Annotated in this window: 97 protein-coding genes, 1 tRNA gene and 1 pseudogene (1 of these 99 cut by a window edge); 67 read left to right on the top strand and 32 right to left on the bottom strand. The window is 53.4% G+C overall.

The features are described 5' to 3' along the window. From FCN51_RS25790 to FCN51_RS25805, 4 genes are all read right to left on the bottom strand, one after another. Positions 1-668: the 5' portion of an isopenicillin N synthase family dioxygenase gene (locus tag FCN51_RS25790; protein WP_310256959.1), read on the bottom strand. 463 nt of this gene lie to the left of the window's left edge; the window shows 668 of its 1,131 coding nt (coding positions 1-668); its start codon is at positions 666-668; its stop codon lies beyond the left edge, outside the window. A 112-nt stretch (positions 669-780) separates the two neighbouring features. After that, a complete protein-coding gene (locus FCN51_RS25795) occupies positions 781-1,548 on the bottom strand; it encodes an ABC transporter permease (protein ID WP_310256962.1) in 768 nt (255 codons plus the stop codon). A 3-nt stretch (positions 1,549-1,551) separates the two neighbouring features. Further along, positions 1,552-2,343 carry an ABC transporter ATP-binding protein gene (locus FCN51_RS25800; protein ID WP_310256965.1) on the bottom strand — a complete coding sequence of 264 codons (792 nt, stop codon included), beginning with the start codon at positions 2,341-2,343 and terminating at the stop codon, positions 1,552-1,554. Between the two features lie 36 nt (positions 2,344-2,379). After that, entirely contained in the window at positions 2,380-2,910 is a 531-nt protein-coding gene (locus FCN51_RS25805; protein WP_003624328.1) for a DUF2165 family protein, read from the bottom strand. 148 nt (positions 2,911-3,058) lie between these two features. On the opposite strand from FCN51_RS25805, the gene FCN51_RS25810 reads away from it, so the two are divergent. Then, positions 3,059-4,072 carry an ABC transporter substrate-binding protein gene (locus FCN51_RS25810; protein WP_310256970.1) on the top strand — a complete coding sequence of 338 codons (1,014 nt, stop codon included), beginning with the start codon at positions 3,059-3,061 and terminating at the stop codon, positions 4,070-4,072. Beyond that, a complete protein-coding gene (locus FCN51_RS25815; protein ID WP_310256974.1) occupies positions 4,069-5,439 on the top strand; it encodes an amidohydrolase family protein in 1,371 nt (456 codons plus the stop codon). The genes FCN51_RS25810 and FCN51_RS25815 overlap by 4 nt, the downstream gene beginning before the upstream one ends. A gap of 29 nt (positions 5,440-5,468) precedes the next feature. Here FCN51_RS25815 and FCN51_RS25820 read toward each other — a convergent pair whose 3' ends face one another. Together FCN51_RS25820 and FCN51_RS25825 are read right to left on the bottom strand one after the other, a co-directional pair. Continuing rightward, positions 5,469-6,344 (bottom strand): PhzF family phenazine biosynthesis protein, encoded by an 876-nt coding sequence (locus FCN51_RS25820; RefSeq protein WP_310256977.1) that lies wholly within the window; start codon positions 6,342-6,344, stop codon positions 5,469-5,471. Between the two features lie 7 nt (positions 6,345-6,351). Then, on the bottom strand, positions 6,352-7,275 hold the full coding sequence (locus tag FCN51_RS25825) for a ketopantoate reductase family protein (protein ID WP_310256980.1): 924 nt from the start codon (positions 7,273-7,275) through the stop codon (positions 6,352-6,354). A gap of 224 nt (positions 7,276-7,499) precedes the next feature. On the opposite strand from FCN51_RS25825, the gene FCN51_RS25830 reads away from it, so the two are divergent. Continuing rightward, the gene (locus FCN51_RS25830) at positions 7,500-8,804 is read left to right on the top strand and encodes an aromatic amino acid transport family protein (RefSeq protein ID WP_310256984.1); all 1,305 of its coding nucleotides are present in this window, start codon (positions 7,500-7,502) and stop codon (positions 8,802-8,804) included. Positions 8,805-8,865: 61 nt separating this feature from the next. On the opposite strand, the gene FCN51_RS25835 is transcribed toward FCN51_RS25830, so the two are convergent. Further along, the gene (locus FCN51_RS25835; RefSeq protein WP_012812923.1) at positions 8,866-9,207 is read right to left on the bottom strand and encodes a zinc ribbon domain-containing protein YjdM; all 342 of its coding nucleotides are present in this window, start codon (positions 9,205-9,207) and stop codon (positions 8,866-8,868) included. A gap of 214 nt (positions 9,208-9,421) precedes the next feature. On the opposite strand from FCN51_RS25835, the gene FCN51_RS25840 reads away from it, so the two are divergent. Continuing rightward, entirely contained in the window at positions 9,422-10,537 is a 1,116-nt protein-coding gene (locus tag FCN51_RS25840; RefSeq protein ID WP_003624320.1) for an S-(hydroxymethyl)glutathione dehydrogenase/class III alcohol dehydrogenase, read from the top strand. A gap of 15 nt (positions 10,538-10,552) precedes the next feature. Here FCN51_RS25840 and treF read toward each other — a convergent pair whose 3' ends face one another. The 3 genes from treF to FCN51_RS25855 all read right to left on the bottom strand — a co-directional run bounded on the left by treF (position 10,553) and on the right by FCN51_RS25855 (position 15,277). After that, a complete protein-coding gene (treF, locus tag FCN51_RS25845; RefSeq protein WP_012812922.1) occupies positions 10,553-12,604 on the bottom strand; it encodes an alpha,alpha-trehalase TreF in 2,052 nt (683 codons plus the stop codon). A 65-nt stretch (positions 12,605-12,669) separates the two neighbouring features. Continuing rightward, positions 12,670-14,478 carry an ABC-F family ATP-binding cassette domain-containing protein gene (locus tag FCN51_RS25850; protein ID WP_310256999.1) on the bottom strand — a complete coding sequence of 603 codons (1,809 nt, stop codon included), beginning with the start codon at positions 14,476-14,478 and terminating at the stop codon, positions 12,670-12,672. Between the two features lie 49 nt (positions 14,479-14,527). After that, a complete protein-coding gene (locus FCN51_RS25855; protein WP_003624314.1) occupies positions 14,528-15,277 on the bottom strand; it encodes a response regulator in 750 nt (249 codons plus the stop codon). A 157-nt stretch (positions 15,278-15,434) separates the two neighbouring features. Between FCN51_RS25855 and FCN51_RS25860 the strand changes: the two genes are divergently transcribed. The 12 genes and pseudogenes from FCN51_RS25860 (at position 15,435) to glpK (ending at position 29,365) form a co-directional block, all read left to right on the top strand. Further along, positions 15,435-15,911, top strand: coding sequence for a sigma-70 family RNA polymerase sigma factor (locus FCN51_RS25860; RefSeq protein WP_310258521.1), 477 nt, complete (start codon positions 15,435-15,437; stop codon positions 15,909-15,911). Positions 15,912-16,017: 106 nt separating this feature from the next. Beyond that, on the top strand, positions 16,018-16,611 hold the full coding sequence (locus FCN51_RS25865) for a sigma-70 family RNA polymerase sigma factor (protein WP_003624311.1): 594 nt from the start codon (positions 16,018-16,020) through the stop codon (positions 16,609-16,611). 74 nt (positions 16,612-16,685) lie between these two features. Beyond that, positions 16,686-16,898 carry a NepR family anti-sigma factor gene (locus FCN51_RS25870; protein WP_003624310.1) on the top strand — a complete coding sequence of 71 codons (213 nt, stop codon included), beginning with the start codon at positions 16,686-16,688 and terminating at the stop codon, positions 16,896-16,898. A 101-nt stretch (positions 16,899-16,999) separates the two neighbouring features. After that, positions 17,000-18,682, top strand: coding sequence for a sensor histidine kinase (locus FCN51_RS25875; RefSeq protein ID WP_012812920.1), 1,683 nt, complete (start codon positions 17,000-17,002; stop codon positions 18,680-18,682). Positions 18,683-18,774: 92 nt separating this feature from the next. Then, a complete protein-coding gene (gene cydD, locus FCN51_RS25880; RefSeq protein ID WP_310257008.1) occupies positions 18,775-20,496 on the top strand; it encodes a thiol reductant ABC exporter subunit CydD in 1,722 nt (573 codons plus the stop codon). Between the two features lie 2 nt (positions 20,497-20,498). Then, entirely contained in the window at positions 20,499-22,193 is a 1,695-nt protein-coding gene (gene cydC / locus FCN51_RS25885; protein ID WP_310257012.1) for a thiol reductant ABC exporter subunit CydC, read from the top strand. A gap of 78 nt (positions 22,194-22,271) precedes the next feature. Beyond that, positions 22,272-22,649, top strand: a complete 378-nt coding sequence (locus FCN51_RS25890) for an OmpA family protein (protein ID WP_003624304.1) — start codon at positions 22,272-22,274, stop codon at positions 22,647-22,649. A gap of 4 nt (positions 22,650-22,653) precedes the next feature. Beyond that, positions 22,654-24,534: pseudogene (gene recQ / locus FCN51_RS25895) on the top strand (DNA helicase RecQ). Further along, the gene (locus FCN51_RS25900) at positions 24,531-25,301 is read left to right on the top strand and encodes a DeoR/GlpR family DNA-binding transcription regulator (RefSeq protein WP_003624300.1); all 771 of its coding nucleotides are present in this window, start codon (positions 24,531-24,533) and stop codon (positions 25,299-25,301) included. The pseudogene recQ and the gene FCN51_RS25900 overlap by 4 nt, the downstream one beginning before the upstream one ends. Before the next feature lie 140 nt (positions 25,302-25,441). Then, positions 25,442-26,962: a glycerol-3-phosphate dehydrogenase gene (glpD, locus tag FCN51_RS25905; protein ID WP_003624299.1), complete on the top strand. Its 1,521-nt coding sequence runs from the start codon at positions 25,442-25,444 to the stop codon at positions 26,960-26,962. Between the two features lie 45 nt (positions 26,963-27,007). Beyond that, complete coding sequence (locus tag FCN51_RS25910) at positions 27,008-27,838, top strand: MIP/aquaporin family protein (protein ID WP_012812917.1); 831 nt, start codon at positions 27,008-27,010, stop codon at positions 27,836-27,838. Between the two features lie 27 nt (positions 27,839-27,865). Beyond that, on the top strand, positions 27,866-29,365 hold the full coding sequence (gene glpK, locus FCN51_RS25915; RefSeq protein ID WP_003624294.1) for a glycerol kinase GlpK: 1,500 nt from the start codon (positions 27,866-27,868) through the stop codon (positions 29,363-29,365). A 63-nt stretch (positions 29,366-29,428) separates the two neighbouring features. On the opposite strand, the gene FCN51_RS25920 is transcribed toward glpK, so the two are convergent. Continuing rightward, positions 29,429-29,947, bottom strand: coding sequence for a copper chaperone PCu(A)C (locus tag FCN51_RS25920; protein ID WP_003624292.1), 519 nt, complete (start codon positions 29,945-29,947; stop codon positions 29,429-29,431). A 138-nt stretch (positions 29,948-30,085) separates the two neighbouring features. On the opposite strand from FCN51_RS25920, the gene nrdR reads away from it, so the two are divergent. From nrdR to thiL, 3 genes are all read left to right on the top strand, one after another. Next, a complete protein-coding gene (nrdR, locus tag FCN51_RS25925; RefSeq protein WP_310257024.1) occupies positions 30,086-30,562 on the top strand; it encodes a transcriptional regulator NrdR in 477 nt (158 codons plus the stop codon). A gap of 65 nt (positions 30,563-30,627) precedes the next feature. Next, on the top strand, positions 30,628-31,152 hold the full coding sequence (gene nusB / locus FCN51_RS25930; protein WP_003624286.1) for a transcription antitermination factor NusB: 525 nt from the start codon (positions 30,628-30,630) through the stop codon (positions 31,150-31,152). After that, positions 31,121-32,110 carry a thiamine-phosphate kinase gene (thiL, locus tag FCN51_RS25935; protein WP_310257028.1) on the top strand — a complete coding sequence of 330 codons (990 nt, stop codon included), beginning with the start codon at positions 31,121-31,123 and terminating at the stop codon, positions 32,108-32,110. The genes nusB and thiL overlap by 32 nt, the downstream gene beginning before the upstream one ends. A gap of 24 nt (positions 32,111-32,134) precedes the next feature. Here thiL and FCN51_RS25940 read toward each other — a convergent pair whose 3' ends face one another. Then, on the bottom strand, positions 32,135-33,283 hold the full coding sequence (locus tag FCN51_RS25940) for a hypothetical protein (protein ID WP_310257031.1): 1,149 nt from the start codon (positions 33,281-33,283) through the stop codon (positions 32,135-32,137). Positions 33,284-33,314: 31 nt separating this feature from the next. Here FCN51_RS25940 and FCN51_RS25945 point away from each other — a divergent pair, with 31 nt between their 5' ends. Next, a complete protein-coding gene (locus tag FCN51_RS25945; protein ID WP_012812914.1) occupies positions 33,315-34,157 on the top strand; it encodes an SDR family NAD(P)-dependent oxidoreductase in 843 nt (280 codons plus the stop codon). 66 nt (positions 34,158-34,223) lie between these two features. Here FCN51_RS25945 and FCN51_RS25950 read toward each other — a convergent pair whose 3' ends face one another. The 6 genes from FCN51_RS25950 to FCN51_RS25975 all read right to left on the bottom strand — a co-directional run bounded on the left by FCN51_RS25950 (position 34,224) and on the right by FCN51_RS25975 (position 37,767). Continuing rightward, positions 34,224-34,481: a hypothetical protein gene (locus tag FCN51_RS25950; RefSeq protein ID WP_228142444.1), complete on the bottom strand. Its 258-nt coding sequence runs from the start codon at positions 34,479-34,481 to the stop codon at positions 34,224-34,226. A 105-nt stretch (positions 34,482-34,586) separates the two neighbouring features. Then, complete coding sequence (locus tag FCN51_RS25955) at positions 34,587-34,847, bottom strand: hypothetical protein (protein ID WP_003624276.1); 261 nt, start codon at positions 34,845-34,847, stop codon at positions 34,587-34,589. Between the two features lie 233 nt (positions 34,848-35,080). Then, positions 35,081-36,493, bottom strand: a complete 1,413-nt coding sequence (locus FCN51_RS25960) for a Hint domain-containing protein (RefSeq protein WP_310257036.1) — start codon at positions 36,491-36,493, stop codon at positions 35,081-35,083. 562 nt (positions 36,494-37,055) lie between these two features. Then, complete coding sequence (locus FCN51_RS25965; RefSeq protein ID WP_003627239.1) at positions 37,056-37,277, bottom strand: helix-turn-helix transcriptional regulator; 222 nt, start codon at positions 37,275-37,277, stop codon at positions 37,056-37,058. Further along, positions 37,277-37,507 carry a hypothetical protein gene (locus tag FCN51_RS25970; protein WP_310257041.1) on the bottom strand — a complete coding sequence of 77 codons (231 nt, stop codon included), beginning with the start codon at positions 37,505-37,507 and terminating at the stop codon, positions 37,277-37,279. The genes FCN51_RS25965 and FCN51_RS25970 overlap by 1 nt, the downstream gene beginning before the upstream one ends. Continuing rightward, positions 37,504-37,767: a hypothetical protein gene (locus tag FCN51_RS25975; RefSeq protein WP_310257044.1), complete on the bottom strand. Its 264-nt coding sequence runs from the start codon at positions 37,765-37,767 to the stop codon at positions 37,504-37,506. Before FCN51_RS25975 ends, FCN51_RS25970 begins: the two co-directional genes overlap by 4 nt. Before the next feature lie 99 nt (positions 37,768-37,866). Here FCN51_RS25975 and FCN51_RS25980 point away from each other — a divergent pair, with 99 nt between their 5' ends. Then, positions 37,867-38,061, top strand: coding sequence for a hypothetical protein (locus FCN51_RS25980; RefSeq protein WP_310257047.1), 195 nt, complete (start codon positions 37,867-37,869; stop codon positions 38,059-38,061). On the opposite strand, the gene FCN51_RS25985 is transcribed toward FCN51_RS25980, so the two are convergent. After that, a complete protein-coding gene (locus tag FCN51_RS25985) occupies positions 38,048-38,602 on the bottom strand; it encodes a hypothetical protein (protein ID WP_035366728.1) in 555 nt (184 codons plus the stop codon). The genes FCN51_RS25980 and FCN51_RS25985 overlap by 14 nt on opposite strands. A gap of 192 nt (positions 38,603-38,794) precedes the next feature. Between FCN51_RS25985 and FCN51_RS25990 the strand changes: the two genes are divergently transcribed. Next, positions 38,795-38,986, top strand: coding sequence for a hypothetical protein (locus FCN51_RS25990; RefSeq protein WP_310257051.1), 192 nt, complete (start codon positions 38,795-38,797; stop codon positions 38,984-38,986). A gap of 38 nt (positions 38,987-39,024) precedes the next feature. On the opposite strand, the gene FCN51_RS25995 is transcribed toward FCN51_RS25990, so the two are convergent. Continuing rightward, positions 39,025-39,372, bottom strand: a complete 348-nt coding sequence (locus FCN51_RS25995) for a hypothetical protein (protein ID WP_310257053.1) — start codon at positions 39,370-39,372, stop codon at positions 39,025-39,027. A gap of 33 nt (positions 39,373-39,405) precedes the next feature. Here FCN51_RS25995 and FCN51_RS26000 point away from each other — a divergent pair, with 33 nt between their 5' ends. Further along, positions 39,406-40,023: a hypothetical protein gene (locus tag FCN51_RS26000; RefSeq protein WP_310257056.1), complete on the top strand. Its 618-nt coding sequence runs from the start codon at positions 39,406-39,408 to the stop codon at positions 40,021-40,023. On the opposite strand, the gene FCN51_RS26005 is transcribed toward FCN51_RS26000, so the two are convergent. After that, positions 40,020-40,358: a helix-turn-helix domain-containing protein gene (locus FCN51_RS26005; protein WP_264820386.1), complete on the bottom strand. Its 339-nt coding sequence runs from the start codon at positions 40,356-40,358 to the stop codon at positions 40,020-40,022. The genes FCN51_RS26000 and FCN51_RS26005 overlap by 4 nt on opposite strands. Positions 40,359-40,479: 121 nt before the next feature. Between FCN51_RS26005 and FCN51_RS27145 the strand changes: the two genes are divergently transcribed. Both FCN51_RS27145 and FCN51_RS26010 read left to right on the top strand, forming a co-directional pair. Continuing rightward, positions 40,480-40,695 (top strand): transcriptional regulator, encoded by a 216-nt coding sequence (locus FCN51_RS27145; RefSeq protein ID WP_374727188.1) that lies wholly within the window; start codon positions 40,480-40,482, stop codon positions 40,693-40,695. Beyond that, a complete protein-coding gene (locus tag FCN51_RS26010) occupies positions 40,692-40,982 on the top strand; it encodes a hypothetical protein (protein ID WP_310257061.1) in 291 nt (96 codons plus the stop codon). The genes FCN51_RS27145 and FCN51_RS26010 overlap by 4 nt, the downstream gene beginning before the upstream one ends. Positions 40,983-41,266: 284 nt before the next feature. Here FCN51_RS26010 and FCN51_RS26015 read toward each other — a convergent pair whose 3' ends face one another. Together FCN51_RS26015 and FCN51_RS26020 are read right to left on the bottom strand one after the other, a co-directional pair. Further along, complete coding sequence (locus FCN51_RS26015) at positions 41,267-42,652, bottom strand: IS1380-like element IS1380A family transposase (RefSeq protein ID WP_006115870.1); 1,386 nt, start codon at positions 42,650-42,652, stop codon at positions 41,267-41,269. Positions 42,653-42,709: 57 nt separating this feature from the next. Next, positions 42,710-42,955, bottom strand: a complete 246-nt coding sequence (locus tag FCN51_RS26020; RefSeq protein ID WP_310257067.1) for a phage tail sheath protein — start codon at positions 42,953-42,955, stop codon at positions 42,710-42,712. 65 nt (positions 42,956-43,020) lie between these two features. On the opposite strand from FCN51_RS26020, the gene FCN51_RS26025 reads away from it, so the two are divergent. Together FCN51_RS26025 and FCN51_RS26030 are read left to right on the top strand one after the other, a co-directional pair. Beyond that, the gene (locus tag FCN51_RS26025) at positions 43,021-43,551 is read left to right on the top strand and encodes a hypothetical protein (RefSeq protein WP_310257069.1); all 531 of its coding nucleotides are present in this window, start codon (positions 43,021-43,023) and stop codon (positions 43,549-43,551) included. Next, complete coding sequence (locus tag FCN51_RS26030; protein ID WP_310257072.1) at positions 43,544-44,701, top strand: hypothetical protein; 1,158 nt, start codon at positions 43,544-43,546, stop codon at positions 44,699-44,701. Before FCN51_RS26025 ends, FCN51_RS26030 begins: the two co-directional genes overlap by 8 nt. Here FCN51_RS26030 and FCN51_RS26035 read toward each other — a convergent pair. Further along, on the bottom strand, positions 44,667-44,861 hold the full coding sequence (locus FCN51_RS26035) for a hypothetical protein (protein ID WP_310257075.1): 195 nt from the start codon (positions 44,859-44,861) through the stop codon (positions 44,667-44,669). The genes FCN51_RS26030 and FCN51_RS26035 overlap by 35 nt on opposite strands. Positions 44,862-44,914: 53 nt before the next feature. Here FCN51_RS26035 and FCN51_RS26040 point away from each other — a divergent pair, with 53 nt between their 5' ends. After that, positions 44,915-45,412: a hypothetical protein gene (locus FCN51_RS26040; RefSeq protein ID WP_310257078.1), complete on the top strand. Its 498-nt coding sequence runs from the start codon at positions 44,915-44,917 to the stop codon at positions 45,410-45,412. A gap of 55 nt (positions 45,413-45,467) precedes the next feature. Here the strand turns inward: FCN51_RS26040 and FCN51_RS26045 are convergent, their stop codons facing one another. After that, positions 45,468-46,664 (bottom strand): DUF4062 domain-containing protein, encoded by a 1,197-nt coding sequence (locus tag FCN51_RS26045; protein WP_310257081.1) that lies wholly within the window; start codon positions 46,662-46,664, stop codon positions 45,468-45,470. Between the two features lie 182 nt (positions 46,665-46,846). On the opposite strand from FCN51_RS26045, the gene FCN51_RS26050 reads away from it, so the two are divergent. The 32 genes from FCN51_RS26050 to tnpC all read left to right on the top strand — a co-directional run bounded on the left by FCN51_RS26050 (position 46,847) and on the right by tnpC (position 76,519). After that, complete coding sequence (locus FCN51_RS26050; RefSeq protein ID WP_310257084.1) at positions 46,847-47,257, top strand: hypothetical protein; 411 nt, start codon at positions 46,847-46,849, stop codon at positions 47,255-47,257. Between the two features lie 70 nt (positions 47,258-47,327). Then, positions 47,328-47,489: a hypothetical protein gene (locus tag FCN51_RS26055; protein ID WP_310257087.1), complete on the top strand. Its 162-nt coding sequence runs from the start codon at positions 47,328-47,330 to the stop codon at positions 47,487-47,489. Between the two features lie 150 nt (positions 47,490-47,639). Next, complete coding sequence (locus FCN51_RS26060; RefSeq protein ID WP_014457213.1) at positions 47,640-48,515, top strand: tyrosine-type recombinase/integrase; 876 nt, start codon at positions 47,640-47,642, stop codon at positions 48,513-48,515. 37 nt (positions 48,516-48,552) lie between these two features. Further along, entirely contained in the window at positions 48,553-49,185 is a 633-nt protein-coding gene (locus FCN51_RS26065) for a DUF3164 family protein (RefSeq protein WP_310257090.1), read from the top strand. Then, on the top strand, positions 49,182-49,511 hold the full coding sequence (locus FCN51_RS26070; RefSeq protein WP_061342381.1) for an HNH endonuclease signature motif containing protein: 330 nt from the start codon (positions 49,182-49,184) through the stop codon (positions 49,509-49,511). The genes FCN51_RS26065 and FCN51_RS26070 overlap by 4 nt, the downstream gene beginning before the upstream one ends. A gap of 199 nt (positions 49,512-49,710) precedes the next feature. Next, entirely contained in the window at positions 49,711-50,313 is a 603-nt protein-coding gene (locus tag FCN51_RS26075) for a terminase (protein ID WP_310257099.1), read from the top strand. Then, on the top strand, positions 50,297-51,991 hold the full coding sequence (locus tag FCN51_RS26080) for a terminase large subunit (protein WP_310257102.1): 1,695 nt from the start codon (positions 50,297-50,299) through the stop codon (positions 51,989-51,991). The genes FCN51_RS26075 and FCN51_RS26080 overlap by 17 nt, the downstream gene beginning before the upstream one ends. Beyond that, positions 51,988-53,322, top strand: a complete 1,335-nt coding sequence (locus tag FCN51_RS26085) for a phage portal protein (protein WP_310257105.1) — start codon at positions 51,988-51,990, stop codon at positions 53,320-53,322. Before FCN51_RS26080 ends, FCN51_RS26085 begins: the two co-directional genes overlap by 4 nt. Continuing rightward, positions 53,315-54,166: an HK97 family phage prohead protease gene (locus FCN51_RS26090; protein WP_310257107.1), complete on the top strand. Its 852-nt coding sequence runs from the start codon at positions 53,315-53,317 to the stop codon at positions 54,164-54,166. Before FCN51_RS26085 ends, FCN51_RS26090 begins: the two co-directional genes overlap by 8 nt. Positions 54,167-54,235: 69 nt before the next feature. Further along, a complete protein-coding gene (locus FCN51_RS26095) occupies positions 54,236-55,477 on the top strand; it encodes a phage major capsid protein (RefSeq protein ID WP_310257109.1) in 1,242 nt (413 codons plus the stop codon). Between the two features lie 11 nt (positions 55,478-55,488). Further along, a complete protein-coding gene (locus FCN51_RS26100; protein WP_310257112.1) occupies positions 55,489-56,133 on the top strand; it encodes a head-tail connector protein in 645 nt (214 codons plus the stop codon). Then, positions 56,130-56,477, top strand: a complete 348-nt coding sequence (locus FCN51_RS26105) for a hypothetical protein (protein WP_003626600.1) — start codon at positions 56,130-56,132, stop codon at positions 56,475-56,477. Before FCN51_RS26100 ends, FCN51_RS26105 begins: the two co-directional genes overlap by 4 nt. Further along, positions 56,452-56,862: a hypothetical protein gene (locus FCN51_RS26110; protein WP_310257115.1), complete on the top strand. Its 411-nt coding sequence runs from the start codon at positions 56,452-56,454 to the stop codon at positions 56,860-56,862. The genes FCN51_RS26105 and FCN51_RS26110 overlap by 26 nt, the downstream gene beginning before the upstream one ends. Then, entirely contained in the window at positions 56,859-57,338 is a 480-nt protein-coding gene (locus FCN51_RS26115; RefSeq protein WP_310257119.1) for a hypothetical protein, read from the top strand. Before FCN51_RS26110 ends, FCN51_RS26115 begins: the two co-directional genes overlap by 4 nt. A 60-nt stretch (positions 57,339-57,398) precedes the next feature. Further along, positions 57,399-58,637: a phage tail tube protein gene (locus tag FCN51_RS26120; protein ID WP_310257121.1), complete on the top strand. Its 1,239-nt coding sequence runs from the start codon at positions 57,399-57,401 to the stop codon at positions 58,635-58,637. A gap of 69 nt (positions 58,638-58,706) precedes the next feature. Then, complete coding sequence (locus FCN51_RS26125) at positions 58,707-59,120, top strand: hypothetical protein (protein WP_310257124.1); 414 nt, start codon at positions 58,707-58,709, stop codon at positions 59,118-59,120. A gap of 80 nt (positions 59,121-59,200) precedes the next feature. Continuing rightward, positions 59,201-59,476: a hypothetical protein gene (locus FCN51_RS26130; protein ID WP_310257127.1), complete on the top strand. Its 276-nt coding sequence runs from the start codon at positions 59,201-59,203 to the stop codon at positions 59,474-59,476. Further along, the gene (locus FCN51_RS26135; protein ID WP_310257130.1) at positions 59,473-60,189 is read left to right on the top strand and encodes a hypothetical protein; all 717 of its coding nucleotides are present in this window, start codon (positions 59,473-59,475) and stop codon (positions 60,187-60,189) included. Before FCN51_RS26130 ends, FCN51_RS26135 begins: the two co-directional genes overlap by 4 nt. A 9-nt stretch (positions 60,190-60,198) precedes the next feature. Beyond that, complete coding sequence (locus FCN51_RS26140) at positions 60,199-65,940, top strand: phage tail protein (protein ID WP_310257132.1); 5,742 nt, start codon at positions 60,199-60,201, stop codon at positions 65,938-65,940. Positions 65,941-65,955: 15 nt separating this feature from the next. Continuing rightward, on the top strand, positions 65,956-67,548 hold the full coding sequence (locus tag FCN51_RS26145; RefSeq protein ID WP_310257135.1) for a hypothetical protein: 1,593 nt from the start codon (positions 65,956-65,958) through the stop codon (positions 67,546-67,548). Beyond that, positions 67,548-68,357, top strand: coding sequence for a hypothetical protein (locus FCN51_RS26150; protein WP_310257138.1), 810 nt, complete (start codon positions 67,548-67,550; stop codon positions 68,355-68,357). The genes FCN51_RS26145 and FCN51_RS26150 overlap by 1 nt, the downstream gene beginning before the upstream one ends. A gap of 33 nt (positions 68,358-68,390) precedes the next feature. Next, positions 68,391-68,603, top strand: coding sequence for a hypothetical protein (locus tag FCN51_RS26155; RefSeq protein WP_003628621.1), 213 nt, complete (start codon positions 68,391-68,393; stop codon positions 68,601-68,603). Positions 68,604-68,779: 176 nt separating this feature from the next. Continuing rightward, on the top strand, positions 68,780-69,250 hold the full coding sequence (locus FCN51_RS26160; protein ID WP_310257158.1) for a lysozyme: 471 nt from the start codon (positions 68,780-68,782) through the stop codon (positions 69,248-69,250). 30 nt (positions 69,251-69,280) lie between these two features. After that, positions 69,281-69,439, top strand: coding sequence for a hypothetical protein (locus FCN51_RS26165; protein WP_310257161.1), 159 nt, complete (start codon positions 69,281-69,283; stop codon positions 69,437-69,439). 64 nt (positions 69,440-69,503) lie between these two features. Continuing rightward, the gene (locus FCN51_RS26170) at positions 69,504-70,196 is read left to right on the top strand and encodes a hypothetical protein (RefSeq protein WP_310257163.1); all 693 of its coding nucleotides are present in this window, start codon (positions 69,504-69,506) and stop codon (positions 70,194-70,196) included. 105 nt (positions 70,197-70,301) lie between these two features. Continuing rightward, on the top strand, positions 70,302-70,484 hold the full coding sequence (locus tag FCN51_RS26175; RefSeq protein ID WP_310257166.1) for a hypothetical protein: 183 nt from the start codon (positions 70,302-70,304) through the stop codon (positions 70,482-70,484). Between the two features lie 104 nt (positions 70,485-70,588). Next, positions 70,589-71,491, top strand: a complete 903-nt coding sequence (locus FCN51_RS26180; RefSeq protein WP_310257168.1) for an FRG domain-containing protein — start codon at positions 70,589-70,591, stop codon at positions 71,489-71,491. Positions 71,492-71,642: 151 nt separating this feature from the next. Continuing rightward, complete coding sequence (locus tag FCN51_RS26185; RefSeq protein ID WP_310257171.1) at positions 71,643-72,425, top strand: DUF5131 family protein; 783 nt, start codon at positions 71,643-71,645, stop codon at positions 72,423-72,425. Between the two features lie 48 nt (positions 72,426-72,473). Next, entirely contained in the window at positions 72,474-73,751 is a 1,278-nt protein-coding gene (locus tag FCN51_RS26190) for a three-Cys-motif partner protein TcmP (protein WP_310257172.1), read from the top strand. 390 nt (positions 73,752-74,141) lie between these two features. Next, positions 74,142-74,501 (top strand): IS66-like element accessory protein TnpA, encoded by a 360-nt coding sequence (gene tnpA / locus FCN51_RS26195; RefSeq protein ID WP_012812356.1) that lies wholly within the window; start codon positions 74,142-74,144, stop codon positions 74,499-74,501. Next, positions 74,498-74,845 (top strand): IS66 family insertion sequence element accessory protein TnpB, encoded by a 348-nt coding sequence (gene tnpB, locus FCN51_RS26200; protein WP_012812355.1) that lies wholly within the window; start codon positions 74,498-74,500, stop codon positions 74,843-74,845. Before tnpA ends, tnpB begins: the two co-directional genes overlap by 4 nt. Positions 74,846-74,908: 63 nt before the next feature. Further along, positions 74,909-76,519 (top strand): IS66 family transposase, encoded by a 1,611-nt coding sequence (tnpC, locus tag FCN51_RS26205; RefSeq protein WP_006115450.1) that lies wholly within the window; start codon positions 74,909-74,911, stop codon positions 76,517-76,519. 210 nt (positions 76,520-76,729) lie between these two features. Here the strand turns inward: tnpC and FCN51_RS26210 are convergent, their stop codons facing one another. Both FCN51_RS26210 and FCN51_RS26215 read right to left on the bottom strand, forming a co-directional pair. Continuing rightward, positions 76,730-77,932, bottom strand: a complete 1,203-nt coding sequence (locus tag FCN51_RS26210; protein WP_310257174.1) for a tyrosine-type recombinase/integrase — start codon at positions 77,930-77,932, stop codon at positions 76,730-76,732. A gap of 157 nt (positions 77,933-78,089) precedes the next feature. Then, positions 78,090-78,163, bottom strand: a tRNA-Cys gene (locus FCN51_RS26215). A 192-nt stretch (positions 78,164-78,355) separates the two neighbouring features. Here FCN51_RS26215 and FCN51_RS26220 point away from each other — a divergent pair. From FCN51_RS26220 to msrA, 5 genes are all read left to right on the top strand, one after another. After that, a complete protein-coding gene (locus tag FCN51_RS26220) occupies positions 78,356-79,033 on the top strand; it encodes a protein-L-isoaspartate O-methyltransferase family protein (RefSeq protein ID WP_310258524.1) in 678 nt (225 codons plus the stop codon). Positions 79,034-79,153: 120 nt separating this feature from the next. Next, positions 79,154-80,593, top strand: coding sequence for a TolC family outer membrane protein (locus FCN51_RS26225; protein ID WP_310257177.1), 1,440 nt, complete (start codon positions 79,154-79,156; stop codon positions 80,591-80,593). A gap of 36 nt (positions 80,594-80,629) precedes the next feature. After that, positions 80,630-81,271, top strand: a complete 642-nt coding sequence (locus FCN51_RS26230; protein WP_310257179.1) for a DUF2497 domain-containing protein — start codon at positions 80,630-80,632, stop codon at positions 81,269-81,271. 141 nt (positions 81,272-81,412) lie between these two features. Beyond that, positions 81,413-84,106, top strand: a complete 2,694-nt coding sequence (locus tag FCN51_RS26235) for a valine--tRNA ligase (RefSeq protein ID WP_310258526.1) — start codon at positions 81,413-81,415, stop codon at positions 84,104-84,106. A gap of 78 nt (positions 84,107-84,184) precedes the next feature. Further along, complete coding sequence (gene msrA, locus FCN51_RS26240; protein WP_310257181.1) at positions 84,185-84,721, top strand: peptide-methionine (S)-S-oxide reductase MsrA; 537 nt, start codon at positions 84,185-84,187, stop codon at positions 84,719-84,721. Positions 84,722-84,733: 12 nt separating this feature from the next. Here the strand turns inward: msrA and FCN51_RS26245 are convergent, their stop codons facing one another. Genes FCN51_RS26245 through FCN51_RS26265 form a run of 5 tightly spaced genes read right to left on the bottom strand, consistent with a single transcriptional unit; the run spans position 84,734 to position 90,388 of the window. Continuing rightward, positions 84,734-86,089 carry an ABC transporter ATP-binding protein gene (locus FCN51_RS26245; RefSeq protein ID WP_003625493.1) on the bottom strand — a complete coding sequence of 452 codons (1,356 nt, stop codon included), beginning with the start codon at positions 86,087-86,089 and terminating at the stop codon, positions 84,734-84,736. Between the two features lie 15 nt (positions 86,090-86,104). Continuing rightward, a complete protein-coding gene (locus FCN51_RS26250; protein ID WP_310257185.1) occupies positions 86,105-87,853 on the bottom strand; it encodes an ABC transporter permease in 1,749 nt (582 codons plus the stop codon). Beyond that, the gene (gene dut / locus FCN51_RS26255) at positions 87,850-88,329 is read right to left on the bottom strand and encodes a dUTP diphosphatase (protein WP_124295389.1); all 480 of its coding nucleotides are present in this window, start codon (positions 88,327-88,329) and stop codon (positions 87,850-87,852) included. Before dut ends, FCN51_RS26250 begins: the two co-directional genes overlap by 4 nt. Before the next feature lie 35 nt (positions 88,330-88,364). Further along, positions 88,365-89,594, bottom strand: coding sequence for a bifunctional phosphopantothenoylcysteine decarboxylase/phosphopantothenate--cysteine ligase CoaBC (coaBC, locus tag FCN51_RS26260; RefSeq protein ID WP_310257190.1), 1,230 nt, complete (start codon positions 89,592-89,594; stop codon positions 88,365-88,367). A gap of 11 nt (positions 89,595-89,605) precedes the next feature. Beyond that, positions 89,606-90,388, bottom strand: a complete 783-nt coding sequence (locus FCN51_RS26265; protein ID WP_003625501.1) for a class I SAM-dependent methyltransferase — start codon at positions 90,386-90,388, stop codon at positions 89,606-89,608. 29 nt (positions 90,389-90,417) lie between these two features. On the opposite strand from FCN51_RS26265, the gene mutM reads away from it, so the two are divergent. After that, positions 90,418-91,257: a bifunctional DNA-formamidopyrimidine glycosylase/DNA-(apurinic or apyrimidinic site) lyase gene (gene mutM / locus FCN51_RS26270; RefSeq protein WP_012812908.1), complete on the top strand. Its 840-nt coding sequence runs from the start codon at positions 90,418-90,420 to the stop codon at positions 91,255-91,257. 137 nt (positions 91,258-91,394) lie between these two features. After that, positions 91,395-91,664: a 30S ribosomal protein S20 gene (rpsT, locus tag FCN51_RS26275; RefSeq protein WP_012812907.1), complete on the top strand. Its 270-nt coding sequence runs from the start codon at positions 91,395-91,397 to the stop codon at positions 91,662-91,664. Positions 91,665-91,833 lie beyond the last annotated feature (169 nt).

A 91,833-nucleotide genomic window follows, 5' to 3' on the forward strand; every position in this document is an offset into this window, starting at 1 on the left:
CTTTTACAGCACTCTGCAAAGAAATCTTTTTCAAACCCAAGTTTTTCTGCAAAACAGGAAAGTATTTTCATGGCAAGCTGCCAGTTATCTTCCTCAAATTGCAAAAGCTTTATCTGAAAGCCGGGAAGAACCTGCTCATCCGGCCACAGATTATCCATTTCCGGCAAAGTAATCTGGTAAGATTCCTTGTTATCCGGCGTGCCGGTGGAAGGCCGCACCTGAGAGCAATATTCCCAGCCTGCATTCACGGTGGGCTTCTTTTTAAAAACTTCCTTTTCAGACATAGGAAGAGCAAAAAACCTTTTTGCTTCCGCAAAAGCGTTATCAATATCTTGTAACGAAATTCCGTGATTGATAACCTGAAAAAAACCATCCTGAGTTGCGGCATTCCACAAATCATCCGCAATCTGGGCACGCCTGTTCTCATAGTCTGAAAAATCAATAACAGGGATAGAACGGACAGAGGTTGTACCCATGCTGCCTATAGTGGCCTCACGCTTGAGCTCTTCCATAGGGTAATCTGGGGTGGTTTTGGTATTCAGGGTCATGGCGTTTCTCACACAAATTGCAAACTGGCCCATAGGGCGTAGCAGTTGGTGCAAACCAGCATGTGGGAAAGCATGTTTTTTAGCGGCCAAAGCTTCCCCCATGCTGAATAAGACCAACATGGTGGAGCAATGCCCAGAATATTTCTATTCCGACCGCTTCTACTCACTTGTCGTAGTATAGATCTTGATGTTTCGATAAGTCAACAAAATGATGTTGGCAAACACTCTATTTCTAGTGCTGAACACGGTTATGCAAAACAAGCTTTCTGATACTGCTTGTGGCCATATAAAGGGCAAGGCCGGTAAGGGTGATCATGAACAGCGCAGCAAACATGCGTGGAATATCCATCTGGAACCCAGCCTGCAAAATCTCGTAGGCCAAACCAGCACTATTGCCTCCGGTGCCAGCCACAAACTCGGCCACCACAGCACCGACAAGAGCCAAACCGCTGGAAATTTGCAAGCCTGCCATAAACATGGGCAAAGCGCTGGGTATTTGCAGGCGCAAAAGCGTTTTGAGGCGCGAGGCTTTATGCATACGGAAAAACGCTTCCAGCCCCGGATCAACACTTTTAAGACCTTGTAAAGTGTTGGAAATAATAGGAAAAATGGCAATCAGTGTGGCGCAGATAACAAGTGCCAGCAGCGTTGTTTTCACTAAAATGATAATCAATGGAGCGAGAGCTACCACAGGCGTAACCTGCATGAGAACCACATAGGGCATCAGGCTGCGTTCAATAAGCGGATGCTGTACCAGCACAAAAGCAACCAGAACACCCAGAACTACAGATACACATAACGCCGCTAATGTAACGGTAAGCGTACTGTACAACGCATGCCCCAGTGTATCGATATTGCTAAACAGAGAACGTGCAATATCAGAAGGGGCAGGCATAAGATAAGGCGGAATGTGCCAAAAATAACAAATACCCTGCCACAACAGCAAAAACAGAATGCCTACAGCAAGGGGGGCAAAAATGGATATCAGGCGGGCAGACATAAGTTAGGCCACCTCTGCAAGAAGGGAAGATTGAGATGCCTGAATAAGCAATTTGCTTAAATCCTGACATATCGTGGCAAATGTATCGCTGAGGCGAAATTCCTCATTTCTGGGGATACTTGGGTCTATTTCATATTCGGCAAATATCCGGCCCGGATGCGCTGCCATAACCATCACACGGGTAGAAAGAAAAGCGGCCTCGTACAAAGAATGCGTGACAAACAACAGGGTAAGGTCATCCTTGGCGCATAAGGTGGCTATATCTTCATCCAGCCGGTTGCGCGTTAATTCATCCAAAGCGCCAAAGGGTTCATCCATTAAAAGCAGGTTAGGGCGCGTGACCAATGCCCGCGCAATGGAAACACGCATCTTCATCCCGCCCGAAAGCTGGGCAGGAAAGCGATCTGCCGCATGGGCTAAGCCTACAATTTCCAGCGCCTGCTGCACGCGTGGTGCTGATACATCGGGAGAAATACCCTCCAGATCTAACGGCAAACGCACATTTTTGCGTACGGTGCTCCACGGCATAAGTGTGGGTTCCTGAAACACAAAGGACAGGCGACGATTTTCCTTGCCGACTTCTGCAAAACCTTTGTTCCACCAGGTCAAATACCCGGAGGAAGGTTGATGTAAGTTGGCAATCAGCTTCAGCAGCGTGCTTTTGCCGCACCCAGAAGGGCCAATCAGGCCAATACGTTCCTTGGGGTGAATATCCAAGGTAATAGGCGCCAGCCCCTGAACACCGTTTGGAAAGGTTTTTTCAGCAGACTGAATGCTGATAACGGTTTCTTGCATGATCCATCCAAACTTTGCAGAAGAAGAGGCAGGAGATTATTCGGGCTGCTGCACGTAAATGCACACAGCCAGCATGGTCAGAAAAAAGCGGAATGCAGGTTGCTGGCCGTTCCATGCCTGTGATTGCCACATTAGAAACCATTCGGCCCCCACCACAGAAAAACCAAAAAACCAGATCAGAAACCCCAAAGCCGTAGCTGCGGGCACAAACTTTTTTGCGGTTTTAAAGGCATCTTCCGGAGCCCAAAGGCGCGCACTCATCTGGTAAGCTGCAATGGCAAAAAGCAGACCGGTTAAGGCTTCCCCCAGAATAATCAGGCCGTAAAACAGGTGCCACAGAACAGGTTGGGGTATGGCCCGCCACATCAGGCTGTTGCCGCGGAATGTTGTATCCATGCTGAGAACATGGCGCACAAACTGAAAGTTTGAGTTGTAATCAGTTACGTTATTCAGCGCGACAATCAGGCCAAACGTACCCAATGCTCCCACCATGACGGTTTTAGCCAACCGAGAAATAGCAACTGGGGAAGAAAAAGCAGAGAGACGCGGCATATAACATTCCTGCATAGAAATGATTTATGCAGTTTAGGCCATTCAATCCTGCGAAGATCAAGGGGTAAATCGTTACAAAAAAAGCAATGAAGCGTGCTCTATTTTACAGCTTCCCAAATGCGCACGTTCTGTATGAACATACCGAATACGAAATAAACAGATCATGCCAGTGCAGGAATTCGGGATGTCTCTTACACGTCGAACATTGCTTTCAGCTGCTGCGGCGTCGTCTGTTGCAGCATTTACACCGTTTAAACGTGCGCAGGCGGCAACACCGGTCAGGCTGCTGCTGTCATGGTTTGCGCAGGCAGAAGTAGGCGGGTTTTATCAGGCTCTGGCTAAAGGGTTTTATGCGCAGGAAGGGCTGGATGTACGCATAGATATGGGTGGCCCGCAGGTAAACACCATGCAGATACTGGCGGCTGGCCGCGCAGATTTTGTAACAGGTTACGATTTTCAAACCCTGCGCGGCATACAGGGTGGTATGCCGTTACTTACTGTCATGTCCTCTTTCCAGCATGATCTGCAAGGGTTGATGACGCACGATAACATTACAGATCTGGCCCAGTTACGTAATCATCCCATTCTTATTTCCAGCCCGGCCCATGCGTCCTATTGGGGGTGGTTGTGCAAGAAGTTTGGTTACAGCCCAGCGCAGGCAAAACCCTATACGTTTAATCTGCAACCGTTTTTTCTGGACCCCGAAATGGCGGTGCAGGCTTATGCATCCTCTGAACCCTACGAGGCCCAGCAGCGCAATGTGCCTGTAAAGTTCTTTCCATTTGCAGATCTGGGCTACCCACCATACGGCACCCCAGTGCTGACCACACATGAATTTGCAGACAAAAATGATGCCACCACGCAAGCCTTCGTGCGCGCTTCCCTATTAGGCTGGCAGGATTACATGCGTGATCCAGAACCCGGTAACGCCCTGATACGCAAAGCCAACCCACGCATGACAGAAGGGCAGATTATGTTTGGTCATAGTGCCATGGCCAAAGCCAACGTGGTGGAAGGCGGAGATACAAAAACACTAGGGTTAGGCTGCATGACAGAAGCCCGCTGGCAGGCAACCTATCAATTCATGGTGGATAATGATCTGCTGGATAAAACCGTAAACTGGCAATCCGCCTTTACAACCAAATTTACAGACCGCGCTAAGGTGATGCCCGCATGAACGATCTGGTTATTCGCAATGCATCCGGCATTCTCACCGGTCTGAAAGGACTACAGGAACGGCGTACAGGAGATATCCGCATACGGGCAGGGCGTATTGTCAGCATTGGGCATACTCCCGAACAGGTGGGGGATACTGTGCTGGATGCAAAAGGCGGGGTGATTACACCGGGTTTGGTTTCTACCCATCACCATCTTTTTCAGAGCATGCTCAAGGGTATTCCATCAGCCATTAACGCGCCGCTTGAAAAATGGCTACGCCTGGTGCCCAACACATACTGGCGCTATCTGGATGAAGATACGCTGCAAACGGCAGCCCAGGTTGGCATGGTGGAGCTTTTGCTATCGGGCTGCACAACGGTGGTGGATCATCACTACCTGTTCGCCCGCAGCTATCAGTATGACCCTGCCGCCGTACTGTTTGAAACCGCAGAAAAGCTGGGGATGCGGCTGGTGCTTGCCCGTGGCGGCACTACGCGAACCCGTAAGTTCGATACGGACGAAATTGTTCCAGCCCCTACAGAAACGCTGGATGAAATGCTCAAGCGTGTGAGCGATCTGGTCAGCCGCTATCATGATCCGGCACCAGACAGCAGCAGACGCATTGCCATAGCGCCCAACACCCCAACATGGGGCGTAACGCCGGATGAACTGCGCGCCCTTGCGGAAGGCGCACGTAGCATGGGCATTGGCCTGCACACACATCTTTCAGAAACAGAAAATTACGTCAAATACTGCAACGAAGTGTACGGCATGCGCCCAGTTCAGTTCGTGGGGGAGCATGGCTGGCTGGGGCCGGATGTCTGGTTTGCCCATTTGGTACACCTTGATGCCAGCGAAATAGCACTTCTGGCCCAAACCCAAACAGGCATGGCCCATTGCCCGCAAAGCAACGGGCGTCTGGGTTCTGGCATAGCGCCTGCACCGGCATTGGAACAGGCTGGGGGGCGTGTTTCTCTGGCAGTAGATGGTGCGGCCTCAAACGAGGCTTGCGATATGGGCGCAGAAATGCATACCGCATGGCTTTTGCACCGCTTTGTGCATGGCGCAGATGCCGTGCGTTGCGAGGATATTGTACGCTGGAGTTCGCACGAAGGAGCGCGCATTCTGGGGCTACCAGACATAGGATCCGTTGCAGAGGGCATGGTGGCAGATCTGGTTGTGCATGATATCAACCATCCGCGTCATGCCGGGTTGGCAGATCCATTGATTGCACCCGTAGCCTCTGGTGCTGCCTGCGTTCGGCACGTGCTCAAAGCAGGTAAGCCTGTTGTGTATGATGGCATGGTAAAAGGTGTTGATGTGCCAGAACTCATGCAGCATTCGCGCCAAGTTGTAAAACGTCTGGCGCAAGCTGTATCTGCGTAAATGGAAAGGCGTTTTAAAAACTGCTGCTATTAGGTTTTTAAAACGCCATCCACTGCCGTTACACATTGGCCGCCAATGGTTATTTGCCCATCCCCTGCGTGAATATGCACCGCAATGCGGCCAGCCCGCCCAAGGCAATGCCCTTGTGTAGCCGTATAATCACTGCGCCCTTTGGGAAGAAGGCCAAGTTCCTGGCGGAATACGGCCACACTGGCATTTCCGCTGCCACAAACAGGATCTTCCTGCACACCTTGGGAGCAGGCAAAAGAGCGCACTTCTATTTGCGTATCATCTGTTTCATGCGGCCCAAAAACTGTAATGCCGGTTGCACCAAGGCTGTGCTCAAATGCCGCAGAGCGCCCGAAATCCGGGCGCAGGGCCAGCACCTTGGACGCGCTGGAAAGCTGCGCAACAATCCAGACAACCCCCATATCTACAATCATGGGGGTAATTTTACGCTCAACTGTTGCGCCCAGAATACCTTCCAGCCTTTCAATCTGGGCTGGGTTTAACGGGGTAAGCTTTGCTGGCGGCACGGCAAAAGAAAGCGTTCTGTTTGCGCCATCTCCCTCTACAGCCAGTTCTACAAGCCCAACGCCACATTCCTGCACCAGCACACCATTGCGTGGCACAGCACGCCCGGCTTCCAGCGCGGCATGCGCGCTGCCAAGGGTAGGGTGCCCCGCAAATGGAAGTTCGTGCTTAGGGGTAAATATACGCAACCGGTAATCAGCCTGCGGGTTTGTGGGGAGCAGCAGAAATGTGGTTTCAGACAGATTTGTCCAGCTCGCAATGGCCTGCATGGTTTTGGTATCCAGCCCATCCGCATCCAGCACAACAGCTACCGGGTTACCCAGCAGAGGCGTTTTTGTAAAAACATCTACAACTTTGTACGCACGTTTCATGATGCTGTTATGCCTTTCCGAAAACTGCGGGGTGGATAGAAGATAACAGAGATAAAATCAGATAGTTCAGTGGAACATCAATCCCATGTTTTTCTGCCGCTTTTACAACGTAACCGGTTAAAGCTTCATATTCCAACTCTCGCCCGACCTGACGATCTTGCAACATGGATGTGGCACTCTCTGCCGGTATGGTTTGCAGCCATAAAAGAATATCCTCTACATGCTGCGCAGTCAGTTTTGCACCTTCGGCTTGCCCAACCTTTACGGCTTCGGCCATAATCTGCCGTGCAGCGGCCTGAATGGCGCCATCCTGCATCACACCCGTACGGCGGCCTGTCAGCGTGGTAATGGGGTTAGCCGTAATGTTTGCCAGCAATTTCAACCACAGCGCAGTGGTGATATCTGCTGTTGTCTGAACCCGCATATTTCCTTTTTGAAGAACATCCGCAAAATATTGAGCTGCCGCACCATCTGGCAGGCATAAATCCTGCGCGCCAATACGCTTTAATGTGACATTACCGGGAGCAACCCGTTGCGCGTTGAAGTAAACAATAGCAGGCAGAATATTGGCTTGTGGCGCGTAAGCTGCCACACGCTCTTTTTGCCCAAGCCCGTTTTGCGCAACCAGAAGAGTGGCGCTGGCCCGGTTAAACGCCCGCAACCAAACGGATACATCTTGGGTTTGATGAGATTTCACTGCCAGAATAGCGGCATCGCAAGGGCCAATATCTGCCGGTGTGGCTGCATACCGAATGGGGTATGCATGCGTATCTGTTCCTTCGGTTTCTTCAATTTGAGGAAACTGGGTCCGCGCCCCACACACCACAACCTGCCATCCGGCACTTGCAAAAGCTGCCCCCAGGCAAAGCCCAACGGAACCCGCCCCGATAAGAGCAATAGTTCTGGTATTTGAAAAAGGCTGTGTGCTCATTTTTATAAAAACTATGCTGCTTGGAGTGATGCCTAAAAATGCTCCATAACATACGTGGCGCTAAAATTAAGCGTATCTGCTGTAAGCAGATCGAACTTGGAAAAACATATCAACTATTTTAATTCGTTAAATTATCGGATTACATAAAATTTGTTGTTTTATAGGTTCTCTCAATCTACTCGTTCTATAAATGAGATCACCTAGATGTACGGAAACAAATATTTATGCAGCCCCCAGATACGCGCACATTAAACGCCGGAACCGATGCGCTTTCTCCCCAACAATGGAAAGAAGCCACCCGGTTTGATGGCACAGATATCGGCTGGATTGTCATGAGCATTGGCATGGCCATTGGTGCGGGCATTGTGTTTCTGCCCGTTCAGGTAGGGCTAATGGGCGTGTGGGTTTTTCTGCTGTCCGCTGTTGTTGGCTACCCGGGTATGTATCTGTTTCAGCGGCTGTTTATCAACACATTGGCCTCTGCGCGCGTAAGCCAGACTTACCCGGATATGATCTCCAGCTATCTGGGCCGGGGCTGGGGCACTTTGCTGGGTGCGCTGTATTTTGTCATGCTGGTTATATGGATGTTTGTATATGCCACCGCCATTACGCGGGATAGCGCATCTTACCTGCACAGCTTTGGCATAACGCAACATCTGCTTTCCAATTATGCGTGGTATCCTCTTATTCTACTAACCGTTCTGGTAGCTTTGGCATCTCGCGGGGAAAAGCTGCTGTTCCGCATGTCTTCCTTCATGGTCATCACCAAGCTGCTGATTGTGGCGGCCATGGGTGTTTTCATGATCCCACGCTGGAACACCGCTAATCTTGGCGCATTACCGCCTGTTGGCACACTGATAACAAAAGCGGTTATCACGCTGCCTTTTACGCTTACGTCCATTTTGTTTATTCAAACCCTTAGCCCTATGGTCATTTCCTACCGGGCGCGGGAAAAATCTCCAGAAGTGGCGCGTTTCAAGGCTTTGCGCGCCATGAACATTGCTTTTGCAATTCTGTTTGTAACGGTGTTTTTCTACGCCATTTCCTTTACTCTGGCCATGAAGCCGAGTGACGCCATTGCCGCGTATCAGCAGAACATTTCTGCTTTGGCCATTATCGCGCAGGTGTTTCCGGCAAGTTCCATTAGCCTGATTGGCGTTATTCTGAACCTTTTTGCCGTTATGACAGCATTTTTTGGGGTGTACCTTGGCTTTAGGGAAGCCAGCGTAGGTATTTTCAGTTCCATGCTTGGGCATTGGGTTAAACCCAGACATTTGCACCGCAACTGGGTTCAATACGGCGTTATGGGGTTTGCCATTCTGCTTTCATGGGGCGCGGTGGTTGCCAACTTGCCGGTGTTGTCTTTTACAACATTCAGCAGCCCGATTTTTGGTATTATTGGCTGCCTGTTACCTGTTTGGTTGGTAGTTAAAACGCCAGACCTCAGCAAATATCGCAAACCCAGCCTAATATTTATTACCCTGATAGGCATTCTGTTGTGCATCTCACCCTTTTTGGCGTGGATGTAAAAAACACAGCTTAACAAACCAGAGGGCGCATGTTTGAAAATACGCCCTCTGTGTTAAGGGATCAGGATTTTTTCACAAATTCCGATTTCAGGTTCATCGCACCAAAACCAGCAATCTTACAGGCAATGTTGTGGCCATCGCCCGCATCCACCAACCGAATGTTCTTGACCTTGGTGCCGCCTTTAACTGCCTGAGAAGACCCTTTAATTTTCAGGTCTTTCAGAACCGTTACCGTATCACCATCAGCAAGCTGGTTTCCGTTGGCATCCCGCACAACAGATGAATCTTCCGCTCCGGCAGTATCCGCTTGGGTTTCTTCATTCCATTCATGGGCACATTCCGGGCAAACCCACAAATTTCCATCATGATAGGGATACTCGGAACCACAAGAAGGGCACTTCATTTTCTCATCCTTTAATTTCTCCGTCTGAAATCCTGAACCTGAAGGGCAGGGCAGAAGGTGTTTTTGATAAATACCATTTATGATGGAGAACGCGAAATATCACGATGTTTATGTTTGAGGGAAATTGTGATGCCTTAACCCCGAACTCTCAATATCAACCGGCAAGCGGATATGGCAGATTACTGCCAGCCTTGAGGAACAGGAGAAGGTTTTCATGAAATCACGCGCCGCAGTTGCATTCAAACCGGGCCAGCCTCTGGAAATTGTTGAAATTGATGTAGCTCCCCCACAGGCCGGGGAAGTTCTGGTTAAAATTCTGAACACTGGCGTTTGCCATACAGATGCCTTCACTCTTTCTGGCCAAGACCCGGAAGGGCTTTTTCCCGTTGTGCTGGGGCATGAAGGCGCGGGCATTGTAATGGAAGTGGGCGAAGGCGTTACCAGCGTTAAGCCGGGAGACCACGTTATTCCGCTATACACGGCAGAATGCGGTAAGTGCGAGTTCTGCACCTCTGGCAAAACCAACCTGTGCATTGCCGTGCGTGCCACACAGGGCAAGGGCGTAATGCCCGATGGCACCAGCCGCTTTTCCTACAAAGGCCAGCCGCTTTACCACTACATGGGGTGCTCCACCTTTAGTGAATACACTGTGGTTGCCGAGGTTTCTCTGGCCAAGATCAACCCCCAATCCAACCCAGAGCATGTTTGCCTGCTGGGCTGTGGGGTTACCACTGGTATTGGGGCCGTACACAACACGGCCAAAGTGCAGGAAGGAGATTCCGTCGCTGTTTTTGGCTTGGGCGGTATCGGGCTGGCCGTTATTCAAGGTGCCCGACAAGCCAAGGCCGGGCGTATTTTTGCTATTGATACCAACCCGGACAAGTTTGAACTGGCCAAGGCTTTTGGAGCCACAGATTTTATCAACCCGAAGGATTACGAGGCCCCGATACAGCAGGTCATTATTGAAATGACAGGCTGGGGTGTGGACCACAGCTTTGAATGTATCGGCAATGTGGAAGTTATGCGCGCAGCCTTGGAGTGTGCACACCGTGGCTGGGGGCAGTCCGTTATTATTGGCGTGGCTGGCGCAGGAAAGGAAATTTCCACCCGTCCGTTCCAATTGGTAACGGGGCGTACATGGAAAGGCACGGCGTTTGGCGGCGTTAAGGGCCGTACTCAACTGCCCGGCATGGTGGAAGATGCCATGGCAGGCAAAATTGAGCTGGCCCCGTTTGTAACGCACACCATGCCGCTGGAAGATATCAACACAGCGTTTGATCTGATGCACGAAGGCAAATCTATCCGGAGCGTTATTCACTACACTCCGTAATATGTCGGCCTGCGCTTACTGATTGTCTGGTTTTTCTGGCTGATCAGTATGTTGAGCCGGCTTTTCTGATGATGGCGCGCTGTGCGGGGCATCCTGCGCAGGCGCATCGTCATCATCACCATCATCATCCTTGTTGAATTGCTCCATATTGAGGGATGAAAGCGGCACACCCCGCAAAGGAGAGCGCTCTTCCACCGGAATTTCCGGGCCTTTGGCATCCCACGCATCAATCGGGGGCAAGGGCTGCTGAGAGGGCTGGTCCGCCAGCGGGTTGTTATCCAACACCTGCCGCGTATTTTGCGGGTAGCGGTTCATAAAGCCCACTAGGGTGCCGTTTGTCCAACCAAAGCCAATCTGCATGGGGTATTCCCCACCACCTTTACCACCTGTAGGGCTGATCTCGGTGGCGGAAACATCGTATTTTTCCAGCAACACACCGCTGCGTTCAAAGGTGCCAATCACGCGGGCCATCCACCGGCGCGCAATATCGGCCGCAAATTCATGATGCCCGTATTGTTCCAACCCTTTAACAGCCATCCATTCCAACGGCGCCCAGCCATTTGGGGCATCCCACTGTTGGCCTGTTGGGTGCTCGGTTGCTGTTAGGCCACCTATATGCAGCAAGCGTGTTTTCAGCGTTTCGGCCACCGCATCAGCCTGATTGACACTGGCCTGATGCAGGAACAGGGGCATGGACGTAGCAATGGAAAGAATGTCCGTCTGCCGCCCGGTACGCCAGTTGTAATCAAAATAGGCACCCTGTTTTTCGTTCCACAAAAACCGGTTGATGCCAGAACGCAAAATTTCTGCCTGCTGCGCGTAGTAGGCCGCCTTATCTTCCTGACCATTTAGCGCGTAAGCATGAGAGAGTGTCTGATCCAAGTGTACCATCAGACAGTTCAGCTCAATGGTCAGCAGCGATGTGGTCTGGATTGTTGTCAGTGTTTTGCCATCAGCCAGCCAGCGCGATGAAAAATCCCATCCACTTTCCGCCGCGGCGCGCAAATCACGCCAGACCTCACCAGAGGGGCGGCTTGTTTCCTGCGCTGTGGCCATATCCTGCGGCCAACTTTCATCACGCGGGGCGCTGCGTGTATCCCAATGGCGGAACATCAGGGTACCATCTGGCAGACGCACCACATGGTGCCGTGCCATACCCGGCGGCAGATTGGCTGCACCTAATGTCCAGTAATCATATTCCTTCTGCAATTCAGGCAGGAAGGAAGTATAGGCAATCTGCCCATCGTGGCTGGCGAGCAAATCCAGCATAAGGGAAAAGAACGGTAGGCCAGAACGGCTGAGGTAATAGGTGCGGTTGCCGTTAGGCATATGCCCGTACGTGTTGATAAGCGATGCAATATCGCGCACCATATCACGCATGAGGTCCACATGATCATCCTCATACAGGCCGATCATGGTGAAGTAGCTATCCCAGTAATAAATCTCTGCAAACCGCCCACCGGGAACAATATATTTATAGGGCAAGGGCAGCAGGGTAGACCATGACATAGCCACGTCCGGATCTCGCGTAAGCACATCCCACATGCCGGAAATATAATCCCGCACGCTTTCATCGGGCTTGCGCGTATAGGCGGCAGACCGCAGGGCCGGGATAGTAAAATGGTCTGTTACAAAGTCTTTGAGGTTAAAGCCCGGCTTGTCTTTTTCCTGCTTCCAGAGCGCCACCAGATCTGTAGGAGAGCGATCGGGCACAATGTCTGAAACCACTTTGGGGTCTGTAAACATGCGTGTTTGATGGATGGCCGCAAAAAGCCCATCAAACGCAATGGAAGGGGGACGGATATCCTGTTCCACCACTGCTGGCGTGTCACTCTTGCTTTTGGCCATAACTTCTGGCGCTTTCGGCCCCTCCGGCTTTGGGGCTTTTGGCTGCACGCTCCCCGGCGGTAAAGGCACCAGACTGAGCAATGGTTGCGCGCCTTCGGCATCCGCAGCGGCAGGTGTATCCTGCGCATACGCCACTGGCGCTGCGGTGAGGAGGGCAAGAAGCGCCACACTACATACAGGAAGAGTGCGCTTATAAAGAGAACCAGTAAAACAGGGCATACCAAAACATAGGCACTGCCACTGCCTGCCTGCAAGTCGAAGATGGTTGAAAAATACGCCAGCCCTTAGTTTGCCTGCAGAGCCTCGCGCTTCATTTCCAGTTCCAGCCAGCGTTCTTCAGATTCAGCCAGCTTGGTTTCCACCTTTTGCAAATCGGCCGAAATTTTTTCAAACTGCGCCGGATTTTTTCCGTACAGGTCTGGGTCTGCCAGTTTTTCACGCAGGGTTGTGGCCTGCGCTTCCAGCTTTTCCATTTCCTTGGGCAGATTATCCAGCGCGAACTGGTCCTTATAACTCAGCTTTTTGGATGGACCGCGTGCTGGGGCTGCATCCTTGGGTTTGGAAGGTTCATTTTCCACCACGGCAGCAGTTGTAAGGGGTTTCTGGTTCCGTTGGGCCAGCATATCACTGTAGCCACCGGCATATTCTATCCAGTTACCATCTCCCTCCGTTGCCAGAACAGATGTGGCCACCCGATCCAGAAAATCACGATCATGGCTTACAAGCAGCACTGTGCCTTCGTAACTGGCCAACATATCCTGCAAGATATCCAGTGTTTCCAAGTCCAGATCGTTCGTCGGTTCGTCCAGCACCAGTAGGTTGGAGGGTTTGGCCAAAGCACAGGCCAACATCAAACGCCCGCGTTCCCCACCAGAGAGGGCACTTACTGGGGTGCGCGCCTGTTCGGGCCGAAAAAGAAAGTCTTTCATATACCCAATAACGTGGCGTTTTTCCGTGCCAACCAGCACCATATCGCCGCCGCCTTCAGTCAGGGTATCAGCCAAAGTGCGTTCTGGGTTCAGGCTCCGGCGCTGCTGGTCCAGCGTAACCATGTTGAGGGAAGGGCCGAGTGAGATTGTGCCACTATCGGGTTGATCCAGCCCTGTAAGCATACGCAGCAATGTGGTTTTGCCCGCACCGTTGGCGCCCACAATACCCAGCCGGTCTCCACGCAGGATGCGCAGGTCTAGATGGCGGACCACCTGTTTTTCACCCCACGCCTTGCTGATATCTTCGGCCACAGCCACCAGCTTGCTGGATGTTGCAGCAGCCTGCGTGTTTAGGGTGAGGGTGCCGGGGGCGCGAATGGCCTCCTTACGGGCTGTGCGCAAATCTGCCAGTTCCCGCACACGGCGCACGTTACGTTTACGGCGTGCCGTAACGCCATAACGCATCCAGTCTTCTTCCCGCGCAATCTGCCGGTCCAACTTGTGCGCATCGCGCTCTTCCTGTTCCAGCACCTCTTCACGCCAGGCTTCAAACCGTCCAAAACCTTCATCAAGCCTACGGGTCACGCCCCGATCCAGCCACACGACAGACCGTGAAAGAGTGGAAAGCAACCGTCTATCATGGCTGATAATCACCATGGCACAGCCAAGGCTCAGCAGTTCGCGCTCCAGCCATTCAATGGTGGGCATGTCCAAATGGTTTGTAGGCTCATCCAGCAGCAGCACATCTGGGGCAGCCGCCAACACCCCGGCAATGGCGCAGCGCCGGCCTTCACCACCAGATAGGTTTTGCGTGTTTTCCTTGCCTGTCAGCCCCAGCGCATCCAGCAATGGTGCAGCACGCCACGCCATATCCGGGTCTCCAATCTGGTCCACCACATAATCTGCCGTTGTGGCATAGGCCGTTAAATCCGGCTCCTGCGGCAGATAGCGTAGTGAGGCACCGGGCTGCACAAACACAGAACCGGAATCCGGCTGAATAACGCCAGCCGCAATTTTAAGGAGAGTGGACTTGCCCGATCCGTTTCTGCCCACAAGGCACAGGCGTTCACCCCGCCCAACGGCAAAGCCCGCGCCATCCAGAAGTGGGTTCCCCCCCAGTGTAAGAGTGATGTCCTGAAGGTGGAGTAAAGGAGGATGCGCCATGCTTAGAAAAGATAATCCGAGTTATGAAAGAGCAATGAAGGCCCGTTAGTTACACAGCCTGTGTACGTGCGCTGCTAACGGCCTGATACGTGGCTACGGCAAGCGTGAGGGGATCAAACGGCTTGGTAATTACAAAACTGGGTTCCATGGTTTCCCCAGTCAGCAACCGTTCGGGGTACGCTGTTACGTAAATAACCGGCACATTGAAGGAGGAGGTAATTTCTGCCACCGCCTGTATGCCATCTCCGCCCGGCCCAAGGTTAATATCTGCCAGAATAAGCCCCGGCTTGGTTTCTCTGGCCAATTTTACTGCATCGGCCTGTGTATGGGCTATACCTGCAACCTGATGCCCGCATTGCAGCACAAGCTGTTCGATATCCATGGCGATAATGGGTTCATCTTCAATAATCAGCACGGATGTCTGCACATTTTTGTGCAGGCGGCCCTGTGCGTCTTCCAGTTCCTGCTCCGCCTGTTTGGTGGATACGCCTGTAATACGCGCGGCCATTTCAACCGGCACTTCCTCCAGCGTGATCAGCAGCAAAAGCTGGCGCTGTGTTACAGAAAGCCCTGCAACATCATATTCCGCAGCAAACCCTTTACGAGAAAATAGCCCTGAAATTGCCTCATAGAGCTGATAAAGGGGTGTAAAGCCTTCCTTCAGCCGTTGCGCAGAAAGGCCGCGCAGGCTTTCGGCCACCAGCAGATCACCTTCTGGTTGGCTGCCTGTCAGCGCCCGCGCGTAACGTCTGCCATAAGGGAGGGCCCGGATCAGGCCGTCACGCAGCGACTCTGACATGGCAAGTCTCCTTCATAATGGGTCATGACAAAAACATGCGAGAACGCGATGATGCACGCGCACCGGCTTTCCGGAAAGGGGATTTATCCTGACTCGCACTCCACATTCCACCCATGTTGCCACGCGGCGCACGTTTCGCACAGAACTTCTTGCAATTATCCCTGCATTACGTGGGTTTGCACGCTTTCTGGCGCGTGATTCCGCCATTGCCGATGATCTGGTGCAGGATACAATTGTGCGTGCTCTGGACAAGGCAGATGGCTTTACACCCGGCACAAACCTACGGGCATGGTGCTTTGCCATTTTGCGCAATCTTTTTTTGGAGCAGCACCGCCGCGGGCGCAGAGAGCGCATTGCGCTGGAAGATTACGGCCACCAGCCTGCCTCCACCGCCGAATCGTCTCCGCACACGCAAACCGAAATGCAGGAGCTTGAAAGCCTGTTGTGGCAGATATCTCCACTTCTGCGTGAGGCTCTGGTGCTTGTTGGCGCACAGGAGCTGACATACGCAGAAGCCGCGGAAATATGTGAGGTGGAAGTGGGCACCATGAAGGCTCGTGTTTCGCGCGCACGGGCCGCGCTCAAGAAAGTCATGGCGGCACAGGATAAACAAAACGGCCCGGAAGGCTCATAAATCTGGCGCTCTCGTTTTCGTGAACACTCGCTTGTTTTTGAATGTAACCTTTTCACTCTGCCGAACATTGAAGGGGTAAGAGATCCACAAGGCGGAGAACACAAAAATGACAGCCTCTTTCCATGATCAGGTTATCGCTATCCTCCCCAAACTGCGCGTGCAGGCATTAGCGCTCACCCGCAATCGTTCTGTGGCCGAAGATCTTGTGCAGGATACTGTGTGCAATGCTCTGGCGGCGCAGGACAGTTTTGTCATGGGCACCAATTTTGCCGCATGGATGCACCGTATTCTGCGTAACCGTTTTATCTCTGACCTCCGCAAAAAGCGCGAAGTCGGGAACATTGATGATACGCCTCAATCCCTGTTGTCTGTGAGTGGACGACACGAGGACAGGCTGGCCCTGAAAGAACTGGATGCAGCGCTTGCACGGCTGCCAGACGACCAGCGGGAAGCTCTGGTGTTGGGGGTTCTGGAGGGGATGAGCTATCAAGAACTGGCAGACGTTGCCGGATGCGCTGTGGGTACAGCAAAAAGCCGGGTCTTTCGGGCACGCCGACAGCTGGAAGTCTGGCTGATGGGAGAAGAAGAAGGCGGTGTTTCTGGCAAAACAGGCGCAGAAACCACCACCAGAGCTTCTTCCACTCGACGGAAAACCCGCACGGCCCGCAACACAACGCGTAACGCACAGCAGACGGCATAAACGCAATGGCGTACGATACTGATGTTAGGGACCCAAAGCCCGCAGAGTCGTGCAAACACAGCACTCAACAGGCCATGCCCGGATGGATGGCATGGCAGAAACCGGAGTTCAGGATGGGAAAAAGGAGAGACGACGCCCACTCCCGAAAGCCGAAAAAAAAGCGGGATAAAGCTTTTGACCTATGGCTGAAGCGTGGCCTGCACCAGATGTTCGATAACGTTGTGAATGAACCCGTGCCTGAAGAACTGCTCAAGCTTATTCAGGAAGATCGAGAAAAACAGGATTAAGCACTTTGCATATTAGTGGCCGAGGGGAAGGCCCTGCAAACCGGGTAGCGGCCTCCCTTCTGTCTGGTTTGGGGCGCATTTTCAGCACGACAAGCGCACGCATGCGGCTGCTGATCTGCCTTTCGGCCGTTCCTGTTATTGCTATTGGCGCCGTACTGGCTCTACATAATTACCGCGAAGTTACTCTTGGCAGCGCACAACGTGCTGGTAACGCCATTATGCGGCTGGACCTGCAATTCCGCCACGATACAGACAGATTGCGTAGCGCCCTAGAAACCATAGGCCATATGGATCTGACGCCCGATCAGATCGTGCACGCCCTCCGGCTTATGGAAACCATTAGTGGGCAGCGCTACTGCTTTCTTTCCGTGCTGGATGATGAAGGCAAACCCATACAATCCGTTTCCCCCCAAGGACGAGGATGTGCGGAGGTAGGGGCGCTTTCCACGCCAACGGATGTACATTCCACACTGCTTGAAGCCGTACAGACCAGTGGCGGACCGGGGGAAGGTGGCGCTTTTTTGCGCATTACCGTGCCCGCAGGTTTTTTGGCTCTTCCGGAAGCACATGGCTATCTGATGGGTATTCTTCAGATATCCCGGCAAAGGGCGTATCTGGGTAGCGCCTCCGGCTGGCAGGTTTTTGCAGAAGATGACAACCCCATACAGGCATGGCTGCTCATGCATAATGGACAGTTGTTGCCTGTATGTTCAGATTGCGGGTGGCAATCCCCACCACCTTCCATCGTGCATGAACTCAAGAACGCGCTGGAAAACAGCGAGCGCAGCATTATCACACTCCCCACCGGGCTGGGGGGCTATGCTCTGGGCGCTATTGCGGGGGGAGCAGATATTCTGGTTTCCACCCAGCGCACATCCATGGAATCTGACGCCCTGCATACCATGATCCTGCAAATTGTAGGGCTGGTGCTGCTGCTAGTTATCGGGCTGGTTGCCGTTACGTTGGCGGCCAATATTGTGTTGATAGGCCCATTACGCCGCCTCACATACTCTGTGCAGAAATGGCAGATGGAAGGGATTTTTGATGCACGCATCACCCGCTCCATGCCGCTTGAACTCCAGCGCCTTGGGCAGGCTTTTACGCGTGCAACACGCCGCCTTTCCCGCCATGAAGCGCGGCTTAAAAAGGCAATGGCCCATCAGCAACTGCTGATGAAGGAAGTGCACCACCGCGTTAAGAACAATCTCCAAATTGTGGCCTCCTTGCTCAACCTGCAGGCTAACCAGATTGAACACCCGGAGGTGCGGGCAGAATTTGCCCTCGCGCGTGATAGAATTCGCGCGCTGGCAACACTGCATCGGACGCTTTATGCAGAAGATGCCCTGAACAGCCTGAACATGGCTGTCTTTCTGCAAGAACTTTGTGAGCAAACACTTCACATCGCCGGAGAATCTGAATTCGGGCGCATGACATTAGATGTGGTTTCAGACAGTTTCTGGATGGACCCCGATCAGGCTGTGCCTCTCGCCCTTATTGTTACAGAAATTATTACCAACTCCATTAAATATGCTTTCCCTGATGGGCAGAAAGGCACCATTTTTGTGCGTCTGCACCGTAGCCACGGGCAGCTTACCCTTCAGGTTGGAGATAACGGGGTGGGGTGTGCGTGGGAAGATCCACCTGTACATCAAGGCATTGGCCTTAAACTCATTCACGCATTTGCGCGCCAACTTAAAGCAACGCTTACGTATAAAGGGGAAGGCGGCGTGCAATATACGTTGGTAATGCGCCTGCCAGAAACCCCGCCAGAACCCAGAAAATAAGGCAAAAAATGTACGCTATGCCCAGATTGCAGCAGGGGATGGCTTTCTAAACTGTTTGCGTCTTGCGCCTGTCGGTATAAACGCCTTGTGTTATGAGCAACGAGAAAGCAGCAATCCGCAACTGGACACGGACACAATCGCGTCTGGGGCGTCAGGCAGCGCGATCAGTGGTTGGAGCCGGGCTGCTCTCCAGTCTTGTCGGTATAGGGCAAGTCTGGTGTGTGGCCGTTGTGCTGGGGCATGCCCTGGTAAACTGGAAAATGGCAGAAGCCGCAGGCCCTATGCCTGTATGGCCTTTTCTAGCCTTTCCTGTTCTGGCCATTCTACGCGCTTTGGTTATGGTTCAGGCCGATACAGGTGCCGCACGTGCAGGCATTGCCGCACGCCGCCGGTTGCGTGGTGAGGTTCTGGCCTCCGTTCTTACAGGTGGGCCAGCACTGTTGCGCCGCGTGCATAGTGGCGTGCTGGCTTCCACCATAGTGGATAGGGTGGAAGCGCTAGACGGCTTTTTTGGCCGCTGGATTCCTGCTTCTATTCTGTGGATTGCCGCACCTGTTGCCATTCTTATTCCCATAGCCTTTGTGCAGCCCCATGCAGCACTGGTTCTGGGCCTATGCGGTATAGCCGTGCCTTTCGGGCAAGCGCTGTTCGGCATTGGGGCGGCTGTGGCCTCCCGCAATCAGTTTCTGGCCATGACACGCCTGCAGGCGCGTTTTCTGGACCGGGTTAAAGGCATTGCCACCATTGTGCTGGCAGGCCGGGCAGAAGATGAAACCCGCAAGCTGGGTGATGCCGCTGAAGAACTGCGCCAGCGCACCATGAAAGTGCTGCGGGTTGCGTTTCTGTCTTCCGCCTCCATCGACTGCGCCATGGTTGTTGCTTTGATCGCCATTGCCATTATGGATGGCAGGCAGGCTCTGGCCCTACAGGCGCAGGGCAGTGCTCCGGCATTGGTGCATGCCGTTACAGCAGGGCTGTTTGTTCTGCTGGCTGTGCCCGAATTTTTTGCGCCCCTGCGTGGTTTGGCTCTTGCTTATCAGGACAGGGCACACGCCCAAGGGGCCGCAACGGCTGTTCTGGAACTTCCTGAAGCTCAGGAACGCCCTGCGCCGGAGGGGGCGCGCACCGTCAACGCCAATGGTGTGATGGTATCCTTTGATGATGTCAGCTTTTCGTGGGATCCAGCGCGTGGTCTGGCGCTAGACCATGTCAGCTTTACCGTGCCCGCAGGTGAAACCCTGATTCTGGCAGGGGCATCTGGTTCTGGCAAATCCACCATCATGGAATTGCTGCTGGGCTTCATTCAGCCCGATACAGGGCGCGTGCTGTTTAACGGCGCGCCGCTGGATAGCATTGTGCCAGACGCACTGGCCCGCATGGTTTCATGGATTGGGCAAAAGCCCGTTCTGTTTGCTGGCACGCTGCGCGAGAACATTCTGTTTGCAAAGCCCGATGCCAGTGATGCCGAACTTCAGGCCGCGCTAAAATCTGCTGCGGTTGACCAGTTTTTGCCCAGCCTGCCCGAAGGGCTGGAAACCCGGATTGGGGAAGGTGGATTTGGCCTTTCCGGCGGGCAGGCACAGCGTATTGCCATTGCGCGCGCTTACCTGAAAAATGCCCCGGTGCTGCTATTGGATGAACCCACAGCGCATCTGGACCCGGCAACAGAAAAAAGCGTGTTTGAAAGCCTGCAACGCTTGGCCGTAGGCCGCACCGTTATTCTGGCCACGCATTCTGCCGCCGTGCACATGTTTAAAGGCCGCCGTATAGATCTGGCCGGTGGCCGCGTCATCAGCCGACAGGGAGCAGCCTGAGCATGACCTCTCTGCCTAACCCACGCCCCACAGGGGAACTGACAGACTGGCAAGCCATCCGCACCATTTTTGCGCTCTGGCGTAAACAGGGCGTGCGCCTTGCTGGCGGCATTGTTCTGGCTCTGCTGGCCTTGGCTTTTGGGCTGGCGCTCATGCAAACATCCGGGCTACGTCTGGCCGGTTGCGTTATGGGTGAAATTGTTATTGCCACAGCCGCCTTGCGCTGGATTGGTGCTGGCCGCGTGATCCTGCGGTATGCAGAACGCCTGTTTGCGCATGATGCCATGTTCCGCGCACTGGCTGATTTGCGTGTATGGTTTTTCCGCTCCCTCGCGCAGGGTGCTGCTGCCGGGCTGGGCTTCCGTCGGGCTGGGGATATGCTTTCCCGTCTTGTGTCAGACATTGGCACGCTGGATGGCCTGTACCTGCGCATTGTGATGCCACTTATCTGCGCCTGTGTCACATTTCCTGCACTCGTTATTATTGCGGGCCATGCCAGTGTGATGCTGGGCCTTGTAGTAGGCCTGCTGTTTGCCTGCTCTGCCTTTGTGGTGCCGTGGATGATTGCACGCTCCAGCCGCGCTTCTGCCAGCCAGATCGTGCATCATCTGGCGCATTTGCGCATTACTGTGCTGGATCTGGTAGGTGGCCTGCGTGAAATCCGCGCTTTTGGCGCAGAAGGCCGTATGCTGGCACGTGTGCAGGCAGCAGATGCTGCTCTCCTGCAAGATCAGCTTCGTCTGGCACGCCGGGCGGCCCTTGCCAACGCCATGGCCTTTCTGGCCGGGCAGATTGCCGTATTTGCCGTGCTGCTAAGCATTGGCGGACTGTTTGCAGAACACATTCCTGCGCTTGAAGGTGTGGGCATTCTGTTCCTGACCGTTGCCGCTTTTGAAAGTGCCGCAGCACTTACCCGTGCCGGGCTACAGGCTGGCGCAATGGGGGCCGCAGCACGCCGCGTGGTGGAAGTGGCTGAACAACCATCCGCCATCACCGTTCCTGCGTCTGAACAGACAGATGCACCGCTAGACACGCATATTCATGTAGAAGGCGTAAAATTCCGCTGGGCTGCAAATCGCCCATGGGTGTTTGATGGCCTTACTCTGGACATTCCCGCAGGTGCCCGTGTGGCTATTCTGGGGCCATCTGGCGTGGGCAAATCCAGCCTTGCGGCTCTGCTGCTCAAAGCCGCTACGCCAGAAGCAGGCAGCATTACACTGGGCGGAGAAGATATTTCCCGCATCAAGGCGGACTCTTTGCGCCAGCGTATTGCGTGGCTTTCCCAAGCCACTCATCTGTTTGATGATACCATCCGCGCCAACCTGCTATTGGGCCGTCCGGACGCTACGGAAGAAGACCTGTGGCAGGCGTTGGAAGAAGCCGCCATTGCAGATGTTGTGCGCACCCTGCCAGAAGGGCTAGATACGTGGCTGGGTGAAGGTGGCGTGCGGCTATCTGGCGGGCAGGGGCGGCGTATTGCACTGGCCCGCACATTGCTCACGCAAGCGCCTATCATGATTTTGGATGAACCTGCCACCGGGTTGGATGCCCAGACCGAGCAAGACTTCCTACGCACGCTCAACACCGTTACAGAAGGGCGCACAGTTATCCTTATTGCACACCGCCTGACTGGTGTGGAAAAGCTGGACCGCATCTGGCGGCTTTCTGCCGGTGTTGCCAAAGCCGCCGTTGCGTAAGCAAATCTATGTTGACGTAACGGCCCCGGCAGGGCACCAGTTAGGAAATAATTACATATCTTGATTAGGACATTTTATATGCGCCGCTTGCTTCCTGTTGCTGGTCTCTGCCTTTTGGCTGCCTGTGCTGGCAATGCACCACGCAAATACGTGGTTTTCTTCTCCGCTGGCTCAACAGAGCTGGATGACAATGCTCGTAATGTTCTGTTGCAGGTAGCTGAAAAATCCAAAAGACATCCTTCCCGCATTGTCAAAGTGGAAGGTTACGCACATGCAGGGCAGGACCTTTCTGCCGATGCGCTTCTGGCCATCCAGCGCGCCAAAGCCGTAGCCCAGCAGCTGAGTGAAGATGGCGTGGCGGGCGATCATATCGTCCAGACCCCACGCGCACCTTCCAGCAGCGAAGGCATGCAGGTTGGCTCCCGCCGCGTGGAGATCGAACTGGCCAACCCCTGATAGAATGATAGAAACCGGCTCCATATCCACGCCCTCTCAGTTTTCACATAGCAGGCTGGAACGGGACCGGTTTGCTGGAAAGCCGCCTCAGGAAGTCCTGCAGGCGGTTTTTGGCTTTCCCGGTTTCCGCAGTCTTCAGGCGCAAGCTGTTGAATGCGTTATGGAAGGCAGAGATACACTGGTGCTTATGCCAACCGGCGGCGGCAAAAGTGTATGCTACCAAATACCCGCCCTGTGCCGCGAAGGCATGGGGCTGGTTATTTCCCCCCTTATTGCCCTTATGGATGATCAGGTTGCGGGCCTGCGCCAACTTGGCATCAATGCCGCGGCCCTCCATTCTGAACTGGAAGGGGATGAAGCGGCCAAAATCCGCTCAGATCTAGCAAATGGGCGCATAGATCTGCTGTATATCTCTCCCGAACGTCTGCTTTCATCCGGCACGCTGGACCGGCTGGTGCGCATACCGCTTTCGGTTATTGCTATTGATGAAGCCCATTGTATTTCGGCATGGGGACATGAGTTCCGGCCAGAATACCGCGCGCTTACGGCATTGCCGCGCCATTTTCCGCATGTGCCACGCATTGCCCTTACTGCCACAGCAGATGAACGCACGCGGGAAGATATTCTGGCGGCACTGGATATGCCGCATGCCGAAGTGCTGGTTTCCAGCTTTCATCGGCCTAATCTCAACATTTCCGTACAGCCCAAAGCGTCTGAAACGCGCCAGCTTATTACAGCGCTGGAGCGGCATAAGGATGCCGCCAGTATTGTATATTGCAGCAGCCGTGCCCGTACGGAGCGCATGGCCGCTTCTCTGCGTGAACGCGGGTGGCCTGCTTTGGCTTACCATGCAGGGCTTTCCCCTATAGAAAAACGTGCTGCATTGCTGCGTTTTCGTTCTGGTGAGCCCCTTGTTATTGTGGCCACAATTGCCTTTGGCATGGGCATAGACAGGCCAGACGTACGCGCCGTTGTGCATTTGGATATGCCAGCCTCGCCCGAAGCCTATTACCAGCAAATTGGCCGGGCCGGGCGCGATGGCCTGCCATCTGACACACTCCTGCTTTACGGCGGGGAGGACATGGCCCGCGCCCGCTACTGGCTAGATCAATCTGCCGCACCAGAAAGCGAAAAGCGGATTATGCGCAGCCGGTTGGAAGCCATGATAGCGCTGACCGAAACCACTGGCTGCCGCACCCGCGCCTTACTGCATTGTTTTGGTGAGGAACTGGCCGAACCCTGTGGCCATTGTGATAACTGCCTACACCCGGTGCTAACATTCAATGGCACCGAAGCAGCCCGTAAGCTGCTTTCTGCCGTGTATCGCACAGGGCAATGCTTTGGCGCGCTGCATGTTATCGGTGTACTGCGCGGGAAAACCACAGAAGCCATTACCCGTAATGGCCATGACAAGCTGACCGTATGAGGCATTGGCAAGGATAAAAGCGAGCAATTCTGGCGCGGCGTGGTGCGCCAGCTTATAGCCCGTGGCGCCTTGCGCACAGAAGGCCAGTACGGCGGCCTGATTTTAAACCAGAATGTAGCCCGGCCCATTTTACGTGGTGAGGAAGAAGTTCACTTACGGGCAGACCCTATAGTGGAAACAAACAGCCGGTTATCAGACCGCAGCAGCCAAAGCGCAGGCATTGCCCTTACAGAAGACAGCAAAGCCCTGTTTGATGCGCTGCGCCAATGGCGCAGGGAAGAAGCGCAGGAGCAGGAGATTCCGCCTTACGTTATCTTCCATGATTCCGTGCTGCGCGATATCGCCATGGAAAAACCCTCAGACCTGGATGAACTGGGCGATATCAAAGGGGTAGGGCGCTCCAAGCTGGAACGGTACGGAGAAGCCGTGCTGGAGGTTCTTGAAACAGCGCAGGCATGACACAGGCAGTGCAACAACGTCGGTTTCGTATTCTCAAGCTGGTGCAGCAACATGGCTACGCCACCAGTGAAGATCTGGCGCGTGAGCTCAATGTTACGGTGCAAACCGTGCGGCGAGACGTCAACACCATGGCTGCACAGGGGCTTCTTGCCCGCCATCATGGTGGAGCCAGCTCTCTTTCACCCTCAGAAAACATTTCCTATTCCGATCGGCAAATTCTGAACCTGCGCGAAAAGGAAGCCATTGGGCGCAATGCCGCACAGGCCATTCCCAACGGGGCTTCGCTTTTCATCAACATTGGCACAACGACAGAGGCCTTTGCCCAGTCTCTCCGCACCCACAAGGCGCTGCGGGTTATTACCAACAATATCCATGTGGCCACGCTTTTGGCTCCTGCGCCGGAATGCAGCCTGATTATTACGGGTGGCCATGTACGCCTGCGTGATGGCGGCATAGTCGGCCCTACAGCCGCCGCCATGATTGAGCAATACCGGGCAGATTTTGGCGTAATCGGCATTAGCGGCATAGATGAAGACGGCACATTACTGGATTTTGATGCCGATGAAATTAACGCTGCGCAGGCTATTCTACGCAATGCGCGCACTGTTTTTTTGTTGGCAGACCATACCAAATTCCGCCGCAGACCCATGGCACGGGTGGGGCATATTACGCAGGTTAACGCGTTTTATACCGATCAACCGCCACCAGCGAACATTCGCGCCTTGCTGAAAGAGCACGATGTAAAGCTGCATATTGCACAGCCATGATCGTTCTTTTTCGTAAAGGAAAGCAGGGAAGGCTGTTAAAAACCGCCATCTGGCCATATTGACGCCATTCTTCTTGCGTTTTCTTTTCGAATACGAATAAAAGACAGAAGTTTGCGTTCTGACCGAAACCGGAAGAAACCATGACCACACCTACTGCATCTCCCGCCCGCATTTATGATCTGCTCATTGTTGGAGGAGGGGTAAACGGCGCAGGCATCGCACGAGATGCTGTTGGCCGTGGCGCCTCTGTTCTGCTGGTGGAGCAGGATGACCTTGCCAGCTACACATCATCTTCCAGCACGAAGCTGATCCACGGCGGGCTGCGTTATCTGGAATATTACGAATTCCGCCTGGTGCGCGAAGCCCTGATGGAACGCGAACGCCTGCTGAAGATGGCCCCGCATATCATGTGGCCGCTCCGGTTCGTGCTGCCACATTCCAAGCTGGTCCGTCCGGCATGGATGCTCAAGGCTGGTCTGTTCCTTTACGATCACCTTGCTTCCAACATGACACTGCCGAAGTCTCGCGGCATTGATTTCCGTACGCATTCATCCGGTGCTGCGCTGAAGCCCGAATACACCAAAGGCTTTGTGTATTCCGATGGCTGGGTGCAGGACAGCCGCCTTGTGGTGCTGAACGCCATGGATGCCGCCGAACGCGGTGCAGATGTGCGCACACGCACACGCCTAATTGCCGCCAGCCGCGCCAACGGCGTGTGGGAAGCCACTCTGGAAGACCGCGCAACCGGCAAAACCACAACCGTACGCGCCAAAGCGCTGGTAAACGCTGCTGGCCCATGGGTTGCACGCCTGCTGGCGGATACGCTGAAGATCCCGAACTCCAAATCCGTTCGGTTGGTCAAGGGTAGCCACATTATTGTGCCGCGCGTGTATGAAGGCCCGCAGGCTTACATCTTCCAGAACCCGGATAAGCGTATTGTGTTCGCCATTCCGTATGAACAGAAGTTCACGCTGATCGGCACCACCGATATTCCTTGGAAGCAGGAACCGGGCAAAGTGGAAATTGCGCCCGATGAAGTGAGCTACCTGTGTGAAAGCGTAAACCGCTATCTGAACGTGCAGGTCAAAGAAAGCGATGTGGTGTGGAGCTACGCTGGCCTGCGTCCGCTGTATGATGATGCCTCTGCCAACGCTTCTGCCGTAACGCGTGATTACGTGCTGGATCTGGATACGCAGGATGGTGCGCCGCTGCTTTCAATCTTTGGCGGCAAGATCACCACTTACCGTAAGCTTGCCGAACACGCGCTGGAAAAACTGGCACCTGTTCTGCCCGCAGTAGGTGGCCAGAGCTGGACTGCACAGGAAGTTCTGCCCGGTGGTGACTTGGGTGACGGTGGGTTTGATCAGGCTCTGGCACGCCTGCGCCGCACAGCACCGTGGCTACCGGAAGGTCTTGCATGGCGCCTGATGCGCAATTATGGCAGCCGGACCTACGAAATTATTGGTGAAGCCAATAGCATGCAGGATATGGGTGAAGTGCTGGGCGGTGACCTGACATCGCGTGAAGTGGATTATCTGATTTCTCGTGAATGGGCACGCACGGCAGAAGATGTTCTGTGGCGCCGCAGCAAGCTGGGTCTGCATCTGAATGATGCAGAAAAAGCCAATGTTGAAGCATATGTCGGGAAGAAACTTGCCTGATATCTGAGAACCATAGATACGTCCTTTCCAACAACAAAAATAATAATGAGGAAGGTCATGGAAAAAACAGGAAAAGCCCTGCTTGGGGAAATGATAGCCGAATGTCTGGCTGTTATGATTATTGTGACTATTGGGGATTCAGTGGCAGCAATGTTCTCGCTGTATGATCCCAGCCCCTACAAGCAGGCTTACTGGGGTGTTGCCATTACATGGGGGCTGGCCGTTACGCTGGCCATCTATGTAACTGGTTCTGTATCTGGCACGCATGCCAACCCGGCCGTTACGTTGGCTTTGGCATGCTACCGTGGATTTTCCTGGAAAAAAGTAGTGCCTTACTGGGTAGCACAAATTGGCGGCGGCTTTTTAGGGGCCTCGCTTGTGTACGCCCTGTACGGCTCTGTTATCCAGCATTACGCGCTCGCCAATCATCTGGACTGGGTAAATGATGGCGCAGCTTCTGGCGTTTTCTTTACCCATCCCGGTGATTTTGTAACCCCACTTCATGCCATGATGAATGAGGTTATCCTGACCGCCATTTTGGTGCTGGGTATTTTTGCCATTACCTGTGAATACAATACCGTGGCCCCGCAAGCCAATTCCGGCGCGCTGATTATTGGCCTGCTGGTAGCTATTCTAGGCGCATCTTCCGGCTTTTTGGAAGGCTGGGCCCTTAACCCTGCGCGTGATCTTGGGCCGCGCATTTTCTGTTTTGTTGCAGGATGGGGACGTGCCGCGTTTCCTTCCCCCGGCAATTATTGGTGGATGCCTATTGCTGGCCCCATGGTGGGCGGTTTAGTGGGTGCCACACTTTACCAGACACTTCTCCGCCCATTTATGCCCGCACGGGCACGGGTGACCACGACGGCGGCAGACTGACCGCAACACGCAGAAGGATACTCCTTAATGAGTAAGCAAGACTGTGTCCTGGCTATTGATCAGGGAACGACATCAACACGCAGCATTGTCTTTGATCGTGATGCGCAGGAACTCGCTGCCGCCAGAGAGGAGTTTGCACAGCATTACCCCAAGGCCGGCTGGGTAGAACACTGCCCGGAAGATATCTGGAAAGATGTTGTAAGCACCGCGCGCGCAGCGCTGGAAAAATCTGGCGCAGCAGACCGGGTGGCAGGCATTGGCATTACCAACCAGCGCGAAACCATTGTGGTGTGGGAACGCGCTACCGGCAAGCCTATCCATCGCGCTATTGTCTGGCAGGATCGGCGCACGGCCAATGTGTGCCAGAAACTGCGGGATGAAGGCGCAGAAACACTGGTGCGCGAACGCACCGGCCTTTTGATTGACCCATATTTTTCTGCCACCAAGCTGGCATGGCTGCTGGATAACGTGCCGCAGGCCCGCGAACGTGCTGAAAAGGGTGAACTTGCTTTTGGCACCATTGATTCCTTCATTCTGTGGCGCCTGACAGGCGGTAAGGTGCACGCAACGGATGTAACCAACGCATCCCGCACCATGCTGTTTGATATCCACCGCCAACAGTGGGATGAAGACCTTCTGCGTCTTTTCCGCGTACCTGCAGCACTTCTGCCTGAAGTGAAAGACAGCAGCTGCATTTATGGTGAAACCGTGCCGGAACTGTTCGGTCGGCCTATTCCTATTGCAGGTATTGCGGGGGATCAGCAGGCCGCTGTAGTGGGGCAGGCATGTTTTACACCCGGCATGGCCAAGGCCACCTATGGCACAGGCTGCTTTTTGCTGCTGAATACGGGGGATAAACCCGTAACATCACGCAACCGCATGCTCACCACCATTGCCTATCGTATCAATGGCAAAACCACCTATGCGCTGGAAGGCTCCATTTTTGTGGCCGGTGCGGCCATCAAATGGCTGCGCGATGGGCTGCATCTGATTACCCACGCCTCTCAAACCGATGATATGGCTACGCGCGTACCAGACAGCCACGGTGTATACATGGTGCCGGGCTTTGTAGGCCTTGGCGCCCCACATTGGGACCCGGACGCACGTGGGCTTATCTGCGGCCTTACGCTGGATTCAAGTGCTGCGCATATTGCCCGTGCTGCTCTGGAATCCGTGGCATATCAGACGCTTGATCTGGTAACCGCCATGATGCAGGATGGCGGTGGCACCACAGATAGCATTCGCGTAGATGGCGGCATGTCTGCCAATGACTGGTACTGCCAGTTTCTTGCAGACATGCTGCAGGCCAAGGTGGAACGCCCGCGCAACGTGGAAACCACTGCTCTGGGCGCAGGCTTTCTGGCAGGCATAGCAACAGGTGTGTGGGATAGTGAGCAGACCGTGGCTTCTGAATGGGCACGGGGCTCTCTGTTTGAACCGAAAATGGAAAATGAACAGCGCCGCACCATGATTGCCGGATGGCATCAGGCTGTTAAGCGCACCCTCAGCACCTATACGGGCGGCTGAAACCACAATTTCTGGCAGGAAGCACTTTCCTGCCAGAATGGCGCTTTACTAAATCAGACGTAATCAGTCTGGCTTATGGTCACTTTCTGCATCTGTGCCAGCATCCTGCACAGGGATAGAAACAGTTTTTGAAGACCCACCCATAAATGTGAATGTAAACGGCACGTTCTGATTGGCATGCACGTTATTGGAAAGGCCAAAGCAAAGCAGGTGATACCCGCCCGGTGGAAACACCAGTGTAGAATTGCCGGGTAGGGCAAGGTGGGTAAACAGCACTCGGGTGCCGCCTGTGCTTTCCTGATCGGCATGGTGGCCCACCAGCTTCTGGCAAACGGGAGACGTTACGCCCGTAAGCAGATGCGCTGTTTCACTGGAATTGGACAGGGCAAAATAAACCGTTGCCGGCTCTCCTTCCGATGCCAGATGCAGGGATGTATCAAATATGGTAATATCTTTTTGAGCATCCGCCTGCTCGGGCAGAACGGGCAGAGGAGGCTGATTATCGGCCCAAGCCTGCGGTGCGGCGTAGGCTGAGCAAGAAAGAGCTGCACAGAACAGAACAGCAAAATGGCTGCGTTTCATAATTTCTCCATCCAGATGGACCGCCACATGGTATGGACGAAACGGCCCAAAAGAAATAAGTGGTGCCTTTACATACGCGCTCTTTTAACAACAGAAAACGCCAGCCAGAAATGCGCCTGAGGGAAGGTTGATACCACCATGCGTTGCCCTTTTTGCGGGAACCCAGATAGTCAGGTCAAGGACAGTCGCCCCAATGAGGAAGGACTGGCCATTCGGCGGCGGCGTGCATGCCTGTCCTGCGGGCAGCGTTTTACCACGGTAGAACGCGTGCAACTGCGCGAACTGGTTGTGGTAAAAAACGATGGCCGGCGCGCCCCCTTTGACCGGGAAAAAATTGCACGCTCCATCCGCATTGCCCTGCGCAAACGCCCTGTTTCCGAAGAACAGATCGAGCAGATTGTAACCGGCATTGTGCGCCAGCTTGAGGGAAATGGGGAAACCGAGGTGACATCCACCCGCATAGGTGAATTGGCAATGGATGCCCTTAAGGAAGTGGATGGCGTTGGATATGTGCGGTTTGCAAGCGTGTACCGCGATTTTACAGAAGCCAAGGATTTTTCGGAAATCCTGAACCTTATGGAAACAGGTGGCGCCCCAGCCTCCGGAAAAGACTAGACCTTAGAACAGAAAAACGCCATTAAACCCGGCTTTGCAACAGACTGGCCGGGCAGGAGGGATGGATGACAGAACTACAGGATGAACCCCGTTTGAAAGGGGCACAACGGCCCCGCACGGCTGCACGCGTTGCCGCTGTGCAGGCCCTGTTCCAGATTGACCAGAATGGAGATCGCCCAGAAAACGTTATTGAGCAGTTTCTGGTCCATCGGTTTGGTACAACACTGGATGGCGCAAGCTATGAAGATGGCTGCATTCCAGAAGCCGATACACAGCTTTTCAGCCATATTGTGCGGCTGGTCACCTCCATGCGCACACAGGTTACGCAGGAAGTTGAAAAAACACTTCCGGAAACATGGCCCATTGCGCGGCTGGACCCCGTATTGCGCGCATTGCTTCTGGCTGCCGCAGCAGAAGCCACAGAAGGCGATGCGCCTGCTCCCGTGCTGATCAATGAATACATGGACGTGGCCCATGCATTCTTCTCTGGTGACGAACCGCGCCTTGTGAACGGCGTTCTGGATACGCTCTTCAAACGTCTGGCGGCTGAACGGAACCATGATACAGAACAAACCCAGCAGCCAGACTGATCTGCCGCAGGAATTTGCGTTTATTCGGCAACATTTTTCTGCTCTGGCTGGCGCCGCTGCCCTTGAATTGAGGGATGATGCCGCTGTTTTCACACCGCCAGAAGGGCGGGAGCTGGTGATTGCAGCGGATGGCATGGTGGAAAATGTTCATTTTCTGCCAGATGATCCACCAGAAACCATTGGCCGCAAGCTGCTCCGCTGCAATCTGTCTGATCTGGCAGCTATGGGCAGCCGCCCCGAAGGTTGGCTGCTAACGTTTGCGCGGCCGCCTCATATTACCGAACAATGGGTGGCGCAGTTCTGCAAGGGGCTGAAAGCGGATCAGGAGCAATTCGGGCTTCAGTTACTGGGGGGCGATACAACCTCCACCCGTGGCCCGCTGGTGTTGTCCCTGACCATTCTTGGCTCTGTATTGCCAGGGCAGGCCATCCGCCGACAAGGTGCACAGGCTGGTGATGGATTATGGGTTACGGGCACCATTGGTGATGGGGCCCTGGGCTTACGCGCTCTTCAGAGTGAAATAGCTGATCCATCCGGATATCTGGCGCAGCGTTACCGTCTGCCGCAGCCCCGCATTGGCTTGCCCTTATACGGCCTTGCCTCTGCTGCCATGGATATTTCAGACGGCTTGCTACAGGATGCTGGGCATCTTGCGCGGGAAAATGAGTTGCATGTGACCATCCATGCAGATGCTGTACCTCTATCAGACGCAGCCCGCCAAACCGGCCCCAAATGGCTGGAAACCTGCCTAACCGGCGGCGATGATTATGAGATCTTATTTGCCGTCCCCGCTCAGCATGAAGCCGCGCTGCTCAGCAAAGGCACGTTAGATACTATCTGCGGCCCCGTAAAAGTCACCCGGATAGGGGAATTTACGCAGACATCTACAGGCGTAACGGTTCTGGATAATGCAGGCAAAAACCTGCAATTCCGTTCCCACGGGTGGAGCCACCTTTAGGCGCTCCACCCGCCAGAGCGCGGTTTAGTCCGTTAAAAGTTTTTCGTACATCCGGTGCCGTTTGTACGGTGTGGGGGAAATGCGCTCAATCAGCTTGCGCAGGCCTTCATGCGTTTCCAGCACCCAACCAAGCTCAATGCTGCGATAAGGCAGCACGTGGCCACGCTTCATCAGTTCATCAATAATCAGGGCTGGCAGCATGGCGCGCAAAGCCGTGCCAAGATACTTTTTGCGCACACCCAGCAACACCACACGCGCAGACCGGAAATCATGGCTGACCACGCGTGAAGCCAGCTTGAGCCAGCCGAGCGGAGAGGGGGCACCGCCCAGATCACCACTGATATCAAACATGTTGGGAATAACCAGCGCAATGGCTGCGGGTTCTCCGGCCACTTCAGCCAGCACATACTGTTCTGGCCGCAAGATGGGCTTGAGCGCCTTGAGCAGGCTCTTTACCTCATCCTGCGTAAGAGGAATGTTCCCCCATGTATCAGACCACGCATCATTATAGATCTCGCGCAGGATTTCGGCGTCTTCATTCACCTTGTCCTTACGCAGCCCGCGCATGGTAATAGCTCCCAGACGCTGCCGGATATTGGCAGGTATCTGGTTTGCACGCTCGGCAGAAGGGCTGGTTTCCATCCGGTAGGACAGTAGGTCCACAGCACGCTTAAACCCGGCGGCCTCAACCGCGGGGCCAAGAATTTTGGGGTGCCACGGTATGCCTATCATGGGGGGCTCATCCTGCCCCTCTACCATAACCCCGGATTCACCATTGCTATTCAGTGTCCACGGGCCACGTATGCGCTCAACTTTGCGCAACTTCAGCCATTGTGTGGCGGCCTCAAGCAATGGGGCCACACACTCCGGCTCCAGCGTATCCAGCGCGCCAAAAAAGCCCGTACGTGGGCCGGGCTGCTTAAGAGCCAAGGCATCTATCTGGGCAGATATACGCCCAATGGGCTTTCCATTCCGCCACGCCAGAAAATAACAAGCAAAGCCGTGCTCAAAAAATGGTGCATGCGTGGGTGAAAAAATATCCCGCTGCTCCATATCTAAAGGAGGCACATAACTCGGCAAGCCATCGTAAAGAAGGCGTGGAAGTTTTATAAAGAGAGAAAGCTGGCGTGAACCCGAAACAGGTGTAACCGTAATCTGAGTGGGGGAAGACATTGCCACTCCGTTGTGTGAAAGCCAAAAGCCAGTGGGTGATGCCTTATTACGCAGCATTGGGAAAGGGAAAAGTGTGAAAGTTGTTGCGAACGGAAAACACACCGCACGCTCTGTTCTGCTTACTGGGGCCACCGGCGGAATTGGAATGGAACTGGCCAAACGTTATGCACGGCCGGGCCGGACCCTGATATTATGGGGCAGAAACCCCGAACGCCTGACAGAAATTGCCACCACGTGTTGTGCACGCGGTTCTGCTGTTTTTACCCGCCAGATTGATCTGTTTGATGGGGAAGCCGCTCTGGCAGCGTTTGAGGCCGATTATGCTGACCATAAGCCTGATCTGGTGATTCTGGGAGCTGGGCTATCTGACATACAGCCATTGGACAGCATGACAGAAGACCCGCAAAAGGTATTACAGCTTGCGCAGGTGAACTACGCCACGCCCGTAGCCTTGGCCACAGCCGCTGCACAGAATATGATCCCCAATGGAGGCGGGCATATTGCCCTTATCGGCTCCGTCGCTGGGTTTTACGAACTACCGTGCTCTCCGGCCTATAGCAGTTCCAAATGTGGGTTGGATTTCTTTGCGCGCGCGGCAGGTCTGGCGTGGGAAGATAAAGGTGTGGGCCTCACGCTGATTGTGCCGGGCTTTATAGACACCCCCATGAGCCGCAGACTGGAAGGGCCGCGTCCATTTCTGGTTTCAGCCAAAAGTGCTGCGCGCCGCATTATACGGGCCATTACCAAAAAAAGAAAAGTTTATATCTTCCCGTGGCCGTTTCGGGTGCTTCGGGTTCTTGAGCGACTGCTGCCTCAATGCCTGCGTGAACGCATTTTACGCAGCCTGATTGTCGGCCAAAAAGAGCGACAATAAGTTTTTTCCTGAGAGCTTGTGCTGCTTTAAAAAAGTGAAGCACAAGCTTGATGGGGCAGAAAAAGCCTAATTATCTCCACCCGGAAGCCTGCCTTTTCCAACCCATAGGATGAGGGGAGGCAGGAAAAAATAAAATGCCATGATGAAAATAAGATCTCGCACCAGATAAGCCAGATCAATATGCAGGCCGAAATGGCAAATCAGGTTGGCCAACCCTAGCATAAAACAGACACATAAAAACGCACCCGCGCTGGCATAAATGGTCCGGCCAGCGTTTATCTGCTCTACTTTTTCCAGAAAAACATCGGCAAATTTTTTCTGCACAAGCCAAGCCCTTTCTTGCGAAATGTTTATACCCGGCACGGCAAACCGGAGCCCTAGATATGTGGGCAGCAGCACCTTTTACAGATTCGCTGCCCGCAGTATCTTTTATTCCGCAAAATTTGGAAGCGTGATGTTCTGATCTTTTGCCACCTTCTGAATGGCAACCTTGGTCAGGCCCAGCAGATTGGCGGTATCAACAAACGCAGCATCGGCACTTGCGCCAGGCGTTGGGGGCAGGGTGACCGTTACAGAAAATTCAATATTCTGGTCCTGCTTTGTAAAGCACAGCTTTGCCTTGGTGCTTCCGTCCTTCTGCACCTTAACGGAACGCAGAACACCATTCTGTGCTGTTGTGTCATTACTCACGAGAGTATTCCTTTGCAAAATTATGACAGCGGGAATGTGAACGCAGCAGCCGCAAGAGGCAACGCTTCTACCTGCACCCCAGACCACCCAAAATATGCAGAGTAAACCGCCGTAATGACTTGTCTTTAATATCTATAAACGCGAATCAGGCACCAGAACTCACAAGCATATGTAAAGAAGCCGATCGCGGTGGGCACCAATTCCCATGACGACCGGCCTTCACTTAAGGCTTGTTATCCCAAGCGCCGTAACATTGTCCTGTTTTGATCCGGGAGAATATAGGATCCTGTTTCCCGGATAGTCATGGAAAGAATACCTATTTTGTTTCCTTCCAGATAATCTCCCAAAGGCAACAAAGCGTTCCCATTAGTCCATGCACAATCTATCCAATCGGTATCATGCCAACCTTTGGGTTTTTCAGCTTGAAGATGAGAAACAATTTGATGCTGCTGCTGCGCGGAACATAAGCAAACATCACTTACAGCAACCCCCATGTAACGACGATCATCCATAAATGGGCCAATAACATCGCATGGACGGCTGGTGCGGGATATAATTCTTACACATTTGGTATTTGCTGGAAGCATAAAACTATATTGTAAATCTATGTGATGCAAAGGCCTGATCACTTTTCCTGCCTCTGTCAGCAAAAACAAATTAGGTTCTTGAGTAATCTGGAGCTTTTCGTCTGAAACATGATGAGGATTTAATCTTTCACCTCTTTCTTTTAATTTCTGAAATATAGGTTCAACAAAATCATGATCTACACAAAGTGGAGCATAAGAATCCTTGTTCCACTCAAGTTTTTTCTCATGGATGCTGTATATATTACTTTTAACATTAAATGTTTTTTTGTTACCTGTATTCAGGTAGCTTTCTGTTTCCACTCCATCAGCAATAATAACGGAGTGAGTATTTGTTTCTATATGATAGTAATCATAAGAAGTGATAGATTTATCATAAAAAATAGAATTACCATTTACGAGCATACGAACCGGCACAAATTTACCGTTAAAAAACAAACAATGCTCTGCAGTAATCAACATATCTTTATAAGGCACGCCATGAGCAATGGCGTCTTTTAATATTCTTACAGGATATCCTGATGCATCCAGAGGTAAATAGGGCATAACATGCGCTTTTTTACACCCAACCCACGTAACATTTATAAGGGTTTCAATACCGTTTTCTACAGAAACTATTTCATCACCAACACAAATATCTTCAACATTTATATATCCGTGCTTTGATTTTATTTGTGTCCCCTTCAAGAAACAGACATATACGCTTGAATCATCTGACAAAATATAATTTCCGTCTGCATCTGGGGTATCACCGTTGGTAAACAACACGTAAGGAGCTACCTCCCCCAAAACGTTCATAACTACCCCATATTTAGTATAATACCCTACTTGATTTACTTCAATATTACCTCCAAATCCATGCCCATACCCTTCATGATCACTCGGATATTCATAAATACCATTATCTCCAGTTATATATACAGGAAAATAAATATCTTCAGATAAACCAGATGGAGAAGGAGTGGCCGTAAACGTTCCATCTGAGTTTTCCGTAATCTCAGAAATTGGAATTGCATCGTAAAATGCCACATCATTTAACTCAACATCGTTGCTAGACATCATTTTAACCTTAATGAAAATTCAGGTAACCAAAAAATCAAATCATTCTACTCTGATAATTCTTAACAAAATTATTATTCCTTCGTAAGAAAATACCTTCCATGCAAAATATTCTTACTTATTCAGCGATATAAACATTTTCAGGCTTACAGAAAATTTAGAAAAATCCCGACATACGTGAAATTTGGAGCCATAATCTCTATTCCACAACAGCGAGGGGTCTTTTTTAGGTTTAACGTTAACTCATGCCTAACGTGACGATCCACAGCAGACAGACATCTGCCGAATCAGCCAGTGTGTTAAAGCTGTTCCTGAGATTTTGCGCAGCGGGTGGCGGGACTATACGAGCAAAAACCGACAACCGCAGTTTTCTGCGGAAAATGTCGAGCATTGTCTTTTAGCTTCGTAGGGAGATGGAGGTCTGGGCGACCATACCACTCATTCCCTACATATATGTTTTTGAATAATATTTTTTGAACCAAAACAAGAAATACCCCCTAATATACCCCCATAAGTTTGGGGTGGGGGGGGGTATTGGGCGACACGCTGAGCAAAGAGCCGCCGCTTAGGCATTGGCTGAGTTTAGGCTGCCAGCCGATTCTACCCAATCAGAAACTTCCCGCTCTCTCCAGCGCACGCAGTTACGGCTGAATTTTACCGGCCGGGGAAAATTCAGCGTTTCGATTCGGCGGTAGAGGGTGCGGGTTGTCACCCGTAGGCGTGCGGCCACCTCGGCGGCTGTCAGAAACTGATCCAACCCGGCTTGATGTTGTTCACGGTTTGCCATCACGCCACCCTTGCTTCACCCAGAATGAAATCACGCAGGCGGAAGGTTGGGCTGCGGCGCTTGGCGTAGCTTGTGCGCAGGGCGGCATCGGCCACGTTCTGCTCGGCTTCCATTGCAGCAGCCATGTCTTTCACCAGAGAAAGCATGGTCAGCTTTTCTTTGCTGTCCACATTGTTATGGATGAGCTGCTCCAGCTGCGTGCGGGCAGCCTGAAAGATCTGATTGTTCATTTTGCGTGGCTTTCAATGAGGTTGGCGCGGGAATGGAAGGCTTCGGCCTCTGTGCGGGTGTGGTTGGCCAGCCTTTTCCATGCTTCTGCGCCATCTGGGTTTTCGCTGGCGCTGCATGCGCGGCGGTATCGCTCCAGCTCATCTGCATGAGCAAAGAGAATATCACCTTGCGCACGAAGAATGAGGGCTCGCCGTAGAGCGGTCTGATTGAATCTGGTGGATTTTTGGTGTGCGGGGCAGGGGATGGTGGCCGTAATCATGGGCACACCATCTGCTTAGCTAAAATGCGGGAGAAACGGTTGCTGTACTCTCCCGCATTTTCCATCATCGGGCGTTCACAAGACTCGATGAGGAAACTGATGCCTAAGGACGATAAAAAACAAACGCAAAAGGATAAGCCAAATTTTGTGCCTAAACCTTCTATTTTTGAGCAAAGAACAGGCCAGAAGGGCGCTAATAATAGCAGTTCAGCACCGAAAGAGAATAAGAGAAGGGATATGCAAGAGTTACTGAAATCTGTAAAAGAATTACGGAATACTCTTAAAGATAAATAGCTGCTACAATTGCTGCTATAAATGCTACAATAGGCATAACCAGCAGCAGGTTCCATGCTCTGCGCACATGCTTTGCACAAATATCCACGAGTGTATCGTTTATGTGCAAGGCATTCTCTAGTGATTTCAGTCTTTCTACTGTGATGTACAAAGCTGAGGCATCGGGTGGTGGGCTTTCTATCAGCTTGAGCCATATGCTGGGTGAAAGGCCACCGTTTGACCAGTTGCGCACCCGCAATGCCTGAAATGCCTCTATTACAGCAGCTGCGGTTAGAATAAAGCCGCAGGCTGCTGCTATCCGCCGCGGCATTCCAAGAGTTGGCGCAAATACTACGCCCCCCATTACCACGCTTAGGGGCAAAGCCCAGCCAATAATGGATGTTGCTGTTTTTGTAAGGCTTTCCCGCGATTTGTCTGTTTCTGCCAAAGCTGTTTCGGCGGTTTTCAGAGCTTCCTTTGCTGCCCAGTAGGGAAAATCTTTCCCCATTTCGCCCATATCCGTTTCCGGTTCCAAATTTCCAGCTTCTGGTTCCTGCGTCATGCTGCAAGCCTGTTTTGGTGTGCTGTGTAGGTGTTGTGTAAAGGGTAGCATGTGCATGAGAGAACACATACTGTTCTGGCCTATTGGTCTGATGAACCATCTTGCTTCTCTTTGAAGGGGAAGCCTGTTGCCAGACTCCCCCAACTTTTTCCATTCTTGGCGCGCTAACAGACCCAAGAAAGGAAAAACGCTATGTCAGACGAAATAGATACAACTATTGAGGCGGCTCTTATTCAGGCTGCTGCAATACTAACAGCTTCTCATTTAAGTGCTCGTTCTGCTTCTGGAAGTGATCTAAGCGATGAATACGAGCACTCTAAGGTTTCCAGTGAGTTTTATAACCTTTTGGAGCGCTTGAAATCAGATTACCCAAAGCCAAAATAGTATCTAACGCCTAACATCTAAACTATAGGCCGTGCCTATTATTCTGTTTGTTGGCTGGGCACGGCTGCATTCTTGCGCAATTCAGCAATGGAAGCTGTTACCAGTGCTTCTACACGGTCACGGATACGGAGCAGGTGGTGGGCATCTGGATCTTTTTCGATAAAAAATGATGTGGCATACCGCGCTAAACTGAGCGCTGCCCGCTTGCGCTGATCCCTGAGCGCATCACCATTACGGGATGCAGCGTCTGTTCCGCTTTCTGCTTCCTGCGCGATGGAATAAGGCACGCGAACAGTGCTGATAGGCGGGCGACCGGGTGCGCCCTTTTCTTCTATCAGCACAAAGCCGCCATCGGCTTCTTCAATTTTGTATCGTGTATTCGACACGGTTTTTCTCCACCACGGGTTGTGATGGAGATAATGTGGGATATACTCACATTTAATGTCAAGAAGAATGTGGGAAGAAATCACACGCGTGTTTATTTTTTTCCTTATTTAGTGGAGATGAAAAAAATATTGATCTTAGTGTCTGCCATATTTTTTAACTCATTAACCTTAGAGGCTAAAGCGCAAACGCCATATTCGCCTATTATGGGGCCGTGGCAGTTTCGTTCGAACCAAACGTCCGATGGATTATGGCAGTGCCAAATGGTAACCTACCTTCCTAATCGGGCGGGGTTACTTTCTATAAATATCTCTGATCCTAGTAGAAAGATGTCTATTTTTCTTGAAAAGTCTGGATGGGATATTCCTGATGGAACTCAGGTTCCGATAGATATTGTATTTGAAAAACATGGACTGATTAACTTCATGGGGTATGGCAAAGGGGATGCCATTATTATTATTCCAAATGAAGAGCAGAAAATAAAATTTCTTATTAGATCAACTATTTCAAAAGACTTTATTCTTCATTTTATTAAGGGAAATGAAGGTGTTTGGTTTGTAACAGGAAAATATATGAAGGAAGCGATGAAAAATATGTCAACATGCTTAGATTATATTCATCAACTATCTCAACCTCCAACTCAACCTTATTAGTGAGCAGGAGGCTTAACTCGATTTAGCAGCATTGCTAATAATGGTTCCGCTTCATCTCGCGGTAGAGCTCTGTAAGCATAAAGTAGCAAAGCCTCTTGCTCATTTTCAGCCACAGCAGAACGTTTGCTATTAGGTTTGTCACCAGACGTTAACCAGTCTAGTGAAACACCGTAAAACTCTGCAGCAGCCATCAATACCTCCCTACCTGGCAGGTATTCGCCAGTTTCAATCTTGGTCAGATTTGACCGAGATGTCCCTATGGCGACCGCTGCCTCGACTTGGGTCATATTGCGCTGCTTGCGCAAGTTCCGCAAACGTTCTCCTATACTTGACACGGCATTTTTCCGTCTTTCACGATTCTGGTATAATTAAATAGACGAAACATGCTTTATGACGGGTGAACTGATCCCACATTTTTCTTGACATAAAATGTGGGAATATCCCACATTGCAGCTTATGAATGGCTTAGAAAGAGCAATTTCTGAGGTAGGTGGCGTCTGCAATCTAGCTCGCAAGTTAGACCTCCATCATTCCTCCATCATCCTTTGGAGGAAGAATGGAAGGGTTCCAGCTGAACGAGTGCTTGCGATTGAGCAGGCAACAGGAGTTCCTCGTGAAGAAATCCGTCCAGATATCTTCTCTAAACCTGAAACCACTGGAGTTGCGGCATGACTGATTCTCATGAAACCAACCATGCAGCAGAGGGCGGAAGCCGTCATGCGGATGGTGTCCGGGGCATTCCGCTATTTCGTTTTGTGGCTGAAGCTGCGGGTTACCTGAATGGCGAAGCTCGCAGGCTTGTACGTGGAGGTGCGGTGGATGTGAATCACAAGCCTGCAGCTACAGAAAATATGTTGGTTTATCCGGGGGACGTGGTGGTTCTCTGCCCTAGGTCAACACATTGTCGGCGTGAGTTTAGCGTTTCAGCCCTTTCCGCAAAACAGGATCGGGTGAGTTGATGATCTCCAAAAAGTCGTTAGCCGCTTTGGCATTCGCCATAGAAAAGCGATCAAAATCTTCGTCATTCCCAATTTGTGGGATCGCGTTGTCCTTATCGACGCTGATTTCTCACACTTGAGGCAATTTCGGGTTATTTTGTAGAATTCAGTCATCCCACAGGAGCCCGATCTGGAATATTGACGATATTGTGCTTCTGGCGGCGGGTTCTGAACGCAGTGAGGGTGTCACGGCCTGAGAAGGCAGTGTTGGTGGAAGCTATGTGGTCTGTGCACTGTCTGTTTCTTCAGATGGCCTGCCGGAGCCTTCGCAATCGTGCATGAGCGAGGGCGAATTCATGCTGACAGGGGAACATGTCCGGCATGGACAGGACAATCCGACGGACGCTGAGCGTTACACGTGTCGCGATTTTGAGCAGTCGTGCGCGTATGGTGCCACAGGTCGCCGTCTCCAGGCTGGTCTGGCCAAGGGCCAGTCTTTGCAGAGCGATCAGCAGGACATAGGCTGCGGCCGAGAACCACAGCCGGAGCTGGTTGGCCCGGATGGTGTGGGACGAGGTCCTGTCTGAGAACAGATCCATCTGGCATTCCTTGATGCGGTTTTCCATATCCCCGCGTGCGCAGTAAATCTGTTCGTAGAGATGGCGGGGGTCGGACATTCCCTGCGGTAGCGTGGTGACAATGAAGCGATGATAGCGGTTGCCGTGGCGCCATTCGGCCTTGGCCACGACCCGCCTGCGGCGCGTCCAGCTGTCCTTTGTGATCCAGTCAAAGGAGGCGAAACCGCGCGCAGCTCTGCCTGTCGTGGCGGCTTCGTCACGAACCTCAGCGGACAAAGAGGCAATCCGGTCATACAGGCGGGTGTTGCCTGCAAGCCCGAACAGGAAGTCAACGTGGTTGTCTTCGCACCATGTCATCAGACTGTCCCGGGCGAAACCGCTGTCCCCACGCACCAGGATACGCACCCGGGGCCAACGGCTCCTGATCTGCTCCACGATCCGGCGGATGTCTGCCAGTGCTTCCTTCCCCGGGTCCCTGTCTGCCGTGCGCAGGGTAGCGCTGAGGAGATGATCCCCGCAAAAGATGTATAGCGGCAGATAGCAGTTATGGCCGTAATACCCATGAAAGGCACGGCCTTCCTGATGGCCATGGATACGGTCATCGGTGGCATCCACATCCAGAACGATGCGGGCGGGTGCGCGCTCATGCTGGTCCAGAAAGAGCGTGACGAACAGGGTCGCCAGGGCCTCATGATCAGCAATGATCCGACAGTAACGATCTGCCTTGTGCCCACTGCGCTCCAACCGGTTCAGTGTAGATTTGCCAGCCAATGCTGCGCAGTTTGCCCGGCCTCCTGACAGACGGCCCGAGGCCAGACCAAAGATCAGGTCATGCCGCAGGGCATCGTGATCATTGAGATCTTCATAGCCCAGTGCCAGGCCCATGATCCGCTGACGGACAAGGTCTTCAACCCGGTATTCCACAAAGGCAGGATGCCGCTTATCGCGAAAACAGGCAGCAAAGCGGCGGCTGAGACCCAGAATGTCATCAGCCTGCTTCACCAGAATGACGCCCCCATCCGAACTCATGCACCCCCCGTCAAAACGGGCCACAACACGCCGTCCACAGGAGGCTGGAAACTCATACGCGCCTGCGCTACACTCTGTCTGCATCGGGTTTTCTTGATGATTATGGAAATTTCTTTTCTACAAAACAGACTTTTTCATAATCTAACCCGATGTACAACCCTTCTGTGAGATTTCCGCGTCGAAGGCTTTTCCGTGTTCTTCGATAAGGGAAATAATTTCATTTCTGTCTTTTTCGGGTAGCTTCTTAACTAGTTCCGCTACAACACGCATGACTATCTGGTTTCCGGCAAAAACAATTTCATCACGATCTTCTTGCGTGAATGGAATTGTTCCATCCTCATTGCAGTTATTAAGTTGTGCAGGGGTAAATTTCTTATCCTTTGACATAAAATCGTCCTTTCATGTGCCCTCCAATTACATGATGGACGAAGCAGACATTGGCAGCAATGCCAGTGTCTGCTCCCATTCTTAAGAACGGTATCGGCATCATGATCCCGTTTTCCCATTGCTTTCTGGCGTCCATCAAAACAGCCACAAAACGTGCGGTTGAGGCCGTGGGGGATTTTCGTGCTGCGGCCGGTTTTACGCGTGTGCAGAAATCTCAACTGGAGGCCTATGCCAGCAGGCATCAGCCAACCGTTATTCCGCTGGATATTGCCATAGATCTGGACAGATGTGCCGAGCAGCCCATTCTGCTTTCAGAAATGGCGCACGCTCTGGGCTATGTTGTGCTGCCCATGCACGTTGGCCCCGGTGATTTTGGCCGGGATATGAGCGAATACAGCATGGTTTCGGGAGAGATGGTCTCCACCGCTATCCGCATTCTGGAAGACGGTGTGATTGACCCCCAAGAAGCCAACGAAATTGCACCCAAAATGGCAAAAACCAAGCATGTGCTGGAGCGGGCGCTGGCCCGTATTCATACCATCCAGCAGCTGGGCAAGCCGTATTCTGTAAAAGGGGAGGGCCAAGCTGATGGCTGACCTGATCCGCCCACATATTCAGGACTTTGCGCGGGATGATCTGCCATCGCTCAAGATGGTGCGCTCCATGCCTTCCGAATATCGCGGCGTGTTCGAAAACCTGCGTGACGCGCTGAAAGAGGCACGTTCCTGCGTGTTTCGTTCTGGGCAGTATGTGCTGACTGATGCGGAAATTGCCGTGCAGGCGTGGCTGCATCAGGATGTGCTGGCCCGCGTGCTACCGCAGCTCATCCAGCGCGGCTTTCTGGCGCGGGATGATGAGGGCGCGTTGTTCAGCCCACACCTGTATGATCGCCTGTTGCGCAAGGAAGAGCGTGAAGCTGCCAAAATTGAAGCAGATGCCCGCTGGCAGCAGATGCAGGAAAGCTGTGATGTGCCACCCGGCCTGACACGTAAGCAGATTACTGCACGTGAGAATGGGAAAAAGGGTGGACGCCCACCAGGAAGCGGCAAGAAGGCTGCTGCTGACCGTAACCAACGCCATATGCCTTTGGCATCGGTTGTTCAGGGTGGAAAAACCGAAACCCAAAACCCAAACCAAAAACCCAATTCGGTTTTGGTTTCTGAAAATTTGGGTTCCGTGGGTTCCATAGATCTAGAATTAGAGAGAGATATTAATATTCCTTCTAGTTCTATTTCTGGGGCAACCGAAAACCCAGCATTGGCTCAGGAGCAGGTGGCCCAGACAGTAGCCCGCGTGATTGCCACAACCGGCATGAACGATCAGGCGCCGTATGCGGTCTCGCTGGTGCGGCGCTGGATGGGGCAGGGCGCAGAGCCGGATACCATTATTTCCGCCATTCGGGAGCATACCGAGGCCATGCGTAAGAATGGTGAGGAACCCCGGCGGTTAAAGGTGTTTGAAGCCGCAGTTTTGCGCGGCATAGAGGTGCAGCACTTACGCCCGAAAGCGCAGGATACAGCCCCCGAAAAACCTCAGGAAGCCAAGGAAAATGCCAAGTTCGAACAGGCATGGGCCAAGGCTGCCAAGGTTTGGAAGGATGCGTTTACCGATTGCCGAGATTTTGGGGCCGTAAAGCGCCGCTGGCCGGAACTGGCGCAGGAAAATGGCTTGCCGCCCGTGCCGTTTGAGAAAACCGCGTATCAGCAGCACTTCATGCATCAGCAAAGCGCACAGGTGGCAGCATGAGCCTGCGTGTGTTGCTGCGAAACTGCGGTTGAAGGCCGAAGGCAAGCCCAACCCGATTGATGCAATGGAAGACCTGCGGGCCAAGCTGGCTCAGGAACAAAAACGGCGTGCAGAGGCTGAATTGGAAGTCACCACCCTGCAACGCCGTTTGCATAGGCACGAGCAAGCCCGTGACGGTTACGGACGGTACACCAGAACAAACGGGGCAGCAACGTGCAGAATACAGAAGAAGCCACACCAGAACGCCTAGCCAAAGGCGACGTAACGGAAGTTTACGTTCAGGAACACAAGAACCAGCCACCAGAAAAGCGCCTGCGGTCATCCGGGGCGCTTTACGCGCTGCGTAGGGCAGGCACCATTACAGATGCCCACGTAGCCGCAGCCGAACACTGGGCGCGAGATTACGAAACAGGCGTTCTAGGTGCCAGAGACCCGGAAGCCGGCAAAAAGGGTGGCCTGCCAGATCCGCACGTTATCATGCTGTCTCGCGCAGCTGCTGTGAGGCGCTGCGAGTATGTGCGCAACGCCTTGGGGCAGGTAGGCGAAACCTTCCTGCACCGCATGATGATTGACGGCATGAGTGTTCAGGCTATGGCTGAGGCCGCTTCCACTCACAAACTGCGCGTTTCAGGCGCTATTGATCTGCTTCTGGAGCAGTTGGTGGAGGCATATCAGGTGATGCCGGGCCGGTTTTGGAAAGAGGGAGTTTAAAACCCCCTCTACCTGTTATTGAAACATGACTTAACGTTATCAATAATTAGAGATTTTAATCATCATTCTGTGTCTTGTCATTTTCTGATTTTATGTTTCCTGCATCTCCTTCTAATTCCTGTTTGAATTCTGAGAATGTTTTATTTGATATATGTAAGAAATTTCGGAACAAAATTCCCTCGCTTGTATTTATTTCTATTAATGAATCAAATATTATTTTTCTACTTTCCCTAGAAAGCCTCATGAAATTATTAAATTCAATTCGCATGTAATCAATATCATATAAATTTGTTACCAAGTAAAAAGTCCCATCACTTTTTATCAATGCTTGAGCGTCTCTCGTTGTGTGAAAATTATATTCTTTACGACGCCCAAGGGGCGGGAGTTTTACTATTTTTACAATATCTAGTTTTTCTAGGAATTGGTCAAAATTCATATCTTCTTCATATATAAAATCATAAGATGTAAGGGCAAAACCACGAATAAAATCAACAAGTTTTCTATAAACAACAACTCCTTTAGCTACTTCTTTATCTATTTTCCCTCCCCCAATAGAAGCCAATATTGCCGTTTTTAAATCTTCTATTTGCGTAGAAAAATTTTCCATTTCTTTACGCTCTGTTATTTTTGTTCTTTCATCATATAATAATCTTTGTAGCAAGCCTGACCATTGAGTCCTTAAAGTAGATTCTATTTCCTCTGGTCTTGAAAATGTATGTAATGTGTTATTATAAGATCTCTTCCGTAAGAAATTGATAAATTCAAATATAAATGAAGCAGTATGAGGCTTCTCTATTGAGGCATACTCAATGTCTTTTGAGATGCTTTTTGTTTTGTTTTTCTCATATGTTGCATGATCATTCATGACTCGGCTATCTACGAATGTTATAATTGGTATTTCATTTTCAATTGCTTTGAGTATTTCCAGTTGAGTGATAGACAGTTTTTCTTTTGTATCAAATATTGTTTTACTGCCACTTTGTTTCTTTAATTCATCAAAATCCACTACATTTAACGCATCGGGAAGAACATTACCTCCATATCTTCCGCCGATAATTAAAACAATATAATCTGCGTTTTTTATTTCTTCTACACAGCTTGTATGAGTATGTGTGCGTGGATCATATAGGATATCGTTATAATCACTCATCATGGGTTGATGGCCCATAGTAATAATGAATTGTCTTAAATGACTTCTAATTGATGATAAATCATAGCATGTCGAAGAAACAAATACTCGAAGAGAAGCCATATTTATAATTCCTAAAAAATAATTCTTGTTCCAAGATAATAAAATATTCTTCCCAAACCAACAGATAATTTCTCAAATCAGATTGACGCTTACCCCTAACTCGCCGTAAACAGTCAAAATCTCCGAAGTCGTGTGCCCATCTGGGCCACGGCTTTTTTTGTATCTTCTGAAAAGCTGAACGCATGAAACACTGGCAGAAGATCTGCCGTGGTGCTGTTCTGCTGCGCGGGAAGAAGATTGTTCTAGTTGTTTCGGCAGATGGAAATGTGGCGTATTGCGTGCGCATGGTTCCAGATCGTCTGCCACGGCATCGGGCTGATGTGATTTTGCGGGCCGTTGGTGGCCTGAAAAATACGGTTGCCCGATGTAATGCCCTTGCATGTGAAAAATATGGCCACCTGCAATCGCTGAGCGAACTGCCAGCGGGTGCGGTGTATGCTGAGCACGACATGCAGCGCATTGATGCCGCGCTACGCAAAGAACATGCTTCCCGCACGGTGGAAGAGTTGCCACCCGGCGTGATGGAAACAACATGGCGCGGGCCAAAATGGGGCGATTGCGGCCGCAAGGTTGGCGGCGCTCCATCCGATTAAGCGAAACCCCCGGCTGTTCGAGCAGCGCGGGGGTTTCTTTTGTCCACCCCTGACCTTTCCAGGAATGAACATGCCTGATCTTAAAGATCTCTGGCGTTTGGTACAAGTGATGAATGAAATTAAAGCATGCCGCTTCACCGTGATTATGCTTGTTGCTCTAATCACTGGTCTCGCGTTTGCTATCGAAAAAGCACTCCCAGGCGTGGCTGCTATCATTCAGGCATGTCGGTAAAAAGCGTCATGATAACGCGGTATTATCTGACACGGCATACCTGCCAAGGTGTCAGATAACCCGCAGAACACCCCCCAAACCCGTCAGATAATCTCTGTTATCTGACGGTTTTTGAGGGTTGGAAATGACCCGATAATATAGGGAAATCAAATGGTTAGCGGTGATCAGCCCAGATCGACCGCGCCAGCAGTGCCGGATGATGGCATTCACCGTGCGGATCTTCCGCTGGTCAAAACGTGGCTACACAACCGCAGTAGCAACACGGTGCGGGCCTATCGCACCAACGTTGCGGAGTTCGCCCGTTTTGTTGCCAAGCCGATGGCAGATGTTGCCCTGGCTGACATTCAGGCATGGAACGACAGCATGGCCGATGCGGCGGACAGCACTCGGCGGCGCAAGATCAGCGCCGTGAAATCGCTGCTGACCTACGGCCACAAGCTGGGCTTTCTACCGCAGGATGCAGGCGCTGCGTTCCGCATGGAGCGTGGCCGCGACAATCTGAACGAACGCATTCTTTCGCGCCAGCAGGTGTTGGCCATGCTGGCAGGTGAGAAGGATCCGCGCCGCCATGCGTTGCTGGCGCTGCTTTACGGCACCGGCCTGCGGATTTCAGAAGCCTGCGCGTTACGCTGGCGCGATATGACACGCCGCCAATCGGGCGGCATTGCAACGGTTTTCGGCAAAGGTGGCAAAACCCGCCATGTGCAGGTTTCACCATCGTTGTGGAAAGAGATCGCGGCTGTGCGGTCTGATGTCGGGCCTGATGCGCCCGTTATCCCCGGCCACGATGGCGGCCTGCTTCATGAACGCGCTGTGGATCGCGTTGTGAAGCGGGCCGCAAAACGAGCGGGCCTGCCGCCTGATGTCTCTGCTCACTGGCTGCGCCATGCTTTTGCGTCACACCAGTTGGACGCGGGGCAGCCGGTGCATTGGGTGCAGGCCCAGCTCGGCCACAGTTCGCTGGCCACGACAACACGATACAGCCACGCCAGCGCAGACGCTGCGGGCGCTGACCTTCTGGCCTGACGCCAACCGGCGCGGGCATTTCTGACAACGATGGAGAATGACAATGCAAACCGTGCCTGACGGTTTCATGCAGGACAGTCGCGGGCGTTTGGTGCCGGAAGCGAATGTCCGGCCATCTGACAAGCTGCAAGATGAGCTGGTGCGCCGTTTGCACCGTGAAGCCGAGCCGGTGCGGCAGTTCATGATGGATTTCAAGCGGCTCTGCTTTGCAGAGATCCATGCGTTTCTGGATCTGGTGGCCGAGCAATACAGCACCAAGCTGGGCAGCGACAAAGGCAACGTCACCTTGACCAGCTATGATGGCACGCTGCGCGTGACTGTGGCGGTCGGCAACGTCATTTCGTTTGGCCCTGAAATTCAGGCGGCGCAAACGCTGATCCATGGTTGCCTAAACCGCTGGTCTGAAGGTGCCAACGCCAACCTGAAAGCCGTGGTGCTGGATGCGTTTGACGTAGACAAGCAGGGCAGCATGAACGTGGGCAAGATCCTCGCGCTCCGGCGTCTGGAGATCGAGGACGAGGAATGGCAGCGCGGCATGCAGGCGATTTCTGACAGCGTGCGCGTGGATGTGACCAAGGATTACGTGCGGTTGCACCGGCGGCCATCGCCAGATGCCAAGTGGGAGCTGGTGACGTTCGACCTGTCCAAGCTGGACGTGGCCACCACATGAGCAGCCGCAAGAAAGCCGTTCTGACGTGCATGAGGCCGCTTGTAGGTGTTCTGGACACCAGCATAGCCAAAGAGCCACCCAAACGCGCTGACGGCTTTTATACAAGCCCTGAATGGCGTGCCCTGATGGCTTCCATCAAGCGCAAGCGGCCGCATTGCTGTGAACAGTGCGGTCGCACCGGCACGCGGCTCTTTGGGGATCATATTCAGGAGCTGAAGGACGGTGGCGCACCGCTGGACGAGAACAACGTCCAGTTGCTTTGCGGATCCTGCCATACCGCCAAGACCGCACGGGCGCGGGCAGCACGAAACGCCGTTGAATACTGAAAAACGGCGGTTTTCTGCCATTTTCTCGGTGTTATGCGTCCGCGTCATGCATGGCTGCAATGCCATGCGTCCATCGGGTAGGGGGAGGGGTAAAAGTATAATCGACCCAAGGCACCTGAACCGCGCCAGTGGCACGCGTGAAAAATTTTTCGTTCCAGCGTTTTGAAGTGCGCACTTTTGTTGCGCGGGAAGGTGGGGAATGCCCAAGAAAACTGATACGGATTGGCACGCGATAGAGGCTGATTTTCGCGCAGGAGCCTTGTCAAACCGCCAAATTGCAAAAAAACATGGCGTGGCTGAAAGCACGCTGCGCAAGCACATCGCGTCCGGTGGATGGGTGCGCACTTCTGCGCAAAAAGTGCGCAAAAACACCAAAACTGCGCACCAACCTGCGCACAATCCCCAGCGCAACCCCGCTCCACCACGGGAGAAACCACCGTCCACAGGGCGCAGATCTGCTGCCAGCGTGGATGAACGTATGGATGAAATGGTGTCGCGCCTTCTTGGTGAGCTTGAGGATACGACATCCCATCTTGGCGAGATTTCCGAAGCGATTGAGCTGGAAACGGCAGACGATACCGGATCGCGCCGGCGCGATGCGATGTTGAAGGCCATCACCATCAAGGAACGCACGGAAACCCTGCATAAGCTGAAGCAGACCCGCATGATGGGTGATGCAACAGTCGGCAAGAAAAAAGGCGTGAAAGAGCAGCGGAAAGATGCGGCACAGCGTGCCATGGGCGGAAAGTTCAAGCCCATGCAGCCGCCGAAGCTGGTGGTAAACAATGGCAGAGGCTCTTAGTCCGACCTGGTCAACAGCATGTCTGGATTGGGAGCGCAGGATTGTAGCAGGTGAAAGCCTGATACCGTGCGCACCATTGTTTCCGGAAGCCGCCGAGCAGGGCATGGAGGTATTCAATGCGCTGCGGTTGGCTGACGTTGTGGGCCAGCCAACGCTTGGTGAATCCTGCCGCCCTTGGCTGAAGGATTTTGCTGCCACCGTTTTCGGTTCCTACAATCCAGAAACCGGGCAGCGCCTGATTTCCGAATATCTGCTGCTGGTCAGCAAAAAGAACACCAAAAGCACCATTGCTGCCGGTGTCATGCTGACTGTGCTTATTCAGAACTGGCGGGAATCTGCGGAATTTCTCATTCTCGCACCAACCAAGGACGCAGCGGATAACGCCTTCAAACCAGCCCAGGACATGATCCGCTTGGATCCTGACCTAGATGATCTGCTGCACGTTGCGCCTAATCAGCGCATCATCACGCATCGGATCACTGGTGCCACGTTGCGGGTTGTAGCCGCAGATGGCACGGCCGTTGTCGGCAAAAAGGCAACTGGCGTTCTGGTGGATGAGCTATGGGAATTTGGGAAACGGCCTACAGCCCAGAACATGCTGATGGAAGCAACGGGCGGCATTGCATCACGTCCCGAAGGTTTCGTGATTTACCTCACAACGCAGTCCGAAGAATCTCCGGCCGGTGTGTTCAAGGATAAGCTGGAATATGGGCGCAAGGTGCGTGATGGCAAAATCATCGCACCGCATTTTCTGGCAGTGATCTATGAGTTCCCGAAAGGCATGCTGAAGCGCAAGGAGCATCAGAAGCCTGAGAACTGGTACATCACCAACCCAAATCTGGGGCTTTCTGTCACACTGGAATGGCTGAAAACCAAATATGGTGAGGCGTTGGAAGCCGGGGAAGGCGTGCTCACTGTCTGGATGGCCAAGCATCTGAACGTGCAGGTGGGGATCTCGCAAGGGGCTTCCGCCTGGGCCGGTATTAAATACTGGATGCGGCAGGCTAATCCAGAACTGACCTTGCAATCGCTGATTGAACGTTCTGACGTGATTGTCGGCGGCATTGATGGCGGGGGCTTGGATGATTTTCTGTCTCTGGCTGTTTTAGGTCGAGACGCTGACACAGAAGACTGGTTGCACTGGCAACGTAGCTGGGTGTTTCGGGGTGTTCTGGAAGAGCGGAAGAAAGAAGCGCCGCGCTATCTGGATTTTGAGAAGCAGGGCGACCTGTGGATCATGAAGGAAATGAGCCAGGACATCATCCAGCTGGGAGACATTGCCGAAGAGTTGGATGATTCCGGCAAGCTGGCCATGATTGGTTTGGATCCGGCCGGGGTTGCAGAAATCGTGCTGGAGCTTTCACGGCGCGGGATTATGAGCGACCGCATTGTGGGGATTAGCCAGGGCTGGAAAATGACTGGCCCCATTAAAACGCTCGAACGCAAACTGGCAGATGGCACGTTCTGGCATGGTGACCGTCCGATCATGTCCTGGGCGGTTGGCAATGCCATGGCGCGGGCCAAGGGCAACAATGTTGAAATCACCAAAGAAGTGGCAGGCGGCAAGAAAATCGACCCGCTGATGGCGCTGTTTGATGCCGTAGCCTGCATGAGCCGAAACCCGGAGCCACCGGGAAATATTGACCCGTTTCTTGAGGGAGGTCTGATCACGACATGAAAATGCCAGCGCCATTTAGAGGGCTGCTGTACAAGGCTGCAAATGCAATGGCGCTGACCGTCACAGGCGTATCCCTTACGGATCTGCGCCTGGGGGCTTTCATGGCTGGTGGGCCAACGCATAGCGGCAAGCTGGTGTCGGTGAATACCGCCATGCAGCTGGATACGGTCTGGGCCTGCACGCGGCTGATCTCTGACACTATCGGGGCAATGCCGCTGAAGCTCTACCAGCGTAGCCCAGATGGCACGTCATCCACTCTGGCGCGGGATCATCCGCTGTATCGTATCCTGAGCAGATCCCCCAATACGGATATGAGCGCCATAGAGTTCTGGTCATCCATGGTGGCCTGCCTGATGTTGTGGGGGAATGCCTTTGCCCAGGTGATCTGGAACGATATTGGCGTAAAGCGTGTGGTTGCCCTCTATCCGTTGCGGCCTGACCGCATGACGGTCAATCGTGACGATGCCACAGGTGAACTGATCTACACCTACACGTATCAGGGGCAGAAGCTCACGCTGGAAGAAAGCAATATCCTGCACATCAAGGGGTATTGCCTGGACGGCATGATGGGCATGTCTCCCATCAGTGCAGGCCGCCAGCAGATAGGCAGCGCCATGGCTGCGGAAGAAACCGCTGCACGCATGTTTGCCAATGGCATGTTGAGCCAGACTTACATCAAGTCTCCCAACATCCTCAAAGGTGAACAGCGGGTGCGTGCCAAGGCTATCCTGAAGGATTATGAAGGAGCCTTGAATGCCGGGAAAACGCCACTTCTGGAAGGCGGATGGACGGTTGAGAGCATCGGCATGAACCCCGAAGACATGCAGTTGCTTCAGACACGCGGCTTTAACGTGGAAACGCTCTGCCGGTGGTTTGGCGTGGCTCCGGTCATGATCGGGCGCATGGAGAAATCCACCGCGTGGGGATCTGGTCTGGAGCAGATGAACCTGTGGTTTCTGACCTATACGCTTCAGCCGTGGCTGGTGCGCATAGAGCAGGCTATCACGCGCTGCCTGCTACTGCCTGCGGAAAAAGAGACGTATTTCGCCCAGCACAATGTGGATGCGCTGCTACGGGCGGACAGCCAGACACGCGCTCAGCTAGAGGCCACACAGGTTCAGAACGGCATCAAGACCCGCAATGAAATCCGTGAAAAGGAAGGTCTGGCGCCAATTCCGGGTGGCGATATCGCAACCGTGCAGGCGCAGATGATCCCGCTGACAGATGTGGGCAAGGTTGGCATGCCACCGACATTGCAGCCCGTTACCACCCCAGCATCCCAACCACAGCCGCAACCAGGCGGCACGATAGGAGATCCGGACGATGATTGACGGCATGGAAGTCTGCGCCGTTCCGTTCGAGTATAAAGCCATTACCGGCACAGATGGCGAAAGCGGCCATGTGGAAGGTTATGGAGCCGTTTTCGGCAATACGGATTCACATGGTGATGTGATCCTGCCGGGGGCTTTCGCCAAATCCATTGCCGAGCGCAAGGCGCAGGGCCGTGTTCTGCCCATGCACGTCATGCACGGATTTTTCGGCGGTGATGGCGTGCCTGCTGGCGTGTGGAATGACGTGGCGGAAGACAGCAAGGGCCTGCACGTTAAAGGCAAGATCTCCGGCACCAACACGGATGCCGGGAAACTGCTGTATGAGCGCGTCAAGGATGGTGCACTGGGCGGTCTGTCCATTGGCTTCAGCATCCCCAAGGATGGCGCGGTCAAAATGACGCAGCCCACAGGCCCGCGCCGCCAGATCAAGCAGGCCAATCTGTATGAGGTCAGCCTGGTGGATGATCCCAGCAATGCCCAGGCCCGTGTCACGGATCTCAAGCGGCGCTGGGGTGATGCCTTCAAGTCCACAGTGCAGCCAACGGTTGCCGTGCAGGCGTTGGAAGCCGCGCTGGGCATTTATCAGAAATCCCTGAAAGGGAATGATGCCCCCACAGCGCAGGAACGCCAGCAGCTGCTGGAGCATTTGCAGGATGCCTATGAGGCTCTGACAGGCCAGCGCATGCCCGATGGTATGAAGCAGGCGTTACAGGATGGGAAAATCCCAATGCTGCCGGAGCTGAAATCCGTAACGGCTGGCCTGATGGCCGCCGTGCGTGGCGAGGAAGCGCCCAAGCCCGGATCTTCTCTGGTGCCGCCTGGTCTTTCCAGTTTTCGTCTGTGATCTGACAAAACCGCTTTTCATTCACCCACAGCCGCCCATTGAGGCGGCTTTTTTTATGGGAAAAACCCGATGTCTGAATTGGAAACCGAATACAAAGCCGCCATCAAGCGGCTTTCTGAAGCTACGGATGAGGTCAAAAAGTTTGCTGAAACATCCAAGACCGAGCTGAAAAATCTTGGCACGGTCACGGATGAAACCAAGGCCAGTGCAGACAAGGCGCTGACGGCTCTGACCGAAATGTCTGCCCGCGTGACGGAACTGGAGCAGAAATCATCCCGTGGGAATAAGCCGACAGAACAGCAGCCCCAGAGCATCGGGCAGAAGTTCGTGGCGTCTGACGAGGTCAAGGCCGCCATGGAACGTGGCACTAGCTGGAAGGGAACAGTGCAGGTTGAGATGAAAAATATCACCTCTGCCAGTTCCACCGGCACATCTGGCACTTCAGCGCTGGTTGTGGCAGATCGCCAGCCGCAGATCGTTGCCCAGCCCAACCGGCGGCTGGTCATTCGTGATCTGCTGATGCCAGGGAACACGCAGTCCCAATCCGTGGACTACGTCAAGGAAACACTGTTCACGAACAATGCTGATTTCGTGGCAGAAAACCCCGGAAATCCGTATCCGCAGTCAGATATCAGCTTCTCCCTGAATACGCTGCCAGTGCGCACCATCGCGCATTTCGTCATGGCGTCCAAATCCATTCTTGCTGATGCACCGCAGTTGCAGACCTACATCGATGGGCGTCTGCGCTATGGTCTGGCTTACAAGGAAGACCTTGCCTTCCTGAATGGCGATGGCACAGGCACCAGCATTCTGGGGCTGCTGGCACAGTCCAGCAAATATGAGCAGCCTGCAGGCGTGACGGTAAAAGGCGAGACGATGATTGACCGTCTGCGTCTGGGCATGTTGCAGACCACGCTGGCAGAATACCCGGCGACCGGGCATATCCTGAACCCGACTGACTGGGCCAGCATTGAACTGACCAAGGACAGTGTGAGCCGGTATGTGTTCGCCAATCCCATGGGCATGGCTGGCCCGGTTCTGTGGGGCCTGCCGGTAGCAGAATCTCTGGCCATGGCACAGGGCAAGTTCATGACCGGGGCATTCAGCCTTGCAGCGCAGCTGTTTGACCGTGAGGACGCCACAGTCTCCATTTCCACCGAAGACCGGGATAACTTCGTGAAAGGGATGGTGACCATTCTGGCGGAAGAGCGCACCACACTGGTTGTTTACCGTCCGCAGGCCATTATCAACGGTGACTTCACCGGCATTGATACGGCTGCACCGACTTCTGGCACCACCACTGGCGGCTGAGGAACAGAGCAATGAGGCGTACTGTGCAAATCAGTGCGTCAGCAGCTCTTCAGCCGTTGGCGCTTCTGGATGATCTGAAAGCGGATCTCAGTATTTCCGACAATACGCAGGACACAGAGCTGACACGGCTGCTGCTGGAGGCTTCGGCAAAAGCCCTGAAGTTTATCGGCAGGCCTCTTATGCAGGCGCAATGGCAGGACACGTTCATGGTGCTGCCAGGTGCCGCACAGGACGTGCTTTGCCTGGGCCGATATCCTCTGGTCAGCATTCAGTCATTCTGCGCGGGAGAGCTTTCTCTCACACCAGAGCAGATCAAGGATCTTCCTTTCGATCCTGATGCCGCCATGGTGTATCCGCCTGATGCCAGAATGCCAGGATGGATGCCGGGGATCTATGCCGTCCAATATACGGCCGGATATGTCGCACCGGGCACGGAAAACGCAGGCACGAATATCGTGCCGCAGGATCTTCAGGAGGCCATACGGCTCACTGCGGCGTCCATATGGTATGCCAAGGGGCGAGATCCCAACCTGAAATCTGAAAGCGAGCAAGGGGTGGGTTCCACCAGTTGGAATGCACCATCTGCCGGATCTGGAGGCATGCCACAACCTGCGGTGGATATCCTGACAGGTTATCAGGCGGGGGGCATCGGATGAGCTACCGCACAGAACGCCGCCGCCGCCAGATCGCCACCAAAGGCCGCCAGATGGTGCTGTCCAGGGCAAGCGGCACTGCCAGCGTTACACTGATGGCCTACGCACCGCCAGCACAGTCTGCCCAGATCACGAACGACATGGCGCAGGCTCCATTCGTGGCACAGGTCATGGCGGATGCGCTTTCCGGTTACGGCATGCCTGCCCAGGACGACCGGGTGCAGGACGGCCCCAAAACCTACACGCTGACAGATGCGCAGCCCGTTTACGATGGGCCAACCGTCTGCGGCTGGACATTGATTGCCGCAGGAGGCGAGACGCATGACAACGCCAGCAGTCTTCTCTGATGCATGGACACGCGCACAGGCTGTTGCCGAAGCCCAGAAGCTGAAACTGCTGGATCCGGCAGGCCAGAACATTACCGTGCCAGATGGCCCATATTGGGTGATGGAAACGGCGGCCGGATTGGCAGACCGTGCAGGCGCAGGTGAGCCGGTAGATCTGGAAGACGGCACCATCTGGCTGCATCTGATGGTGCCCAAAGGCACAGGAACGCTGGAAGCTCTGGAATTGCGCAAGGCCATGTCCGTGGCCTTCAGGCAGGCCACAAACCTGCCAACGGGCATCATCTACCTTGGCCATATGTTTGATCCGCCAGATCTGAGCCAGACCGGCAACCGTGTGCGGTTTTCTCTGGGGATCAACTATCAATATCAGGACATTCTGACATGAAATTCTTCCCGCTTTACGAAACTGCCGCCAATGCTGGCACATTCCAGATGGGATCAGTGGAAATTGATGCGGATAGCACGTCCGCTGCTGTGGCTATCGCTGAACAGGATGCCCCCGCAGGATGCCGCACGGCTGTATGCCCATACCGTTCTCTTTCTGGGCTTCCTGAAAGCCTGCCGCCAACCGCTGATGAAAGCGGGAAACAGTATGATGTTCTGGCACAACCCGATGGCGCATCCGGCCTGTTCCAGAGCAGCGGGCAGGTGTTCGGCTCCATGGCGGCGGATGCCGCAGGCATGGTGCTCTCTTTGGAACGCTTTTTCGGTTATCGTCTGGGGCTTCTCCCGCAGGGTGAAAAAGCGGCTGTTGCTCCGGCCACATCTGGCGGCAGCACATCTGCCACCAGTTCTGGTGCCACGCCTACAGGTAGCAGCACAGTCGTAAGCTCCGGCGGCAGCGCAACACCAGCCAGCTAACAGCTTCCATATTTCGTGCAGACAGGTCGCCATTGAGCGGCCTTTTTTATTGAGGTGATCATGGCCTATACAGGCGGCACAAATGGCTATGCGGCCGGTGCGGAAAGCAATACCAGCGCGGTCGATTACGCGCTTGAAACCACATATAACACGCCACCGACCGGGGCCTATCAGGCACTGCGTTACACAGATGTTTCGCTGACAGTTAATGAAACCGAAACGCAGCCTGATGAAATCAACGACATTCCGGAAATGGCGCAGTCTGTCCTGACCGGCCGCACAACACAGGGCAGTATCTCCGGCATTCTATCCGTTGGCACATTTGAAGATCTGCTGGCAGGTGTGATGAGTGCTGATTGGGTCAGCTTCACGTCAACATCATCTGGGAATGCTTCAGCGGGTGATTTCATCCAGTGGATTGCGGCTGATAATATCGGCGGCCATCAGGGTTACAAGTTTGTTGCATTTTCTAACCCCGCATTCCTGGCGTCCCTACCTAAAACGGGATTGGTGGTGCTGAATGATCCCGGTTATGGGATCGAAAATGTCGTGACACCGTATGTGCAGTTTTCTGATTCAAAGAAAGGCATCTACGTTCCTGACACGGTGCTGTCATCTGTCACGAGTGACAAGGTAGCCTCTGCGGGGGCAACAGCGGTTTTCAGTGGCATCACCAATGGTGCTCTGGGTAAAACCTTTACCTTCCGCCAGAAGATGGCTGACGCATGGCAGATTTTTTCTGGCACCATGGTTAATCAGGTGGAAATCACGCTGCAAAAAGGGCAGGCCCCTACAATCAGCATTGATCTGATCGGTTCAGATATGACCACATCTGATACCGATATTGCGGCATCCGTTACCCCTCGCACCACCACGCCGCTGATTGATACGGTTGAAGGCTTTCAGGGGTGCAGCATTTTTGGGAATGCGCCTGCCGGTTGCATTCAGTCTGCCACCATCACCTTGTCGCGTGATGGATCCGGGCAGGATACCGGCATGGGGCACACTGGCGCTTGCGGTCTGCGTTTTGGCAGCTTCAAGGCGACCATGGAAATCACGTATTTCTTCAAGGATTATCAGCAGTTCACCGATTGGAAAAACGGCAAGACAGGCCCGGTTTCCATAGGTGTGCAGGGCAGTGATGGCAACGGCTACCAGTTTACAGTGCTGAACGGTGTCATCCGCAATCCCAAAACGCCTATTTCTGGGAAAAACACCACGGTGGTGGCGACTGTTTCCGTAACGGCCAACCCCACACCCGTGGGCGGCACGTTTGCGATTGCCCGCACCAGCTCCTGATCGTCTGGTTTTCCTTTTCTTTTTCAAACATGGCCGCCACTGCGCGGCCTTTTTTATTGAGGCAGATCCATGCTTACTCTTGCTGACCTGAAAACCGATAGCGCCGCCATTGCCGATGGGGATTGGGTGAAAATTGACAAATTCCCTGGCCTGAAAATCAAAAGCCGTGGTTACACGGACAAGTTCGTGGATGCACAGGCCCAGCGCCTGCGTAAGGCTGCTGAACGCTACCGTGGTGATGTTTCTGCCATTCCCAACGCTGTGCGCCGCAAGATCAATGCAGGCCTGTTGCGGGACTTCCTCGTGCTGGATGTTGAAGGTCTGCATCATGACCGGGAAAAGAAAAACCCTGTCACGATTGAGGAGTTCAAGGGGCTTCTGGATAACCCAGATTACCGTGAACTGATGGCGGCCTGCTGGGAAGCCGCAGCCCTTGTGACCACCAAGGCATCAGAACACGCAGAGGAAGCCGAGGGAAACTGACCAGGGCGCTGGCATGGCATCTCGAATGGGGAAGCTATGACGAAGATCTCTGGAATGATTTGCCAGAGGAACATGCCCGTGTGGATCCACTGCCTGAGTTCATGTGGATCTGGCGGGCATGGCATCGGCTTTCTGCGTCACGCCAGCGTCTGACACAAGGGTTCAGCATGCCTCTGGGCGCTTCGGTTACAGAAAGCAGTCCCGGCATGATCCCATGGGAAGTTGTGCATACATGGTCGCAGTATCATGGCTACACGCATGCCGAAATGGCGCTTTTGGATCGGTGCATTGTTGCCATGGATGGCGTGTTCATCCGTGATCATCATGAGCGCCTGAGAAACAGGATGAAAAAATGAGCTGGGCCGCACGTCTGCAAAAACCCATGCGTGTTGCCATCAACCGGAACATGACCAGTGCGGCCGCGCACAAGATCGTTGCGAACAGGATCCGCAAGGAGCGCGATGATCTCATTCAGTCGGGTGCGGCATCGGCACAATATGTCCGGCGTGTGGATGGCACGCTGGGGCTGGAGGAAGAGGCGGCCAAGCTCAATGGTGGGAATGTCACCTATATTTTCAGCACCATTGGTGCGGCCACTGTCTGGGCGTTGGAAGAACTGCGCAAGCGGTCTCCTGCCCATAGTGGCGCCTTCCGCAAGAGCTGGGCTGTTCTGGTGGATGGCAAGGGCTGGACGAACGCACCAGGCAAGATCCCGATGGGTTCGGAAGTGTGGATTGTGAACACCATGCCCTATGCCCGCAAGATTGAAGTGGGCGGCCAGCGCATCAGCGTTCCACCTGGGATTGTGGAAGGCGTGCGCAGGCCGCTGATGAGCCGCTTCAAGCGCATTCGTGCCCAGCGTGCCTTCAAGCCCTTGCAAGGTGGGCGTGATGCCCGTGGAGGGCCTGTTCCCTACATCCTGCGTGGTGCGGGCATCGCTTCGGGCGTTTCGTGGGACAAAAAAGCAAAAGAATGGACGCAAAAGCACGCGGCTTACGTGAGCAGGCGGGCTGATCGGCAGGCAGGTGAGCAAATGCTTTACCCTACGCTGATCCTGACAGAAAAGTGACGGTTTCCCATGGCAGATACAGATCTGGTTGAATCGCTACAGGTCGATATTACGGCTGTTGATCAGACCGAGAGTGCGACAAAAAGCGCAGGCGATCATCTGGATGCGGTTGCCGAAAAGGGCGTGGCTCTTTCCGATGTCATGTCTGGCATGGGCAAAACCTCAAAAGCGGCCACTGAAACGCTGGCAGAAGGTGCCGATGCGGCGTCCGTGTCTTTTGAGAAGCTGGGCACGCAAGCTGCTTCTCGTGTGAATAGCCTGACCAGACAGCTCATTTCCCTGAGTGCGCAACGTGACAGCCTGCGGGCAGATTTCCAGAAAGCGGCAGATGCAGGGCTTGATACCTCTGGCATCACGGAAAATCTGGAAAAGGTGGAAAGCCAGATTGGGCATGTTGGCACTGAGCTTAAAACGGTTCAGACCAATTTGCAGGTTGCGGCTACGGGGCAGAAGGCATGGAACGGCCAGCTAGGCGAAGAGAACGCCCTTCTGAATGGATTACGCGAAGCTGAAGGCAGTCGCGCACAAGCTATCGGAAAAACAACAGAGGCAATGGCCAAAAGTGTTTCCGAAGCTGAAAATCAGGCTGAAGCACTGGCTCTGGTTGATCAGAAATATGATCAGCTAACAGATACGGCCGAAGGTCTGCCCGATGCGATGGAGCAGGTTTCCGAGGCGGCAGTTGATAGTATCAATGATATCCGCCGCGTTGCCGAAACGGGGCAGGATGCGCTTGACGGTATGACCGCGCCGGATGTGAGTGCTGATGTTTCTGGAACGGTAGATATACAGTCTCCAGACCTCAGCAAGACGCTAGAGGCGCAAGAAAAGCTCAAGGCAGGCATCAGCGATATCACGCATGAGGCTGCTCTTGCCAAAAGCGAACTGTCCGAAATGGGCAAGGCAGGTGCGCAGGCCGCAGAAGACATGCAGTCTGGCATGGATAAAACCACGGCCGACGTTGTTAAGAGCACGTCTGAAACGGAGAAACAAAAGCAGGTCATTCGTGATATTGGCACGGAATATAAACAGGTTTCTGTTTCTGTGTCTGATAGCACCAGCAAAATCGAGCGTGCGGTCACTGTAGAACAACAGGAGCTGAATAGCATCAGTGCGCCAGATGTGAGTGCTGATGTCTCCCGCACTGTGAACGTCCAGACGCCGGATCTGTCTGAAACCTTACAGGATCAGGACAAGCTCAAGGATAGCCTGAACGACATCAAGAGCGATGCAGGCCTTGTTGCGGGTGAGTTGTCCGATATTGGCAATGTGTCGCAAGAAATAAACGCAGGCTTGCAGGTTGGCCTGGACAAGAGCGCGACCAGCTTTTTGCGGACAGGACGTGCAGCCAGCCAGTTGGCCAAAGTCATGTTGCAGCTTATGTCCGCACAGGATCGGTATGACGATGTCGTGGCGCAAGCCGCCGCCGTTCCTGATGATAAGCTGGATCCGCAGATCAAGCAGAGTGTTGTGCAGGACGCCAAGGATAAGGTTGAGGCGTTACAGGCGCAAAGGGATGCCTTGCTGGAGGCAGCCAAAGCGCAATCCGATCTGGACGATGCGCAGCAGAAATCCACCAAATCCGGCAAGCTGGAAGCTTACCAGATCACGGAAATTGTGGATGATGTTCACAAGTTTGCCGATATGGTGCTGGCAGGCGGCAATCCATTGCAGGCGCTGTTTTATGAAGCGCCCAATGCCCTTGCAATCGCAGGTGGTAGCGGTGGCTATGGCGCAGGCCTGTCCATGCTTAAAAATGCCCTGACAGGCCCAGCAGGCATTGCTGTTGCCGCAGGCGCTGTGGGCACCGCGTTCTATAAGATGGGCGCGTATGCGGAAGAGGAAGAAAGCAAGCTTGCCAAACTGAGCCAGCAGCTGCGGGCCACCCGTTCTGACGCCAACAACATGGCTGACAGCATCACTTCTGCGGCCGACAGCCTGGAGAAGATGCCGGGGTGGGATAAAACCACTGCACGGCAGGCCGCCACAGCCATTGGCAGCACTTACAATTTCACGGGCGGTACGTCCGATATTGAGGCGCTGGCCAAGGTGGCACAGGATGCCGGAACAGTGTTTGGCTCTTTGGAAGATGGTCTGAAGGCGGTGCAAACCGCCATGGTGGATCCCACGGCCGAAATTCAGGCACTGTACCAGCAGCACCTTCCGGGCGTGGATGCCCAGCTTGTGGAGCAGGTGAAAGAGCTTCAGGCCGCAGGTGAGCAGGGCAAGGCGTATGCGCTTGTCATGCAGCATCTGACATCCAGCACCAAGGATGCGACCGAGCAGGGGCTGACACCATTCCAGCAGGCCGTGGAGAAGCTGCGCAAGCAGACATCACCGCTTGTGGATGCCATTCAGGATCTGGCCCTGGCTATGGGCACCAAGCTGCTCAATAGCGTCACGTCTCTTTTGTCTCTGCCCGTTCCTGCGGAAAAGACAACAGGCGGTCTGGCGGGCACCACGGTTCTGCGAAATGACAAGCATCCCGAAATGGTCGGGATGATGCAGGTTAATACCGCCTTTACGCCAAAATATGATGTCAGCACCGTCAAGGGGAATGTGGATGAAGGCATTACGCGCTTCCAGAATTTCCTGCATCAGACAGGCGGAAATCTGGATAACGCTCTGGCGTTGTATGGTGGCTTCAAGGTGGGTTCTGCTGGCGGCCGCCAGTATGCAGCCAGTGTGTATGGGCAGGATCTGAGCAGGCTGCCATCTGATTCCGATGCACTGATCAAGCAGGAAAGCGGCCACTTTAATCTGACTGATGGGCTTTCCAATGTGGTGCGCAAGATCGCCCTGCAGGAAAGCGGTGGTTACCAGTATGATCAACGGGTGAACAAGCCGACCAGTGCTTCTCCCGTGGATCATGCCACATCTGCGGCCGTGATTGATGATCAGAAGTCTCTCACGGGTGGCGCTGCGGATGCAGCCGGTGGCTTCAGCACGTCCAGCTATACGCAAAGTCGTGCCGAAATCAGCGCCTATATTGAGTCACAGCAAAATCTGCTGACAACGCAGACGGCTGGATCCAAGGGGTGGCAGGAAATCAGCGAACGCATCACCCAGGCGCGTATCCAGCTGGCGAATACCCTTAGCCCGCAGGAACAGATCACCCAGGGTATGAAAGACCAGAATGAGGGGCTTTCTGCTCAAAGTGGTTACTGGCGCAGCATGGCGGAAGTGGTGGCGCAGTTTGATACCGAGGCGCGTGGCACTGGTGTGGATCAGGCGGCACTGTCACAGGCCCTTGCAGCCAAACAGCAGCAGCTGGCGGCCGCGTATGATGATGGCACGGTGGCTGTGCAGCGGCAGGCCCAGGCACAGACAGCTATGCTGTCTGTTGCCGGTTCTGATGAACAGGCTATCCAGCACGCCACAAACTATCAGCAGGCCTATAATGAGGCACTGGAGGATTTTGACCCGAAATCGCAGGCGTTTGCCGAAGCTGTGAAAGCCCGCACGGCCGCGCTGAACAGCGAGACAGACGCACAGGCGCGGTTTGAACAGGCGCAGCAGAATAGCGGCCTGCAGGACAATCTGAGCATGATACAGGCTCAAACAGCCAGTATCGGTCAGAATGCGGATGAGCGTTCCGTTGCGTTGGCACGCATGCAAGCGGAAATTCAGGAACACCGCAAGTTCGGCACTGTTCTGCCACAGGAAGCGCAGGACTATGTTGATCTGAGCACCAAAATTGCTGAGGCTTCTACCGAGTATGAGCACCAGCAGCAGGTGATGGATGATTTCACTGGATCCATCAGCGATATGGCGGATCAGCTTTCTGATGGCGTGGTGCAAGGATTCTTGCAGGGCACATCGGCAGGCATGTCTTTCAAAAGCATGTTGCAGGGTGTGGAAGCATCTGTTGCCAGCGTGATTGCACGCTTTGCCCTGATCAATCCTCTACTCAACAGCATTGATGGCGGCACACGCACCACGCTGGCAGATCTGGGCAATCTGTTTGGTAAAGTTGGCGCAGGCAGCAGTTCTTCCAGTGCCAGCAACATTCTGTCCGGATATGGTGGAGGAAACGACATCACATCATCCGGCTGGGCCTATTCCCCATGGGAAGCCCTGAATGTGAAAAACCAGATCAGCAATCCAGCTGGATCAGCTGCAAAAAGTGGCGGCATGTTTTCAGGTCTGGGGAACCTGTTTTCTGGAAAGGCAGCTGATGGCAGCGGCATTTTCAGCAGTGTTGGCAGTGCTGTTTCTTCCATCGGCTCATACATGGGAATGGCGGGTGCTGCCTTCGGCATTGGCGATATGGCCTATAACCTTCTGTCGCAGCTCTTTGCCAAAAGGAAGAAGGATTATCAGTATGTTTCCGTAGGCAGCGATGGGATGCTGGATATCAGCGGCCATGTTTACAAGGATATTCATGGCAATGATAACGTGGCATCCGGCCTTCAGGATGATCTGGACAGCATTAACAATGTCTTCGGATATACCGGGGTTTCCGCCACAAACACGGATACCATTGGCAAGGTTGGCTGGTCTAAGAAAGGCAAGAAGTCCGAAACATACAGCCTGACAGATCTTCTGCCTGATCTGGATCTGACCAGTTCAGACGCCACCATGCAGCAGGAGCTGAAGCAGCTCATGCCGACCAGTTTCGATAGCGTGGATACGTTCACGCAGGATCTGGAAAGCCTGAAAAGCCTTGCAGATGAACTGGACAGCATGAAAGTGTCTGTCTCAAAGTTTGATGATAGCTCCCATGTCACGGTGGATCATTTCACCGGCTACACGGGGGATATGGCCAAGGCGCTTTCAACGCTGGATGGTGGTACCTATTCCGTAGATGACCTGCAAAGCAAGTTTGAGGCCATTGAGGAGTTTGTGGGCACCACAATGCCAGGGCTTCTGGATGTCACGGCATCCGGTTCCGAAAGCCTGATGCAGCAGGTGGATGATCTGAAGCAGAAATACCAGGACGCCGCCAACACGGCAGCATCCTACGGTCTGGATGCCCAGGCATTGCTTGATAAGGGCAATGCCATTGCTGCTGCCATGATTGCCAATGAGCAAACCACGCTTTCGCAATCTGACCAGTCCGTGCAGGCACGTTATCTGTCTGCCACGGGTGATCAGGAAGGTGCGGATCTGCTCAATCAGCAGGTGAGTGCCGCACAGGAAATCCAGCAGTTGCAGGATAACTGGCGGGGCTTTCTGGGTGATAACTATGCGGACAATGTGACCTACCAGCAGCAGCTGGCGGATCTTGAAAAAACACAGGCTGCCGAGCGCCTTCAGATACAAACCGAGTATCAGGAAAAGGCTTTAGAGCAGCAGAAAGAATATCAGGATCAGGCCACCGAGCAGGTTTCCAGCGTGTTCAGCAATCTTCTGTCCTACGCAAAAGGGCTGGATACGTCTGATGCCTCGCCATTGTCTGTTGAGGATCAGTACAAGGCCGCTAACGATAATCTGCATACGGATTACCAGGCGGCCATGGGTGGCAACAGCACAGCTCTGGCATCCCTACAGACCGATATGCAGACATATCTGTCCCTGTCCCAGAAATATAACGGGGGAGGGGCCGCATATGTGGAAGACTATCAGGCGGTGCTGACCATGCTGAAATCTCTGGGCAGCATGAACACGGATGCCCTGACAGCGGACGCCATGCGGGACATCATGCAGGACAGCACCACCACGCTGGCCAGCATTTTGCAGCAGATCCTGCAGGCCACGAATAACCTGTTTGCGGAAACACGGTTCCAGAACCTCAAAGCCGCAGCGTAACGGGATATCACCATAATGCAGCAACGCTGTTTTCTGGGAACGCTGGCCTTCGGGCCTGCGGCTTCCCGCACGACCACATGCCTGTCTTCTGGCGGGTATGTGGATGTTGCCACCGGCACGAAATATCTGCCCATTCTGGCCAGCCTGCCTGACGTGGACAGGGAACTGGATATTTCAATTTCCGGTAGCAGCATGACGCAATCGTTCGGGCAGCTTACGGTCAATCTGTCCGATGGCGTGGCCGATAGCATGAACGTGCGCAACCATACCGGAGATCTGTCCATCCTGACCGGCCTGCGCAGCTATGACATGGCACGCGGCTGGTGGTCAGATCCTGCGCTCTCTGCGTGCCAGCCTCTGTTTACCGGATCCGCCACCGCATGGCGCACCGGAGCCACGCAAGGCACGCTGACACTTTCGGGGCCTGCCGTGCTCTCGCGCCAGTTGCCACTGGCAACCTATGCTGGCACTGGCGGCGTGGAAGGTGGATCAGACCTGACAGGCCGGGTAAAGCCGCGCCTGCGGGGTTATGCCTTCAATATCACACCGGTCTGTGTGGATAGCGTCAATCAGATCTATCAGGTCTCTGATGCACCATTCTGGATGGGCACGCAGGGCACACAGCCGGATCTGACCGTGCTGGAAGGCGGCGTGCTGGGTAGCTGGTCTGCTACATCCACAGATGGCAGCTGGTCATATGCGGGCATGGTCAGCGATATCACGACCGCAGATCCGGCCGCAGGCACCTATGTGGTGGAAAGTTCCAGCCGGGGCGCGTTTTTCCGGCTGGGTGGCACGCCGGTCTATACCATGACCTGCTGGGCCACTGGCGCGATGCCTGATGGCACGTATGTTTCCAGCCTGCCGGATATCGTGCGGCAGGTGCTGGTGCAGGATATCGGCATACCGGCGGCATCCATTTCCAGCACATGGGCAGATCCGTTCGGCAATGTGGATAGTGCCGCCGGTGCGTTCTGGGATGGCTCTGACAGCTATACTGGGAATGACATGATCACCGCCCTGTTGCAGGGCAGTATGCGCAAGCTGGCGGTTGCGCGGGACGGCACGCTGAAGCTGATAGGCATTACAGACAGCTTTTTGCAGCTTGCGCCGCATCAGTGGGAAAAGCTGGCGGTGCTGCCTGATGAGGTGATTGACATCAAGGAAACAGATCTGCCGTCTGAACTGGCGCTGCCTCTCACCTGCGGGCGTTGCACCTATAGCCGCAATTACACGGTGATGAGCACCAGCACCCTCAGCCCGAAGGCGGATCTGTCCACTCTGCGCACGCAGCGCAGTGCTGTCACGGTGGGCACGGATAGCCCAACGGAGGAAGTGGTCAGCCCGCCCGAAGTGCTGACAAGCCTGCGCACGCAAGCCGGGGCGCAGGTGGTGGCCGATGTCATCAACAAACTGTGGACGGTGGCAGACCGGCGCGTGTTTTACGTCACGCTGCCGTTTGAACGCCTGTTTGATTTTGAAATGGGGGATGAGATTGTGCTGTTTGCCAATGTGGACGGCCTGCGCGATGGGCTGGGCGGTCTGGTTGTCGGTGAAAGCTGGCGCGGCTCCAGCGCAGGCCAGTGCGTGCTGACGGTGCTGGTCTGATGCAGAATTGTGCTTTCGGCCTGAACAATCTGGTCAAGACCGCCAGCCTTAGCGGCTCGGCGTCCTTCTATGCAGGCGTTTCAGCCGCCAAGGATTTCTCACCCAATCAGCTGGCCACAGACCAGGGCAACACCACGGCGGCGTTCTGGTCTGTTGGGGATGGCAACAGAACGGCATGGTTTCAGGCGCAATGGAATAGTGCCCAGACCATGCGGGCCTTCTTTGTGGGGCGCACCAACCTTGGCCAAGCCGCAACATGGCAGCTTGTGGCCAGTTCCGGCGGCAATACGGTGTATTCCGCCTCTGGCAGCTTTGCCACGCTGGGTGGTGTTGGCCCGGTGCAGATGGTGCATGTGGCACCGCAGGACATTCAGGCCGATACGGTCAAGATCACCGTCACCAGCAATGGCAGCACATCGGAAAGCTATATTTCCCTGTCTCTGGCCTATATCGGGCCGGTGTGGCAGCCGGTGCGCAATATGAGCACCAAAAGCACTACCGGGCTGGACAGTTCCGTGACGGTGAATACCGGCATGAGCGGGGCCGAGTTTGTCACGCCCGCATGGATGCGGCGCAAGGCTGTGGTGGATCATGAATCTCTGGATCTGGCTGACGTGCCGGTGCTGGAGCAGATCCTGCTGCTGGGCGCATCTGGTGCCAATGTGCTGTTTGTGCCGGATCCGGATGCCGATGGCCCCACGCTGAACCTGCGTAGCCTGTTTGGACGCATCCAGCGCGGAGATCTGAGCAACCCCTATGGCGCTGCCCTGCGGCAGCAAACCAGCTTCACCATTACCGAGCGGCTTTAAGCCGCTTTTTTTATGCCTGAAAGGAAGAGTGTCATGCCTGATGATGTGGTGCGGCAGGATGAATTTGTTGCGTTTGAAACCAGCGTGAACGGCAAGTTTTCTACGCTGGAAACCGGCATTGCCAATATCTGGACGGAACTGAAGCGGATCAACAACCGCAAGACCTGGGTAAACGGCGGCCTGGTTATTTTTGGCTCTGCCCTGGGCAGCGGGATTGTCCAGGCGTTGCAGCATATGCACCCGTGACAACCGAAAACCGGCTTTTGTAAACCTGACCACGAAAACCTGCCAACGTATAAGCCCACTGCAAAGGGCTGTTTTCTGCGGGTTTTGTGCTCCGGTGGACTAATCCGGGCCAGATCACCTGTAAACTCGTCCACTCCGGCCGCCATTGAGCGGCCTTTTTTGTATCCGGAAAATTGATGAATGATCCGATCCTGCTGGCGGCAGATCTGTGCCGCCGGTCTGAAGGCCTGCGCCTGTGTCCGTATGTGTGCCCGGCCGGGTATTGGACAATCGGGTATGGCAGCCGGTTTCTGGCCAACGGGGCCGCCGTAACAGCCAGTACCGCACCCATTACGGCCGAATACGCCAATGCCTTGCTGCAAGGCACGCTGGCCAAGCTGCTGCCGCAGATCCTGCGGCTGGTGCGTGTGCCGCTGACACCCGGCCAGCAGGCCGCGCTGTTGGACTTTACCTACAACCTCGGATTGCCCGCGCTGGCAGGATCCACACTGCTGAAGCTGCTGAACACAGGGCAGGGGAACGCCGCCCGCAATCAGCTGCTGCTGTGGAACCACATGCACCGCAATGGCCAGCTGATCACCGTAGCCGGTTTGACGCTGCGGCGGCGTGCCGAATGGCAGCTGTGGGCCAGCAGATCCGATTCCTGAAAAATTCCTACTGAAAGCGACATCATGTTCATGACTGAACGCGAACTCATCCGGCTGGCCGATCTGATTGTAGAGCGGCTGGAAAAACGCGGCCTGTGCATTGCTGCACCCCGCAATGGCCAAGCCCTGGTGGTGGAAGACGTGAGCGTCAACACGCTGCACGCAAGCCTGCGTGGCGCACAGGGCTGAAGAGCCAGAAACCCCAGATTTTCACACATACAGGGCATGCGCAGCGTGCCCGAAAGGTAGATCCATGAACTTGTCCCGTATCAGCGCATATCTGCGCCAGCCCACTACGCTGTTTGCCCTGTCCCTTATTCTGGGGGATCTGGTGGCCACGTGGTTCAACGTGATTCCGGCCGGTGGCTCTGCGGCCATGCTGATTGCGGCATTGCCGCTGCTGGGCAGTGATAACAGCGGCATTATTGCAGCCCTTCTGGCCAACAAGGCGGATCTGGAAAAGGCGCTGAATGCTGTGGCGGCCCATAAGGATATTGGCCCTACGGCTGCAAAGGTGATTGCCGATGCCGTGCCAGCCAGCACCATTCTGGCGGCCGCAACATCTGCCATTGCTTCTTCCACTGCTGAAGCAGCACCCAAGAAAAGCAGCGCGGCTTCTGCCGTGGCGGGCGTCATGCTGCTTGGTCTGGTTGGCACCAGCTTGATGGCGTGCGGATCTGACCAGCTAGTGCAGCGCCAGCAGTCTGTTTACGGCCTGAGCCTGTCTTACGCGGCAGCAGCCCAGCTGGCGGCTGACTATGAAAAGAACCCGGCCGCAGATCCGGCTGTGGTGGCAAAGCTGAAACCGGCCTTCCAGACCGCGCATGACCAGATCAAGCCGCTCGATGACGCCGCGGCGAAGGGTGATCCGCTGTCTGAGGCTGAGGTTGAAGCCGCACAGGATGCCCTGGACGCAGCCCGCAAGCTGCTGCCTGCCAGCAAGTAATCATTTTCCTGACCTCACGAAAATGATCCCCCAAGGGTGTCGGCATGACCGATGCCCTTTTTTTATTTCCTGCCAGAAATGGCGGAAAACCAAGGAAAAACTATCATGAACTATGCAAGCATTGCCATTGCCGCTGTTGAAGCTCTTGTCGAAAACGGCCCGGTGATTGTGGAAGATATTTCCGCCCTGCTGAAGCCTCTGAAGGAAGGCCGCGCACCCACGGCGGATGAGTGGGACTTTGCTGAAAAGCAGCTCGATACCGCTAATGCCGCTGTGCAGGCAGGGTAAGTGTTGGGCCAAGAGGAGCGACTAATGGTTACAGTGCAATCATAATGCGGCACCCGCTATGATATAGTGGCATTTGACGTTTTATATCCTACACATCAGTATTTATGCATTCGCAATATTTTGGAATAATTTATTTAAAAGATATTATGGAGGAAGATTTGGGATTTTTAGAAAAACTAACCATAGCTGGTTGCGAAAATGTTTCTGATGAATTCGGTCATCAAGTATTCCAAGTTTCTAGTCCTCATGCTCTTATGCAAGCTGTTGGATATTTAAAATACACTGCTAATCCTTGGGAAAGGATATATATGCGTGGACAAGCTAGTTTATATGAGCAATTGTCACCAACCCTTTATAGGGGGATTGTCAGCCCTACGGCTCAAGGCAAGCGCCATAAAAAGCTCAATGAAATAATCAAAGACTTCTGTAATGCAAGTAGTCTATTCAAGAGTATAGCAACGTATGCTCGAGAGCCACTCCTACAGCACTATGGTGTGAAAACAACATGGCTAGATATAGTTGATAATATTTGGGTGGCACTTTGGTTTGCAACTAACCGTGCGTATGTTGCTGGAGACGAAAATCAATATATGCATTTCGCTCCACGAGAAATATCTCCTGTTTCTAAATTTGCCTATATTATACTTATTAGAACCGAAGAACATCGGTCTAACAAGAGCCGGAAAGGTCTCGTAATAGGAAACACGACCGAAGTGGTTGATCTTCGTATCGCGGCCCCATCAGTATTTCTGCGACCACATGCTCAACATGGATTGTTGTTTCGTGCTCGAGGTAATGAAGGTGGACGCCTCACAGACTATCAGAATGCTATTGCAGGTATCATACGCTTTCCATTGGAGGCTGGGAAAAAATGGTTAGGCGATGGGGCATTACTTAATACTAGAGCACTATTCCCGCCGCCATTTTACGATGATGGATATAAAATATTACTTAACGTCAAACACTCAGAACGATCTCTTGGTGTTATAACGCATATTGGTGCATAATAAATATATTGAAAAACGCTGCTATCGCCGAAACAGCGTTTTCTGTGGTAATGGGTTGCGATGAATAAGACCTCGTCTAAACCTAATTTCTTAACCTACTATGGTAATGGAATAATGCCACAGCTGATTACCGATTGCTCGGGAGGGCATCATGGCTGAAACTCAAATTGAGTGGACAGATGCTACATGGAATCCAGTAGCCGGGTGTTCAGTTATCACATCTGGATGTACGCATTGTTACGCTATGGAAATGGCTAAGCGTCTGGAGGCAATGGGAATTGAGAAATACACAGGTTTAACTAGAAAAACAGGACGACGTGCTGTCTGGAATGGCATAGTTCGTGAAGATCATAAGGCTCTTATGATCCCATATAAATGGCGTAAGCCACGCAAGATATTTGTAAATTCAATGAGCGATCTGTTTCATGAACAGGTAAGTGACTCTTTTATTCTGGATGTTTGGGAAGTCATGCGCGAAACACCTCGCCACAACTATCAAATCCTAACCAAACGACCTGAACGCATGGCGCAAATAATCAGGAACAAAATTGGAGAGATATTACCTAATGTGTGGCTTGGAACCAGTATTGAAAATGACAGCGTAGTGGGTCGTATTACACATCTACGAAATACACCAGCTGCCATCCGATTTATCTCATTTGAACCATTATTAGGTGCTGTAGGTGCTGTTGATCTTCAAGATATTCATTGGGCTATAATTGGAGGAGAAAGCGGAAAATATGCTCGCCCAATTCGCGAAGAATGGATCGACGAAATTTATGGTCAGTGCTTAGTAGCTAATACAGCTTTTTTCTTCAAACAATGGGGAACATGGGGGAAAGATAATAAAAAACGATCGAAAAAAGCCAATGGTCGAGAATATCGCGGACGTACATGGGACGAAATGCCCAGCACTCCATCAATAAGCGTTTAACCTCAATTAATTTTAATATGGTAATGATATTTAAAGTGAAAGAATGATATGGTTGAAAAGCGATACAAATGGGTCGAGGGAGATGGAGCAAACCTTCCTGAACATTCCAAACGGAAACATAAAATTCTTCGGGAATACTTTTTCGATTATTTAACCGTTCGCTGCCAAGTACCACAACAAACACGTTTTCGTTTAGCCATTGTAGATGGATTTTCTGGGGGAGGACGATACAGATGTGGAACTTCAGGCTCTCCGCTGATTTTTATTGAAGAGTTAAAACGAGCAACACAACATGTAAATATTAACCGTACAGAGAAGGGGCTAGATCCCATTGAAATTGAGTGTCTGCTCATATTTAATGATGCAGAAAAAGCTGTTGTAGAACTTCTAAAAACACATGTCGCTCCTCTGGAAGCAAATATTAAGGAAACGTGCCCTAAATTACATCTACGTATCATTTATTTGAATAAATTTTTTGAAGATGCTTATCCCACGATCAAACAGATGCTGGGACAAGGACGTTATCGCAATGTGATCTTTAATTTAGATCAGTGCGGACATATTCACGTCAAGAGAAGTACAATTACCGACATCATGCATTCCTATGCTGCACCAGAAATATTTTACACTTTTATGATTAGCTCCTTGCTAGCTTTTTTACAAAAGAACAATCATGAAGTTCTAAGAAAGCAGCTTGAGCACTTAAATATCACAGATGGTGATATAAACGCTCTTAGTGATAAAATGAATCAAAGACAGTGGCTTGGAACTGCCGAGAAAATTGTTTTTGACGCTTTCCGATATTGCGCCCCCTATGTCAGCCCATTTTCAATCCATAATCCTGATGGATGGTGGTATTGGATGCTTCATTTCTCTAATACCTATAGGGCACGACAAGTTTATAACAACATACTGCATGATAACGCCAGTCTGCAGGCACATTTTGGTCGCTCAGGTTTAAACATGCTGTCTTATGATCCACGTCATGAAAATGGTACATTGTACCTTTTTGACAACAAAGGGCGCGCTTCAGCCAAAGAAGAACTTCTTGGAGATATTCCACGTCTTGTAACGGATGTCGGCGATGCAATGTCTATGACAGAATTCTACAAAAATATTTATAACAACACCCCAGCACATGCTGACGACGTTCATGCTGCTATTATCGAAAATCCAGACTTAGAAGTGATCACTCCAACAGGTGGTGAACGCCAAAAAGCCAATACGATTACTGTACATGATATCATCAAAATAAAAAATCAACGTAGCTTCTTTCCTTATTTTTTAGAGGCTGAAAATAACCTAATGTTTAAAAATAAAAAATAATTACCTATGCGGGCTGTTCAGCAATGACACAGCTGGAGCAAACCCCTCTAGCAGCATGTCCGCCCATTCCTGAGCCATCTCATGCTTTCCTTCCCGATACTCGACCCGGTTATACGCGGCCTCAACCTAGTTGCGCGTCATATGAGCCAGCATCTGGTCTATGATGCCTCGGTCTTCCGGACGCTTTCCATTCATGATGGATGAGACAAGCAAGCCCGCTTAAACAGGCTCCGAATCGTGCACGGATTTTGCACAGATTTGATGATGATTTATCGATTCTGATAGGGATAAAAGTAAGCGGCCGCTTGAGACCGCCTTATGAGTGAGGATTGTGCCTGGTAAGTTACCGTCGTTAACGACGTCGTTATTGACGTTGTTTGGGAGGTAGCTATGGCTCAAGAAATCCTGATTGGCGTTGAACGCCGTCGCCGCTGGTCGGATGAACGCAAGCTTGCGATACTGGCTGAAGTTGGTGTGGACGGGGCAAGTGTATCGGATGTGGCCCGTCGGCATGACCTGACCCGTCAACATCTTTACCAATGGCGGACGTCTTTCCGCCAAAGACTGTCTTCCCCGGATCAGTCTGTGGCGTTTGTTCCTGTCGCTGCAGTGAAGACACCTGCTCTGGTCTCTGGCGATGATAATGAAGGGCTGGCCATTATGCTGCGTAATGGCCGCAGTATCAGGGTGAGTGGACATCCTGCAGAAGAGTTTCTGGCGAAGATCATCCGGATTGCCGAGACAGCATGATTGGCGTGGGCAACGGTGTGCGCGTCTATCTGGCCTGCGGGGTTACGGATATGCGCAAGGGGATATCGGGTCTGGCTGCACTGGCACAGGACGTGCTGCGTCAGAACCCGACATCAGGGGCGCTCTTTGCCTTTCGTGGTCGCCGTGGGGACAGGATCAAGCTTCTGATGTGGGACGGTCAGGGGTTCTGTCTTTATTACAAGGTTCTTGAGAAGGGACGTTTTCCATGGCCCTCGCCGGCAGAGGGCGTTGCACGCCTGACAGCCGCACAGATGGCCATGCTGTGGGAAGGCATGGAGTGGAGACGACCTTCCTGGTCTGCGCCACCGTCTCGCGTGGCCTGATTTTTATGGCGTGATCGTGCAGAACCTTTTGTCTTTTATTGGGTTTTCTGCTATTTTTTCATAATGACGCATGCGCCCGCGGTCCTGCCTGATGATCCGGATATCCTGAGGGAAATGATTGTTTCCCTGCAGACCGAAGTGGCTCGGCTTTCCGCTTCAGCCCGTGCGTATGAAGCTCTTGTCCAGTCTCTCAAAATCCGGATCGCGCGTCTTCAGAAACAGAAATTCGGGGCCAGTTCAGAAAAGATAGACCGTGAGATTGAACAGCTCGAACTGCTTCTTGAAGATGTGAAAATCGCCATCGCGGCAGCCGATCCTTCTCCTGACATCAGGGAGCACGATGACAGCGATGGTGTGGTCTCTTCCCCCAGACGGCGCGGCAAACCAAAGGTTTCCGACACGACACCACGGGAGCGTATTGTTCTCGACCCGGGCGAGGCCTGTCCCGCCTGTGGCGGTCCCCTACGCCTCGTTGGCGAAGATGTCACCGAAATACTGGACTTTATTGCGGCAAAACTGAAAGTTGTCGAAACGGCACGGCTGAAGAAATCCTGCCGTCATTGCGAAACAATGGTACAGCCTGAAGCACCGTCGCGCCCTGTCCCACGGGGCATGGCTGGCCCCGGGCTGCTGGCCCATATCCTGGTCTCAAAATTCGATGATCACATTCCGCTTTATCGTCAGAATGAGATCTTTTCCCGTCAGGGTGTGGACATTCCCCGTTCAACCCTGATCGACTGGTGTGGTCAGGCCGTTGCCGTTCTGCGTCCTCTCACAGATCTGATCCGTCAGGATGTCGTAAAGGCAGACCTGCTGCATGCCGATGATACACCCATCCAGGTTCTTGATCCTCGCCTGCGTCAGGCTGGGAAACCACGTGGTGTGAAGGAAGGGCGGATCTGGACCTATCTGCGCGATCCCCGCCCCTGGGGCGGGAGTGATCCGCCCGCCGTGGCCTACTGGTTCTCTCCCGATCGCAAGGGGATCAATCCCCAGACCCATCTGGCACAGTTCCGGGGCATTCTGCAGGCTGACGCCTACGCGGGGTTCAGGGATCTGTATAAACCCGATGCAACGGGAACCGTGCATGTGCGCGAAGCGGCCTGCTGGGCTCATCTCCGCCGGGCCTTCCATGATGTCTGGAAGGGCAGTGATTCGACAATCGCAAGGGAAGCACTTGAACAGATCGGAGAGCTCTACGATATCGAGCGCCAGATCACCGGACACCCGGCCCCGTATCGTCTGGCTGTCCGACAGGAACAAAGCCGCCCCCGTGTCACAGCATTCCACGCATGGTGCGAAACACAGCTTGCCCGTATCCCTGGAAAGGGGGAACTGGCAAAAGCGATCCGTTATGCGCTCAACCGGTGGAAGGCCTTTACCCTGTTCCTCGAAGATGGTCGTGTCGCCATCGACAACAATCCTGCCGAACGGGCCATACGGCCCGTATGCGTGGGGCGAAAAAATTATCTCTTTGCCGGATCCGACACCGGGGGCGACAACATCGCTGATGCCATGACGCTTATCGAAAGCGCAAAACTCTCCCGGCTTAATCCGCACGATTACCTCGCCGACGTCCTGGCCCGTATCAACGAGCACAAGATCAACCGGCTCCACGAACTGTTGCCATGGAACTGGAAACCCGTGAATACACTGCACAGGCAGGCCGCATAATCAAGGCGGCCCAGAGCGGCCGGTTACGGATAAAATGGGTCTGACTGGAACAAACTAACATTCCATAAATTAGCTAAAACCCGCAGAAATCTAGGAAAAACCGTGGTGGGTGCGACAGGGATTGAACCTGTGACCCCCGCCGTGTGAAGGCGATGCTCTGCGGTGAACCAGCTTTACTCTATGCCCCCAATCAATATCCTTAACACTTCATTACCTACGCGGCCGATTCAGCAATAAAACTGCCGGAGAAAACCCCTCCAGCAGCATATCTGCCCATTCCTGAGCCAGCTCACGCTTTCTTTCCCTATATTCGGCCCGGTTATATGCGGCCTCAACTTGGTTGCGTGTCACATGAGCCAGCATCTGGTCTATGATAGCTCGGTCTTCCGGGCGCTTTTCATTCATGATGGATGAGAAGGAAGAGCGGAATCCGTGCGGTACATGGATACCAAAGTAGCCCGCACGCTTCAGCAGGCTGCTCATAGCATTTTCGGACATGGGACGATGCGCCCAGCGGGCATTGGGGAAAACCATCGGGCCACGGCCGGTGAGCGTCTTTACTGCTTCCAGCACATCCATAGCCTGCCGGGAGAGTGGGACCACATGCCCACGCTTCATTTTCATGCGCTCCGCAGGGATAGACCAGATATCGCCCTTCAGTTCAGACCATGGCATGGCATTGACTTCGCCAGGGCGCACGGCTGTAAGCGCCAGAAAGCGGATTGCCAGAATCGTGACCGGGTGCGCTGGCAGGCTTTCCACAACGCGCATCATCTCACGCAATTCGGAAAGATTGGTAATGGCCGGCATGTGGCCTTTTTTCAAAGGGGGCAGGGCACCTTTAACCACGGCAGCCGGATCTTCCGTTCCCAGCCCCCGGGCGATGGCATAGGTAAATATGGCCGATAGGCGCTGGCGTACGCGTCTGGCTGTTTCCTTGGCATTGGTGCGGGCAATGCCTTCAATCACGGATAGCACCATGGGCGGGGTAATTTCCGTTACCGGGATATTCCCTAAGGATGGCCAGACAAAGCGTTCCAGGCTGCGCGTCACCTGCTCCAGATGCACGCCGCTCCAGTTGGCTGCGTTGACCTTAAGCCAATGCTCTCCAACAGCCCGCAGGTGATTCTTGGTATTGGCTGCCTCGGCTTGGCGCTGCTTCCGCGTTAAGGATGGATCTCGGCCTTGCTGTATTTCAGCCTTGGCGTTGTTTCGGGCTTCTCGCGCACCAGCCAGAGAGACTTCGGGGTATTTGCCGAAGGAGAGCAGCTTTTCCTTGCCGCTCATCCGATACTTCAGGCGCCAGAGCCGACTCCCGTTTGGATTCACGAGCAGATAAAGGCCTTCCGAATCTGCCAGCTTGTAGGGCTTGTCCTGAGGCTTTGCGCGGCGAATTGCTGCGTCTGTTAGCACCGATACCCCCACACCTGTGGCGATACCCCCAAATATACCCCCGAAATTTTTGTCTCTGCGAGTCTCACCGGGTCATTCCATGTCATACGAACAAGAGCCAACAACCGCAGTTTTCTGCGGAAAATGTCAAGCATTGTCTTTTAGCTTCGTAGGGAGATGGAGGTCTGGGCGGGAATCGAACCCACATTCGCGGATTTGCAGTCCGCTGCATCACCATTCTGCCACCAGACCATCGGGTGATGGGGTGCCTTATCTCCTGTTCTGGCGGATTGGTCAAGCCGTTGTGTCGTGCGAATTTTAAATCAGTGTGTCACAAAATGTTTTGCCCTTGATCTGGCAGGAACCGCAAAGGGCATAAACCTTAACCGCAAGGGATGGGAAAACGTGACATTTCAGGCCGCAAGACAGCAGAATTCCTACCCGATGCCGTATCCAAAAGATAAAGATATGGAAACAGCACGTAACCTAATGGTGGACGATCAGCTTCGCCCTTCAGAAATTACAAACCTCTCATTACTGTCGGTCATGCGGGAATTGCCCCGTGAATGTTGTGTTATGCCCGACCAGCACTCTGTTGCTTATGCAGATATCACGCTGCCTCTGGGGCAGGGACGTGTTTTGCCACAACCGCTGCTTACAGCACGCCTCGTGCAGGCTGTTCTGCCGATAGAAAAGGCGCAGGTTCTTGTTGTGGGGGCAGCCACCGGATACACGGCAGCACTTTTTGCTGCTCTTGGCGCTAATGTTACTGCGCTTGAATCAAACACACGTCTGGCCGAACAGGGGCAGCTCTTTTGCCAGCAAGAAGCCCTTAGCGTTTCATGGGTCATCGCCCCTCTCAGCGAGGGCGCAGCAGGCAATGTACCTTATGATGTTATTTATTTTGATGGTGCCATTCTGCGTTTCCCTGCCTTTTGTGCTGCTCAACTTGCAGCGTCCGGCACTATGGCTGGCGTAATGGCCTCTCCCAACACATTGGCAAAAGCCTTTGTCGCCATGAGAGAGCCGGAAAGTGCGTCCAGTTTTATTGTCACTAACCTTTTTGAAACACAGCTCCCCTTACTGCCAGATCTTGCCGCACCCATTACTTTTGAATTCTAGAAATAAACTTTTAGAAAGATATTCTGCCGCACCTGATTACAAATTTGTAGAAATAGGTTCAGTATCGTGGCATGAGCAGTGCCTTAAGCGGCAATACGGTAACTGAATCAGGAGTATCAGATGCGGCGTATTTGCGGAGCAGGGGTAGGTATGGCTGTTTTGCTATGCAGTTCCACTGCATGGGGACAGAAATACGATGGCAGTGGTTCGCCAACCTTTGTGCCACATACGCTACAGGAAGCGCTTGCCGCAGCCTATCTGACAAACCCAACCCTTCAGGAAGCGCGCGCCACCTTACGTGCTACAGATGAGCAAGTGCCAACCGCCTTGGCTGGCTGGCGGCCCACTGTAACTGGCACCGTTGGTCTGTCATACTATAAGGGTGTGAACGATTACCAAGGGGAGGCCGATCAGCCTTCCACCGGTTATATTCGCCAATATAATACCCCTGGTTATACGGCAGGCGTAAGTGTTAACCAGCCTTTGTATACGGGTGGCAAAACAACGGCCTCCACACATCAGGCTGTCAACAAGGTTATGGCAGCCCGTGCACATCTGATTTCCGCTGAACAGCAAGTGTTCAAGCAGGTTGTGAATGCATATGTGTCGGTTATTGAGGATGAACAGCTTTTACAGTTGAACATCAACAACGAACGCGTGCTTCAGCAACAGCTTCGCGCCACGAATGAACGCTTCCGTGTGGGGGAAATTACCCGCACAGACGTTGCGCAGGCTGAATCTGCCTACGCAACGGCCAAGGCCACCCGCCAGCAATCTGAAGGCACACTCCAGACTGCTCAGGCCACATATATGCAGATTGTGGGCATGGCACCGCCACCTAATCTGGTGCCGCCGCAGCCGCTGGTATTGCCTGTTAAAAATGAACAGATGGCCGCCGCCATGGCGGTTAAAAACAATCCAGATGTTATCAATGCGCTGTTTACCGAATCTTCCCAAAAAGATGCGGTAGCTGTTGCAATGGCGGCAATCATGCCCAAAGTTTCCGCCACTCTGGCCTATTCCAGGCAGGTTAACCAAAGCCTGAACAACCAGATTGACGAAAACAAATACGCCATCATCAACTTCAATGTCCCGGTGTATCAGGGTGGCTCAGAATATTCAGCCGTGCGGCAGGCCAAACAGCAGGCGCAAGCAGCACACCGTGAAGTTGATGTGCAGCGCAGAACAGCCGCGCAGGATGCCGTTTCAAACTGGCAGAAACTGGTTGCCTATCAAGCCGCAATTAACAGTAACCGCGCCGCTATTCAGGCAGGCACCGTGGCCCTTGATGGGGTGGAACGGCAGGCTATTGTAGGTACCAGCACAACACTAGAAGTCTTGCAGCAACAGCAAACTCTGTTACAGGCACAGGTGGCCCTTGTACAAAGCCTGAGCAATATGGTGCTGACTTCGTACAACGTTGCAGCCGCCATTGGCCGCCTGACGGCAGCCGATCTCAAGTTGAATGTTCCTCTTTATGATGACAAAGCTTACTATAACGCTGTAAAAGACCGTCTATGGGGGCTGAACGATTATGCGGTCAGCCAGCCAGGACGCTAAAAGCTGAACAGTAAGGGTAAGGGCAGGGGTTATTGTATGGCATCGTCACAGGATCCATCTGAAGGTACAGGTAAATCAGTAGCAGATGTGCTGTCTTCTATCCGGCAGACCCTGCATGATGAGCATCTGGCAGCCATGGCTCCCCCTTCTTCGGACACAGACTCCGCTGAGGGTGATGAAGACGACGATATGCTGATTCTTTCACCTTCCATGATGGAAGGGCTTGTGAAGGAATCACAGCCGGATCATCACGCCAGCCAGCCCGACAATTCGGCTCATCATCCAGTCAATATGGGAGAAGACGCGGCTCTTGTGCAGTCATCACCTATCGCTCATGATGACGGTATCCTATCCGTAACTGATCTGAGACAGATCCCGCTAACTGAAAAGGCAGAACACGATATGTCTGGTCCTCTCCCAATCCCCCTGAATGACGAAACCATGTCAGATACATCAAATTCATTCGCTGTTCTGCAGAAAACACTGCAGGATAAGTATCTAAGAGAGCATGAGGAGAGAAAAGTGGCTATTTCACATGAAGGGTCTCTGACTGTTGAAGATATCGTGCGCCAGGAAGTGCGCGTGTTCCTTAAAAAGTGGCTGGATGCACATCTTGCAGGCATCGTGCAGGCTGCTGTCCGGAAGGAAGTGGAACGTCTGACGCAGCGCGGTCTGTAATACCGGAAAACAGACACGCCGTTACTGGGTGAACGCACACATTTCAGTAACGGGTGCGCTGCTTAAAACCGGATGATTGCTCTGCAAAGGCGGAGGCAGTACATGCCTGCCGCCTTTTTTACGTTGTGTGGTGGAATACATATGCTGAACAAGTCTTTTGAGCCGGCCCAGATAGAAACACGCCTGTACGAATTATGGGAAAGCAGAAAGGCATTTTCTGCACAACCCAACAGCGGCAAAAAGCCGTTCACCATTATGATTCCACCGCCGAATGTTACCGGCACCCTGCACATGGGCCATGCCCTGACCATGACATTGCAGGACACACTTATCCGCTGGAAGCGCATGCAGGGGTTTGACACCCTGTGGCAGCCCGGCACAGACCACGCAGGCATTGCCACCCAGATGGTGGTGGAACGCACCTTGGCCACCGAAGGCAAAACCCGCCAGGAAATGGGCCGTGATGCGTTTATCGAACGCGTGTGGGAATGGAAAGAGCAGTCCGGCGGCGGCATTACAAAGCAGTTGCGCCGCCTTGGGGCATCGCTCGATTGGCCGCGTGAACGCTTCACGATGGATGAAGGCCTTTCCCGCGCGGTGCGGGAAGTGTTTGTAACTCTTTACAACGAAGGGCTGATTTATCGTGACCGCCGGCTGGTGAACTGGGACCCGGTTTTCCGCTCCGCCATTTCCGATCTGGAAGTGGAAAGCAAGGATGTTGCCGGTAACCTGTGGTATATTCGCTACCCAGTTGAAGGTGCCGGGGATGCAACAATTACGGTTGCCACCACGCGGCCAGAAACCATGCTGGGCGATACTGCGGTAGCTGTTCACCCAGAAGATGAACGCTATAAAAACCTGATTGGCAAATCCGTTCGCCTGCCACTCACCGGCCGTCTGATCCCGATTGTTGCAGATGAACATTCGGACCCAGAAAAAGGCACGGGTGCGGTTAAAATTACCCCTGCGCACGATTTTAATGACTTCGAAGTCGGCCGCCGCCACAACCTGCCCATGATCTCTGTTCTGGATGATCAGGCCCGTGTTGTGCTGGATGAAATTGAGCAGGACCTGAGCGCTGTTGAAGGGTTGGCCGATCCGGCCTTTGTGCGTAGCCTGTCTGGCCTTTCACGCGAGGAAGCACGCAAAACCATTGTTGCCCGTCTGGAAGAAAATGGCTGGCTGGAAAAAATCGAGCCCCATCGCCACCAGGTACCACATGCTGAACGTGGTGGAGCGGTTATTGAGCCGCGCCTGACCACACAGTGGTATTGCGATGCCGGTAAACTTTCTGGCCCAGCAGTGGAGGCCATTACATCTGGCCGTGCCAGCTTTATTCCCAAACAGTGGGAAAACACCTTCTTTGCATGGATGCGTGATATCCAGCCATGGTGCATTTCGCGCCAGCTTTGGTGGGGCCATCGTATTCCGGCATGGTACGGGCCGGATGAACACGTGTTTGTGGCGCATGATGACGCCGATGCACAGGCACAGGCCAACGCCCATTACGGCAAGCCCGTAGAACTGCGGCGTGATGAAGACGTGCTGGACACGTGGTTTTCTTCCGCCCTGTGGCCGTTTTCCACACTTGGCTGGCCTGATAAAACACCAGAGCTCGCCCGGTATTACCCTACTGATGTGTTGGTAACAGGCTTTGATATTATCTTCTTCTGGGTTGCCCGGATGATGATGATGGGCCAGCATTTCATGCACGATGTGCCGTTCCGCAACATCTTCATTCATGGCCTTGTGCGCGATGAGCACGGGCAGAAGATGTCCAAGAGCAAAGGTAACGGTATTGATCCGCTGGAACTGATTGATCAGTACGGTGCGGATGCCATGCGCTTTACCATTTGCGCGCTTACCGGCATTGGCCGAGATGTCAAACTGGGCCGCAAACGGGTGGAAGACTACCGCGCGTTCATCACCAAACTCTGGAACGCTGCACGCTTCTGCGAAATGAACGGCGTTAAACCTGTAGAAGGGTTTGACCCAGCAACCGTGAAATCTCCGCTAGGGCGGTGGATTATTGCGGAAGCTGCTGCTGCCATTACGGAAGCAACGCGGGCGCTGGATTCCTATCGTTTTGATGAATACGCGCTCAGCTGCTACCGCTTTGTATGGAACCGCTTCTGTGACTGGTTCCTGGAATTTGCAAAGCCCGTATTCAATTCCACAGATGAAGCCGAAGCAGCCGAAATTCGCGCGGTAGCAGCTTATGTTCTGGGCGTTATCCTGCGTCTGCTGCAACCTGTTATTCCGTTTGTAACGGATACACTGTGGCATTCCTTTGGATATGGGGCAGAAGGCAGCCTTATTTCTGCCAGCTGGCCAGAACCTGTTGTACCAGCCGGTGCAGAAGCCGCTCAGGCAGAGTGCGATCAGATTATCCGCCTGATTACGGAAATCCGCACGGTGCGCGCTGAAATGAACGTGCCGCCAGCACAGAAGGCCCCAGTCTTTTTGAAAGACGCCTTGCCGCAAACATTGGAGCACGCGCAGCGTTGGCAGGAAGCCATTGGCCGTATGGCGCGCGTTTCGGAAGTTGCACCGTTGCAGGGGGATATTCCACATGGCTCCGTACAGGCAGTAGTGGATGAGGCAACCCTTATTATCCCGCTGGCAGGGCTGATTGATCTGGATGCCGAACGCGCGCGTCTGAAAAAGGAACTGGGCAAGGCGGAAGATGAAGTTGCCAAAACCGAAAAGAAACTTGGCAACGAAAACTTCGTCACGCGCGCTAAACCGGAAGTGGTGCAGGAAATGCGGGAGCGCCTGGAAGCACAGCAGGGTGAATGTGTGCGTCTGAAGGCCGCTCTGTCTCGTATCGGGTAACAACCGCGCGAGCCGATATAGCCTGTTGGTTGAATTGCTGGCAGGCTATTTGCCCACATAGGAAAGGAGAACAGAAGCATGGAAACAGCAATATTAGGCGGTGGATGCTTCTGGTGCCTAGAAGCCGTTTACCGCGGCATGAAGGGTATTCTCTCCATTGCGCCGGGTTATGCTGGTGGTACGATGCAGCATCCTACCTATCAGCAGGTGTGCACCGGGCAGACAGGCCATGCCGAAGTGATCCGGCTGGAGTTTGACCCGGCCATTATCAGTTACGCTGAAATTCTGCGCATCTTCTTTGTTATGCACGACCCCACCACCCTGAACCGGCAGGGGAATGACAAGGGCACGCAGTATCGCTCCGTCATTTTTTATGAAAACGACCAGCAAAAGCAGATTGCAGAACGTGCAAAGCAAGACATCGCGCAGGAAAAAATCTGGGGCGATCAGCCTGTAGTGACGCAAATTCAGCCTCTCACCACTTTCTGGCCTGCGGAAGAAGCGCATTTTGATTATTACGCTCGCAACCCCATGGCGGGGTACTGTCAGGTGGTTATCAGCCCCAAAGTGGCTAAAGCCCGCAAGGAATTTGCGCGTTACTTCAACCCCGCATAAAGAGCAGACTGCTTATTCGGAAGTTTCATCTTCCAGAAAGAAGCGGTCTCCTTCTTCATCATAGTCAAACAGTTCGGCAAACCGGCCCCAGCCAATAATGGTCTGGAGTGTCTGGCGTGCGTAATCGGCAGACATGCTGTCTTCCAGCTCACTGCGGAAGCGTTCTGCCTTAATGCTGTGTGTAGGCCGTTCATCCAGTAGAGTGCAGATCATCCGCACCAATGGCACATTATGCAGCAGCGCGTGGCCCATAATGGCCTTGCGCTCATCCAGATCACTCAAAACAAAATGCACGCCTTCATTGGTGAGAAGAATATCCCCATCCTCCAGCTCTGCCAGACGCAGAAGCTCCAGAGATTCACCTAATGGGAACAGATCATCCAGCTCAAGCTGAAGCTTTTCTGCCAATACCGGCAAATCTGCCCGACCATTCAGCGGGGGAGCGGCCAAGGCTTCCATCATCCCAATCATCATAGTGATGGAAACAGGCACCAAAGCCCGGAAGGAGCGGGTGAGGGCTGCCCCCTGCGGCGCGCCGCGGCGTGCCAGATCTGCTTCGGAAACAATGGGGGCGCGTTGTGTCATCAATGCGTAAATGTGGTCCACCAGTTGGCGGAACTCTGCATCTTCGCGGTTGCGTGGGTGTGCAAACGGCACATGCAACACATGCGCAATGCGTCCGGGGTTGGAAGACGCAATCACGATGCGATCACACATCAGCACGGCTTCTTCGATATTGTGCGTCACAATCAGCATAGATTGAACCGGCAGCTTTTCTTCTGACCAAAGCTCAATTAGGTCTGTCCGCAGGTTTTCTGCTGTCAGCACATCTAGGGCAGAAAAGGGCTCATCCATCAGCAGCAGATCAGGATGCACCACCAAGGCGCGCGCCAGCCCTACACGCTGCTGCATGCCGCCAGAAAGTTCCTTGGGCCATGCGTTTTCATAACCGCCAAGCCCAATCAGATCTATGGCATCATCAACCAGCTTGTCACGCTCTGCCGCAGGCACACCGCGCGCATCCAAACCCAGTGCTACGTTTTCCTCCACCGTCATCCACGGAAACAAGGCGAAAGACTGAAACACCACGGCAATTTCCTGCGTGGGTTTATGTAGAGGCTGCCCTTTCCACAATACCTCACCAGATGAAGGCGGCAACAAACCTGCCAGAATACGCAGCAGGGTGGACTTGCCAGAGCCAGACCGCCCAAGCAGGCCCACTATTTCTCCGGCATGCAGGGTCAGGCTGATATTATCCAGCACCTGCACATCGGCGGCACTGTCCTTATGGTAAAAACGGCTGACATTGCGTGCTTCTGCCAGAACAGAGCCGGATGGAAATGTTTTTTTCTCTGGGCCAGATGCCATTGCTATCTATCCGGTTCAGTTCAGTTTCAGGCGGCGTGCCACGAAGTCAGACAAGGGCCGCCATACCAAAGCGTTGGTGAACATGACAAATACACACATCACCACCGTACCCAACCCAACATTGCTAATGTTTCCAAGCTGAGTGCTTTGCGCAACATAAGCGCCCAGACCATGAGCCGTTAGGGTTGTTTCCCCCCACTGCGCCACTTCCGATGCAATGGCTGCGTTCCATGCGCCACCTGCAGCAGCCATAACGCCCACAAGGTAATAAGGCGCAATGCCCGGCAAGATGATACGCCGCCACCAGAACCAACCCTTTACTTCAAGATTTCGGCCAACTTCCAACAGATTGGATGGGAAAGAGGATGCCCCGGCAATAACATTGAACAGGATGTACCACTGCGCCCCCAAAATCATCAGGGGAGTGAGCCAGATATCCGGGGTTAAGCGGAAATGCACAATCACCACCACAAATACCGGAAAGAACAGGTTGGCCGGAAAAGCTGCCCCATACTGCGCCAGTATCTGCGCCCGCCGGGCGCGCGTTGGGTCCAGCCCGCACCAGATACCTACAGGCACCCAGATTAACGAAGCTAGCACCAACATGCTGACCACACGCACCAATGTTATGCCGCCCAACCCAAATACATAGGCAATCTGGCCAAGTGTGTAATGCGTATGGGCATAGTCCCACACCTGCCATGAAGCCCCGATGCAGACGAGCAGAAGAAAGCCCCACCATAGCCAATCCGTGCCACCAGTGCTCTCATCCGCATCGACCCGCATGGTATCGGGGCGAGAGCCCAGAGGCAGGTAGCTGATACGCCGGCCAACAGAGAGCAGGGCATTCCCGCACATCCGCAGCAAACGTGTACGACGCACCAGCCGCAAAAACCACGGTTCCACAACTTGGGTTGCGTTCACGCTTTCCAACCTGAAGCGTGTAGCCCATGCCGCCAAAGGCCGGAACAGCACCTGATCGTACACCAAAATAACAACCATCATGGCCACAATGGCTGCGGCTACAGCACCAATATTCTGCTGATCTATGGCCATACCCACATAGGAGCCTATGCCCGGCAGGGTGATATCCGTGCTGCCAACAGTAATGCTTTCAGAATACACGACCATGAACCAGCCACCGGCCATGGACATCATGGCGTTCCACACCAGAGATGGAATGGTGCAGGGCACTTCCAGCCGCCAGAACTTTTGCCAGCTTGTCAGACCAAAGCAGCGGGCTGTTTCTTCCAGCTCAGGCGGCACAGACCGTAAGCCCTGATACATGCCCAACGCCATGTTCCATGCCTGACTGGTAAAAATGGTAAAAATGGCCGCACATTCTGCGCCCAGTATGCGGCCTGGAAACAATCCCAGAAAAAACGTGATGGTAAAAGACAGAAACCCAAGGATGGGAACAGATTGCAGCACATCCAGCAGCGGCACCAAAATCTGTCCTGCACGCCTGCTTTTTGCGGCCAGCGTTGCATACACAAACGTAAACACCAATGAGCACGCCAAAGCCGCAAACATGCGTATAGTTGTACGCAACGCGTAACCGGGTAGGTGCCACATATCCAGATGTATGGGCATGCTAGCGGGTGCCACCAATGGCCCCAGCATGTGCCTTACCGCCGCCCCAAGCGCTATTGCCGCTGCAGCCAGACACAAAAGCAGCAGGGCATCTGCGCTGTTCAGATAACGTAAAGGCAGAGAAGACGAACCTTGTGGCCTAGGTACAAGGTTCATCCAGCTTCTGTTCATGGCACTCCGGTTCCCGTACTGCCAAACCCACCTGCGCCGCGCTGTGTTTCATCCAGCTCATCACATTCGGCCCATACCACCCGTGTTACGGGTGCCACAACGGCCTGCGCAATACGCATGCCGCGTTCAATGGTAAATGGAGCCTGCCCGGCATTCAGCACAATAACGCCCAGTTCTCCGCGATAATCTTCATCCACTGTGCCGGGAGAGTTGGGGAGAATGATGCCGTGCTTAAGAGCCAGACCAGAGCGAGGGCGCACCTGAAGTTCGTACCCACGGGGCAGAGCAATACGCAGCCCTGTTGGCACCAGCACCCGTGCGCCAGGCAGCAACACCACGGGTTCTGCTACTGCGGCCAGCAGGTCCATCCCCGCGGCACCTGCCGTGGCATAGGTGGGTAGGGGAAGGCCCTGTGCATGAGGGAGGCGTTGCACCTGCACACTAAGATCAGCCGAAGGAGAAATGGGTGCAGACATAAACAAGCCTCTATAAAAATTTCAAAAACAGTCTATCAGGTTTCTGTAAACCAATCTGCCATGCGGGAAGCAAGCCTTTGTGCAACTTCTTCCTTTGGCATATGCGGCCAGCGTTCACTTCCTTGGGCGGTTATCAGAACAACCTGATTCCTATCACCCCCCATAATACCTGTGCCAGCACTTACATCATTTGCAACAATCCAGTCACATCCCTTGCGCTGGCGCTTGGCAGTTGCGTGCGCTTCAACCTTTTCTGTTTCCGCCGCAAACCCTACAACCAGCGCGGGCCGTTGCGGGCCGGGGGCCGAAATTTCGGCCAGAATATCCGGGTTAGGCACCAGCCGAATAGGAGCGGGCACATCATCGCGGCTGATTTTTTTAATCTTTTGCCCAGCCTGCACCTCAGGCCGCCAATCTGCTACCGCTGCGGTACAGACTGCTGCATCAAACGGAGCGGCAGCCTTAACGCATTCCAGCATCTGGCAAGCCGTTTCGCACGCAACATATGTAACACCGGCAGGAGCGCGTAGCGTAGTTGGGCCACTTACCAGCGTAACTGTTGCCCCAAGGTCTGCCAATGCTGCAGCAATGGCATAGCCCTGCTTACCGGATGACCTGTTGGCCAGATACCGCACAGGATCAAGAGGTTCATGCGTAGGGCCTGCCGTTACCAGAACAGATTTACCCGCCAAGGGGCCATTCTGCTGTTGCTGATGGCGAAAAAAGGCCAATACGGCATCCTGAATATCGGCAGGTTCTGGCATACGGCCTGCGCCAAACTCACCACACGCCATAGGGCCAATGGCTGGCGGCACAACGTGCACACCGCGCTGCTGCAACGTGGCCACATTATCCTGCGTGGCGGCGTGCTCCCACATTCTCACATTCATCGCGGGAACAGCCATAACAGGCGCATCTGTGGCCAATAAAAGCGTGCTGGCCAGATCATCCGCCAGACCTGCCGCCATGCGCGCCAGCAAATTGGCAGATGCAGGACAGACAAGAACAAGATCTGCCCAGCGGGAAAGTGCAATATGCCCCATTTCCTGCTCAGCCGTTAAAGAGAACAGGTCTGTATAAACCGGCTCCTCAGTTAACGCTTGCAGGGTAAGGGGCGTTACAAACTGGCTTCCACCTTCCGTCAGCACGCAGCGCATCTGCATGCCCGCACCTTTAAGCAGGCGCACCAACTCCGGCGCCTTGAAGGCAGCAATACTGCCGCCCACAATGAGCAGAATGGAACGGGAAGGCAAAGCCACATCCATACCCTTTGGCCTTACACGCGCCAGCCGGAATGAATGGCTGCAATACCGCCGGAAAGAGACTGATACCGTACGTGAGAGAACCCGGCCTCACGGAACATCTCTGCAAGTGTTTCCTGATCCGGGAAGGTGCGGATGCTTTCTGCCAGATACTGGTAGCTGTCACGGTCCTTGGCAATCAGGTTGCCCATGGCTGGCAGCACCTTGAAAGACCACGCATCATAAATAGGGGCCAGAGCCGCCACCTGAACGCGAGAAAATTCGAGGCACAGAAAACGTCCGCCCGGCTTGAGCACGCGCCGCGCTTCACGCAGCACGGCCATTTTATCCGTGCAATTGCGCAGGCCAAAAGCGATGGAAACCCGATCTACTGACATATCACGCAGCGGAATGGCTTCTGCATCCACAACGCAAAAGGACAGGTCAGACACAAAACCACGATCAATGGCCCGGTCCCGCCCAACAGACAGCATGCTGCTGTTGATGTCGGTCATGATAGCGGAGCCGCCGCCGCCCTTTAGCCAGCCAAAGGTGATATCACCCGTGCCGCCGGCCAGATCCAACAAAGACATGCCGGGCTGCGGGCCAAGCTCTGTTACAAAAATACGCTTCCATACCCGATGGATGCCAAGGGACATGATGTCATTCATCACGTCATACTTGCCCGCAACGCTATCGAACACGTCACGAACAAGGTTTTTCTTTTCTTCCTTCCTTACGGAACGGAAGCCGAAATCCGTTTCTTCCACTGTTGCGTCAGAAGAAGCGGGGGAGGGCGTAAAGCTGTTGTCGGTCATGGGGTTCCCCTATACCCTGCTTTTTAGCCATGCCGGAACTCCCTGAAGTAGAAACCGTAATGCGCGGGATGCAGATTGCCCTGCAAAACGGTACCATCAAAGAAGCAATTGTGCGCCGTCACGACCTGAGATGGCGGATTCCTGCCGATTTCTCACAAACAATCAAAGGCCGCCGGATAGAAGGCTTTCGTCGCCGGGGCAAATATATTCTTATGCGCCTGTCTGGTGGAATGTCCATAATCTGGCATTTGGGCATGTCTGGGCGTGTGCTTCTCGATTCTCCAACCGAGCCGTTACCGCATGAACACGTCGTGCTGATTCTGCAGGACGGAAAGCGCTGCGGGTACATAGATCCGCGCCGGTTTGGTATGCTGGACCTGGTGCCCACAGATCAGGAAGATACCTACCCATTGCTGGTAGGCATGGGGCCTGAGCCACTTGAGCCTGATTTTACCCCCAAAACCCTACTAGCAGCCAGTAAGAACAGGCGGATGCCTATCAAACCTTTTCTGCTTGATCAGAAGGTTGTGGCGGGGTTGGGCAATATTTATGTGTGCGAGGCCCTGTTTCGGGCTGGCATTGCTCCAACCATGCCAGCCTGCAATCTTACGCCCCCCAAAGCCTGCAAATTGGCGCAAGCCATACGAGATGTGCTGGAAGAGGCCATAGAAGCGGGTGGCTCCAGCCTGAAAGATTATGTGCGGCCAGAAGGCGGGCTAGGATACTTCCAGCACGCATGGCGGGTATATGGGCAAACGGGCAAACCATGCCCCAATTGCCCCGGCACCCCCGCATGTTCTGGCGTGCAGCAGATAACACAGGCCGGACGATCCACATTTTTTTGTCCCCAAAGGCAGAAAAACGGGTAAAATCCTAGTGGTCGGCACGGAAGAAGCTTGACGGAAGGCGCTTAGGTGCATTACAGCACCGCTTACTCTTTTGGGTAGCGCGTTCCGGCGTGTCTGCCCTTTTAATCTTTCTTAAGTGCTGGACAGAATAGAAACTCATGGCGAATATCGCTTCGGCGCGTAAGCGCATCCGGCAGACCGCGAAGCGGACTGCTCGTAACACCGCCCGCAAATCCCGCATGCGTACTTTCATCAAGAAAGTAGAAACCGCAGTTGAAGCTGGTGATCATGGCGCTGCGCGCGAAGCACTGCGCCTTGCTCAGCCAGAAATCCAGCGTGCGGCCACCAAGGGCGTTATCCACCACAACACAGTGGCCCGCAAAATTTCCCGCCTGTCTGCCCGTGTAAAAGCACTGGCTCCGGCCTGAGGAAAGTGCGGGGCCACCTAAATGGTGGCCATCTGACGCTTTGAGATAAAGCCGAATCATCACCCAGATGGTTCGGCTTTGTTTTTATCACCACCTTGGCTGGATAAAGCGCAAGCAGAGCTGGCAGCATGAAATATTGATTGCTCCATTTGCTCTCACTGCTTTACCT

Source organism: Acetobacter pasteurianus, from assembly GCF_009914215.2.
GTDB classification, from domain to species: Bacteria; Pseudomonadota; Alphaproteobacteria; order Acetobacterales; family Acetobacteraceae; genus Acetobacter; species Acetobacter pasteurianus.

What these genes read in the sequence shown, in the direction of transcription:
- FCN51_RS25795 (WP_310256962.1), bottom strand. Translation starts at nt 1,548, where the DNA reads ATGTCTGCCCGCCTGATATCCATTTTTGCCCCCCTTGCTGTAGGCATT.
- FCN51_RS25800 (WP_310256965.1), bottom strand. Translation starts at nt 2,343, where the DNA reads ATGCAAGAAACCGTTATCAGCATTCAGTCTGCTGAAAAAACCTTTCCA.
- FCN51_RS25805 (WP_003624328.1), bottom strand. Translation starts at nt 2,910, where the DNA reads ATGCAGGAATGTTATATGCCGCGTCTCTCTGCTTTTTCTTCCCCAGTT.
- FCN51_RS25810 (WP_310256970.1), top strand. Translation starts at nt 3,059, where the DNA reads ATGCCAGTGCAGGAATTCGGGATGTCTCTTACACGTCGAACATTGCTT.
- FCN51_RS25815 (WP_310256974.1), top strand. Translation starts at nt 4,069, where the DNA reads ATGAACGATCTGGTTATTCGCAATGCATCCGGCATTCTCACCGGTCTG.
- FCN51_RS25820 (WP_310256977.1), bottom strand. Translation starts at nt 6,344, where the DNA reads ATGAAACGTGCGTACAAAGTTGTAGATGTTTTTACAAAAACGCCTCTG.
- FCN51_RS25825 (WP_310256980.1), bottom strand. Translation starts at nt 7,275, where the DNA reads ATGAGCACACAGCCTTTTTCAAATACCAGAACTATTGCTCTTATCGGG.
- FCN51_RS25830 (WP_310256984.1), top strand. Translation starts at nt 7,500, where the DNA reads ATGCAGCCCCCAGATACGCGCACATTAAACGCCGGAACCGATGCGCTT.
- FCN51_RS25835 (WP_012812923.1), bottom strand. Translation starts at nt 9,207, where the DNA reads ATGAAGTGCCCTTCTTGTGGTTCCGAGTATCCCTATCATGATGGAAAT.
- FCN51_RS25840 (WP_003624320.1), top strand. Translation starts at nt 9,422, where the DNA reads ATGAAATCACGCGCCGCAGTTGCATTCAAACCGGGCCAGCCTCTGGAA.
- treF (WP_012812922.1), bottom strand. Translation starts at nt 12,604, where the DNA reads ATGCCCTGTTTTACTGGTTCTCTTTATAAGCGCACTCTTCCTGTATGT.
- FCN51_RS25850 (WP_310256999.1), bottom strand. Translation starts at nt 14,478, where the DNA reads ATGGCGCATCCTCCTTTACTCCACCTTCAGGACATCACTCTTACACTG.
- FCN51_RS25855 (WP_003624314.1), bottom strand. Translation starts at nt 15,277, where the DNA reads ATGTCAGAGTCGCTGCGTGACGGCCTGATCCGGGCCCTCCCTTATGGC.
- FCN51_RS25865 (WP_003624311.1), top strand. Translation starts at nt 16,018, where the DNA reads ATGACAGCCTCTTTCCATGATCAGGTTATCGCTATCCTCCCCAAACTG.
- FCN51_RS25870 (WP_003624310.1), top strand. Translation starts at nt 16,686, where the DNA reads ATGCCCGGATGGATGGCATGGCAGAAACCGGAGTTCAGGATGGGAAAA.
- FCN51_RS25875 (WP_012812920.1), top strand. Translation starts at nt 17,000, where the DNA reads ATGCGGCTGCTGATCTGCCTTTCGGCCGTTCCTGTTATTGCTATTGGC.
- cydD (WP_310257008.1), top strand. Translation starts at nt 18,775, where the DNA reads ATGAGCAACGAGAAAGCAGCAATCCGCAACTGGACACGGACACAATCG.
- cydC (WP_310257012.1), top strand. Translation starts at nt 20,499, where the DNA reads ATGACCTCTCTGCCTAACCCACGCCCCACAGGGGAACTGACAGACTGG.
- FCN51_RS25890 (WP_003624304.1), top strand. Translation starts at nt 22,272, where the DNA reads ATGCGCCGCTTGCTTCCTGTTGCTGGTCTCTGCCTTTTGGCTGCCTGT.
- FCN51_RS25900 (WP_003624300.1), top strand. Translation starts at nt 24,531, where the DNA reads ATGACACAGGCAGTGCAACAACGTCGGTTTCGTATTCTCAAGCTGGTG.
- glpD (WP_003624299.1), top strand. Translation starts at nt 25,442, where the DNA reads ATGACCACACCTACTGCATCTCCCGCCCGCATTTATGATCTGCTCATT.
- FCN51_RS25910 (WP_012812917.1), top strand. Translation starts at nt 27,008, where the DNA reads ATGAGGAAGGTCATGGAAAAAACAGGAAAAGCCCTGCTTGGGGAAATG.
- glpK (WP_003624294.1), top strand. Translation starts at nt 27,866, where the DNA reads ATGAGTAAGCAAGACTGTGTCCTGGCTATTGATCAGGGAACGACATCA.
- FCN51_RS25920 (WP_003624292.1), bottom strand. Translation starts at nt 29,947, where the DNA reads ATGAAACGCAGCCATTTTGCTGTTCTGTTCTGTGCAGCTCTTTCTTGC.
- nrdR (WP_310257024.1), top strand. Translation starts at nt 30,086, where the DNA reads ATGCGTTGCCCTTTTTGCGGGAACCCAGATAGTCAGGTCAAGGACAGT.
- nusB (WP_003624286.1), top strand. Translation starts at nt 30,628, where the DNA reads ATGACAGAACTACAGGATGAACCCCGTTTGAAAGGGGCACAACGGCCC.
- thiL (WP_310257028.1), top strand. Translation starts at nt 31,121, where the DNA reads ATGATACAGAACAAACCCAGCAGCCAGACTGATCTGCCGCAGGAATTT.
- FCN51_RS25940 (WP_310257031.1), bottom strand. Translation starts at nt 33,283, where the DNA reads ATGTCTTCCCCCACTCAGATTACGGTTACACCTGTTTCGGGTTCACGC.
- FCN51_RS25960 (WP_310257036.1), bottom strand. Translation starts at nt 36,493, where the DNA reads ATGATGTCTAGCAACGATGTTGAGTTAAATGATGTGGCATTTTACGAT.
- FCN51_RS25965 (WP_003627239.1), bottom strand. Translation starts at nt 37,277, where the DNA reads ATGGCAAACCGTGAACAACATCAAGCCGGGTTGGATCAGTTTCTGACA.
- FCN51_RS25970 (WP_310257041.1), bottom strand. Translation starts at nt 37,507, where the DNA reads ATGAACAATCAGATCTTTCAGGCTGCCCGCACGCAGCTGGAGCAGCTC.
- FCN51_RS25975 (WP_310257044.1), bottom strand. Translation starts at nt 37,767, where the DNA reads ATGATTACGGCCACCATCCCCTGCCCCGCACACCAAAAATCCACCAGA.
- FCN51_RS25980 (WP_310257047.1), top strand. Translation starts at nt 37,867, where the DNA reads ATGCCTAAGGACGATAAAAAACAAACGCAAAAGGATAAGCCAAATTTT.
- FCN51_RS25985 (WP_035366728.1), bottom strand. Translation starts at nt 38,602, where the DNA reads ATGACGCAGGAACCAGAAGCTGGAAATTTGGAACCGGAAACGGATATG.
- FCN51_RS25990 (WP_310257051.1), top strand. Translation starts at nt 38,795, where the DNA reads ATGTCAGACGAAATAGATACAACTATTGAGGCGGCTCTTATTCAGGCT.
- FCN51_RS26000 (WP_310257056.1), top strand. Translation starts at nt 39,406, where the DNA reads ATGTGGGATATACTCACATTTAATGTCAAGAAGAATGTGGGAAGAAAT.
- FCN51_RS27145 (WP_374727188.1), top strand. Translation starts at nt 40,480, where the DNA reads ATGAATGGCTTAGAAAGAGCAATTTCTGAGGTAGGTGGCGTCTGCAAT.
- FCN51_RS26010 (WP_310257061.1), top strand. Translation starts at nt 40,692, where the DNA reads ATGACTGATTCTCATGAAACCAACCATGCAGCAGAGGGCGGAAGCCGT.
- FCN51_RS26015 (WP_006115870.1), bottom strand. Translation starts at nt 42,652, where the DNA reads ATGCAGACAGAGTGTAGCGCAGGCGCGTATGAGTTTCCAGCCTCCTGT.
- FCN51_RS26020 (WP_310257067.1), bottom strand. Translation starts at nt 42,955, where the DNA reads ATGTCAAAGGATAAGAAATTTACCCCTGCACAACTTAATAACTGCAAT.
- FCN51_RS26030 (WP_310257072.1), top strand. Translation starts at nt 43,544, where the DNA reads ATGGCTGACCTGATCCGCCCACATATTCAGGACTTTGCGCGGGATGAT.
- FCN51_RS26045 (WP_310257081.1), bottom strand. Translation starts at nt 46,664, where the DNA reads ATGGCTTCTCTTCGAGTATTTGTTTCTTCGACATGCTATGATTTATCA.
- FCN51_RS26050 (WP_310257084.1), top strand. Translation starts at nt 46,847, where the DNA reads ATGAAACACTGGCAGAAGATCTGCCGTGGTGCTGTTCTGCTGCGCGGG.
- FCN51_RS26055 (WP_310257087.1), top strand. Translation starts at nt 47,328, where the DNA reads ATGCCTGATCTTAAAGATCTCTGGCGTTTGGTACAAGTGATGAATGAA.
- FCN51_RS26060 (WP_014457213.1), top strand. Translation starts at nt 47,640, where the DNA reads ATGGTTAGCGGTGATCAGCCCAGATCGACCGCGCCAGCAGTGCCGGAT.
- FCN51_RS26065 (WP_310257090.1), top strand. Translation starts at nt 48,553, where the DNA reads ATGACAATGCAAACCGTGCCTGACGGTTTCATGCAGGACAGTCGCGGG.
- FCN51_RS26070 (WP_061342381.1), top strand. Translation starts at nt 49,182, where the DNA reads ATGAGCAGCCGCAAGAAAGCCGTTCTGACGTGCATGAGGCCGCTTGTA.
- FCN51_RS26075 (WP_310257099.1), top strand. Translation starts at nt 49,711, where the DNA reads ATGCCCAAGAAAACTGATACGGATTGGCACGCGATAGAGGCTGATTTT.
- FCN51_RS26080 (WP_310257102.1), top strand. Translation starts at nt 50,297, where the DNA reads ATGGCAGAGGCTCTTAGTCCGACCTGGTCAACAGCATGTCTGGATTGG.
- FCN51_RS26085 (WP_310257105.1), top strand. Translation starts at nt 51,988, where the DNA reads ATGAAAATGCCAGCGCCATTTAGAGGGCTGCTGTACAAGGCTGCAAAT.
- FCN51_RS26090 (WP_310257107.1), top strand. Translation starts at nt 53,315, where the DNA reads ATGATTGACGGCATGGAAGTCTGCGCCGTTCCGTTCGAGTATAAAGCC.
- FCN51_RS26095 (WP_310257109.1), top strand. Translation starts at nt 54,236, where the DNA reads ATGTCTGAATTGGAAACCGAATACAAAGCCGCCATCAAGCGGCTTTCT.
- FCN51_RS26100 (WP_310257112.1), top strand. Translation starts at nt 55,489, where the DNA reads ATGAGGCGTACTGTGCAAATCAGTGCGTCAGCAGCTCTTCAGCCGTTG.
- FCN51_RS26105 (WP_003626600.1), top strand. Translation starts at nt 56,130, where the DNA reads ATGAGCTACCGCACAGAACGCCGCCGCCGCCAGATCGCCACCAAAGGC.
- FCN51_RS26110 (WP_310257115.1), top strand. Translation starts at nt 56,452, where the DNA reads ATGACAACGCCAGCAGTCTTCTCTGATGCATGGACACGCGCACAGGCT.
- FCN51_RS26115 (WP_310257119.1), top strand. Translation starts at nt 56,859, where the DNA reads ATGAAATTCTTCCCGCTTTACGAAACTGCCGCCAATGCTGGCACATTC.
- FCN51_RS26120 (WP_310257121.1), top strand. Translation starts at nt 57,399, where the DNA reads ATGGCCTATACAGGCGGCACAAATGGCTATGCGGCCGGTGCGGAAAGC.
- FCN51_RS26125 (WP_310257124.1), top strand. Translation starts at nt 58,707, where the DNA reads ATGCTTACTCTTGCTGACCTGAAAACCGATAGCGCCGCCATTGCCGAT.
- FCN51_RS26135 (WP_310257130.1), top strand. Translation starts at nt 59,473, where the DNA reads ATGAGCTGGGCCGCACGTCTGCAAAAACCCATGCGTGTTGCCATCAAC.
- FCN51_RS26140 (WP_310257132.1), top strand. Translation starts at nt 60,199, where the DNA reads ATGGCAGATACAGATCTGGTTGAATCGCTACAGGTCGATATTACGGCT.
- FCN51_RS26145 (WP_310257135.1), top strand. Translation starts at nt 65,956, where the DNA reads ATGCAGCAACGCTGTTTTCTGGGAACGCTGGCCTTCGGGCCTGCGGCT.
- FCN51_RS26150 (WP_310257138.1), top strand. Translation starts at nt 67,548, where the DNA reads ATGCAGAATTGTGCTTTCGGCCTGAACAATCTGGTCAAGACCGCCAGC.
- FCN51_RS26155 (WP_003628621.1), top strand. Translation starts at nt 68,391, where the DNA reads ATGCCTGATGATGTGGTGCGGCAGGATGAATTTGTTGCGTTTGAAACC.
- FCN51_RS26160 (WP_310257158.1), top strand. Translation starts at nt 68,780, where the DNA reads ATGAATGATCCGATCCTGCTGGCGGCAGATCTGTGCCGCCGGTCTGAA.
- FCN51_RS26165 (WP_310257161.1), top strand. Translation starts at nt 69,281, where the DNA reads ATGACTGAACGCGAACTCATCCGGCTGGCCGATCTGATTGTAGAGCGG.
- FCN51_RS26170 (WP_310257163.1), top strand. Translation starts at nt 69,504, where the DNA reads ATGAACTTGTCCCGTATCAGCGCATATCTGCGCCAGCCCACTACGCTG.
- FCN51_RS26175 (WP_310257166.1), top strand. Translation starts at nt 70,302, where the DNA reads ATGAACTATGCAAGCATTGCCATTGCCGCTGTTGAAGCTCTTGTCGAA.
- FCN51_RS26180 (WP_310257168.1), top strand. Translation starts at nt 70,589, where the DNA reads ATGCATTCGCAATATTTTGGAATAATTTATTTAAAAGATATTATGGAG.
- FCN51_RS26185 (WP_310257171.1), top strand. Translation starts at nt 71,643, where the DNA reads ATGGCTGAAACTCAAATTGAGTGGACAGATGCTACATGGAATCCAGTA.
- FCN51_RS26190 (WP_310257172.1), top strand. Translation starts at nt 72,474, where the DNA reads ATGGTTGAAAAGCGATACAAATGGGTCGAGGGAGATGGAGCAAACCTT.
- tnpA (WP_012812356.1), top strand. Translation starts at nt 74,142, where the DNA reads ATGGCTCAAGAAATCCTGATTGGCGTTGAACGCCGTCGCCGCTGGTCG.
- tnpB (WP_012812355.1), top strand. Translation starts at nt 74,498, where the DNA reads ATGATTGGCGTGGGCAACGGTGTGCGCGTCTATCTGGCCTGCGGGGTT.
- tnpC (WP_006115450.1), top strand. Translation starts at nt 74,909, where the DNA reads ATGACGCATGCGCCCGCGGTCCTGCCTGATGATCCGGATATCCTGAGG.
- FCN51_RS26220 (WP_310258524.1), top strand. Translation starts at nt 78,356, where the DNA reads ATGCCGTATCCAAAAGATAAAGATATGGAAACAGCACGTAACCTAATG.
- FCN51_RS26225 (WP_310257177.1), top strand. Translation starts at nt 79,154, where the DNA reads ATGCGGCGTATTTGCGGAGCAGGGGTAGGTATGGCTGTTTTGCTATGC.
- FCN51_RS26230 (WP_310257179.1), top strand. Translation starts at nt 80,630, where the DNA reads ATGGCATCGTCACAGGATCCATCTGAAGGTACAGGTAAATCAGTAGCA.
- FCN51_RS26235 (WP_310258526.1), top strand. Translation starts at nt 81,413, where the DNA reads ATGCTGAACAAGTCTTTTGAGCCGGCCCAGATAGAAACACGCCTGTAC.
- msrA (WP_310257181.1), top strand. Translation starts at nt 84,185, where the DNA reads ATGGAAACAGCAATATTAGGCGGTGGATGCTTCTGGTGCCTAGAAGCC.
- FCN51_RS26245 (WP_003625493.1), bottom strand. Translation starts at nt 86,089, where the DNA reads ATGGCATCTGGCCCAGAGAAAAAAACATTTCCATCCGGCTCTGTTCTG.
- FCN51_RS26250 (WP_310257185.1), bottom strand. Translation starts at nt 87,853, where the DNA reads ATGAACAGAAGCTGGATGAACCTTGTACCTAGGCCACAAGGTTCGTCT.
- dut (WP_124295389.1), bottom strand. Translation starts at nt 88,329, where the DNA reads ATGTCTGCACCCATTTCTCCTTCGGCTGATCTTAGTGTGCAGGTGCAA.
- coaBC (WP_310257190.1), bottom strand. Translation starts at nt 89,594, where the DNA reads ATGGATGTGGCTTTGCCTTCCCGTTCCATTCTGCTCATTGTGGGCGGC.
- FCN51_RS26265 (WP_003625501.1), bottom strand. Translation starts at nt 90,388, where the DNA reads ATGACCGACAACAGCTTTACGCCCTCCCCCGCTTCTTCTGACGCAACA.
- mutM (WP_012812908.1), top strand. Translation starts at nt 90,418, where the DNA reads ATGCCGGAACTCCCTGAAGTAGAAACCGTAATGCGCGGGATGCAGATT.
- rpsT (WP_012812907.1), top strand. Translation starts at nt 91,395, where the DNA reads ATGGCGAATATCGCTTCGGCGCGTAAGCGCATCCGGCAGACCGCGAAG.